Annotated in this window: 100 protein-coding genes, 2 tRNA genes and 3 pseudogenes (1 of these 105 only partly in view); 43 read left to right on the forward strand and 62 right to left on the reverse strand. The window is 71.3% G+C overall.

Features of this window, described 5'->3' with window-relative positions; genetic code table 11:
• The 5 genes from J7F03_RS42270 to J7F03_RS04715 form a co-directional block, all read right to left on the reverse strand.
• Positions 1-1,722 (reverse strand): tetratricopeptide repeat protein (locus J7F03_RS42270; protein WP_214947349.1); only part of this gene is annotated, 1,722 nt, incomplete at its 3' end.
• A gap of 229 nt (positions 1,723-1,951) precedes the next feature.
• Entirely contained in the window at positions 1,952-3,328 is a 1,377-nt protein-coding gene (locus tag J7F03_RS04700) for an NAD(P)/FAD-dependent oxidoreductase (RefSeq protein ID WP_214947350.1), read from the reverse strand.
• Positions 3,329-3,445: 117 nt separating this feature from the next.
• Positions 3,446-5,053, reverse strand: coding sequence for a class I adenylate-forming enzyme family protein (locus tag J7F03_RS04705; protein ID WP_214947351.1), 1,608 nt, complete (start codon positions 5,051-5,053; stop codon positions 3,446-3,448).
• A gap of 69 nt (positions 5,054-5,122) precedes the next feature.
• Positions 5,123-6,127 (reverse strand): UbiA family prenyltransferase, encoded by a 1,005-nt coding sequence (locus J7F03_RS04710; RefSeq protein WP_214947352.1) that lies wholly within the window; start codon positions 6,125-6,127, stop codon positions 5,123-5,125.
• A 36-nt stretch (positions 6,128-6,163) separates the two neighbouring features.
• Positions 6,164-7,510: an FAD-dependent oxidoreductase gene (locus tag J7F03_RS04715; RefSeq protein ID WP_214947353.1), complete on the reverse strand. Its 1,347-nt coding sequence runs from the start codon at positions 7,508-7,510 to the stop codon at positions 6,164-6,166.
• A 277-nt stretch (positions 7,511-7,787) separates the two neighbouring features.
• On the opposite strand from J7F03_RS04715, the gene J7F03_RS04720 reads away from it, so the two are divergent.
• Positions 7,788-9,047 (forward strand): DegT/DnrJ/EryC1/StrS aminotransferase family protein, encoded by a 1,260-nt coding sequence (locus J7F03_RS04720; RefSeq protein WP_214947354.1) that lies wholly within the window; start codon positions 7,788-7,790, stop codon positions 9,045-9,047.
• The gene (locus J7F03_RS04725; protein WP_308379079.1) at positions 9,044-10,246 is read left to right on the forward strand and encodes a DegT/DnrJ/EryC1/StrS family aminotransferase; all 1,203 of its coding nucleotides are present in this window, start codon (positions 9,044-9,046) and stop codon (positions 10,244-10,246) included. The genes J7F03_RS04720 and J7F03_RS04725 overlap by 4 nt, the downstream gene beginning before the upstream one ends.
• Positions 10,247-10,456: 210 nt before the next feature.
• On the opposite strand, the gene J7F03_RS04730 is transcribed toward J7F03_RS04725, so the two are convergent.
• Both J7F03_RS04730 and J7F03_RS04735 read right to left on the reverse strand, forming a co-directional pair.
• Positions 10,457-10,729: an acyl carrier protein gene (locus J7F03_RS04730; RefSeq protein ID WP_214947355.1), complete on the reverse strand. Its 273-nt coding sequence runs from the start codon at positions 10,727-10,729 to the stop codon at positions 10,457-10,459.
• Positions 10,730-10,964: 235 nt separating this feature from the next.
• A complete protein-coding gene (locus J7F03_RS04735; RefSeq protein ID WP_214947356.1) occupies positions 10,965-11,192 on the reverse strand; it encodes a DUF6059 family protein in 228 nt (75 codons plus the stop codon).
• Between the two features lie 389 nt (positions 11,193-11,581).
• Here J7F03_RS04735 and J7F03_RS04740 point away from each other — a divergent pair, with 389 nt between their 5' ends.
• Together J7F03_RS04740 and pcaB are read left to right on the forward strand one after the other, a co-directional pair.
• Complete coding sequence (locus J7F03_RS04740; protein WP_214947357.1) at positions 11,582-13,540, forward strand: FAD/NAD(P)-binding domain-containing protein; 1,959 nt, start codon at positions 11,582-11,584, stop codon at positions 13,538-13,540.
• Positions 13,537-14,952, forward strand: a complete 1,416-nt coding sequence (pcaB, locus tag J7F03_RS04745) for a 3-carboxy-cis,cis-muconate cycloisomerase (protein WP_214947358.1) — start codon at positions 13,537-13,539, stop codon at positions 14,950-14,952. Before J7F03_RS04740 ends, pcaB begins: the two co-directional genes overlap by 4 nt.
• Positions 14,953-15,166: 214 nt before the next feature.
• Here the strand turns inward: pcaB and J7F03_RS04750 are convergent, their stop codons facing one another.
• The 11 genes and pseudogenes from J7F03_RS04750 to J7F03_RS40815 all read right to left on the reverse strand — a co-directional run.
• A complete protein-coding gene (locus J7F03_RS04750; RefSeq protein ID WP_214947359.1) occupies positions 15,167-17,377 on the reverse strand; it encodes an MMPL family transporter in 2,211 nt (736 codons plus the stop codon).
• A gap of 57 nt (positions 17,378-17,434) precedes the next feature.
• A complete protein-coding gene (locus J7F03_RS04755; protein WP_214947360.1) occupies positions 17,435-18,436 on the reverse strand; it encodes an alpha/beta hydrolase in 1,002 nt (333 codons plus the stop codon).
• Positions 18,433-18,867: a hypothetical protein gene (locus J7F03_RS04760; RefSeq protein ID WP_214947361.1), complete on the reverse strand. Its 435-nt coding sequence runs from the start codon at positions 18,865-18,867 to the stop codon at positions 18,433-18,435. The genes J7F03_RS04755 and J7F03_RS04760 overlap by 4 nt, the downstream gene beginning before the upstream one ends.
• On the reverse strand, positions 18,864-19,064 hold the full coding sequence (locus J7F03_RS04765) for a hypothetical protein (protein ID WP_214947467.1): 201 nt from the start codon (positions 19,062-19,064) through the stop codon (positions 18,864-18,866). The genes J7F03_RS04760 and J7F03_RS04765 overlap by 4 nt, the downstream gene beginning before the upstream one ends.
• Positions 18,977-19,255, reverse strand: a complete 279-nt coding sequence (locus J7F03_RS04770) for an NmrA family NAD(P)-binding protein (protein ID WP_214947362.1) — start codon at positions 19,253-19,255, stop codon at positions 18,977-18,979. The genes J7F03_RS04765 and J7F03_RS04770 overlap by 88 nt, the downstream gene beginning before the upstream one ends.
• Positions 19,252-20,514, reverse strand: coding sequence for a nucleotide sugar dehydrogenase (locus J7F03_RS04775; protein WP_251071405.1), 1,263 nt, complete (start codon positions 20,512-20,514; stop codon positions 19,252-19,254). Before J7F03_RS04775 ends, J7F03_RS04770 begins: the two co-directional genes overlap by 4 nt.
• Positions 20,515-20,572: 58 nt before the next feature.
• The gene (locus J7F03_RS04780; protein ID WP_214947363.1) at positions 20,573-20,824 is read right to left on the reverse strand and encodes a hypothetical protein; all 252 of its coding nucleotides are present in this window, start codon (positions 20,822-20,824) and stop codon (positions 20,573-20,575) included.
• 19 nt (positions 20,825-20,843) lie between these two features.
• Entirely contained in the window at positions 20,844-20,987 is a 144-nt protein-coding gene (locus J7F03_RS04785) for a hypothetical protein (RefSeq protein ID WP_214947364.1), read from the reverse strand.
• A gap of 20 nt (positions 20,988-21,007) precedes the next feature.
• Positions 21,008-22,126 (reverse strand): DegT/DnrJ/EryC1/StrS aminotransferase family protein, encoded by a 1,119-nt coding sequence (locus tag J7F03_RS04790; RefSeq protein ID WP_214947365.1) that lies wholly within the window; start codon positions 22,124-22,126, stop codon positions 21,008-21,010.
• Entirely contained in the window at positions 22,123-23,334 is a 1,212-nt protein-coding gene (locus J7F03_RS40810) for a DegT/DnrJ/EryC1/StrS family aminotransferase (RefSeq protein ID WP_308379097.1), read from the reverse strand. Before J7F03_RS40810 ends, J7F03_RS04790 begins: the two co-directional genes overlap by 4 nt.
• A gap of 51 nt (positions 23,335-23,385) precedes the next feature.
• Positions 23,386-24,291: pseudogene (locus tag J7F03_RS40815) on the reverse strand (4-(cytidine 5'-diphospho)-2-C-methyl-D-erythritol kinase); the annotation flags it as partial.
• A 494-nt stretch (positions 24,292-24,785) separates the two neighbouring features.
• Between J7F03_RS40815 and J7F03_RS04800 the strand changes: the two are divergent.
• From J7F03_RS04800 to J7F03_RS04810, 3 genes are all read left to right on the forward strand, one after another.
• Positions 24,786-25,763, forward strand: coding sequence for an AfsA-related hotdog domain-containing protein (locus J7F03_RS04800; protein ID WP_214947367.1), 978 nt, complete (start codon positions 24,786-24,788; stop codon positions 25,761-25,763).
• A complete protein-coding gene (locus tag J7F03_RS04805) occupies positions 25,763-26,785 on the forward strand; it encodes an AIR synthase related protein (RefSeq protein ID WP_214947368.1) in 1,023 nt (340 codons plus the stop codon). The genes J7F03_RS04800 and J7F03_RS04805 overlap by 1 nt, the downstream gene beginning before the upstream one ends.
• A gap of 390 nt (positions 26,786-27,175) precedes the next feature.
• On the forward strand, positions 27,176-29,512 hold the full coding sequence (locus tag J7F03_RS04810) for a helix-turn-helix transcriptional regulator (RefSeq protein WP_214947369.1): 2,337 nt from the start codon (positions 27,176-27,178) through the stop codon (positions 29,510-29,512).
• 260 nt (positions 29,513-29,772) lie between these two features.
• Here the strand turns inward: J7F03_RS04810 and J7F03_RS04815 are convergent, their stop codons facing one another.
• Positions 29,773-29,919, reverse strand: coding sequence for a hypothetical protein (locus J7F03_RS04815; RefSeq protein WP_214947370.1), 147 nt, complete (start codon positions 29,917-29,919; stop codon positions 29,773-29,775).
• 162 nt (positions 29,920-30,081) lie between these two features.
• Here J7F03_RS04815 and J7F03_RS04820 point away from each other — a divergent pair, with 162 nt between their 5' ends.
• Both J7F03_RS04820 and J7F03_RS04825 read left to right on the forward strand, forming a co-directional pair.
• On the forward strand, positions 30,082-31,161 hold the full coding sequence (locus J7F03_RS04820) for a hypothetical protein (protein WP_251071406.1): 1,080 nt from the start codon (positions 30,082-30,084) through the stop codon (positions 31,159-31,161).
• Between the two features lie 111 nt (positions 31,162-31,272).
• Entirely contained in the window at positions 31,273-32,325 is a 1,053-nt protein-coding gene (locus J7F03_RS04825; protein ID WP_214947371.1) for an AfsA-related hotdog domain-containing protein, read from the forward strand.
• 21 nt (positions 32,326-32,346) lie between these two features.
• Here the strand turns inward: J7F03_RS04825 and J7F03_RS04830 are convergent, their stop codons facing one another.
• The 4 genes from J7F03_RS04830 to J7F03_RS04845 all read right to left on the reverse strand — a co-directional run bounded on the left by J7F03_RS04830 (position 32,347) and on the right by J7F03_RS04845 (position 37,168).
• On the reverse strand, positions 32,347-33,192 hold the full coding sequence (locus J7F03_RS04830) for a 4'-phosphopantetheinyl transferase superfamily protein (protein WP_214947372.1): 846 nt from the start codon (positions 33,190-33,192) through the stop codon (positions 32,347-32,349).
• Complete coding sequence (locus J7F03_RS04835) at positions 33,189-33,491, reverse strand: acyl carrier protein (protein WP_214947373.1); 303 nt, start codon at positions 33,489-33,491, stop codon at positions 33,189-33,191. Before J7F03_RS04835 ends, J7F03_RS04830 begins: the two co-directional genes overlap by 4 nt.
• A 69-nt stretch (positions 33,492-33,560) precedes the next feature.
• On the reverse strand, positions 33,561-35,378 hold the full coding sequence (locus J7F03_RS04840) for an acyl-CoA dehydrogenase (RefSeq protein WP_251071407.1): 1,818 nt from the start codon (positions 35,376-35,378) through the stop codon (positions 33,561-33,563).
• Complete coding sequence (locus tag J7F03_RS04845) at positions 35,375-37,168, reverse strand: fatty acyl-AMP ligase (RefSeq protein ID WP_214947374.1); 1,794 nt, start codon at positions 37,166-37,168, stop codon at positions 35,375-35,377. The genes J7F03_RS04840 and J7F03_RS04845 overlap by 4 nt, the downstream gene beginning before the upstream one ends.
• Positions 37,169-37,392: 224 nt before the next feature.
• Between J7F03_RS04845 and J7F03_RS04850 the strand changes: the two genes are divergently transcribed.
• Positions 37,393-39,936 (forward strand): AfsR/SARP family transcriptional regulator, encoded by a 2,544-nt coding sequence (locus J7F03_RS04850; protein ID WP_214947375.1) that lies wholly within the window; start codon positions 37,393-37,395, stop codon positions 39,934-39,936.
• Between the two features lie 127 nt (positions 39,937-40,063).
• Here J7F03_RS04850 and J7F03_RS42275 read toward each other — a convergent pair whose 3' ends face one another.
• The 3 genes from J7F03_RS42275 to J7F03_RS04865 all read right to left on the reverse strand — a co-directional run bounded on the left by J7F03_RS42275 (position 40,064) and on the right by J7F03_RS04865 (position 44,698).
• On the reverse strand, positions 40,064-42,784 hold the full coding sequence (locus J7F03_RS42275; RefSeq protein WP_214947376.1) for an AAA family ATPase: 2,721 nt from the start codon (positions 42,782-42,784) through the stop codon (positions 40,064-40,066).
• 1,234 nt (positions 42,785-44,018) lie between these two features.
• Positions 44,019-44,432 (reverse strand): DNA-binding protein, encoded by a 414-nt coding sequence (locus tag J7F03_RS04860; RefSeq protein ID WP_214947377.1) that lies wholly within the window; start codon positions 44,430-44,432, stop codon positions 44,019-44,021.
• The gene (locus tag J7F03_RS04865) at positions 44,414-44,698 is read right to left on the reverse strand and encodes a hypothetical protein (RefSeq protein WP_214947378.1); all 285 of its coding nucleotides are present in this window, start codon (positions 44,696-44,698) and stop codon (positions 44,414-44,416) included. Before J7F03_RS04865 ends, J7F03_RS04860 begins: the two co-directional genes overlap by 19 nt.
• A gap of 939 nt (positions 44,699-45,637) precedes the next feature.
• Between J7F03_RS04865 and J7F03_RS04870 the strand changes: the two genes are divergently transcribed.
• Positions 45,638-46,207, forward strand: coding sequence for a Uma2 family endonuclease (locus tag J7F03_RS04870; RefSeq protein ID WP_251071448.1), 570 nt, complete (start codon positions 45,638-45,640; stop codon positions 46,205-46,207).
• Positions 46,208-46,271: 64 nt separating this feature from the next.
• On the opposite strand, the gene J7F03_RS04875 is transcribed toward J7F03_RS04870, so the two are convergent.
• Positions 46,272-46,892, reverse strand: coding sequence for a DUF2064 domain-containing protein (locus tag J7F03_RS04875; RefSeq protein ID WP_214947461.1), 621 nt, complete (start codon positions 46,890-46,892; stop codon positions 46,272-46,274).
• Between the two features lie 5 nt (positions 46,893-46,897).
• Positions 46,898-47,632, reverse strand: a complete 735-nt coding sequence (locus J7F03_RS04880; protein WP_214947379.1) for a glycosyltransferase family 2 protein — start codon at positions 47,630-47,632, stop codon at positions 46,898-46,900.
• Between the two features lie 139 nt (positions 47,633-47,771).
• Between J7F03_RS04880 and J7F03_RS04885 the strand changes: the two genes are divergently transcribed.
• The 6 genes and pseudogenes from J7F03_RS04885 to J7F03_RS40820 form a co-directional block, all read left to right on the forward strand.
• Positions 47,772-48,323, forward strand: a complete 552-nt coding sequence (locus tag J7F03_RS04885; protein ID WP_214947380.1) for a DoxX family protein — start codon at positions 47,772-47,774, stop codon at positions 48,321-48,323.
• 18 nt (positions 48,324-48,341) lie between these two features.
• Positions 48,342-48,743 (forward strand): hypothetical protein, encoded by a 402-nt coding sequence (locus J7F03_RS04890; RefSeq protein WP_214947381.1) that lies wholly within the window; start codon positions 48,342-48,344, stop codon positions 48,741-48,743.
• On the forward strand, positions 48,740-49,864 hold the full coding sequence (locus J7F03_RS04895) for an acyl-CoA dehydrogenase family protein (protein WP_214947382.1): 1,125 nt from the start codon (positions 48,740-48,742) through the stop codon (positions 49,862-49,864). The genes J7F03_RS04890 and J7F03_RS04895 overlap by 4 nt, the downstream gene beginning before the upstream one ends.
• A 41-nt stretch (positions 49,865-49,905) precedes the next feature.
• Entirely contained in the window at positions 49,906-50,718 is an 813-nt protein-coding gene (locus tag J7F03_RS04900; RefSeq protein WP_214947383.1) for a phosphate/phosphite/phosphonate ABC transporter substrate-binding protein, read from the forward strand.
• Positions 50,709-51,695 (forward strand): radical SAM protein, encoded by a 987-nt coding sequence (locus J7F03_RS04905; RefSeq protein ID WP_214947384.1) that lies wholly within the window; start codon positions 50,709-50,711, stop codon positions 51,693-51,695. The genes J7F03_RS04900 and J7F03_RS04905 overlap by 10 nt, the downstream gene beginning before the upstream one ends.
• Positions 51,673-52,024, forward strand: a pseudogene (locus J7F03_RS40820) (ISKra4 family transposase); the annotation flags it as partial. The gene J7F03_RS04905 and the pseudogene J7F03_RS40820, both read left to right, overlap by 23 nt.
• Before the next feature lie 318 nt (positions 52,025-52,342).
• Here the strand turns inward: J7F03_RS40820 and J7F03_RS04910 are convergent.
• A tRNA-Ala gene (locus J7F03_RS04910) sits at positions 52,343-52,415 on the reverse strand.
• 159 nt (positions 52,416-52,574) lie between these two features.
• Between J7F03_RS04910 and J7F03_RS04915 the strand changes: the two genes are divergently transcribed.
• Both J7F03_RS04915 and J7F03_RS04920 read left to right on the forward strand, forming a co-directional pair.
• On the forward strand, positions 52,575-53,126 hold the full coding sequence (locus J7F03_RS04915; RefSeq protein WP_214947385.1) for a DNA-binding protein: 552 nt from the start codon (positions 52,575-52,577) through the stop codon (positions 53,124-53,126).
• A gap of 41 nt (positions 53,127-53,167) precedes the next feature.
• Positions 53,168-54,394: a serine/threonine-protein kinase gene (locus J7F03_RS04920; RefSeq protein WP_214947386.1), complete on the forward strand. Its 1,227-nt coding sequence runs from the start codon at positions 53,168-53,170 to the stop codon at positions 54,392-54,394.
• A 15-nt stretch (positions 54,395-54,409) separates the two neighbouring features.
• Here the strand turns inward: J7F03_RS04920 and J7F03_RS04925 are convergent, their stop codons facing one another.
• The 12 genes and pseudogenes from J7F03_RS04925 to dnaA (J7F03_RS42590) form a co-directional block, all read right to left on the reverse strand.
• Positions 54,410-55,735 carry a hypothetical protein gene (locus tag J7F03_RS04925; RefSeq protein ID WP_251071408.1) on the reverse strand — a complete coding sequence of 442 codons (1,326 nt, stop codon included), beginning with the start codon at positions 55,733-55,735 and terminating at the stop codon, positions 54,410-54,412.
• 124 nt (positions 55,736-55,859) lie between these two features.
• Positions 55,860-55,994 carry a DLW-39 family protein gene (locus tag J7F03_RS04930; RefSeq protein WP_208809277.1) on the reverse strand — a complete coding sequence of 45 codons (135 nt, stop codon included), beginning with the start codon at positions 55,992-55,994 and terminating at the stop codon, positions 55,860-55,862.
• A gap of 145 nt (positions 55,995-56,139) precedes the next feature.
• Positions 56,140-56,213, reverse strand: a tRNA-Ile gene (locus tag J7F03_RS04935).
• 107 nt (positions 56,214-56,320) lie between these two features.
• Positions 56,321-56,866, reverse strand: a complete 546-nt coding sequence (locus J7F03_RS04940) for a DUF3566 domain-containing protein (RefSeq protein ID WP_374104266.1) — start codon at positions 56,864-56,866, stop codon at positions 56,321-56,323.
• Positions 56,867-56,952: 86 nt separating this feature from the next.
• Positions 56,953-59,565: a DNA gyrase subunit A gene (gyrA, locus tag J7F03_RS04945; RefSeq protein WP_214947389.1), complete on the reverse strand. Its 2,613-nt coding sequence runs from the start codon at positions 59,563-59,565 to the stop codon at positions 56,953-56,955.
• Between the two features lie 40 nt (positions 59,566-59,605).
• On the reverse strand, positions 59,606-61,672 hold the full coding sequence (gene gyrB / locus J7F03_RS04950) for a DNA topoisomerase (ATP-hydrolyzing) subunit B (protein ID WP_214947390.1): 2,067 nt from the start codon (positions 61,670-61,672) through the stop codon (positions 59,606-59,608).
• A 465-nt stretch (positions 61,673-62,137) separates the two neighbouring features.
• Positions 62,138-62,644, reverse strand: a complete 507-nt coding sequence (locus J7F03_RS04955; protein ID WP_214947462.1) for a DUF721 domain-containing protein — start codon at positions 62,642-62,644, stop codon at positions 62,138-62,140.
• A gap of 65 nt (positions 62,645-62,709) precedes the next feature.
• Positions 62,710-63,846 carry a DNA replication/repair protein RecF gene (gene recF, locus J7F03_RS04960; protein ID WP_214947391.1) on the reverse strand — a complete coding sequence of 379 codons (1,137 nt, stop codon included), beginning with the start codon at positions 63,844-63,846 and terminating at the stop codon, positions 62,710-62,712.
• Between the two features lie 154 nt (positions 63,847-64,000).
• Positions 64,001-64,876 (reverse strand): phosphogluconate dehydrogenase (NAD(+)-dependent, decarboxylating), encoded by an 876-nt coding sequence (gnd, locus tag J7F03_RS04965; protein WP_214947392.1) that lies wholly within the window; start codon positions 64,874-64,876, stop codon positions 64,001-64,003.
• A 211-nt stretch (positions 64,877-65,087) separates the two neighbouring features.
• The gene (gene dnaN, locus J7F03_RS04970) at positions 65,088-66,218 is read right to left on the reverse strand and encodes a DNA polymerase III subunit beta (protein WP_214947393.1); all 1,131 of its coding nucleotides are present in this window, start codon (positions 66,216-66,218) and stop codon (positions 65,088-65,090) included.
• Positions 66,219-67,097: 879 nt separating this feature from the next.
• Complete coding sequence (gene dnaA / locus J7F03_RS04975) at positions 67,098-68,333, reverse strand: chromosomal replication initiator protein DnaA (RefSeq protein ID WP_374104269.1); 1,236 nt, start codon at positions 68,331-68,333, stop codon at positions 67,098-67,100.
• A gap of 41 nt (positions 68,334-68,374) precedes the next feature.
• Positions 68,375-68,897, reverse strand: a pseudogene (dnaA, locus tag J7F03_RS42590) (chromosomal replication initiator protein DnaA); the annotation flags it as partial.
• Positions 68,898-69,257: 360 nt separating this feature from the next.
• Here dnaA (J7F03_RS42590) and rpmH point away from each other — a divergent pair.
• The 9 genes from rpmH (at position 69,258) to J7F03_RS05020 (ending at position 75,739) form a co-directional block, all read left to right on the forward strand.
• Positions 69,258-69,395, forward strand: coding sequence for a 50S ribosomal protein L34 (gene rpmH, locus J7F03_RS04980; RefSeq protein ID WP_008741645.1), 138 nt, complete (start codon positions 69,258-69,260; stop codon positions 69,393-69,395).
• Between the two features lie 22 nt (positions 69,396-69,417).
• The gene (gene rnpA, locus J7F03_RS04985) at positions 69,418-69,792 is read left to right on the forward strand and encodes a ribonuclease P protein component (protein ID WP_214947395.1); all 375 of its coding nucleotides are present in this window, start codon (positions 69,418-69,420) and stop codon (positions 69,790-69,792) included.
• Positions 69,789-70,070: a membrane protein insertion efficiency factor YidD gene (gene yidD / locus J7F03_RS04990; protein WP_078950077.1), complete on the forward strand. Its 282-nt coding sequence runs from the start codon at positions 69,789-69,791 to the stop codon at positions 70,068-70,070. Before rnpA ends, yidD begins: the two co-directional genes overlap by 4 nt.
• 3 nt (positions 70,071-70,073) lie before the next feature.
• Positions 70,074-71,177 carry a membrane protein insertase YidC gene (gene yidC / locus J7F03_RS04995; protein ID WP_214947396.1) on the forward strand — a complete coding sequence of 368 codons (1,104 nt, stop codon included), beginning with the start codon at positions 70,074-70,076 and terminating at the stop codon, positions 71,175-71,177.
• Positions 71,178-71,192: 15 nt separating this feature from the next.
• Positions 71,193-71,702, forward strand: coding sequence for a R3H domain-containing nucleic acid-binding protein (locus tag J7F03_RS05000; protein WP_214947397.1), 510 nt, complete (start codon positions 71,193-71,195; stop codon positions 71,700-71,702).
• An 89-nt stretch (positions 71,703-71,791) separates the two neighbouring features.
• Complete coding sequence (rsmG, locus tag J7F03_RS05005) at positions 71,792-72,553, forward strand: 16S rRNA (guanine(527)-N(7))-methyltransferase RsmG (RefSeq protein WP_251071410.1); 762 nt, start codon at positions 71,792-71,794, stop codon at positions 72,551-72,553.
• Between the two features lie 284 nt (positions 72,554-72,837).
• The gene (locus J7F03_RS05010) at positions 72,838-73,929 is read left to right on the forward strand and encodes a ParA family protein (RefSeq protein ID WP_214947399.1); all 1,092 of its coding nucleotides are present in this window, start codon (positions 72,838-72,840) and stop codon (positions 73,927-73,929) included.
• Complete coding sequence (locus J7F03_RS05015; protein WP_214947400.1) at positions 73,926-75,020, forward strand: ParB/RepB/Spo0J family partition protein; 1,095 nt, start codon at positions 73,926-73,928, stop codon at positions 75,018-75,020. The genes J7F03_RS05010 and J7F03_RS05015 overlap by 4 nt, the downstream gene beginning before the upstream one ends.
• A gap of 101 nt (positions 75,021-75,121) precedes the next feature.
• On the forward strand, positions 75,122-75,739 hold the full coding sequence (locus J7F03_RS05020) for a GNAT family N-acetyltransferase (protein ID WP_214947401.1): 618 nt from the start codon (positions 75,122-75,124) through the stop codon (positions 75,737-75,739).
• 74 nt (positions 75,740-75,813) lie between these two features.
• Here the strand turns inward: J7F03_RS05020 and trxA are convergent, their stop codons facing one another.
• The 7 genes from trxA to J7F03_RS05055 form a co-directional block, all read right to left on the reverse strand.
• Positions 75,814-76,158: a thioredoxin gene (gene trxA / locus J7F03_RS05025; protein WP_214947402.1), complete on the reverse strand. Its 345-nt coding sequence runs from the start codon at positions 76,156-76,158 to the stop codon at positions 75,814-75,816.
• A 53-nt stretch (positions 76,159-76,211) separates the two neighbouring features.
• On the reverse strand, positions 76,212-77,171 hold the full coding sequence (gene trxB / locus J7F03_RS05030; protein WP_214947403.1) for a thioredoxin-disulfide reductase: 960 nt from the start codon (positions 77,169-77,171) through the stop codon (positions 76,212-76,214).
• A gap of 128 nt (positions 77,172-77,299) precedes the next feature.
• Complete coding sequence (locus J7F03_RS05035; RefSeq protein ID WP_214947404.1) at positions 77,300-78,241, reverse strand: hypothetical protein; 942 nt, start codon at positions 78,239-78,241, stop codon at positions 77,300-77,302.
• Positions 78,238-78,939 carry an RNA polymerase sigma factor SigM gene (gene sigM, locus J7F03_RS05040; RefSeq protein ID WP_214947405.1) on the reverse strand — a complete coding sequence of 234 codons (702 nt, stop codon included), beginning with the start codon at positions 78,937-78,939 and terminating at the stop codon, positions 78,238-78,240. Before sigM ends, J7F03_RS05035 begins: the two co-directional genes overlap by 4 nt.
• Before the next feature lie 26 nt (positions 78,940-78,965).
• Entirely contained in the window at positions 78,966-80,687 is a 1,722-nt protein-coding gene (locus J7F03_RS05045) for a protein kinase family protein (RefSeq protein ID WP_214947406.1), read from the reverse strand.
• A 117-nt stretch (positions 80,688-80,804) separates the two neighbouring features.
• The gene (murJ, locus tag J7F03_RS05050) at positions 80,805-82,982 is read right to left on the reverse strand and encodes a murein biosynthesis integral membrane protein MurJ (protein ID WP_214947407.1); all 2,178 of its coding nucleotides are present in this window, start codon (positions 82,980-82,982) and stop codon (positions 80,805-80,807) included.
• Between the two features lie 46 nt (positions 82,983-83,028).
• A complete protein-coding gene (locus tag J7F03_RS05055) occupies positions 83,029-85,299 on the reverse strand; it encodes a DUF6049 family protein (protein ID WP_214947408.1) in 2,271 nt (756 codons plus the stop codon).
• 186 nt (positions 85,300-85,485) lie between these two features.
• Between J7F03_RS05055 and J7F03_RS05060 the strand changes: the two genes are divergently transcribed.
• The gene (locus J7F03_RS05060) at positions 85,486-86,955 is read left to right on the forward strand and encodes a CCA tRNA nucleotidyltransferase (RefSeq protein ID WP_214947409.1); all 1,470 of its coding nucleotides are present in this window, start codon (positions 85,486-85,488) and stop codon (positions 86,953-86,955) included.
• Between the two features lie 72 nt (positions 86,956-87,027).
• On the opposite strand, the gene J7F03_RS05065 is transcribed toward J7F03_RS05060, so the two are convergent.
• The 3 genes from J7F03_RS05065 to J7F03_RS05075 all read right to left on the reverse strand — a co-directional run bounded on the left by J7F03_RS05065 (position 87,028) and on the right by J7F03_RS05075 (position 90,161).
• A complete protein-coding gene (locus J7F03_RS05065; protein WP_214947410.1) occupies positions 87,028-88,308 on the reverse strand; it encodes an MFS transporter in 1,281 nt (426 codons plus the stop codon).
• Between the two features lie 118 nt (positions 88,309-88,426).
• The gene (locus J7F03_RS05070; RefSeq protein ID WP_214947411.1) at positions 88,427-89,509 is read right to left on the reverse strand and encodes an inositol-3-phosphate synthase; all 1,083 of its coding nucleotides are present in this window, start codon (positions 89,507-89,509) and stop codon (positions 88,427-88,429) included.
• A 49-nt stretch (positions 89,510-89,558) separates the two neighbouring features.
• Entirely contained in the window at positions 89,559-90,161 is a 603-nt protein-coding gene (locus tag J7F03_RS05075; protein WP_214947412.1) for a PadR family transcriptional regulator, read from the reverse strand.
• Positions 90,162-90,435: 274 nt separating this feature from the next.
• Between J7F03_RS05075 and J7F03_RS05080 the strand changes: the two genes are divergently transcribed.
• Together J7F03_RS05080 and J7F03_RS05085 are read left to right on the forward strand one after the other, a co-directional pair.
• Positions 90,436-92,991: a transglycosylase domain-containing protein gene (locus tag J7F03_RS05080; RefSeq protein WP_214947413.1), complete on the forward strand. Its 2,556-nt coding sequence runs from the start codon at positions 90,436-90,438 to the stop codon at positions 92,989-92,991.
• Between the two features lie 90 nt (positions 92,992-93,081).
• Positions 93,082-94,542, forward strand: coding sequence for a glycosyltransferase family 87 protein (locus J7F03_RS05085; RefSeq protein ID WP_214947414.1), 1,461 nt, complete (start codon positions 93,082-93,084; stop codon positions 94,540-94,542).
• Position 94,543: 1 nt separating this feature from the next.
• Here the strand turns inward: J7F03_RS05085 and J7F03_RS05090 are convergent, their stop codons facing one another.
• The 3 genes from J7F03_RS05090 to J7F03_RS05100 all read right to left on the reverse strand — a co-directional run bounded on the left by J7F03_RS05090 (position 94,544) and on the right by J7F03_RS05100 (position 97,206).
• Complete coding sequence (locus tag J7F03_RS05090) at positions 94,544-95,575, reverse strand: alanine racemase (protein ID WP_214947415.1); 1,032 nt, start codon at positions 95,573-95,575, stop codon at positions 94,544-94,546.
• A gap of 67 nt (positions 95,576-95,642) precedes the next feature.
• Complete coding sequence (locus tag J7F03_RS05095; protein WP_214947416.1) at positions 95,643-96,761, reverse strand: peptidoglycan bridge formation glycyltransferase FemA/FemB family protein; 1,119 nt, start codon at positions 96,759-96,761, stop codon at positions 95,643-95,645.
• Positions 96,762-96,891: 130 nt separating this feature from the next.
• On the reverse strand, positions 96,892-97,206 hold the full coding sequence (locus tag J7F03_RS05100; protein WP_214947417.1) for a hypothetical protein: 315 nt from the start codon (positions 97,204-97,206) through the stop codon (positions 96,892-96,894).
• A 253-nt stretch (positions 97,207-97,459) separates the two neighbouring features.
• On the opposite strand from J7F03_RS05100, the gene rpsF reads away from it, so the two are divergent.
• The 4 genes from rpsF to rplI all read left to right on the forward strand — a co-directional run bounded on the left by rpsF (position 97,460) and on the right by rplI (position 99,176).
• Positions 97,460-97,750, forward strand: coding sequence for a 30S ribosomal protein S6 (gene rpsF / locus J7F03_RS05105; protein ID WP_004950685.1), 291 nt, complete (start codon positions 97,460-97,462; stop codon positions 97,748-97,750).
• A 72-nt stretch (positions 97,751-97,822) separates the two neighbouring features.
• Complete coding sequence (locus J7F03_RS05110; protein WP_214947418.1) at positions 97,823-98,431, forward strand: single-stranded DNA-binding protein; 609 nt, start codon at positions 97,823-97,825, stop codon at positions 98,429-98,431.
• Positions 98,432-98,474: 43 nt separating this feature from the next.
• Entirely contained in the window at positions 98,475-98,711 is a 237-nt protein-coding gene (rpsR, locus tag J7F03_RS05115) for a 30S ribosomal protein S18 (protein WP_003956534.1), read from the forward strand.
• 18 nt (positions 98,712-98,729) lie between these two features.
• Positions 98,730-99,176 (forward strand): 50S ribosomal protein L9, encoded by a 447-nt coding sequence (rplI, locus tag J7F03_RS05120; RefSeq protein ID WP_214947419.1) that lies wholly within the window; start codon positions 98,730-98,732, stop codon positions 99,174-99,176.
• Between the two features lie 170 nt (positions 99,177-99,346).
• Here the strand turns inward: rplI and J7F03_RS05125 are convergent, their stop codons facing one another.
• Positions 99,347-100,684: an MATE family efflux transporter gene (locus J7F03_RS05125; RefSeq protein WP_214947420.1), complete on the reverse strand. Its 1,338-nt coding sequence runs from the start codon at positions 100,682-100,684 to the stop codon at positions 99,347-99,349.
• A gap of 452 nt (positions 100,685-101,136) precedes the next feature.
• Between J7F03_RS05125 and dnaB the strand changes: the two genes are divergently transcribed.
• On the forward strand, positions 101,137-102,597 hold the full coding sequence (gene dnaB / locus J7F03_RS05130) for a replicative DNA helicase (RefSeq protein ID WP_214947463.1): 1,461 nt from the start codon (positions 101,137-101,139) through the stop codon (positions 102,595-102,597).
• A 10-nt stretch (positions 102,598-102,607) separates the two neighbouring features.
• Complete coding sequence (locus tag J7F03_RS05135; protein WP_214947421.1) at positions 102,608-103,993, forward strand: serine hydrolase; 1,386 nt, start codon at positions 102,608-102,610, stop codon at positions 103,991-103,993.
• Between the two features lie 64 nt (positions 103,994-104,057).
• Here the strand turns inward: J7F03_RS05135 and J7F03_RS05140 are convergent, their stop codons facing one another.
• Together J7F03_RS05140 and J7F03_RS05145 are read right to left on the reverse strand one after the other, a co-directional pair.
• Positions 104,058-104,522, reverse strand: a complete 465-nt coding sequence (locus J7F03_RS05140; protein ID WP_214947422.1) for a GNAT family N-acetyltransferase — start codon at positions 104,520-104,522, stop codon at positions 104,058-104,060.
• A 17-nt stretch (positions 104,523-104,539) separates the two neighbouring features.
• Entirely contained in the window at positions 104,540-105,433 is an 894-nt protein-coding gene (locus tag J7F03_RS05145; protein ID WP_214947423.1) for a GNAT family N-acetyltransferase, read from the reverse strand.
• A gap of 167 nt (positions 105,434-105,600) precedes the next feature.
• Between J7F03_RS05145 and J7F03_RS05150 the strand changes: the two genes are divergently transcribed.
• Both J7F03_RS05150 and J7F03_RS05155 read left to right on the forward strand, forming a co-directional pair.
• Entirely contained in the window at positions 105,601-106,251 is a 651-nt protein-coding gene (locus J7F03_RS05150) for an HAD family phosphatase (protein WP_214947424.1), read from the forward strand.
• Entirely contained in the window at positions 106,166-107,584 is a 1,419-nt protein-coding gene (locus tag J7F03_RS05155) for a globin domain-containing protein (protein ID WP_308379088.1), read from the forward strand. The genes J7F03_RS05150 and J7F03_RS05155 overlap by 86 nt, the downstream gene beginning before the upstream one ends.
• 29 nt (positions 107,585-107,613) lie before the next feature.
• Here the strand turns inward: J7F03_RS05155 and J7F03_RS05160 are convergent, their stop codons facing one another.
• The 4 genes from J7F03_RS05160 to J7F03_RS05175 form a co-directional block, all read right to left on the reverse strand.
• On the reverse strand, positions 107,614-108,093 hold the full coding sequence (locus J7F03_RS05160) for an NUDIX domain-containing protein (RefSeq protein WP_214947426.1): 480 nt from the start codon (positions 108,091-108,093) through the stop codon (positions 107,614-107,616).
• A gap of 136 nt (positions 108,094-108,229) precedes the next feature.
• Entirely contained in the window at positions 108,230-109,393 is a 1,164-nt protein-coding gene (locus tag J7F03_RS05165; protein ID WP_214947427.1) for a cystathionine gamma-lyase, read from the reverse strand.
• Positions 109,390-109,833 carry a low molecular weight protein-tyrosine-phosphatase gene (locus tag J7F03_RS05170; RefSeq protein WP_251071462.1) on the reverse strand — a complete coding sequence of 148 codons (444 nt, stop codon included), beginning with the start codon at positions 109,831-109,833 and terminating at the stop codon, positions 109,390-109,392. The genes J7F03_RS05165 and J7F03_RS05170 overlap by 4 nt, the downstream gene beginning before the upstream one ends.
• Positions 109,834-109,892: 59 nt before the next feature.
• Positions 109,893-110,273 (reverse strand): phage holin family protein, encoded by a 381-nt coding sequence (locus tag J7F03_RS05175; RefSeq protein ID WP_214947429.1) that lies wholly within the window; start codon positions 110,271-110,273, stop codon positions 109,893-109,895.
• A gap of 90 nt (positions 110,274-110,363) precedes the next feature.
• On the opposite strand from J7F03_RS05175, the gene J7F03_RS05180 reads away from it, so the two are divergent.
• The 4 genes from J7F03_RS05180 to J7F03_RS05195 all read left to right on the forward strand — a co-directional run bounded on the left by J7F03_RS05180 (position 110,364) and on the right by J7F03_RS05195 (position 112,621).
• Positions 110,364-110,681, forward strand: coding sequence for a cupin domain-containing protein (locus J7F03_RS05180; protein ID WP_214947430.1), 318 nt, complete (start codon positions 110,364-110,366; stop codon positions 110,679-110,681).
• A 142-nt stretch (positions 110,682-110,823) separates the two neighbouring features.
• The gene (locus tag J7F03_RS05185; protein WP_214947431.1) at positions 110,824-111,051 is read left to right on the forward strand and encodes a DUF5326 family protein; all 228 of its coding nucleotides are present in this window, start codon (positions 110,824-110,826) and stop codon (positions 111,049-111,051) included.
• A 285-nt stretch (positions 111,052-111,336) separates the two neighbouring features.
• Complete coding sequence (locus J7F03_RS05190) at positions 111,337-112,074, forward strand: IclR family transcriptional regulator (RefSeq protein WP_251071463.1); 738 nt, start codon at positions 111,337-111,339, stop codon at positions 112,072-112,074.
• 97 nt (positions 112,075-112,171) lie between these two features.
• On the forward strand, positions 112,172-112,621 hold the full coding sequence (locus tag J7F03_RS05195) for an SsgA family sporulation/cell division regulator (RefSeq protein ID WP_214947433.1): 450 nt from the start codon (positions 112,172-112,174) through the stop codon (positions 112,619-112,621).
• Between the two features lie 189 nt (positions 112,622-112,810).
• Here the strand turns inward: J7F03_RS05195 and J7F03_RS05200 are convergent, their stop codons facing one another.
• Positions 112,811-113,326, reverse strand: partial view of a YibE/F family protein gene (locus J7F03_RS05200; protein ID WP_214947434.1) — the final stretch only. Its footprint extends 891 nt past the window's final position; the window shows 516 of its 1,407 coding nt (coding positions 892-1,407); its start codon lies beyond the right edge, outside the window — the gene reads right to left on this strand; the stop codon is at positions 112,811-112,813.

Raw genomic sequence — 113,326 nt, forward strand, 5'->3', positions numbered from 1 at the left:
GGCGAGGAGCAGCCCCTGGGCCCGCTGGCCCAGGGCACCGAGCACGTCGGCGAGGAACACGGCCGCGCGGGCCCGGCCGGGTCCGTCGCCGAGACTCTCGTACCCGGCGCGGGCGGTGTCCAGGAGGGCGCGCGCGGCCTGCGGGTCGCCCTGCTCGTGGAGGACGCGGGCGAGCGTGAGGCGGGTGTCGGCCACGCCGCGGCGGTCCTCGCCCGCGGTGTACGCGGTCAGGGCCTTCTCGGCGCAGTCGCGGGCGGCCTCCAGGGATCCGCAGGCCAGGTGGGCGGCGCCGAGGGCGGCGAGGGCAGCCGGCTCCGCGACGCCCCCGCCGTGGGACCGGGCGGCGGTCAGGCGGGCCACGGCGGCCCGTCCCTCGCCCCGGTGCACCCAGTAGGGCACGGCGGCCGTGGCCAGGCGGGCGGCGCTGCGACCGTCCCCGGTCCGTACGAGGGTGTCCAGGGCGGTGAGGACGTCCTCGTGCCCGTGGCCCAGGCGGTCCAGCGCGGTGCGCTGCCCGGGTCCCTCGAGTTCTCCGAGCAGCTCGTGGGCCTGCTCGGTGAAGTACGCGGTGTGCGCGGCCTCCACGTCCGTCCAGGACCGCCGGCGCTCCAGCAGGGTCCGCGCGAACTGCCGGTGCAGGGACGGCATCCGGAAGCGCATCTCCCCGTCGGGCTGCTCCTCGCACAGCAGCAGGCTGTGGTCGACGAGCTCGGCGAGCGCCGTGTGGACGTCGGGCAGCGGGAGGGCGAGGACTCCGCGGACGCCCGCGGCGTCGAAGGTGTCGGTGAACACGGCGAGCCCGGCCAGCAGGTCGCGGCGGTGCGGGGGCAGGGCCGACCAGCTGTGCGCGAGGGCGTCCGTCATGGACAGGTGGCGGGAGGTGGTGTCGGCACCGGTGCCGTACAGGGCCTCCGAGGAGCGGCCGAGTTCCTCCAGGAGGGCGGCCGGCGAGATCACCTTGAGCCGGGAGGCGGCCAGTTCGACGGCGAGCGGCAGCCCGTCCAGGCGTACGCACAGTTCGGCGACGACGGCGCTGTTCTCGGCGGTCAGCCGGAAGCCGGGGCGGCTGGCGCGCAGGCAGGACAGCAGCAGCCGGACGGCGGGGACCCGGGCGAGCCGGTCGGGGTTGGCGGTGTCGGCGGGCTCGGGCAGGCGCAGCGGGGCGAGGGGGACGGGGCGTTCCCCGTAGACGCCGAGCGGCCGGGGGGCGGCCGAGAGGATGCTCAGCCGGGCGCAGGCCTCGGCGAGTGCGGCGACCTGGCCTGCCAGGTCGTGCGGCGGGCGCGGGCCGAAGTCCAGGACGACCAGGGCCCGGTCCGTCTCGTCGGCGGCGCCGCTCATGGTGTCGCGCAGGCGGCGCAAGGCGGCGGTGGCCTCGGCGGGGGTGAGGGTGTCGAGGTCGAGGTAGTGGCCGGGGATGCCGGCCTGGGTGACGGCGTCGAAGACGGCGGCGGCCAGGCGGCTCTTGCCGACGCCGACGGACCCGGTGAGGCTGAGCATCCGGGTGTGCCCGGCGAGGACCGCGGCGGTCAGTTCGGCGAGTGCGGTGTCCCGGCCGACCAGGGGGGCGAGGCTGCGCAGCCCGCGGGGCGCGGCCGGGCCGTCCCAGGCCGCGTCCTCGCGCCCGCCGACGCCACCGCCGTTGTTGCCGTTGCCGTTGCCGCCGCCGCTTCCCTCGCGGTGGCCATGACTGCCGTACGTCGTGCCTTCCTGCGTGAGCACCTTCGGTCCCCCTCCGTCCGCATGCCGATGACATGTCCGGACGGCGAGCATCTCAACAGGCCCACTAAGGACGCCTAAAGCGTCGCCGGCCCGGGTGAGGGGCCGGTGGAAGGACCGACGGACAGGACCGGCGGGCAGGACCGGCAGGCAGGACCGGCAGGCAGGACCGGCAGGCAGGACCGGGCCGGACGGGACGGTCAGGTTCCGTACGCGGCCGGCCCGGTCCCGGTCAGGAGCGCGACAGGAGCCGTTCGGCGGCGAGTTCGCCCGCCTGTACGGCCGCCTCGCTGGAGGGGCGCTGGTACAGCCAGTCCCCGGCGTATTCGACGGCGCGGACCGGGCGGGCGAGGAACTCGCGCTGCAGCCGCACCGCTTGGGCGGTGGCCTCGGGGGCCGCGTACGGGAAACGGTGCACGAAGGCTTGGCGCAGGTGCGCGTTCAGCCCCGGCGCGTACTTCTCGGCGCGACCGAGCAGGGAGGCCAGTACCTCCTCGTCCGGCAGGCCGATCAGCTCGCGGGTGGCGGCGGGGCTGGTCAGGATGGAGACCAGTCCGGCGCCCGACGGGGCCCGGTTGGCGGCCTTGGCGTGCTCGAAGGTGAGCCCGCTGATGCGGCCGTCCTCGACCTCGGGGACCAGCAGGGCGTACACGGACGGGGAGCCGCGGCGCTGGGGCGGGGTGAGCGGGCGGTCGACCAGGCAGGTGACGCGGATCATCGGGGTGTACGTGGACGCCTCCAGGTAGGGCAGTTCCGCGGCGGGCGCGCCCGGGTGGATCCGGCGGGCGAGCGGGGCCGGTACGGCGAGCACGGCCTCGCGGGCGTTCAGGACGGAGCCGTCGGCGCACACCAGGCGGACCCCGGCGACGGTCTCCTTGACCTCCTCGACCGGGTGCCCGGTACGGACGTCCAGCTTCTCGGCGACCCTCCGGGCCAGGGCGTCCATGCCGCCCCGGTAGGTGCGCCAGCCGAGCAGGCCCCAGGTGGAGACCATGGTCGAGACGAGCGGAGCGGCCGTGGAGCGGGTCGCGTCCCAGCCCCAGCCGGTGGCGACCGCGGGCTGCAGGACGTAGTCGTAGACCTCGCGGTGACGGCCCTCGGCGAGCTGCTGGACGGTCTTGGTACCCAGCGGGCTGCCGCCGGGGTCGCGGGTGTCGAACTCCTTGGCCTGGCGGACCAGGGAGCCGGCGAGTCCGGCCAGGCCGGAGCGCCCCCCGAGGGAGAGGCCGCCGCCGGTGAGCGCGCCCACCCAGTGGCCGGTGCCGGCGTGGGCGCGGCCGCCCCGCCACACCCCGGCGAGGCTGCGCACCTTCAGTACGCCGCCGTCGCGGTCCAGGCCGGTCTCCTTGATCAGCCGCCAGGTCGCGTCGTAGCCGTGGACGGCGAGGGTCTCGGTGCCCTCCTCCACGATCCAGTCCTCCACCCGGCGGGCCTTCATCCGGCCGCCGACCGCGTCGGCGGCCTCCAGGACGACGGGATTGCGGCCGGCCGCTCGCAGCCGGTGGGCGGCGGTCAGTCCCGCGATGCCCCCTCCGACGACGGCGACGTCGATGTCCGTGCTGCCGCGGGTGCTGCCGCCGGCGGCCGCGGTCGGGTGTTGTCGCGCCATGTGTGCTCACTCCTCGGGAGTTGGGAAGGAACGGGTCCGCGGGTCTGCCGTCGGGAGTCGTACGCGGTCAGGGGTGTCCCGCCGTCATCACGGATGACGGCGGGACACCCCCGGGGCTCAGGTCCAGCGGCCGGTGCCGAACGTGGCGTCCTCGCCGAGGAGCCGTTCGCGCAGTTCGAGGCGACGCACCTTGCCGGTGCTGGTGCGCGGGATGTCGTTCCAGTCCAGCTGGAGCGGCTCGGCCAGTGCCGGGAGGTCGGACGTCGCCTGCTTCCAGGCGATGTCGTCCCAGGCGCCGTCACGGGTGCACACCACGGGCAGCGGGAGCTGGCCGGGGACACCGATGATCACGGCTTCAAGCAGCTGGGGCAGCCGGTCGGCGAGGACGTCCTCCAGCTCGATGCAGCTCATGCCGGGGATCACGTCGACCTCGCGGTCCAGCAGGCTGAACGCGCCGGTGCGGGAGCTGACGGCCCAGTCGCCGGTGTTCCACCAGGTGCCCTGGGTCTTGGAGGTCCAGCGGTCGGCCTCGCCCAGGTAGCTGATGCAGCGGCCGTTGGTACGGGCGAGGACCACGCCGGGGGTGCCGGCCGGGACCTCCTCCATGGTGACCGGGTCGACCACCTTCATGTCGGTGAAGCCGGGGATCGGGCGGCCGACCACCCGGGTGGTGGGGTGCCGGGTGCCCTGCTCGTTGAGGGCGCGGCGGGTCAGCAGGCGGAAGGTCATGGGCCCGGTCTCGGACTGGCCCCAGCCCTGCAGCCAGGAGGGGAACGGCCGCTTGCTGGCGTGCAGGAACCGGCGCACCGTCGGCGGGTGCATCGCGTCGAAGGTGCTCACGAACAAGCGGACGTCGGAGAAGACGTTGTCCGGACGCTCCAGGAGTTCCTCCCAGCCGATGTACGTGGCCGGCAGCGCCTCCAGGTAGGTGGGGCGGTGGCGGCGGAACATCCGCTCGGCGGTGGCCGGTTCGGCGTCGGCGAGGATCAGTGCGCGCTTGGGCTCCAGGCGCAGCATGCCGGTGGACCAGGTGATCATCCGCATGTGGTTGAAGGCGACGGCGGTGGCCACCGTGTCGCGGCGCTTCATGCCGACGATCGGCCACGGGATGGATTCCGTACGGCCCAGGTGTCCCATGATCGTGTCGGCGGTGTGCACGACGAGCTTGGGCACTCCCGTGGTGCCGGAGGTGTGGGTGGCCACCATCGGCTCGTACGGGGCGGTCTGGACGGCCGGCGGGATCCGGCCGCCGCGCAGGTCCTCCATGGTGAGCGCGCCGGGGAAGGGCCGGTCGATGGAGACGACGGCTTCGGCCAGCGCGATCAGGTCGGCGCCCGACTCCGAGGCGGTGCGCAGGATCTCCTCGCTGGTGACGAGCACCCGGGCGTCCGCGCGCTTGAGCACGGTCTGCAGGGTGTCGGCGGGCAGGCCGCCCGCCACCAGCACCGGCAGGGCGCCGATCCGGGCCGCCGCGCAGGCGAGGACCAGGTAGTCCCAGTGGCTCGACTTGGCGATGGCGACCCGGTCACCGGCCCGCGCACCGGCCGCGTGGATCCACGCGGACGCCTCTTCGACGAGTCCGGCGAGGTCCCCGACGCCGAGGTCGGTGCCCAGGCCCGGCGCGAAGTCGAACGGCCGGCTGAGGTGGATCCTCGTCCGGTGTCCCCGCGCCGCGTAGTGCGCGAAGAGTGATCCCAGGCCGGTCGGCCCGCCCTTGCCGCTCATGTCTCTTTCCCCTGTCGTCCGTCCGCTCGTGCGCGGTACGTGGCTGTGTACGGCGTCTGAAGCCGTGTGTCAGAGCGTGAAGTGGATGAAGTTGACCAGCACCAGGCCGGCGACTCCGGTGCGGAACGCCATCACGCCGCGCATCCGGGCCAGTAGCGCGTCCTTGCCGCGCAGGAAGTCGGAGTACTGCCGCACCCGCAGGACGGCCAGCGGCAGCATGGCCGCCACGGACCACCAGGGGGCCCAGCCGAGCAGTGCCGCGCCGCCGCAGACCAGCAGCAGGTCGGCGCCACTGAGGGCGCCGATGAACCGCCGGTTGCCGCGCTCGGACGTGCGGACCGCGACGGTGCTGCGGCCGACGGCCCTGTCCCCTTCGATGTCCTTGGTGTTGGAGTACGCGGAGACGAGCATCTGCCAGAGCCCGAAGAGGCCGGCCTCGACGAGGACCAGGGTGGGCAGGTGGCCGGCGGTGAAACCGTACTGGGCGATGACCAGGGCCATCGGGCAGCCGGCGATGAGGATCTCGCCCAGTCCGCGGTAGCTGAACTTCAGTCCCCACGAGTACTGGCAGCTGGTCACCAGGACCGCGGCGGTGACGGCCAGCGCCCAGGCCGGGCGGTGCTCGGCCGTCACGGCGGCGGCCGCCCAGAACGCCGCGCCCCACAAGAGGGCGAGGTAGCCGAACCAGTACGCCTGCCGGACCGTCAGCGCCCCGGTGAGCAGGGGCTTGCGCTCCAGCGGGCGCAGTGGAGCCCCGTCACCGCCCAGGTAGTTGGCACGGTCACTGCCGTCCTGGTAGCCGTTGATGTCGTCGAAGACCATCACCGCGGAGACCACGCCGACCTGGCCCAGGATGAACAGGCCGAGCGTCAGCCAGGTGTCCCCGGCCAGCCGGGCTTCCGGCGCGAGCGCGCTGACCACGACCAGTGCGCTCAGGTAGTAGTCGAGGACGAACTCGAACTTCGCCAGCCGGGCCAGGGCACGCAGCCGCCCTCCCCCCGTCCCCGGTGCTGCCGGGGACGGGGGGGCGTGCGGGCCGCCGCGGTCGGTCGTGGCGGCGTGGGTTCCTTGCATGTGACTCGTGACTCCCGTCGAGGTCGTGGAGGTGTCTCAGTCGGAAGCGGTCAGCACGCCCGCGGCCCGGATGCCGGAGAGCATCGCGGCCTCCGAGATCGGGGAGGTGAAGTAGTCGCCCGCGAAGACGACCGGCGGGCGCTGCAGGCGGATGACCCGGGCGGACTTGCGGTAGCGGCCCGGCGCGGGGACGGGCATCGCCCAGGGGCGCACCGCGATCTCGAAGGGCTCGGCGTCGGCCGGGAAGTCCGGCCACAGCTGGGTGACCAGGCGGCTGGTCTCGGCGAACTGCTCCTCGGTGGAAACCTCCAGGAGGCGGCGGGTGGCGGCGCGGCCGGGGTAGACGAAGGCGAGGTGCTTGTCGACCGGGCGGCCGTTCTCGTCGCGCACCGTCCGCGGGAAGGTGATGATCGTCTTGACCGCGGGGTCCTCGGCGCCGGCCGCCACGATGTGCGCCTCGGAGGGCATGCTGCTGGCGTCGACGAGGTACGAGACCGAGAGCGCGGGCTCGTACTCCTGGGTCTCCAGGAAGTCGCGGGTGTCCTGGCCGACGACGCTGCCCGGCAGGGACGCGGCGAGCTTGGCGGCGGTCGGGGCCTGGGTGGCGACGACGACGTCGTCGAAGATCTCGGTGGAGAGGGTGCCGTCCGCGGCGCGCGAGGTGATGCGGACCTTGCCGGCCGCGTCGATCTCGAGGTCGGTGACCTCGGTCTCCAGGCGGATGTCCGCGCCCTTCGCGTTGTTCTCGGCGATGATCTCCATGCCGTTGCGGAAGACGTAGAACTTGGCGCCGGCGACCTGGGCCTGCATGGCGCGGACGTGAGCGGCGGAGATGTCCTCGCAGCGCCACAGCCAGAAGGACTCGATCTCGGGGCGCAGCAGGTTGTCGAAACCACGCTGGCTCATGGTCTTGAGGGCGTACTCGGCGGCGGTGGTGCCGTCGTCGAACGGGGCCAGCTTGACCGGGTCGAAGATGTCCAGCTGCTTGCGCTTGAACGTCTCCTTGATGGTGGAGTACAGGAAGCCCAGGCGGTCGCGCAGCGAGACGTGCTCGAAGGTGAGCAGAGAGCGGAAGGAGTCGGAGAGCAGCTCCGCGGGGCGGCCCTTGTCGACGACGATCACGTTGTTCGACATCTCGACGAGCTGGTCCTCGAGACCGTACTCGCGGATGCGCTCGAACATGATCTTGTAGAAGCTGGTGAACCAGAGGTTCACGCCGACGTCGGGCTCGATCTCCGGGCGGTGCCAGGAGCGCGCACGGCCACCGAGGCCGGCGCCCGCCTCGAAGATGACGACCTCCCGGCCGTTCTTGATCAGTTCTTTGGCGGCGGCACAACCCGCCATGCCGCCACCCACGACAGCAGTCCGGCGTCCACGGGACATGAGAAGGCACCTCCGGTGCGTGTACTTCACTGGTGATTCGGGAGACCGGCTCGGCGCGGAACCGGATTCCACGAACGGCCGACGGAGACACGTTCCGCCACGGCAGGGCCTTTTTTGAATGGCAGACGCATGGCAGGAACCCGCTATCCACGGCTTCTTGCCATCGCCCTTGCCTCCCCGGTGGCAGGCCCTTGCACCCTGATTGCCCTACAGCCGCACCTTGTTGTCGATCTAGCGTCGAGTTGCGACGACGTCGGATGCCAGCGAACGGAGAGACATGGACAGCGGTACGGCAGTGCGCGGCCATGACCGGCCCACACCCCCCTCGGACCCGCCCGTCGCCTACTTCACCCAGGCGGCGTCCTTCGACAGGATGTGGCCGGTGGTGCAGCGGCACATGCGGGACGTACTCGACCGCGGTGTCTACTCCGACAGCGCCAAGAGCCGAGAGCTGGAGGGCCGGATCCGCGAACTGACCGGTGCGCGGTACGCCTTGGCGGTCGGCAACCCCACCGACGGGCTGGTGCTGCTGCTCAAGGCGGCCGGCATCGGCCCCGGACACGAGGTGGTCGTCCCCGCCCTCGCGCCCGTCCACGCGGCGAGCGCCGTCGCCCAGACCGGGGCGCGCGTGGTGTTCGCGGACATCGACCCGGACACGTACGGGCTGGACCCGGCCTCCCTGCGGGCCGCGATCACCCCGCGCACCCGGGCGATCGTCCCGGCCCGGCAGTTCAGCGGGCCGCTGCCGGGCGGGGCGGGCGACGCGGAGGTGTTCGGCATCGCGGAGGCCTACGGGCTGCGGGTGTTCGAGGACGCCGGGGACGCGTGGGGTGCCGCGCGCCCCGGAAGCGGCGCCGGGCCGTCGGGCGAGGACGCGGCGGCGGTGCCCGCCGGATGGGGCGGGGTGCTCTCCTTCGACCCCGCCGGGGTGCTGGGCGCCCTGGGCGACGCGGCGATGGTGGTCACCGACGACCCGGCGCTCGCCGGGACCGTCACCGCGCTGCGCAACCACGGCCGCCGGCCCGGGTCCAAGCCGCTCCCGACCGGCCTCGCGGAGGTCGCGGAGCAGGGCGAACTGCTCGGCACGAACGCCAAGATGGACGATCTGCAGGCCGCGGTCGTGCTGGCCCGGCTCACCACGCTGGGGCCTGCGGCGGCTCACCGGGACGAGCTGGCCCGGGCGTACGGCGAGCGCCTGGCCGGGCTGCCGGGCCTGCTCGGACTGCCGGCCGCCCGCGTCGACGCCTCGCCCGGTGTCCCGGCCCCTTCCCGGTACCTCGTCGAGGCCGAGGACCGCGATGCCCTGGCCGCCCACCTGGCCGCCCACGGCATCGGCACCGAGACCCCGGTCCGGCGCCCGCTGCACCTGCAGCCCGCCTTCGCCCCCTCCGCCCGCCGGGCGGGCGATCTCCCCGCCGCCGAGCGGGCCGCCCGGCACCTGCTTGCGCTGCCGCTGCATCCCGATCTGACGCTGGACGAAGTCGGCCGGGTCTGCGCCGCCGTCCGCTCCTTCTACGCCGGAGACAAGACCCCGTGACCCTCATCGACCAGTCCTACGGAACACCGGCCGACGCACACCCGGCCCTGCCGCTGCCCGCCCCGCCGGCCCTGCCCTATCCGCCGCCGGTTCCCACCGACGAGGAGCGGGCACTGCTGCTGGACGCCTTCCACGAGGTGGCCACCGACCCCGACCAGACCTTCGTACTGGGCCGCCGGACCGCGGAACTGGAGCGGCGGCTGCGCGGCCGGGCCCAGGTCGCCGACGTCATCGCCTGCGGCAGCGGAACGGGCGGGCTCATCCTCGCGCTGCGTGCCCTGGGCGTGGGGCCGGGCGACGAGGTCATCGTCCCCGCCTTCGGTGCCGAACCGCTCGGCTCCTCGGTGCTCGCGGTGGGCGCGATCCCCGTGTTCGCGGACGTCGAGCCGGACACGATGGTCCTCGACGTGGCCGACACGGAGCGGCGGATCACCCCGCGCACCCGGGCGATCGTCCCGGCGCACACCTTCCAGTCCATGGCCGACATGCCCGCGCTCGTCGAGCTCGCGGCACGGCGGCGGCTGGCGCTGGTGGAGGACGCGGCCATCGCCATGGGGGCGAGCCTGCACGGCCGCCCGGCGGGCTCCTGGGCCGACCTCGGCCTGTACTCGTTCTTCCCGGTCAAGCCGTTCGGCATGGCCGGCGAGGGCGCGGTGCTGCTGAGCGACGACCCCGAGCTGAGCCGGACCGTGCGGCTGCTGCGCGACCACGGCCAGGACGGGGTACGGCGGGGCATCCACCACGAGCAGGGCATCGACAGCCGCTTCGACGAGGTCCAGGCCGCGTACCAACTGGCCCGGCTGGGCTCCCTCGACGGCCGCCTGGCCCGTCGGCGGGCCGTCGTCGACCACTACGACGAGGCCCTGGCGCCGCTGCGTTCGGGCGGTCTGGTCGTACCGGACCAGGGCCCGGACACCAGCCCCTGCCTCTACGTGTACGCCGTCCAGACCGAGTACCGCGACGAGCTCGCCGCGCACCTGGCGGCGCACGGCGTCGGCACCCGCGTGTACTACCCGCTGCCGCTGAACCGGCTCCCGCAGTTCGCCCCGTACGCGGAGCACGGCCCGGCCCGGCCGGGCGCCGACCAGGCCTCCGCCCGCCACCTGGCGCTCCCGCTCCACCAGCACATGACCCTGGCGCAAGCCCGGCGGGTCACGGACGCGATCCGGTCCTTCTTCGCCGGCCCGGGCAGGTCCTGACCCCGCCCCCGCCACGGCCGCAACCCGGCGCGCAACGCCTCTCCCCCGGCCTACGGGCCGCCGGACGGGGCGTTTCGTCGTGTCCGGGCCCAGCCGCCGGGAGGCAACAGCGACGCGCGCACGCGGGGCGCCCGTCAGCACACAGGTCTGGACGGCGACTGGCCCCGGACGGAGGTGTCCGGGGCCACTGGACGAGGCCGGGAGCAATGCTCAGGAGCGGGCGGAGGCGCCCAGGAGAGGGGAGAGGTACCCGACCAGCTCGTCAATGGTGGGGTGGTCGAAGACCAGGGTCGAGGCGACGATCAGGCCCTGTTCGTCCTCGAGATCGCCGCACAGGCTCAGGGCGCAGACCGAGTCCATGCCGTATGCGGCGAGGGGGGTCCGGGGATCGAGGGTCCCGGCCGGGCGGTCGAGGTAGAGCGCGAGGCGGTCGGTCAGCCAGCCGCGCAGTTCTCCGGCCACCCCGGTTCCGGACGTGGTCATGCAGGTCCTCCTGTCCGTAATGGTCGGCGGCCCGCAGACCGCCGCCCCAGGATTGTCACGGCGCCGGCTAAAGGGGCACTTGCGGACGGAACCAGCAAAGCCGCGGCGGGCCATGCCGCCGTACGTGTCGATGATGATCTCGCGGCCGGTCAGGACGGCGGCCGGCCGGCCGCGATGGTGCGGACATCCGCCTACGAGACAGCGCTTAAGCACCGCTCGCACGCCCGCGTGAAGGTCAGATCAGGTGCCGCCAGATCTCGATTTCCTCCGCGGACAATTCCACGGTGCTGTCCCATTTCTCGGGATGGCCGGGCGGTGGACCGCCGCCGGGGCGGTCCGGGAACCGGCCGGGAGGGACTTCCCGGGGCCGGACCGCCTCCGGGTCCTTCGGCGGCAGGGGGACCCGCACACCACCGACGGCACCCAGTCCGGCGATGAACCTCCACCACTTTCGGCTACGCACGGCTGCCCTCCTGGGCTGAGGAAACGACAATTCACCGCCCGGAGCATGGCGAGCGCGGCTTGGTTTCGGCTTAAGCAGCGGTCGGGGCGGCCCCCCTGCCCGGCCGGCCACCGGCACGAAACCGGCACGAGCGTGGGCACCGGCATGGCAAGCCCATGGCAACGGCACCGCGCGGACATGGCGAGGGCGGAGCAGAACCGGCCGGTCACCCGCCTCACCCGGCAGGATCTCGGCATTGTTTCGCCGCTCCGGGCCGCAATTTCCAGCCAGGGCGGGCCTTTCGTTGACCAGCTTTCACACCGGCGGATCTGATCGCTGTCATGCGTGCGCTCCACGACGGGATGCGCATTCCCGCCTTCTTTTCATCTCACGCCAATCAGGAGCAGCAGATGGGCAATCAGCAACTCGTCATGTGCGTCGTCGGCATCGGGCCCCGCGGACTGTCCGCGCTGGAGCGTGTCTGTGCGAACGCCTCTCAGTTCCCCGACGTCGACGTGACCGTGCACGTGGTAGACCCGGAGAAGCCAGGTCCGGGCAGAGTCTGGCGCGGGAACCAGTCCCGTCATCTGCTGATGAACACCGTCGCCTCCCAGGTCACGCTCTTCACCGACGACACGGTGGAGATGTCGGGGCCGCTGGCCTCCGGGCCGAGCCTCTACGAGTGGGCGCGGCTGATGACCCCGCTGGAGCCCGGTGAAGGCCTGGACGAGGAGTTCCTCACCGAGGCCCGCCGGCTCGGCCCCGACACCTATCCGACGCGCGGGTTCTACGGCCGATACCTGGAGTGGGTCTTCCAGCACGTCGTGGCGCTGGCCCCGGCGCAGGTGGAGATCGTCGTGCACCACAGCCGCGCCGTCGCCCTCGACGACGGCGGCGACCACAAGGACGGTCCGCAGACCCTGCGGCTGGAGGACGGCACGGTCCTCGACCACCTGGACGCCGTGGTGCTCTCGCTCGGCCACGTCCCGGCCGAGGAGCCCGAGTGGCTGCTGCGCCTGCACGAGGAGGCGGCCGCGCTGGGCCTGCGCCACCACCTGCCGGTGAACCCCGCCGACACCGACCTGTCGGGCATCGGCGCGGGCGAGGCGGTGCTGCTGCGCGGCCTCGGCCTCAACTTCTTCGACTACATGGCCCTGTTCACGCACGGCCGGGGCGGCGTCTTCGAGGAGGACGGCGACCGCCTCGTCTACCGGCCCTCGGGGCTGGAGCCCCGGCTGTTCGCGAGCTCGCGGCGCGGGATCCCGTACCACGCGCGAGGCGAGAACCAGAAGGGCGCCTTCGGGCGGCACGTCCCGCTGCTGCTCACCGAGAAGAAGGTACGGGAGCTGCGCCGCCGCGCCGAGCTGAACTCGGGCCTCGACTTCCGTACGGAGATCTGGCCGCTGGTCGCCCGCGAGGCCGAGGCGGTCTACTACACCGCGCTGCTGGCCCGGGAGCACTCCGCGTCGTACGTCGACGCCTTCCGGGAGCTGCTGCTGACGACCGAGCGCGGCAGCGCGGCCGAGCGGCGCCTGCTCGGGGATTTCGGCATCGCGGCCGAGGACCACTGGGACTGGGAGCGGCTCGCGGAGCCGCACCACGGCCTGGAGTTCACGGGACCGGACGCCTACCGGACCTGGCTGCTCGGCCTGCTGCGGCGCGACGTCGCGGACGCGCTGGAGGGCAACGTCGAGGGCCCGCTGAAGGCCGCGCTGGACGCCCTGCGCGACCTGCGCAACGAGATACGCCTGCTCGTCGACCACAACGGGCTGACCGCCGCCTCGCACCGCGACGACCTCGACCGCTGGTACACCCCGCTCAACGCCTTCCTCTCCATCGGCCCGCCGACCCGGCGCATCCAGGAGATGATCGCGCTGATCGAGGCCGGGGTGCTCGAGGTGACCGGCCCCGACATGCGCGTCGAACTCGACGCCGAACAACGCCGTTTCACCGCCTCCTCGGGCCGGATCCCGGACTCGGAGGTCCACGCGACCGTGCTGATCGAAGCCCGGCTGCCCGACATCGACCTGCGCCGCACCGCCGACCCGCTGCTCCTGCACCTCAAGGCCACCGGGCAGTGCTCCGCGTACGTGATCGACGGCCCGGGCCGGGAGACGTACCCGACGGGCGGGCTCGCGGTCACGCAGCGCCCGTACCACCTGATCGACGCGGCGGGCGAGGCCCACCCCCGCCGGTTCGCCTTCGGCGTGCCCACCGAGTCGGTGCACTGGGTGACGGCGGCCGGCATCCGGCCCGGCGTCAACTCCGTGACCCTCGGGGACTCGGACGCCCTCGCGCGTGCCGTGATCGCCCTGGCCGGCGTGCCCGCCGCGACGGTGCCCGCGGCGCGCAGCGAGGTGGCGGGATGACCGACCTCGACTCCGGGCTGCTCTCCCCCGTCCGGGCGGGCACCCCGATCGAGCCGGTCACCGGCGACCTCGCCTGGCTGCAGGCGATGCTCGACGCGGAGACCGCCCTGGCCCGGGCGCAGGCCCGGATGGGGCTGGTCCCCCCGGCGGCCGCCGAGACCATCACCAAGACCGGCCGGGCAGGGGAGTTCGACCTTCGGGCACTGGCCGAGGCGGCCCGGGGCGCGGCCAACCCGGTGGTGGGCGTCGTCCAGGCACTGACCGCGGCGGTGGCCGACGCCGACCCGGCCGCCGCCGACTACGTGCACCGCGGCTCCACCAGCCAGGACGTCCTGGACACGGCCACGATGCTGGTGGCGGCCCGCGCGCTCCAGGTGATCACCGCCGATCTGGAACGCACCGCCGACGCCCTGGCCGTGCTCGCCGCCGAGCACCGGGACACCCCGGCCGCCGGCCGGACCCTGACCCAGCACGCCGTGCCGACCACCTTCGGGCTGAAGGCGGCCGGCTGGCTGCAGGGGGTGCTGGACGCGCTGGAGCGGCTGCGGGCCCTTCAACGCGGCGGGCTCCCGGTGGAACTCGGCGGCGCGGCGGGCACGTTGGCGGGCTATCTGGAGTACGCGCGGATCGACGCCCCGGACGGCGCCGCGGGCGACCCGGCCCGCTACGTGGCCGAGCTGTTCGGCGCGTACGCGGACGAGCTGGGCCTGGCGGTGCCGGTCGCGCCGTGGCACACAGCCCGTACGCCGCTGGCCGATCTGGCCGCCGCCCTGACCCTGACGTCCGGGGTCCTCGGCAAGATCGCGGTGGACGTGCAGTCGCTGTCGCGCACCGAGGTGGCGGAGGTCAGCGAGCCCTCCGCGCCGGGCCGCGGGGTCTCCTCCGCGATGCCGCAGAAGGTCAATCCGGTCCTGGCCACCCTGATCCGGTCGGCCGCGGCGCAGGTCCCGCTGCTGGCCGTGGGCGTGGCCCAGGCCCTGCTCGCGGAGGACGAGCGCCCGGCCGGCGCCTGGCACGCGGAGTGGCAGCCGCTGCGGGAGTGCCTGCGGCTGGTGGGCGGGGCCGCGCACACGGCGGCCGAACTGACCGCGGGGCTGCGGGTGGACGCCGACCGGATGGCGCACAACCTTCGGCTGACGGGCGCGCTGATCGTGGCCGAGCGGCTGGCGGCGGTACTGGCCCCGGTCCTGGGCAAGGCGGCGGCGAAGGCCGTCGTCACCCGGGCCTGCCTGGAGTCCGCCGCGAGCGGCCGCCCGCTGGGCGAACTCCTCTCCCGGGAGCCGGAGATCGCTGCCCGCTTCACCCGGGCCGAGCTGGACTCCTTCGCCGACCCGGCCCGGTACACCGGCGCCGCCGGAGCCCTGGTGGACCGCGTCCTCGCCCGCCACCGGGAGCTCGTACCCGCCCGGTGACCGACCCCGGCCGACGCGAAGGGGGCTGCCCGGACGGGCAGCCCCCTTCGTCGTACGGTCCGTGCCCCCGCGCCGGACCACCTCGCACAGTGGTCCGGCGCGGCGGGAGTTACGGACGCGCCGCGAGCCCGGCCGGCGCGTGCTCGGCGATGTGGCCGGCCAGCGCCTTGTCCAGCGGGCCGGTGCCCAGCAGCACGGAGGACGAACTGGGTCGTCAGCGGGTGTTGGAGGCCAGCGTCTTTCCGGCACCGGACGCGGGCGGCTCGTCACCCTCGTGAATGCCGAAACGCTCGTGCAGCTTGCGGAGCGGTCCGGGGGCCCACCAGTTGGCACGGCCCATGAGCTTCATCGTGGCGGGCAGCAGCGCACCGCGGATGATGGTGGCGTCCATGATGATGGCGAGGGCCAGGCCGAGGCCGATCGCCTTCATGAAGCTGATGCCCGAAGTGACCAGGACGATGAAGACCAGCGAGAGCAGCAGGGCCGCGTAGGTGACGACCTTGCCGACGCGCTCCAGACCGGAGGCGACCGCCAGCTCGTTGTCGCCGGTGCGGTCGTACTCCTCCTTGATCCGGGACAGCATGAACACCTCGTAGTCCATGGACAGGGCGAAGCCGACGACGAAGAGCATCACCGGCACGGTCCAGGTGATGGCACCGGTGTTGATGAAGTCGCCGACCAGGAACTTGAAGTGGCCGTCCTGGAAGATGAAGACGAGCGCGCCGAAGGTGGCGGTCAGGCTGAGCCCGGTGAGGAGCATCGCCTTGATCGGCAGCAGCACGCTGCCGGTGAGCAGGAAGAGCAGGATGTACATGCCGATGAACAGGACGAGGGCGGCCACCGGGATGGTGTCCGCGAGCGCGTCGAAGGTGTCCACGCTCACTGCCGCGGGGCCGCCGACCTTGATGTCGAAGGGGGCCTTGGCATCGCGGACGTCATGGACGAGCTCGGCGCCCTGGTCCCCGAGCGGGTCCACGGCGGGGATCAGGTTCAGGAAGGTGGAGTCGGCGGCCGCGAAGCGGCTGCTGGCCTCGGTGGGCTCGGTGACCTGCTTGCCGCCCGCGTAGCTGCCGGTGAGGGCGTCGACGCGGGTCACGCCGGGAAGCGCGGACAGCTGCTCGGCGTAGCTCGCGATCTCGGCCGTCTTGCTCTTCGGGTCACCGCTGCCCACCGCCACGATCTGCAGGGGCTGCTGCTCACGGGAGTCGAAGTCCACCTTGAGCTGTGCGGCGACCCGCGCCGACTTGGCGTCGGTGGGCAGCACGCTCTCGTCGGGCAGTCGCACGTTCATGTTCGCGGCCGGCAGGGCGAGCATGACGACGAGGCCGAGGACGAGCGCGGAGACCAGCACCGGGCGCTTCATGACCGCGGTCGAGGTGTTGTGCCAGAAGCCGCCGCCGTCCTTGGCGCGGTTCTCCTTGCGCTTGATGATCTGCCACTTGTCGATGCGGGGGCCGAGCACCTTGAGCAGCGCCGGCACGAGCACGATCGTCGACAGGGCTGCCAGCACCGCGGTGGCGATGCAGCCGATCGCCAGGGAGCGCAGCATCGTGAACGGCAGCGCGAACAGGCCGAGGAAGGCGACCGCGACCGTCAGCGCGGAGAACATCACCGTGCGGCCGGCGGTGTGCATCGTGATGGTGATGGCCTCGTTGATCTCCTTGCCCCGCCGCAGCTCCTCGCGGTAGCGGGTGACGAAGAGCAAGCTGTAGTCGATGCCCAGACCCAGACCCAGGAAGGTCGTGGTGCTCATGACCATGCTGGAGGTCTCGCTGAACATCGTGACGCCGAACAGGACGCCCATCGACAGCAGCATCGCGCTGAACGCGACGGCCAGCGGGAGCAGGGCCGCCATCACGCTGCCGAAAATGATCACCAGGACGAGGAACACCAGCGGGAAGACCATTCCGTCGGCCTTGGCGCTGTCCTCGGTGGACTGGGTGGTGTTCTCCAGCCACATCATCGCGGAGCCGCCGGTCTTCACCTCCAGCCCGTCGATCTTGCCCGTGTAATCCTTGTCGATCTCCTTGATCCGGGCCATGACCTCGTCGAAGTCACCGTTGACCCGGCCCAGGACGATCGCCTGGTTGCCCGACTTGGCGCGCAGGGCCGGGGCCTTGCCCGAAGTCCAGTAGGAGACGACGTTGCTGATCCCGGCCTCGCCGGCGACCTTCGAGGTGAGGGCGGCGCCCGCAGCCTCGACCGCCGGGTCGTCGACCCCGCGCTCGTCCTTCACCAGGAGGAGCAGGTTCGGCTCACCCTGCTTGAAGGTCTCGTCCAGCTCGGCGGCGGCCTTGAACGACTCGGTACTGGTGGACTCGTAGCCACCCGTCGTGAGGCGCGACTGCAGACCGCCTGCCGCACCTCCGGCGAGCAGGACGACGAGCAAGGTCCAGAGCAATACCTTCTTTGGTGAATTGAGCAAGTGCCGGGACAAACTTTCAAACACGGGATTCCCCTTTTTCGGTACGTAACTCCGGCGTCATGCGGACGCGGAGAGTTTTCGGTGCAGCCAGCGCGCGGTGAGCGCGTAGGCCTCGGGCGCGGTGCGGTGCACGTTCAGGGAGTGGCCGGTCGCCGGGATGACGTGGGTCTCCAGCTCGGCCTCGGGGCAGTAGAAGCCCTCTTCGAAGGCGTGCACGGCCTCGCTGTCGGCGGCGAAGCCGATGTCCGCGCTACTGAACAGCGCGTCGTGCTCACCGACCACGAGGAGCACGGGAACCTTGACCGCGAGCGAGTACTCGGGCAGGTAGGTCTGGGGCAGGCTCTCGCCCTCGCCGAGGGTGGCGGTGGACTTGATGAGCTCGTCGTGGTCCGACAGCTCCGGGTCGATGCCCTCCGCGTGCTCGAGCATCCGGGCGCGCAGGCCCGGGCGCTGGGTCAGGTACCACTGCGGCAGGTCCGGGTCGGCGATGACCGGGTCCTCGGCGCCCGGGTGGAAGAAGTCGATGACCTCGTCGTACAGCGGCGCGGTGGTGTGGAGCATGCCGGTGACGACCAGGGCGTCCACGTCCGCGTGGCGGGCGGCCTCGACGATGGCCAGGCCCGAGCCGAAGGAATGGCCGACGGTGACGACCTTGGCGAAGGAGTGCCCGGCGGGGGTGCCGGCGCGGAGCTCCTGGACGACGTGGTGGATGGTCTCCACGTTGCTGTCGACGGTGACGTCGACGGCCGCCGGGCGGCTGCTGGCGCCGGTGCCGAGGCGGTCGAGGAGCAGCACGGCGTAGCCGGCGGCCAGCATGTGGGCGGCGTAGTCGTACGCGCCGGGCACGGTCCAGTAGCGACGGTCGTAGGTGAGGCCCGGCAGGAGCACCTGGACGGTGTCGGCGCCCTGTTCGGGGATCAGCAGCTCGCCTCGGAGCTGCCACTCGGTCTCCGGGGCGGCGGCGGGGCGCACGCGGAAGGTCAGGTCCTCGCGGACGCGGCCGTCGGCCGCGGGCTCCGCCAGATCCGGGCCGACGGGATGGACGGCGGTCGTGGTCATCGCTTTCTCCTTGGAATGCTGCGGATCGAAAGGACCTCGGCGAGGAGCGTGTCGTCCTGCGCGGCCGACCCGCCCCGGGACCACCGCGTCGAGGCGCTCGCACCTCGCGGTCTCGAGGATCCGGTGAGCACACCGATCTGGACAATGGTCCCCGCAGCGCCGTGCGTTGTGCTCGGCGGGGCCGACGGAAGGGGTCCGCGCGGCCCGCGCAGAGCCGCGGCCGGCACCCTGCGGCGGAAGGCCGCCCTCGGGGTGACCAGCAGCCGGCCGAGTTCGAGGATGACGGTGGCGGCGCTCCGGTCGACGACCGTGACCCGGTCCATGGTGCGGGCCGGCGCGGTGGCGGCGGTGAGCCCTGCGAGGCTCGACCCGATGACGACGGCGTGGCCCGCACCGGTGCCGCTGCCCCGGGCCCCTGTGGTCGGGCTCATCGTCGGCTCCCTCCCGCGTGCGCGGTGACGGCTCCGGCGGTCGGGCGCGCCGCGAGGTCCCCGAGGACCGTGGGCAGGCCCTCCGCCAGGCCCGCCAGCCGGGTGGCGGTCAGCCGCCCGGTGACGCGCTGCTGGGCCGCGTGCACCACGGCGTCGTGGTGCTCGACCAGCCCGGTGTACGAGCCGGGTCGCAGCATGTCGCCGCTGTGCGGCCTTGCCCCGGCGGCGGCCTTGCCCCGGCGGCGGCCAGGTCCGCGGCGGCGGCCGAGGCCGGGTCGCGGACCAGGGCGGTCACCTCGCGGCCGGCCGCGAGCAGGGCGCGGGTGACCGCGCCGCCGACGAAGCCGGTGGCGCCGGTGACCAGGACCCGCTGCCGGGGGGTGCTCACAGGTACTCGACCGTCGGGCCGGCGGGGATCTTCCGGCGGCAGTCGAGGACGTACGCGGCGTGCTGCGCGACCAGTTCGAGGTCGAACGCCGAGTGGTCGGTGAGCAGGACGACGGCGTCGGCGGAGGCCACTTCCTCCTCGGTGAGCTCGACGCGCGCCAGGCGGGGGTCGACCCCGTGGCCCTCGACGACGTGCGGGTCGACCGCGCGGACCTCGGCGCCCAGGCGCAGCAGGCCCTCGACGACGCGGGTGGCGGGCGATTCGCGGGCGTCGCCGGTGTCGGGCTTGTAGGCGAGGCCGAGCAGCAGGACGCGGGCGCCCTTCAGGGCCCGGCCGCGCTCGTTGAAGCCGTAGATGAGCCGCTGGACGACGTATCCGGGCATGTGGTCGTTGATGTGGTTGGCGAGCTCCACGAAGCGGAAGAGCCGGCCGACCTTCCGCTCCACCTGCCAGGACAGGTAGACCGGGTCCACGGGCAGGCAGTGGCCGCCGACGCCGGGGCCGGGGGTGAACTTCATGAAGCCGAACGGCTTGGTGGCGGCGGCGTCGATGGCCTCCCACACGTCGATGCCGAGGGTGTGGGCGTACATCGCGAGCTCGTTGACGAGTGCGATGTTGACGTGCCGGAAGGTGTTCTCGACGAGCTTGGTGAGCTCGGCGACCTTCGGGGAGCCGACCGGGACGGTGGTGTCGATCAGCCCGGCGTAGAAGGCGTCGATCGCGGCGAGGGAGGCCTCGTCGATGCCGGAGACCACCTTGGGGGTGCGCTCCAGGGTCCAGGTGCGGTTGCCCGGGTCGATGCGCTCGGGGCTGTAGCCGAGGTGGAAGTCGGTGCCCGCGGTCAGGCCCGAGAACTCCTCCAGGATCGGCGCCACGAGCTCCTCGGTCGTACCGGGGTAGGTCGTCGACTCCAGGACGATGGTGGCGCCCTGGCGCAGGAAGCGGCCGAGGCTGCGTGCGGCCGACTCGATGTGGCTGAGGTCGGGCACGCCCTCGCGCAGCGGGGTGGGGACGCTGATCACGGCGACGTCGAAGCCGCCGAGTTCGCGCTCTTCGGTGGTGGGGCGGTAGGCCCCGGAGTCGAGGACCGCCAGGAGCCGCTCGGGGGCGACGTCCTCGACGAAGGACTCGCCGGCCGCGATGCGCTTGACGCGCTCCTCGCTGACGTCGAATCCGATGACCGTGTGGCCCGCCTCGGCGGCGAGCATCGCGAGGGGCAGGCCGACGTAGCCCTGTCCCATGATGACGATCTTTGCCATCGTCTGTCCGTTCCTTTGGTGGCCGTTGGGTGTCGTTGAGGGTGGGTTGACCGGCGGATCAGGTCCGGAGACCGGTGCCGAAGGTTTCCTGGGACTCCAGGACCCTCCGGCGCAGGTCGAAGCGGCGCACCTGCCAGGTGCCGGTGCGCGGGAAGTCCTCCCGGGCGATGACGCGCGGCTCGGCGAGCTCGGGCAGGTCGCGGGTGGCGGCGGCCGGGTAGTAGTCGAAGAACCTCAGCTTGGCCGGCTGCGCGTAGGCACGCGGACGGGTCATCCGCGGCGGTGCCGGGGGTGCCAGGGTGTCGGTCATGCCCGATTCCTCCGCCGGTTCAGGAGCCGAGCGGATTGCGGCCGGTGGCGGAGATCTGGACCTGGCTGAGCCAGTTGTGCGTGATCAGCCGCTCGGTCTCCTTGTCCCAGGCGGAGTCGAAGACGTACTCCTGCTGCTGGTCCGCGTCCGTGGTGACGGTCATGGGTCCTCGTCCTCCTGGGCCTAGGCGAAGAAATCGCAGAGCGTGTCGGCTACGTGCTCGACCTCGGCGTCGGTCAGGTGCGGCCGGAGCGGGATCGCGAGGTTGGACCGGCCGGCCCGGCGCGCGTTCGGCCAGTCCGCGCCCTCCGGCGCGAACGCGGCGAAGGCCGGCTGCAGCGGGAGCGGGGTCGGGTAGTGGACGTGCGAGCCGATGCCGTGCTCGCTCAGGTAGGCGCGCAGGTCCTCGCGCCGGGAGACCTGGAGCGAGTACACGTCGTAGCAGCGGCCGTCGCGGCCAGCCGGCGGGGCCTTGACGTCCTCGTCGGCGAGCGCGGCGAAGCGATCGGTGTAGTAGTCCGCGATCTGCGCCCGGCGCTCCAGACGGTCGGCGAAGCCGGCCAGCCGGTGCAACTGGAAGCCCGCGAGCACCTCGTCGAAGCGGCTGTTGCGGCCGATGCGGTGGTGCAGGAAGCGGTTGACGCCGTCCTGGCCGTGGTTGCGCAGCATCTTGACGGCGGTGGCCAGTTCCGGGTCGTCCGTCAGGACGACCCCGCCCTCGCCGGCCGTGCCCATCGCCCTGACCTGGAAGAAGGAGAAGGTGCCGAGGGTGCCCCAGCGGCCCGCGGGCACGCCGTCCAGGACCGCGCCCTGGGCGGCCGCCGCGTCCTCGATCACCGGGATGCCGTGGCGCCGGGAGATGTCCATGAACCGCGGCATGTCGGCCATGACCGAGAACAGGTGCGCGGGCAGCAGCGCCTTGGTGCGCTCGGTGATCAGGCTCTCGGTGTGGTCGGGGTCCATGACCATCGTCCACGGGTCCACGTCCGCGAAGACCGGGGTGGCGCCGGCGTTGACCACGGCCGAGGCCACGGGCCGGCAGCCGAAGGCGGGGACGACGACCTCGTCGCCCGGACCGATGTCCAGGGCGCCGACGGCCAGTTCCAGCGCGCCCGTGCCGCTGCCGCAGGCGAGTACGGCGCCGGCCCCGGTCGCCTTCTTGATCTCCTCTTCGAACTCGGCCGTCCGGCGGCCGAGGATGAAGCGCTGCTCCGGATCGGTGCCGACGTCGAACAGCACCTTGAGCAGGGCGTCCTTGTCGGCCTCGAACAGGTCCGGCGGGAAGAAGGGCACGGTGGTCACGACTGGCTCCCGGTGAAGAAGTCCCGGATCGCGGCGACGACGGTGTCGAGCTGCTCCTCGGTCAGGTCGGGGTAGAAGGGCAGGGCCACGGCCCGCTCGCAGGCGGCCTCGGCCACGGGGAAGTCACCCGGCTTGTAGCCCAAGTGCGCGAAGCACGGCTGCACGTGCAGCGGGATCGGGTAGTACGTCTCGGTGCCGATGCCCCGCGAGGTCAGGTGGGCGACCAGCTCGTCGCGCCGCTCGACCTCGATCTCGTACACGTAGAAGACCGGGTCGGTGGGGACCGGGCGCTCCACGACGGTGGGCAGGCGCAGGATGCCGGGCAGGGCCGACAGGCGCTCGTGGTAGGCCTGCGCGAGGCGCGCGCGGGTGGCGATGTCCTGGTCGAGGCGGGGCAGCTTCGCCATCAGCACGGCGGCCTGGATGTCGTCCATCTTGCTGTTGGTGCCCGAGGCGCCCGACAGGTTGGAGATGCCCGCGATGTGGTCGATGGTCTTGCCCATGCGGCCGTGGTGGCGCAGGATCCGCGCCGTCTCGGCGATCTCGTCGTCGTCGGTGAGGATCATCCCGGCGTCGCCGATCGCGCCCAGCGTCTTGGTGGGGAAGAAGGACAGCACCCCGCCCCGGCCGAGCAGACCCGCGTGCTTGCCGTTCCAGCGCATGCCGATGCCCTCGGCGCTGTCCTCCAGGACGGTGATGCCGTGCCGCTCCGCGACCTCGGAGATCGCGTCCATGTCGGCGAGCTGCGTGAACAGGTGGGCGGGCATCACGGCCCGGGTGCGCTCGGTGATCGCCTTCTCGAAGGAGACCGGGTCCATGGCGTACGTGACGGGGTCGATGTCCGCGAAGACGGGCACGGCCCCGATGGCCGCGACCGTGGTGGCGGTCGCCGCGAAGGTGAAAGCGGGTACGACGACCTCGTCGCCGCGCCGGACTCCGGCCGCGCGCAGCAGGATGACCAGGGCGTCGGTGCCGTTGTTGACCGCGATGGCGTGCTTGGCGCCGGTGTAGGCGGCCACCGCCCGCTCCAGCTCCAGGCACTTGCGGCCGTGCGACCACGTGTTGCGGTCGAACACGTCCTGCACGTGGGCGCTGATCGACGGCCACAGCGCGTCGAAGGTGGCCGCCTGCGTGAAGAACGGCACCCCCTCGCGCTCGCGGCCGCCGGCCTCGGCCTCGGCCTCGGCGGAAGCTTCCACACTGTTCACGGCTGCTCCTTGGGAGACGTTGGGGGAGCCCGGGTTGGTCCCGGTGGTCGCCCGCGCGGCCGGGCCGTCGACGGGACCGTGCGCGGTGCGTACGGACCGGCAGTGCCCGGAGGCGTCCAGGGCGGCTGCCACCGCCTCGGCCGCGGCTTCGTCGCGGACCAGGAAGGCGCAGGTCGGGCCGGAGCCGCTGACCAGCGCGCCGAGCGCCCCGGCGCCCCGTCCGGCGGCCAGGGTGTCGGCCAGCTCCGGGCGCAGCCGCAGCGCGGCGCCCTCCAGGTCGTTGCGCAGCAGGGCGGCGAGCCGGTCGGGGTCCCCGGAGGCGAGGGCCGCCGCGAAGTCCGCCGCCGGGGCCAGCTCCTGCTGCCCGGGGGCCGCCGTGTCCGACTCGGCGAGCAGCCGGTCGTACTCGCGGAACACGCGCGGGGTGCTCAGCCCGTCGTGGGCCTCGGCGAACACCCAGTGGAAGCGGCCGGAGACGGGCAGCGCGGTGAGCTGTTCGCCGCGCCCGGTGCCCAGGGCGGTGCCGCCCATGAGCGCGAAGGCGACGTCGCTGCCGACCTGCGCGGCGACCTCGGCCAGTACCGGGTCGTCCGGGTCCAGGCCCCACAGGGCGGCGCAGCCGACGATGGCGGCGGCCGCGTCGGCGCTGCCGCCGGCCATGCCGCCGGCCACCGGGATCCGCTTGTCGATGTGCAGGTGGACGCCCGCGTCGACACCGATCCGCTCGGCGAGGAGGGCGGCCGCCGCGGCGGCGAGGTTGCGCCGGTCGGCGGGGACCGCCTCGATGTCCTCGCCGGAGAGCGTGACGGAGAGCTCGGGGGCGGGGGTGGCCGTGACGGTGTCGTGGAGCGATACCGCCTGGAAGACGCTGACGAGTTCGTGGTAGCCGTCCGGCCGGGTGGCCCCCACGGCGAGATGGAGGTTGACCTTGGCCGGTACCTGGACAGTGACGCTCACCGTGCGGCGTCCCAGATCTCGATCATCAACGTGGCTGCTTCCTGTTTCGAGGGTGTCCCGGCGGAGGTGTCCCGGCGGACCGTCGCGCCGACTGGCCGGACGACGGTCCGAGGGGCGGCACGGGGCGGAATCCGTCCCGCCGCTGCCCTGGTGCCGTGAGTCTGCGACGGCGTCCATGCGCCCGGCTAAAGCGACCGCGACCCACCCCGCGACCTGCCCCGACGTGCCCGGCGACCCGGCCGGGACGGCAAGCGGACGGCAGGCGGACGGCAGGCGGACGGCACCCGGGACGGCACGCGGCAAGGCAGGCGGACGGCACCCGGGACGGCACGCGGCAAGGCAGCAGTACCTGCCGTGCAACTTGGTGCCACCGCCTGGTGCTGGCCCGGCGCCCACGGCCCGGAGAAGCTGGACGGGCACGCCCGGACACCCCGCGGCCGGGGCCGGACCCAAGCTCTCCGCACGGAGCGGCGACGCACCCGCAAGGAGTGAGGATGTCTCGAACCGCGACACCCGAACGGCTCGATCTGACGGCGGTCACCCGCCGGCTCGTCCACCTGCCGAAGGACCCGCCGCCGTCCGGCCCCGGCGTCCCGGAGCCGGACGAGGAACGTTTCGCGCTGGCCGGTGAGCTGCCGCACGGGCCCTCCCTGTTCGGCGACGGCGCCGGCGGCCACGACACCCAGCTGTTCGTGGAGATCTTCCGGCAGCTGGGCCTGTCCCTGGGCTACCGCTACTTCCGGGTGCCCGCCGAGCGCGCCTGCCTGTTCGTCGGACTCGACTGGGCGGTGGCCGATCCGGCCGGGTGGCGCGGCCGGGGCGCGGGCGCGTGCCTCGCGATGGACGTCCGCGCCACGCCCACCACCAAGTCCGTTACCGGGGTGCCGCGCGGGCTGCGGCTGGCCGGCACGCTGAGCATCGACGGGGCGCCGGGCTGTGCGGGCTCGGCCGAAGTCCTCTTCCTGCCGCCGACGGTGGCCCGCGGCCACCGCGCGACCAGCCGGCTGGCCGCCGTCTCCGGGGACGCGCCGCGTCCGTCCTCTCCGGCCCGGCCGCTCGCCGACCCCGGTGCGGTGGGCCGTACGGATCCGGGTGACGTGGTGGTCTCCGCGCCCGTGACCCGCGGGGAGGCGTCCACCACCGCGATCGTGGTGGATCCGGGGCACCCGGTGTTCTTCATGGACGGCGCCGACTCGGTGCCGGGCCTGCTGCTGGTGGAGGCGCTGCGGCAGTCCGCGGTGCTGGCCGCCGGCCGCAGCCACGGTTTCCACCCGGCCGAGACCGCGCTGACCGCGATGGCCGTGCGCTTCCGGGGGTTCGCGGAGCTGGACCTGCCGCTGAGCTGCACCGCGGTGGCCGGTCCCGTGCGCCGCGACGCGGCCGGGCGCCCGTCCGCGCCGATCCGGCTGACGGTCTCCCAGCTCGGCAAGGTCACCGCGGAGGCCGAGATCACCGCGGCCCGGGCCGCCTGATGACCGCCGTGATGCCGGGCGCGCTGCCCGCCCCGGCCGGACACGTCGGCCTAGGTGACGACCGCGCCGCCGCCCCTGGCGGGGAGAGCCTGCGGTCGGTGGTCGAGCGGGCGCTGGGCGACGTACTCGCCGCGTGCCCGCCGCTCGGCGCGGGCTCCCCCATGCTGCACACCGGCGCCTTCGTGGTGGACCCCCCCTTCTTCGGGGACGGGGACATCGGACAGGTCGCGGTCTGCGGCACCGTCAACGAGATCGCGGCGGCGGGCGCCGAGCCGGTGGCGCTGACCCTGTCGGTCATCGCCGAGGCCGGCCTGCCGCTGGCGCGGCTGAGCAGGATGGCCGCCTCCGTACGGGACTGCGCGCGCGAGGCCGGCGTGGTGGTGTCCGCGGTGGACGTCCGCGCGGTGCGGGCGGGCGAGGCCGACCAGCTGTACGTCCAGACCACGGGCATCGGGGTCTTCCCGCGCGGTGCGCCGCGGCGGAGCGCGGCGAAGGCCGGCGACCGGATCGTGCTGAGCGCCCCGCTGGGCGGCTACGGCGCACACCTGCTGTCGGTGCGCGAGCTGCTCGGTTACGAGAGCATCATCAGCGGCGCCTGCGCCCCGCTGGCCTCGCTGCTCGCGCTGGTCCGCGGCCGCGTGCCGTGGGACGCGGTGCGGGCGGTGCGCCCGGTGGCGGGCGAGGGCCTGGCCCCGGTGCTGCGCGCGCTGGCGCACGAGGCGGCCTTGGACCTTCGGGTCGAGGAGCTCGCGCTGCCGGTCCGCTACGAGGTGCGGATGGCCCTGGACACGCTGGGGGTCGCCCCCTGGCACGCCGCCGGCGCGAGCTGCCTGTGCCTGCTGGTCGCCGAGGAGTACGCCGAGGACGTGCTCGCGGCGCTGCGCGCGCATCCGCTGGGCATGGAGGCGGCCGACGTGGGTGTGGTGCTGCCCGGCAGCGGGGCGGGCGTGGAGCTGGTGCGCGCCGATGGCTCCGGTGTGCCCCTCGCGCCCGAACCGGCGCCGCCCGCGAGGCTGTCGTAGCCGCACGGACCCGTCGTACGCCTCTCCCCGCCGGAAGGACCGGCAGGACCTCCGCCCGCACCGCTCCGGTGCGGGCGGAGCCATGTCCGGGGCGGGGCGGAGCGGTGTCCAGGTCCCGCCCGGTTCGCGGGATAGCGGAATGCTCACGCCGGCCCGGTTCCGGGCGCTTTCCGTACCGGACGGGGCTATTCCTCACACCGGCTCCGCCCATCAAGCTAACTTCAATCATCTCCTGCACTTATTCAGACATCGGGTTTCGGTCCTGTCGACCGAAGAACGCTTGTCAGGGAAAACCCTGACAACAAAACAAGACACCCCTACAAGACTTACAGCCGAATACGCACATCCGTTCTCCGGAGTAAAGAGAACGCGCACCCGAGGAGACGTGCCATGTACAAGGAACCGCTGACGCCGGTACGGGCGGAAGAACTCGCCTTGCTGCGGCGCACGCTGCTCCTGGCACGGGAGTCCCCTCAGTTCACACGCGTCACAGGGGAGGCGTGGTCGGGCAAGACCTGCCTGATGCGCCGGCTGTCGAAATCCGCGCAGCGGGAGGGCTGGACCGTCGCCTTCGGCAGCGTGCCGCGCCCGGGCCCCTCCCGCCCCTTCGAGGTGCTCGTCGACGCCCTCGACGAGCACCTCGGCCGCGCCGACGGCTCCCTGTTCGCCGCCCTGGGCACCACCCACACCCGCGCCCTGGCCGCGTACTTCCCCTCGCTCGCGACCGCCCCCGGGGTCCCGTGCACGGCGCTCGCCCCGCCCGACGCCTACGGCGCCGTCCGCGCCCTGCGGGCCCTGATCGAGATCCTGGCGGGCGACGGCGGCCTGCTGCTGGCCCTGGACGACGTCCACCGCGCGAGCCCCGAGACCCTCGACTTCCTGACCCACCTCGTCCACCACCCGCCGCGGGCCCCGGTCCTGACGGTGTTCGCCCACCGCACCGGCGCCACCGCCCGCCACCTGTCCGCCGTCTCCTACGACAGCTCCCGGGTCCGCCACCTCCCGCTGGCCCCGCTCCCCGAGGACCAGGCGCGCACCCTGCTCCCGGCCGGCCTGGACCCGGTCACCGAGGCGCAGGCGCTGCGCGACGGCGCGGGCGTGCCCGGCCTGCTGCGGGCGCTGGCCCACGAGCCCGGTGCCGGGCTGCGCGCCGTCCCCGAACTGTCCCTCGGCGCACCGCCCGTGCTGCAGCACGGGCCGGTGGAACTGCACTCCCTGTCCGCCCTGGGCTGGCACACCGCCTGCGCGGCCGCCGTCCTGGGCTCCCCCTTCACCCCGGGCCAGGCGGCCGCGACCGCCCAGCTGAGCGAGGAGGAGGTACGGCGCGGCCTGGACGAGCTGCACGCCGAGGGCCTGGTCGTCCCGGACGGCTCCGCGCTGCGCTTCCGCTTCACCCGCCCCGCGGTACGGGCCCTGCTGTACCACGCATCCGGCGCGGGCTGGCGCGGCGCGGCCCGGCAGCGGGCCGTCCTCGCGCTGCGCGCCGACCGCTCCCCGGCGGCGCGGCTCGCGCTGGCCGCGCACCTGGAGGACACCGACCCGCTCAGCGCGGCGGACGTGCGCGAGCTGACCCTGGCGGCGCGGGACGGGCTGTTCCGCCAGCCCGCCCGGTCCGTACGGGCGCTGCGCCGGGTGACGGCGTACCCGCAGGCCTCCCTGGAGTCCCATCTGCTGCTGTACAAGGCCCTGGTGGTGGCCGGCGAACCGGAGGAGGCGCTGCGCGGATACGCCGGGCTGTGGCCGCGCGTCCACGCGCTCTGGGCGCCGGACGGCCGGTACGAGGCCCTGCTCTGGCGGGTGCGGGCCCTGCGGCTGCTCGGCCGGGGCGAGCAGGCCCGCGTGCTGCTCGACGCCGACGGGTCCTCCCCGGCGCAGGGCGGGGAACTGCTGGGCGAGTGGGCCGCGCTGGCCCTGGAGAGCGTCCCGGAGCCCGGCTCCGGATCGGGCGCCTCGGGCTCCGGATCGGGCGCCTCGGGCTCCGGATCGGGCGCCTCGGGCTGGGAAGCCGCCCTGGAGGCCGCCCACGGCGCCCTGGCCGCGGCGGGCCCGCCGCAGGATCCCGGGCACGCGCACGCCCTGGCCCGGCTGGCCGCCGTCCAGTCCGCCGCCGGGGACCTGGCGGGCGCCGCGCACAGCGCCCGCGGGGCCGCCCCGCTCCTGGACTCCCTCGACGACGACGGGTGCGCGGCCGTTCTGGAGGCGCTGCGCTGGCTGGTCTGCGCCGAGTGCGCGCTGGGCGACCCGGCGGCCCTGCGCCACGCCGAGCGCGGCGTCCGACTGGCCCTGCGGCACGGGCAGGGCCTCCTGCTGGGGCAGCTGGCCTCAGGCCTGGCCCGGGCCCGCCTGGCGGCCGGGGACCGCGCCGGTGCGGGCGCCCCCGCCGCTCTCGCGGCCGAGGCGTTCCGCCGTATCGGCGCGCCCGTGCCAATGCCCGTGCCGACGCCGCTGCCGGCGCCGGCACCAACACCCGACGTGTCCGGAATTAACCGTCGGGTGGCCGGATATCAACCCGCCGGTAACGTCGAGGGCCTGCTCTCGGAGCTGAGCTCGCGCGAGCTGGAAATTGCCTCGCTCGTCGGCGACGGAAGCACCAATCAAAATATCGCCACGCGCCTCGACATCAGCGTGAAAACCGTGGAGACGTACATGAGCCGGATATTCAAGAAGCTCGGCGTGAATTCACGTTCTCAGGTCGCCCGCGCGATCGGCAGAAACGACGGCCATTAGCCGCCGGAAATCCGGCCGCCATTCCGGCCTTTTATCGGGCGGGTGGAAACGGGCAAGAAAAAGCCCCGCCACTCGAACTTGGGGTTCCGAGGGCGGGGCGAATGGGCGACTCGACCGGTCGGGGGAACCGGGAGCGAAGACCCACGACCAGAGAGTTCCATCCCCCGCTTGTGAGCGACTTAAGGCAACTTTCCGGGATACGAAAAAGAGCAGGCCCGCCGGTGTGGCGGGCCTGCTCTCAGCACACGTCAAGCGGAACGTCAGCCCCAGCGCTCGTCCAGCGGGGCCAGCACCGGCGGGGCCGGCTCGCTGACGGCGCTCACCGTCGAGCCCACACCGATCGCCTGCACGGAGCCCGCCCCCACGGACACCGCGACGCCGAACGCGATCAGAAGCGCGGCTGTCATGTTTCGAAGACCAAGGCCGTTCATACTTACCCCCAAGTTTGGTAAGGCCCGTTGTGGTTACGTCAATTAGTCTGCCGAGTTTCAATACCGGACCCAACCCTTCCCCGCTGTCGTAAAGTTGCCTGGCAACTAGTTCTCGCAACCGGGGGGAGAAAAAGCGAGATGCCCGAAAATGCCCTCACTGGAGCAGGTTTCGCCAAGCTGGACGACACGAGTGCGTCCGCCTACCGGTACGCGGTCCTGCGCGGCCGCTACGAGCGGGCGGACGTCGCCGAGGAACTGGAGGTGAGCACCGACCACGCCCTGCTGATGGAGCAGACCCTGCGGCAGCTGCACCTGCTGCGCCCGATGCCGGGGGAGCCCGACGTACTGGTGCCCATCAGCCCGGGCGCCGCCGTGGTGGATCTGGTGGCCCCCGCGGAGAACGAGATCCGCGAACTGCAGCAGTCCGTCAGCGAGGTGCGGACGGACATGCTCGCGCTGCTGCCCGCGTACTTCGAGAGCCGCCGCCGGCGCAACGAGGCCGAGGCCTTCGATGTCATCCCCGACATCAAGGCCCTACAGGCCATGCTCGACGACTACGGCTCGCGCTGCCGCTTCGAGATCCTGACGGCGCAGCCCGGCGGCCCGCGCAGTCCCGAGATGCTGGAGCAGGCCCTTCCGCAGTCCCTGGGACGGCTGGAGAAGGGGCTGCGGCTCAAGCAGCTCTACCAGCACACGGTCCGCAGCGACCTGGCCACCACTTCCTACGTCCGGTCCGTCACCACCGCGGGCGCCGAGGTGCGCACCACGGACCAGATGGTCGACCGCATGGTCATCTACGACCGCGAGATCGTCTTCCTGCCCGAACAGCACGTCCAGGGCCGGGTACCGGGCGCCGTGGTGGTCCGCGAACCCACCCTGGTCGCCTTCCTCTGCAAGGTGTACGACCACCTGTGGGCCGGAGCCGCCCCCTTCATCCCCGGCCTGGAGGAGCTCACCGCCATCAACGACGAGCTCAAGCTGTCGATCGTCAAACTGATGGCGGAGGGCCACAAGGACGAGCTCGTCGCGCGGCGCCTGGGCATGTCGGTGCGCACCGCCCGGCGCCACATCTCCCAGATCATGGCCGAGGTGGAGTCCACCAGCCGGTTCCAGGCGGGGTTCAACGTGGCCATGTCCGGCATGCTCGACGAGTCGGTCGGCGCCGAGCCCGGCCGCACCGGCGCCCCGCACCCGGGCCCCAGGTACGACCAGTACTAGCTGACACACAGCAAGCTGCCATCGCCGTCCGCTGGCCGCACCTCCCGCCCCCCGGCAGTCTGAATCACCGGGAGCCTCAACGGGAGGCGGCCGGGACGGGGGTGGGTCAGCGTGAGCAGTACCGCACTCGCCGGCTGGGAGGCACCGGCCGGCCGGCCCTCGGCCGCCGACTGGGACATACCCGCGGACCCGGGCCCGTCCGCCCGCCGGTCCGCCCCCGGCGCCACCACCCGGCACCTGGTCCACCGCCCCCGCACCTGGGAGCACCACGGACTGTCCCCGGTGGAGGACGCCTCCGAGGAGTTCGCGCTCGCCGCCGACCTCCCCCGCGACCACCCGCTCCTCAACGACGGCCCCGGACGCTTCCACGACATCCAGGCGGCCTCCGAGATGGTCCGCGAGGTGGGCGAGTTCATCGGCCAGAGCCACTTCGGCGTCCCGGCCGACCGCACCGGCATCTTCTACCGGTTCGGCATCGACGTCCCCGACCTCGCCGCCTGGCGGACCCGTCCCGACCCGGCACGGCTGACCGCGACGCTGGTGGTGACCCCCGACAAGCTGATCGGCGGGGTGCCGCGCGCCCTGGACTTCCGCACCGCCCTGGAGATCGACGACGTCCGGTGCGGAACCGGCTCGGCCAACGTGGTCTTCCTGCCGCCCGTGCTGCGCCGCAGCCACCGCGAGCAGAGCCGCGCCACGGCCTTCGCCGCCGCGTCCGGCCGGCTCGACGACGGCCCGGGCTCCCCGGTGGACCCCGCCGACGTGGGGCGCGCCGACCCGGCCAACGTCATGCTCCACGACGCCTCGCGACCCTCGCACGGCAGGCTCTCGGTGGGCGTGTCCGTACCCCCGCTGTGGCCCTCGGCCCAGGGGGCGGGAGACGGCCACGTCACCGCCCTGGTCCTGCTGGAGACGCTGCGTCAGGCCTCGCTCCTCGCGGCCCTGGGCACCCATCAGCTGACGCCGGCGCGCTGTGCGCTCGCTTCCCTGCGGGTCCACTTCCGCGGCTACGCGGAAAGGGACCTGGCGATGCGCTGCGCGGCGGTGTCGGGAGTACTGGAGCACGACGGCCGGGGCCGGCGCCTGGTCCCGGTCACCCTCACCCTGACCCAGGCCGGCCGCACCGTGCTGGAGGCCGTCACCAAGGTGGTGGAGGACCACTGACCGGCCCGCAGTCCGCGCGGGTCACGCGGCCGCCTCGGCGAGGGCCTCGTGGATCGCCTCGACCGCCTCGGCGTCCAGCATGGAGGTGACCTCGGTGTCCGGCGTGCTGCCGAAACCGGCGTCGTACACGGCGGCGCTCACGGTGAAGTCCACGCCCCCGCTGTCGAGGGCGTAGGTGCGGAAGGACCACTCGTCCCCCTCCCCCGGCGTCCCGTCCGGGCTCAGCACCCGGGTCCGCCCGCCGTCGGGGCCGAAGCCGAACTCGGTGAAGCGGAACTGCATGCCCTGCCCGATCGCCTTGCTGTACGCCTCCTTGAGCGTCCACAGGCGCACCAGGGTCGCGTTGCGGTCCGCCTCGGCGATGGCCGCGAGGTCCCTGCGCTCCTGCGGGGTGCAGATGCGCCGGTCCAGGCCCGGCCGGTAGAGCCGGCGGCCGGCCGGTTCGGCGTCCACGCCGATCAGCCCGCGGCTGGTCAGCGCGACGACGAGCAGTTCGTCGGTGTGGCTGAGGCTGATGTCGATCTGGTCGCAGCCGCGCAGGTACGGGCGCCCGGTGGGGCCGTAGGCGAGCTCCAGATCGGCCGCGTCGGCGGACAGCGCGGCGCCGGCCGCGTGCTTGAGCAGCAGCCGGGAGGCCGCGTACCGGCTGCGCATGTCGGGGTGCTCGATGTCCTGGAAGCGCGCCCAGTCCCGGCCCAGTACGGCGCGCAGCGCGGGCGCCCGTTCGTCGTCGGGGCGCCAGTCGGCGAGGCGGCCGTGCACCAGGGCGCTGCCGTGCCGGTGCAGTTCGGCGCGCACCCGCGCCCAGTCGCCGCGGTCGCCCGGGCCGGCGACGGCGATGGGCTCGCCCAGTGCCGGAGCGGTCATCCGACCTCGTACCCGCCCACCTCGACGACCGCCGCGGGCCGCGCACCGCGCGCGGCGAGGTGCACCACCAGGTCGTGGACGGTGGAGTGGTCCCAGACCCAGGCGGGTTCGAGGGGGATCGCGAAATCGTCCTCCACGTCACCGCACAGGCTCAGCGCGCCGACGGAGTCCAGCCCGTACTCGGCCAGCGGCACCGACGCGTCGATGCTGTCGGGGTGCCGGCCGAGGTAGACGGAGAGCCGCTCGATCAGCCATCCGTACAGCGGCGCCGCGTTGCGCGGCGATACGGGGAGGGTCATGCCGGTACTCCTTTATGTGGTTCGGGGTTCAGGGTTCGGGTTCGGTACGGCCGGGCGCCGCGGAGGCCCTCAGCCCGGCACCGGCGAGTCGTACAGGTCGTAGCTGCGCCCCCCGGCGAACCGGGCCAGCACCTCCTGGTGGACCCGGGCCGCGCAGCTCGCGGGCGGCTCCGCGGGAGACAGGCCCAGTCTTCGGGCGACGCGGTGCAGGGCGGCCGCGGCCCAGGAGGGATCCCCGAGGAAGGGGTCCCCGGCGGCGCGGCCGTGCCACCACACCCCGAGGACGGCGGCGCCGGCCAGCACCAGCGCGTAGCGGTCGCACAGCGCGAACCAGGCGGGGCTGGTGGGGCGGTCCGCGCCCAGCTCGGGCAGGGCGAGCACCCGCCCGCGCAGGTCGCGCAGTTCACCGACGAGCAGGTCGGCCAGCGCGCGCAGGGCGCGTTCCTCGCGGGTGGCCGCGGGCACGACGGCGGCGAAGGCGAGCAGGGAGGCGCTGAGGCTGTCGCGTCCCCCGGCCAGCACGAGGGCCTCGTAGCGGAAGGCGGGCAGCGGGCCCGCCGGGCGGAACAGCGCGGCGGGCGCCTCCTCCCCCGTGAACCAGGCACCCCGGGCCAGGCGGCCCAGCTGCGGGACGATCGTGGCCTGGCAGGCCGCGGTCCCGGCGTGCCCGAGGCCGGCCACGGGCACGTCGCGCAGGTGCTTCTGGAAGATCCCGACGGCGCCCTCGCGGGTGTAGAGCTGCGATCCGAGCACCGTGGACAGGTCGTACATCGTCTCGCTGAGCACCTTCGGCAGCAGCGATTTCACCGCCGCCGCATACAGGCTGGTCTCGCCGGGCAGCAGGTGCAGGGCGCGGGTGGCCACGACGGCGAGGCTGTCGTAGAGCAGCAGGTCGGCGAAGGCCCCGGTGACGGTGTGGGCGGCCCGGCGCGGGTCGGCCGCCGCCGGTCCGCCGCCCGGGCCCTTGGCGCGGTCGACGCGCACGGCGGTGCGCAGCCCGGTGTCCACGGCCGCCACCACCAGCGAGGCCGTCAGGGTGCGGCTGATCTGGAAGTGGCGCAGGGCGGTGCGCAGCCCGCTGCCGGGCGCGCCCAGCAGCGCGCCCTCGGGAACCGGGCAGTGGGCGAACTCCACGCCCGTACGGAAGTACCCGCGCAGCCCGACCGACGGCGGCCGCCCGGTGATCCGGTGGCGGGCCGCGGGGAACTCGCGCGGGTCCAGCAGCAGGGCGCTGTGGCTGGCGCTGCCGCGTTCGTCGCCGGTGCGGCAGAACAGCACCAGGGCGTCCGCGCGCTGCATGTTGTTGACGACCGGTTTGGCGCCGGTCAGGGCGAGCCGGCCGCCGGACCGGGCGTCGACCCGGATGCCGCTCTTGACGAAGTCGTTGGTGTGCGCGGTCTCGTGCTCGGCGACGGCGGCCTTGGAGCCCGCCAGCAGGAGGGCGGCGAGGCCGGTGCGCTGGGCCGCGCTGCCCGTCATCCACACGTCGGAGGCGGCCGTGAAGGTGGTCGTCCCGTGGCCCATGCCGAGGGCGACGTCCCGGCGGAAGACCGGGCGCATGACCCGCAGGAGGGATTCCGCCGAGTCGAAGCGGCCGCCCAGTTCGCGCGGTACGAACTCCTCGTTCATGCCGTAGTCGTCGAGTACGGACTCGGCCTCGGGGGAGTGCGTCGCGGCCCGGTCCGCACGCAGCAGCGCCCCGTGCCCGGTCGGGTTGCCCGGCCGGCCAGGGTCGCCGAGCAGCCGCTCCAGGGCGGCGACCCGATCCCGTACGGGCACGGCCGTGCCGGCGCCGGCGCCCGTGCCCGTGCCGGCGCCCGCGCCCGCGCCCGTGCCCGTGGAGCCGCGCACGCCCGCCGGGGCCGTCCGCGGCGGCGCCCCGCTCACCACACGGTCCCCTGCGCCGTGCCGCCGGCGGGCTGCAGCAGGTCGTTGCCCAGCAGCGTGTTCCACGGACGGATCAGGCCCCGCACCGCCGGGTCGAGCACCTCGTACACACCGGCGAGCTCCCCGGCGAGGAACAGCTTGCGCATCAGGGTGCGCTGGATCTTGCCGCTGGTGGTGCGGCGCACGGTGCCCGGCCGTACGAGCAGCACGTTGCCCGCCGGCACCTCGAAGTCCTGCCCGATGAGGGTCTGGATCCGGCGGGCCAGCACCCGCAGCTGCTCCCAGTCGGTGTCCTGGGCGCGCACCTCCTGCAGGACGACGAGCTGCTCCCGCTCGGCGTCCACGGTGAACACGGCGCCGTTGCCCGCGGCGAAGGCCGGGGACATCTCGCGGACGGCCCATTCCACGTCCTGCGGGTAGAGGTTGCGCCCGCTCAGGACCGCGACCTCCTTCAGCCGCCCGGTGATGTACAGCTCCCCGTCGTCCAGGACGCCGAGGTCCCCGGTGCGCAGGAAGCCGCCCGGCACGGCGCCGAAAGCCTGCTCGCTCTCCTCGCGGTCGCGCCAGTAGCCGCCCGCCACGCTGTCGCCGCGCAGTTCGATCTCCCCCACCCGGCCCGGGGGCAGTTCGCGCCCGTCGGGCCCGGTGACGCGCAGCTCGTGCCCGCGCACCCGGCCGCTGCTCACGAGCGTGCGTACGGGCTCCCCGGCACGGGCCGGACGCAGCTCGTCGCGCTCCAGGGCCGCCGCGTCCACCGTGCGCCGGACGCCGGCGGTGCCCGGCACCGCGCCGGACACGAAGAGGGTGGCCTCGGCCAGACCGTAGGCGGGGCACAGGCTCCCGCGGCGGAACCCGGCGGCGGCGAACCGGTCCGCGAAGGCGTCCAGGGTCCGGTGGCGCACCGGTTCGGCCCCGTTGAGCGCCACGCGCCAGCGGGACAGGTCCAGCCCGGCGAGCTGCTCGTCGGTGACCCGCCGTACGCACAGGTCGTACGCGAAGTCGGGCGCCGAGCTGACGGTCACCCCGTAGGTGTCGATGGCCCGCAGCCAGCGCGCCGGCCGCCGGACGAAGGAGGCGGCCGACATCTGCACCGAGGTGGCGCCCAGCCACAGCGGATGCAGCAGCTGCCCGATCAGCCCCAGGTCGTGGTAGTGCGGCAGCCAGCTGGCGAAGCGGTCGTCCGGGGTGGTCCCGAAGGCCTGCCGGAAGGCCTCCTGGTTGGCCAGCAGGTTGCGGTGGCTGACCATCACCCCGCGCGGCCTCGAGGTCGAGCCGGAGGTGTACTGGAGGAAGGCGAGATCGTCCGGGCCGGTGCCCGGATCCTCGTACGCGTCGGGGCCGGGACCGGTGCCCGCGGCGCTCACGTCGGTGGCCAGGCACACCACCTCGCCGCGGCCCGCCATCGCCAGCCACAGCGACACCTCGGCCGCGTTGGCGGCGTCGGTCAGCACCAGGCGCGCCCCGGTGTCCCGGAGGATCCCGGACACCCGCTGGAGCCGTTCGCCCCGGTCGCCGGGCAGGGGGGCGGGCACGGCCACCGCACCCGCGTACAGGCAGCCGGTGAAGGACCGCAGGAACTCGGCGCCCGGCGGGTAGAGCAGCAGGACCGGCTCGCCCTGGGCGCCGAGGGCGCGCAGGCGTACGGCGAGGGCGCGGGCCGCGGTGTCCAGGGCGGTGTAGCTCACGTGCTCGGCGGTGCCGTCGTCGTGGAGGAAGACGTGCGCGTCCGCCCCGCCGCGTTCCCCGGCGCGCTCCCGCACCACCTCGGTGAAGGTGGAATAACTGGTCAAGGTCTGCCCCCTCGCGCCGCACTCGGGACACCAACGGGGCGCCGGAGGCCCCTTCTCCCAGAGTCCGCATCCTCCACGCGGGGGCTAAAGCAGCTCTTGCGGCCACCGCGCCGGCTGACCGGAAATAGGGGGGTGCCTGTCCGAAGTCCGGGGGTGCGCCCGACCTAGAGTGGGTGGACCAAGTGAGCGGGGGGGTTCATATGCGTTTTCGGGTTCTTGGTCCCATGGAAGTGCGCTCGGCCGGCCCGGACGTGCGGGTACTGACCCCGCGCGCCGCGAAGGTGCGCGTGGTGCTGGCGACGTTGCTGGTCCGCGTCAACGAGGTCGTCTCCGTCGACAGCCTCATCGACGAGCTGTGGGGGGAGCAGCCGCCGCGCACCGCGATGACCACGCTGCAGGTGTACATCTCCCAGCTGCGCAAGATGCTGCGGGACGCCGATCCGGAGCAGGGCGGCGAACTCCTGCAGACGCGCTCACCCGGCTACCTGTTCCGCCTCGACCCCGGGCAGCTGGACCTCACGGTCTTCGAGGACCTGCACGCACGGGGCCGCGAGGCACTGGCGGCCGGCGACCACACCGGCGCCGCCGACCTGCAGCGCCGGGCCCTGGCGCTGTGGCGCGGCCCGCTGCTGTCGGACACCCCGCACGGCTCGCTGCTGGACAGCATGGCCGTACGGCTCACCGAGGTGCGCACGGCCGCGCTGGAGCAGCGGGTGCGCGCCGAACTCCATCTGGGACGCCACCAGGAACTGCTGGGCGAGCTGCGGGCGCTGACCGCCGAGCTGCCGATGCACGAGGAGTTCCACGCGCATCTGATGGTCGCCCTCTACCGCACCGGCCGGCAGGCCGACGCCCTGGGGACCTTCGCCACGCTGCGCCGCACCCTCGTCGACGACCTGGCCATCGAACCGGGCCGGCAGATCCAGCAGCTGCACAGCCGCATCCTGACCGGCGACCCGGCACTGCTGCGCCCCTCGGCCACCTCAGGGGCCCGGACGGCCGCCCCGGCCAAGGGGCCCGGCCTGCCGGACTTCCCGGTGACCGAACTCCCGCAGCCCGACCCGCTGTTCACCGGCCGAGAGGCGGAGCTCGCCGAGCTGGCCGCCCGGCTGGAGGGCGCACCGGCCGGCGGCTGCGTGATGGTCAGCGGCCCCGCCGGCGCGGGCAAGACGGCCCTGGCCGCCGCCGCGGCGCACCGGGCCGCCACCGCCTTCCCCGACGGCCGGGTCCTGGTGCGGCTGCGCACCGGGGCGGGCGGGCGGCCTGCCGGAGCCGAGGCCCTGGCCGCGGTACTGCGGGCCTTCGGCACCACGGGCACGCTCCCCACCGCCGAGGACGAACTCGGCGCACTGCTGCACCGCCTGACGGAGGGCCGGCGGATCCTGCTGGTCCTGGACGACGTGGCCTCGGCCGCGCAGCTGCGCCCGCTGCTCGCCGCCGTACCGGGCTGCGTGGTCCTGGCCACCTGCCGCGGGCTGCCGCGCGGCATGGCCGCCCTGGGCGTACAGGCCCTGCCGCTCGGCCCGCTCGGGCCCGCCGCGGGCCGGTCCCTGCTCGCGGACGACGAGGCGAGCGGCGAGCTGACCGAACTGTGCGGCGGGCTGCCGCTGGCCCTGCGGGCGGTCGCCGCGCAACTGGCCTCGCACCCGCGCTGGACCACCGCCACCCTGGCCGACCGGCTGCGGGCGCCGGACACCAGGCTCTCGGAGCTGCGCGCGGCGGACGAGGAGTGCTACGGAGTACTGCGCGCGGCCTACGCGGAGGGCGCCGAGGCCGACCGGGCCGCGTTCCGGCTCCTGGGCACCGTGCCCGCCGGCCCGTTCGGGGCGGACACCGCGGCCGCGGCCCTGGGGTCGGCGGCGGCCCGGGCCGAGGACTCCCTGGAATCCCTGGTCGAGGCGGGCCTGCTGGTGGCCCTGCCCGAGGGCGGCTACCGGCTGCCGGAACTGCTCAGGCTGCTGGCCGTCGAACGGCTCGCCGAGGAGGAGCCGGCCACGGTCGCGCACGAGGCGACGGCCCGGCTGTGCGAGGCGCTGGCCGCCGAGCTGGAGGCGGCGCACCGAGCCCGGCACCTGGACGGGCTGCACCCCCTGGAGTGGTTCGAGCGGCGCGGCCCCGAGCTGGCGGACGCCCTCGTACGGGCACACCGCGCCGGGCTGTGGCCGCAGACGGTCCGGCTGGCGGACGGCATGTCCCCCTTCCTGGAGGCGCTGGCCGCCTGGGAGGTCTGGGAGCGCTGCCACACGGCGGCCCTGGACGCGGCCCGGCGGCTCGGCGACGACGCGGCCGAGGCGCGGATGCTGCGCTCGCTCGGCGACCTGGCCTGGCAGCGCCGCCGTCTGGCGGAGGCCGGGGACCACTACCGGCAGGCGTTGCGCGCCGTGGAGACCGCCGGTCCCGCAGCGTCCGCCGAGACCGCCCCCGAACGGGTGCGGGCCCTGGCCGGCCTGGTGGACCTGCGGCTGGACGAGGGCGCGCTGGCCGGCGCCGCCCAGCTGCTGGACCCGATGCTCGACGAGGTGCCGCAGGACATCCGGGGCCGCTGGGAACTGAGCCGCGTGCAGGGCCTGCTGGCCGTGGAGGCCCAGGTCCCGGGCGCGGCCGAGACCCACTTCCGGCAGTGCCTGACCCTGGCCTCGGCCCTGGGCGACCGGCGTCTGGAGTCCTACGCCCGGCGCTGGCTGAACCGGCTGGGCGGCGGCGAGCACCGCGCGGACTGGTCGGAGGTCCGCCCCGGGGTCTGGCGGGCCCGGGCCACGACGGGCTGAGGCGCACGGAGCAGCAAGGAAGGCGTTGCCGTCGGAGCCCGCCCCCCTGACCGAGGGGGGCGGGCTCCGGTGACAACGCCTTCGCCGCACCCCCGCGGAGCACTGGGCCGCGCGGCCGGATCCCGTATCAGCCCGCCTTCGCCGACTCGTGCTCCTCCGCCTGCAGGTCCATCTGCAGGTCCATCGGGAGCTCCTGACGGCGGGTGATGTTCAGCTTCTTGTACGCGCGGGTCAGGTGCTGCTCCACCGTGCTCATGGTGATGTACAGCTTCCCCGAGATCTCCCGGTTCGTGTAGCCGTACGCGGCAAGCGCCGCCACCCTCCGCTCCGACTCGCTGAGCCGGCTCGCGTCCGCCACCGGCGCGCGGTCCTCGGACCCGGACCCCGGCACGACGCGGGTCTGCCCCGGCAGGATCTGCTCGCACAGCGGACCGGCCCCGCAGTCCGCGGCGAGCTGCCAGGCCCGCCGGGTGACCATCCCGGCCCGGGTTCCCTCGCCGACCAGCTGCAGGGAGCGGCCCAGATCGGCCAGGGCCCGTGCCAGTTCGAGGCGGTCCCCGGAGCCGCGCAGCTCCTCCACCGCGCGGCCCAGCACCTTGGGCCGCTGGGCGGGCTCGCCCACCGCGGCGCGCAGTCGCAGCGAGATCCCGTGCACGCGCGCGCTGCGGACCTCCGCCATCGACAGCTGCTCGGCCACGAACCGCTCGGCCTGCCGGTGCTCGCCGAGCTGCAGCAGGGCCTCGGCGGCATCGGTGCGCCACGGGGCGAACCGGGGCCGGTCCAGGTTCCACCGGCGGGCCAGGCGGCCCGCGTCGAGGAACTCCCCGACCGCGGCCTGCGGGCGGTGGGTGGCCAGGTAGTAGTGGCCGCGCGCCCGCAGGTAGCCGATGGCGTGCACGCTGGCGAACAGCTCTGTCGGCACCGGCAGTTCGAGACGCCGCGCGGCGTCGTCGTAGCGGCCCATGGCGGTGAGCGCCAGCACCTCGGCGGCCAGGGGCGCGAAGAGGAACACCGACCCGCGTCCGGCGACGGCGGTCACGGCCGCCGCCGCCTCCCGCGCGGCGCCCTCCAGATCGCCCGTGCGCAGCAGCGCCTCGGCGTACAGGTGCCCGAACGCCGCGTACCAGCCAGGGGTGTTCACCGGATCGGTCTGCGCCTGGAGCTTCTGGCACCACACCGCGGCCCGGTCCGCCTGGTCGGCGTGGAGCAGGGTGCGGACGGCCTGCGTGAGCGGGTCGAAGGTCGTGTGTGCGAGCGGAGTGGCCTTCAACAGGCGTTCCACTGCTGCGAGTTCACCACCCGTGCCGCCCGGGTGCGCCCACAGCGCGGCGCAGTCGCGCATCCTGCCGGGGGCGGCCGCGGCGGCCTGGTCCCGGCCGCCGGCCGGCGGCAGCGCGTACAGCTGGCGCAGCGGATCCTCCCGGGGCACCGGCGGCGGCTGCTCCCCCTCGGTGTGCGGGGCGGCGGTCCGCTCCAGGGTCTCGGCGGCGCTTTCGATCCGGCCCTGCGACACGAGCAGCCGGGCGAGCAGGCCCGCCGGAGCGGCCGCGAGCGTCCCCTCGCGCATCGCGGCCAGCGGAACGGCCAGGTGCGCCTCGGCGGCGGCCGGGTTGCCGCGCCAGGTGACGGCGGCGAGCTGCAGGTCGATGTCCAGGCGCAGGGACTCCTCCTCGCACAGCTCGCGGGCTCGGCCGAGGCAGGAGGCGGCGTACGACCAGTCGTCGTCGAGCAGTGCCTGCCGGGCCGCCTCGCGCAGCGCGGGCACCGCCCAGCCGGCGGCCGCCTCAAGGGATCCGGGCACGTCGACGGCGGCGAGCAGGTGCCCGGCCACCACACCGGCGCGGGCCTGCCCGTCGTGCAGGACGCGGGCCGCCTGCCAGTGCAGGCGGGCGCGTTCGGCCGGATCCGTGTCGTCCAGTACGGTCGCGGCGGCGGCCGGGTGCCGCAGCCGGTACCCGTCGGTGAGCCCGGTGCCGTCCAGGACGGACAGGGCGCCGCGGGCCGCGTGGAGCGTCATGCCGGCGAGCCCGCGGGCGAGGCCGGCGGTGGCGTCCTCGCCGAGCACGGCGATGGCCGCCGCCAGCAGCCGCGCCTCGGTACCGCTGCGCCGCAGGCAGACCGCCACGGCCTCGGCGAACGGTCCGCCGGGCAGCGGCGCGGGCCACCTGCGGGCCCCGCGCACCGGTACGGGGTACTCGGTGAGCAGCGCCTTGAGCAGCAGCGGGTTGCCCCCGGTGATCCGGTGCAGGTGCGCGGCGAAGGTGTCGGAGACCGGCGCGCCGGTGTGCCGGGCCAGGATCTCGGCGGTGGCGCCGAGGTCGAGGCAGCCGAGCCGGATCCAGCCGAAGCCGGGGTGGCGCAGGAACTCCGTACGCGCCCGGGAGGTCTCCGCGGCGCCCTGGCCGGGCGACTGCGCGAGGACCAGCAGCAGGGGAACGCCCCGCAGCGACCGGGCCAGGTGCAGCAGGTGATCGAGCGAGGACGCGTCCGCGTGGTGGAGGTCGTCGACGCAGACCATGACGGTCCCCCGGCCGGCGAGCTCCCGCAGCGCCTCCTCGAACGCGTGGACCGACGGGACCGCGCCGTCCCGCGGCAGCGTGCCGGGCGGCAGCCCCGCGACGAGCCGGCGCAGCACCGCGTGCTCCACGCCCTGCTCGCCGGGCGTCCCGGCGGCCCGCAGGACCGTGACCCCGCCCCGCAGGGCGAGTTCCGCGAACTCCTGCACCAGCTCGGACTTCCCGCACCCGGCGGGCCCCTCGACGAGCGCGACGCCCGCCCCGCCCGACTCGCACGCCTTCAGCATCATGTCCAACCGCGCGAACGCGTCGTCCTGGTGCCAGAACACCACAGCAGCCTCCCCCGATCCGACCCGCACTGCCGACTGGTCCACGTTAGGAACCGCCGCGGCGGAGCGTCAGGGGAAACCGCTGGCCACAACCTGCGCGGCAGCAACTACCCCTCCGCGGCCAAGGCCACCACCGCGGTGGTCGGCGCGGGCTCGACCGTTCGGCTGATGCGCTTCGGCTGTCCCTCCCGTTACGGTCTTCACCAGACGTTGGTCGCTGATTCCGTTCCGTCGGGTGCCGCGGCGCGTTCGGCTGCAGGGAGGTACTCGTGTCCTCATCGTCCACGCCCCCCGGTCACGTTTCCTGGCTCCGGCGTGCCGCCCGGCGGCTGAACGGCTGGCTGAGCTCGCCGTCCCGGGCAGTCCTGCTGGAGTCCGACGCCCTCCTGGTCGCGGAGCCGGAAGAGGGCGCGAGGTGGCCGGTCGGCAGCCGGCAGTACGTACGGTGGTACACCGTGGGCCCTTCGGCCACCGTCCTTCCAGGCACAGGACGAGAGGCGCCTACCAGCAGCCGCACGACTGGGCGGCATCAAGCTAGGACCGGCCTCGCCATAGCGGCGACCACTTACGGTCACCCCGGAGTAGCGGCACCCATCCGGCGACGGAGTCCGGAGCCGACAGGGCCATGTTCAGGACCGCCTCGCTCGGCTCCACGGGAGCCAGCCCCGATGTGATGATGAGCAGCACTCCGCCTTGTCGTTTGATCAAGCGCTTCATGTCACGCGAGACCTCGGACGACCACTCCTCAAGGCCCAGTTTCACGGCCAGTTGTCCCCGAACCACGGTCGCAGCCCCGGAAACGGCCAGACGCTCCTCCATGCTCCCGCTGACCGCTGCCACCTGGAGTCCCCCACGGCCGGGATCCGCCCGGACGACGCGCCAGTCCGGCAGGAGCAAAGGCATCCGCTGCGGCGCCTTGCCCCACCACGACTCAGTCGCATCCGCATCACCTTCCAGGGCCAGTACGGTTCATGGCGGTCCCGTCCCCCTTCCGGGCAAGCACCCGCGTCCTGTAGAGACCCGCTCCTGGAACCCGGCTGGGGTCGAAGCAGTGCAGGACCTCGGCGGCCCGGTCGTTGCAGAGCCAGGCAGCGATCAAGGCCCTGAAGAGGTGGTTCTGGCGGCGACGATTCCCGGGGCCGGCGGCGGCAGACGGTGGCCTTGCCGACACCGCTGAGACGGGCGGTCCCGGTGAGGTCGAGTACGTCGAAGTCGTCAGTGGGCAGCGGCTTCCCCGTCACACAGAAACAAGCCGGATCCGGTCGCCGCACAGCTTGGCCATGTCGTCGATGTCCGAGGTCAGCATCACCACGGGACGCTGCTGCCTCAGGGCAGCCTCGGCCACAGCAGCGTCGATGGCGTACTTGTGACCGTGCAGTCCAGCGGCCATCAGCAGCGCCGATGCCGCCTTCGCCTCTTCATCGCCCACCGGAACGGCACGCAGTCCGGACAGCACCCAGTTCAGCCGAGCTTTGTTCGTACGCGCCTGAACGGCCTCGATGATGGTGAGCGCGGAGATCGCCACTTCCATGCCACGAGAACGGGCCTCCGCGATCAGAGCCACCACAGTCTCGTCATCGCCGAGCAGTTTGGAGAGCCCTTCGCTGTCGAGGACAAGCGCTCCCTCGTGGCTCAGCTTGCGGCGGGCCACTGCTCCTCCTCGGCGAATACCTCGTCAAAGATCTGCCGCGCCCGCTGCCTGGCCGACTCGGAGACCGGACCCTGGCGGCTCTCATAGTCGGCCAGGTACTCATCCAGCACTTGGCCACGCAACTCACGCTCCACGGCAGCGGCAACGAACGCGGAGAACTCCCGCTTACCGACCCGGGCACGGATCGCCTCCGCCGTCCCCTCCGGCAAGGAGAGGCTGACCCGAGTGGCAGGCCCCTCACCGATGCTGTACGTCATCTCGGACATACCTCCAGCGTATCAAACGAGTAGGAAATCTGAACTCCCGAGACACCACCCCACATCAGGGAACTCGAACATGCCCCCGCTCCACAGAAGCCGACTGCGGCAGGCGGCAGCCGGTTGAACGGACGACTGGGGGCTGGACCGGAAGGCGTGACGACGCAGTACAGGGCGCGCCGCGCGATCCGTGGGCTCTCGCGCAGCAACCACTCGACCTCGGTACGGGAGTAGACCGCGCGGCCGACAGCGGGGGCGCACCACCGAACGCACCCGAAAAACCTCTACCCAAAGCCGAGGAGATCTCCAGGAGAGCAGAAGCTCTCACGATCCCCGGAAATCAAGGCCCTACCACTCTCCCCGTCAGCACCACCGTGCTGACATGTCAGCACGGAAAATCGGGACAAAAAGACCCCCCTGCCTGCATTTTCGCAGGTCAGCGATCCAGCGCACCTTCGGTGCGCGCCGGGGGCGTGGTAAATGGCATGCCAGGCCCCGAATCCCTTGATCAACACCGCAGGGCGGGAGGTCGGGTCTGCTACCTGCAACGACGCCCTCCCACGCTGGTATTTACGCGTCAGATGGGTATGAATGCGTGGAGCCTAGGAGATTCGAACCCGAAACGGGCGGCGCTCCGACCTGTTATTTTACCAAGTCTTTGCGAGAGAATCGGACTTTCCCACCCGTTTCCATCCCGCTCCATCCTGCTCGATCCCGCTGCCCCGACTCGATGTGCCCACCGATGGGCACACCCTGAACATCGGTTGCACAAGCAACCCCACGACGCGCACGAACCGCCTCAGCACTGCACTGACATCTTCCGTGCGCTGTTCGCGCAAACTCTCACTCGCCCCTTTACTCACGATAGATCGGAGCGGGATCGCGGTAGCCCACCACTGTGCCCGTTCCCCGCCTAAGCTTGAGGCCAGGAGGTGCCCAGTGACGGTCATGGAACATCGGCCGCAGATGGCGGCCGAGGAGTTCGAGCGCATCGCCGCAGCTGCCGAGCGCGAGGGCGTCCGTATGGAGTTCATCCACGGCAGGCTGGGGGTCAAGGCCGTGCCCGACGGCGACCACGACGAGATCATCCGCTGGCTCATGCAGCGCTGCATGCAGCATCGTCCCGACCTGTGGCTCTACCCCGAACGCGGTCTGAAGATCCAGACCTACCGCAACGGCAACGCCAAGCCCGACGGCACCCTCGCCCCCGAAGGCACCTTCGCCGGCCAGGGCGAATGGGCCAACCCCGACCAGGTCCAGATGATCGTCGAAGTCACCTCCTACGACACCGACACCGACAAGCGCGACCGGGAGGAAAAGCCCGCCGCCTACGCCGAGACCGGCATCCCGGTATATCTGCTCATCGACCGCGACACGTGCGAGACCCTCGTCTACAGCGAGCCCGATGCCGGCTCCTACACCAAGATTCTGCGCCGCCCCTTCGGCAAGACCATCGAACTGCCCACCCCCGTCGGCTTCACCCTGGATACCGAACCCCTCAAGGACTGGGTGCACTGACACCAGCGAGCGGCAGGGCCCGCATTACGGCCAAGGCGGGGGCGCAGCGGGACGGCGGTGGTCATCACGGCCCGGCCTGCGTCAGCAGGGCCAGGGCGGTGGCGAAGCGTGTGTGCGGGGCGTGGGCCGCCACCGCCTGTGCGTCGGCGGCGGTGTCGATGTCACGCAGCACCGGCAGGTCCCGCACCTTCAGCCCGGCCTCGGTCAGCCGCTGGCGTTGTCGGGCGCCGGTGTCAGGGACGTCCATCGGTACCCCGCGCAGCAGCGCGGGATCGGGTTCGGCGAGGCCCAGGGCCCAGAAGCCGCCGTCCAGTGCCGGGCCGAACCATGCGTCGCAGCCCTGCCAGGCGTCCTCGGCCAGCGCGGGCGCGAGGACGGCGGGGGTGACCTGCGGGGTGTCCATGCCGATGAGCACGGCCGGACCGGTACAGAGTCCGAAGGCCGCGGCCAGCCGTTCGTCCAGCCCTCCCTGCCCTTGTGGCAGGACCTCGATGCCGGGCGGCAGCCAGGTACCCGGCGAACCGTCGAGGACCAGCACACGCCGCTCGGCGGGGGCCGCGAGCATGGCTTCCAGGGAGTCAGTGAGCATCGCCTGGGCCAGGAGCGCCGCCTCCTGGGGCGTGTACGGAGGGGTGAGCCGGGTCTTCACTCGCCCGGGCACCGGTTCCTTGGCAAGGATGAGCATCGTGGTCACCGCGCACCCGCTCCACCGGGTGCCGGGACCGGCAGCTCCGAGAGCACTGAACGCATGTCGTGCACCGCCTGCCAGGTGCCCCGCCAGGTCCCGGTCACTTTCGACTTCCCGGCCCGCGGACGATAGGGGACATCGACTTCGCTGACACGCCAACCCGCGTCGGCCGCGCGCACGACCATCTGGAGCGGGTAGCCGCTGCGCCGGTCGGTGAGGCCAAGGCCCAGCATCGGCTCACGCCGGCAGGCGCGCATGGGCCCCAGATCGTGCAGCCGTAGTCCGGTGCGCCGACGCACCATCCGGGACAGGGCCAGATTCCCGGCCCGCGCATGAACGGGCCAGGCCCCGCGTCCCTGCGGGCGACGCCGCCCCAGCACCAGGTCTGTCCTTCCGTCCGCCACTTCCTGCACGAACGAGGGAAGCATCCCGGGATCCAGAGAGGCGTCACAGTCGCAGAAGCAGACGAACTCAGCCTCCGCCGCCAGCAGCCCCGCATGGCACGCGGCGCCGAACCCACGCTCCGGCTGGTACACGACCGTGGCGCCGAGCGCAGAGGCGACGGCGCCAGAGGCGTCGCTGGAGCCGTTGTCGACGACGATCGCCCGCCAGGTCGGCGGGATGCGTTCCAGTACCCAGGGCAGGGCGCGGGCCTCGTCCAAACAGGGGAGGACGACGTCCACCGTCGTCGTAGTCGGGTCGGTCACGCCCTCACCGTATCCACCAGAACCAGACATTCGAGACGCAGTGTGAGATGGGACGTCCAAGGAGAGCCGTCTGGCCGCCGGCGGCTTGCCGTGCCCGTCCTGGCGTGAGTGGATGGACGTACGGCAGATGATTCCTCAAGTTCGTGAGCCTGATCAGAGGTCGTTCCGCATGGCCGCCACCAACCGGTCCTCGCCCCCCGCCCTGGAGCCACTGAACTCGTCCCGCCTCTCCCGTGTGCTCCTTGCCGTGTGCCGGGTCGCGGTCGGTCTGCTGTGGATCCAGAACCTTTCCTGGAAGCACCCGCCGGGCTTCGGGTACGAGAGCGACCCCCCACGTGACCTGTACGACTGGACACTCAAAGGGGTCGACAACGAGGTTTTCGCCCCGTGGGCGTGGCTGGTCGAGCATGTGATCATTCCGAATTTCGCGGTGTTCGCCTGGGGCGCCTTCGCGATCGAGGCATGCCTGGGCGCGTTCTTGCTGGTGGGCCTGGCCACCCGCTTCTGGGCGCTGGTCGGGCTGGTCCAGACGACCGCCATCACGTTCTCCGTGCTGAACACCCCGAACGAGTGGTTCTGGTCGTACTTCCTCATGTACGCCGTGCACCTGGCGCTGCTGGCCACCGCGGCGGGACGCGCCTACGGCGTGGACGGCGCCCTGCGCCCTCTGTGGCGGCAGCGGGGCGGCCGGCTGTCGCGGATCCTGCTCGCAGCGTCGTGAACCAAGGAAGGGATTCCCATGCAGACTCCGCGATCCGCCATCGGCCGGACGGCCGCCGGCCTGGGCGTGGGAGCGGCGGCGAGCAGCGTCCTAGCCTTCGCCGACGGCCCGCCGTGGGGGATCGTAAAGCTGGGCGGGACAGGGACGCTGGTACTGCTGCTCCTGGCCGCCGCCGCCGTGACGGCGGGGCTTGTGGGGGCGCGTCCGCTGATCGTCCTGGCCGGGGCGGGTTTCCTGGCGGCCGCAGTCCTGCAGCTGGTGCAGATCGGCTGGACCGGTGCGAACCTGCTCGGGGGCGACGGTTCCACCGTGGCCCTGCTGCTCGGTTTCGCCGCGGGCCTGCTCGCCCTCGGCCTCACCACAGCACCCGACGACCGTGATGCCCCGACTTCCGCCACGGGAAGGCGCGATCCCGCATGAACGTCGACAGTCTGTTGCAGCCAGTCCTGACCACCGCCACGGAACACGCGCCGACCGTTGACACGGACGGCCGGTTCCCCGAAGAAGCGGTAGCAGCTCTGGCCGCGTCCGGCCTGCTGGGTCTGACACTGCCCGAGCCAGACGGCGGGCTGGGAGCCAGCCCGGAAGAGTTCGTCCACGTCACCGCCGAGCTGGCGGGCGTCTGCGGATCGACGGCCATGGTCTACCTGATGCACATCAGCGGTGCCATGACGGTACTGGCAGCGCCCCCGCCAGGAATGCCGGACCTGACGGGCGACCTCGCCACGGGCAGGGCGCTGGCCACGCTGGCGTTCAGCGAACCCGGCTCCCGCTCGCACTTCTGGGCGCCGATCTCCCAGGCGAAACGCAATGGCGGCCAGGAGGCGCGTTTCACCGCCGACAAGAGCTGGGTGACCTCCGCCGGACACGCGCAGATGTACATCACCTCCGTGCTCTCCGCCGACGAACCGGGCACCGTCGACCTGTACGCCATCGAAGCAGACGCCCCGGGTGTGGCCGTCACCGGTTCGTTCCACGGTCTGGGCCTGCGCGGCAACGCCTCCGCGCCGATGCGATTCGACATGACAGTCCCCGACACCCTGCGCCTCGGAGCTTCCGGCAGCGGGCTCACCCTGATGACCGAGACGGTCATGCCCTGGTTCAACCTGGGCAACGCCGCCGTCTCCCTGGGCGTGGCACGGGCCGCCCTGAACGCCGCCGTGCGGCACACCAGCGGCGCAACCCTCCAGCACCTCGGCCAGACCCTCGCCGAGCTGCCCACCATCCGCGCCCGCCTGGCCCGCATGTCGCTCCAGCTGGAAGCCGCACACGCCTACCTGCGTGCTGCGGCGGCCAGCATCGCCGCACCCGACGAACAGACCCCGCTGTACGTCCTCGGGGTCAAGGCACTGGCCAACGACACCGCCCTGACCGTCACCGACGACGCCATGCGAGTGTGCGGCGGAGCCGCGTTCTCCCAGCACCTGGCCATCGAACGCTTCTTCCGCGACGCCCGCGCCGGCCACGTCATGGCCCCCACCGCCGACGTCTTGTACGACTTCTACGGCAAGGCCATCACCGGCCAGCCGGTATTCGGCTGAACCGGACGCCCACCCGGCGCACCCCGGCAAGGAGGCACCTCATGGAACCGCTGGTCGTCGGCGCGGTGGCCTACACCCCCAACGTGGTGCCCATCTGGGAAGGCATCCGCGACTACTACCGCACCGCCCCCGTCGAGATGGACTTCGTCCTCTTCTCCAACTACGGCCGCCAGGTCGACGCGCTCCTCTCCGGAACCATCGACATCGCCTGGAACACCAACCTTGCCTGGGTCCGCACCGTCCTCCAGTCCGGCGACCGCGCCCGGGCGCTGGCCATGCGCGACACCGACCTCACCTTCCGCAGCCACCTCGTCTGCCGGGCCGGGGCCGGCCTGAGCGGCCCCGTCGACCTCAAGGGCCGACGCCTCGCCCTGGGCAGCCGCGACTCCGCACAGGCCGCGATCCTGCCCCTGCACTACCTGCGCCGCGAAGGCATCACCGACGGGGACGTCCAACTCCTGCGCATCGATACCGACCTCGGAAAACACGGCGACACCGGACGCAGCGAACTGGACGCCATCCGGGCCGTCCTCGACGGCGACGCCGACGCCGCCGCGATCGGCATCACCACCTGGGAATCCATCGGACGGGACGAACTGATGCCCGACGCCCTGGAAATGTTCTGGACCAGCCCCGCCTACTGCCACTGCAACTTCACCGCACTCGACACCCTCGACACGGCCCGCGCCGACGCCTGGACCACCCACCTCCTCGCCATGGACTGGAACAACCCCGAACACCGCAGAATCCTGGAACTGGAAGGCCTCACACGCTGGGTACGCCCCCAGCTCGACGGCTACACCGACCTCTTCCAAGCGGTCAAGGAACAGGAGATCGCACCCCGATGGCTGTGATCCTCGACCTCGTCGAGAAGCTCTCCGCCACGGCGGAAGGCGACACCATCACGCTCCCCATCACCACACCAGGCCAAGCCGCACTCGCCGCCTCCTGGTGCCAACGCACCGGCAACACCCTCATCACCGCCGACGCAACCAGCATCACCGTCCGCCGAGGCCGCCCACCGGACCCGATCACCGACCTGCCCCCGGCCCGCCGCCCCGGAGCACGTCTGTGGCTCTACACCAACTTCGACTGCAACCTCGCCTGCGACTACTGCTGCGCCCGATCCTCACCACAAACAGCCAGGCGAGCCCTGGGCGTGGACAGGGTGAAAGAGATCGCGAAAGCAGCCCCGGCAGCCGGAGTCCTCGAGATCCTGCTGACCGGCGGTGAACCGTTCATACTGCCCGACCTCGACCAGATCGTCACCGCATGCACCGCCGCGCTGCCCACCACCCTCCTCACCAACGGCATGCTCTTCCGCGGACACCGGCTTCAGATACTCCAGGCCATGCCCCGCGACCGACTCACCCTGCAGATCAGCCTCGACTCCGCCACCCCCGACCTGCACGACTCCCACCGCGGCAAAGGCACCTGGACGAAAGCAGTCGCCGGCATCCGCACCGCCCTCGGGGAGGGCTTCACCGTGCGGGTGGCCGCCACCCTCACCACCGACGGCCAGCACGAGGAGAGGGAACTGCGGTCCTTCCTCGATTCGCTCGGCATCACCCGCGAGAACCAGGTGGTCCGCCCCCTCGCCCACCAGGGCGCCGCCGACGAAGGTGTGGAACTCACGGTCCAAACCCTGATCCCGGAAGTAACCATCACCGCCGACGGCGTCTACTGGCACCCCGTCGGAGCCGACAACGCCGAACAGCTCGTCACCCGCGACATCTTCCCCCTCGACGCCGCCATCGAGCTCATACGCGAGCAGTACCGCTCCCACCGGAACACGGCGGACTCCGCTGCCCGCGCCTTCCCCTGCGCATGAACCAACAAGTCCACCCGATGGACGCAGCACCACCCGGCCGCCCCGTCCCGGGCCGAGCGCACGCCACAAGTGGCTCACCGCTTCCCTGGCCCACCCGCCCGAGCGCGTGATCGCCGCCGCGTTCGACCGGGCCGCCGCCCGCGACCGGGAGCACCTACGCGACTGGGTGGTCCTGGTCGACGGCGCCCGCCACCAGCTCGGCCTGATCCAGGCCGTAGCCGACCGGCGCGAGATCGAGGTACACGTCCTGCTCGACTTCGTGCACGTGGCACGAGTACGTGTGCGGCGCGGCCCACTGCTTCCACAAGCCCGTCGACCGGGCGGCCGAAGCCTGTCCTCACTGATCCGGAGCCAAAAGCGGTCCGGCGGGGCGAGATCCTGCCAGGACTGCAGCAGACACCCCACAGATCCTGCCGACAGAACGGCCTCCCCGCCCACGGCGATCATGTGCGCGACCAAGGCAAGGTCCTGCCCCGCAGGGCCCCGGGCTCTCCGAACCTAGGAGAGCTGGGGGAGAGACCAAGTCGAGCAAACCCGTTGGGGGCCAAGGGCTGTACCACGACCAGCATGCGCGGACGCGCCCACCGATGGGCACAAAAAACGCCCCCTGAAACTGCATTTCCGCAGGTCAGAGGGCATTTGCGGGGTGGAGCCTAGGAGATTCGAACTCCTGACATCTGCCTTGCAAAGGCAGCGCTCTACCAACTGAGCTAAGGCCCCGGATCCGGGCACGGCCGTCCCCCGGGAGGGAGTGACCGTTCCGCAGGACAGAGTACCGGGTGTACCCCCTCATCCCGCAAAATGATAGGGACTCCCGCCCCGCGACCACTCTCCGTAAGATGCACGCGAGGTTCGCACCAGCGAAGGGGAGTAGTAAGAGTGGACGCAGTACAGCAAGAGGCTACGGCCAGAGCCAGAGAACTTCAGCGCAGTTGGTACGGGGAGCCGCTCGGCGCGCTCTTTCGCCGGCTCATAGATGACCTCGGCTTGAACCAGGCCCGTCTCGCTGCCGTCCTCGGGCTGTCGGCTCCGATGCTGTCCCAGCTGATGAGCGGACAGCGGGCCAAGATCGGCAACCCCGCAGTGGTCCAGCGGGTGCAGGCTCTCCAGGATCTGGCCGGCCAGGTGGCCGACGGGAGCGTCAGCGCGGCGGAGGCGACCGAGCGGATGGACGAGATCAAGAAGACCCAGGGAGGTTCCGTCCTCAGCAACGGCAGCAGCCAGACCGCCACCGGTTCCGGCGCCCCCACCGTCAAGCGCGTGGTGCGCGAGATCCAGTCGCTTCTGCGCTCGGTCTCGGCGGCCGGCGACATCATCGAAGCGGCGGACACCCTCGCCCCCAGCCACCCGGAACTGGCAGAGTTCCTCCGGGTGTACGGAGCGGGCCGCACCTCCGACGCGGTCGCCCACTACGAGGCGCACCAGAACTGACACGCGACGGACGCGGCTGACGACGGGGGACGGGCGCAGCAATGGGTGAGATCTTCGCCGGCCGGTACGAACTGATCGACCCGATCGGACGTGGCGGCGCCGGCGCCGTATGGCGTGCCTGGGACCACCGGCGCCGCCGGTACGTCGCAGCGAAGGTCCTCCTGCAGAGCGATGCCCACACCCTGCTGCGGTTCATTCGCGAGCAGGCGCTGCGGATCGATCACCCGCACGTACTGGCCCCGGCCAGCTGGGCGGCGGACGACGACAAGGTCCTGTTCACGATGGACCTCGTCGCCGGCGGTTCCCTCGCCCACGTGATCGGGGACTACGGGGCCCTGCCGCCCCGGTTCGTGTGCACGCTGCTCGACCAGCTCCTGTCGGGGCTGGCGGCGGTGCATGCGGAGGGTGTCGTCCACCGCGACATCAAACCGGCCAACATCCTGATGGAGGCCACCGGAACCGGGCGGCCGCACCTGCGGCTGTCCGACTTCGGCATCGCCATGCGCAAGGGCGAGCCCCGGCTGACCGAGACCGCCTTCGTGGTCGGCACGCCCGGCTATCTCGCGCCCGAACAACTCCTCGGGGCCGAGCCCGACTTCACCGCCGACCTGTTCGCCGTCGGACTGGTCGGCCTCTACCTCCTCAAGGGCTCCAAGCCCGACTCCCAGGCCCTCGTGGAGCACTTCCTCAGCCACGGCACCCCCGGCGCCCCGGAGGGCGTCCCCGCGCCGCTGTGGGACGTCCTGGCCGCGCTGCTCCAGCCCGACCCCCAGAGCAGGTTCAAGACGGCCACAGGGGCGCGCAAGGCCCTTGCCGGGGCCGTGGAGCTGCTGCCCCCGCCCGCCCCGGACGAGGTGCCGGTGGAGGTCTTCGACCAACTGGGCCCGGTCCCGGCCGGTTTCACCCCCCGGACCCCGCAGGACGCACCGCGCGAAGCCCCGTACGAGGCACCGGGCGACGCACCGGGCGAGGCTCAGTACGAGGCCACGCGCACGGCCGTACCCACCGCGCCCGCGCGGCCCGCGAGCGCCCCCGCCGCTGCCCTCGCAGGGGTCTTCGGGCCCTCGGAGACGGGCAGCTTCCACCTCCCGCCGCCCGTGGCCGCCGCCGCCCAGGGCGCGCCGACCGCCCCGTCCCCGTACGGCCGGCCGCCCGCGCCGACCCGTACGGGCTCCTTCGCGCCGCCGACCACGAAGGTCACCGCCGGCTTCGTCCTCGCCGCGCTGCTCTGCTTCGCCGTCGGGGTCTGGGCCCTGACCCGGATGTAGCCGAGCCTGCTGCCGTCAGGCCCGCCGCCGGGCCAGCAGGATCCAGCCGCCGAGCACGAGCAGCAGCAGCGTCCCGGCGCCGAACCCGGCGCCAGCGACCACCCGCATCACCGACCGGTTCTCGGCGGCGGCGTCGGCTTCCACGGCCGTGGTGCCCTCCTTGGCGGCGGCCCGGTCCTCGGCCCCGACCCCGAATCCGGCGGCCGAGAGGCTCTCCGCGTAGCCGGGGGGCTTGCCCGCCCCACCGATGACCTCCAGGCGCAGGGTCAGCGGCACGGGCACCGCGTCCTCGGTGAACTCCCCGACCTTCGTGGCCATGGTCACGGTCACGTAGTACCAGCCGGCCACCCGGACCGGCTCCACGTTCCGGTCCGAGGAGAAGCGGTTCTCGTACGCCACCGGCGGCGTCCTCGGCAGGCTGACGCTCGCCTGCTTGCCGTCGTAGGTGGCGCCGTTGGATTCGACCAGGCCCCGGTACGGGCTGTACAGCGAGACGGTGAGCCCGGAGGAGGCCGAGCCGGACGGCTTCGTCGGCTTGGCTGCGGACAGTTCGGCCCCGAGGCCGAGCTGCTGACCCCAGTCGAGCGGCACCCGGTAGTAGCGGGTCTGGCCCGGCCGCAGGTCGTCGCTCCACACCCCGCCGCCCACGGCCCGCGCGTCGTTGAAGCCGGTCCCGCCGGCCCGCGGCGCCGCATCCGTGCCCGGCAGGGTCGGGGACGCCGACGGCCAGACGCTGGGCGCGGTGGTGGGCGCACTGCCGCCGCCGAGCCCCGGTTCGCGCTGGACGCGCAGCTCCAGGGGCCAGGAGGCCGGGTCGGCACCCTTCGCCGCCGTGCGGGTGACCTTGACGTAGTAAGTGCCCGGCTGCTGGCAGCCCGAGTCCTCCCGCAGCATCCGCACGCCCACGGCGCTGAGGGGGACGGCGTCGTACCCGAAGTTCGCCCGGCCGGGATTGCCCGGGCAGTAGCGGTTCTCGGTGTTCAGGACCTCCACCTCGACGCCGTCGCCGGAGCCGACCTTGGTCCCCGCGGGAGGCTGCAGCACCGCGGAGACGTAGACGGTGGAGCGGTCGTCGAGGTAGAGCCGGTAGTAGCGCTCCCCCGGCGCGATCGAGTCCTTGTAGAGCGATCCGGGCTCCAGCAGCGGGGAACCCGCCGTCGAGGGCTTCCCCTCGACGGCCTTCGCCCCGTCCGCGCCCCGGTACGAGGGCACCGGCTGCGGCTGCGGGCCCCCCGCAGCGCCGGCGGCCCCCGGCAGTGCGGCCAGCAGCCCCAGGGCCGCCACCGCCACGGCCACGGTCGTCCCCACTCTGCGCCGGCCCCGCCGACGTACCCGCTCCATCACGCCCATCCACCCCGAATTTGCCAGCGCAAGCCAAAACTTTGCATACCGCAATTTTTCGTCACAGAGCAGCACAAAGCCCCGACCGCAGCGGCAGTCGGGGCTCTGGGATCAACCTTGGGTCTCACACACCGGAACCAGAAGGCACGGAGTCAGTTGCCTCCGTCCACAGGTCCTGCTCGGCGCGGTCCGCCTGGATCTGGCGGTACACGAGGAGCCCGCCGATGGCGGCCAGTGCGACCAGGAGCAGCTTCTTCACCGCGCGACCTCGTCTTTCGTTGACGTAGGAGACTTCTGGCGCCCAACAATACACACCGACCGATACCGATCGGTGACCTGCCGGGAACCCAACCGGGCCTACGACAAAGACCCCCAGGCCATGGGCCTGGGGGTCTTCGACACTGTGGGGCTAACAGGATTTGAACCTGTGGCCTCATCCTTATCAGGGATGCGCTCTAACCAACTGAGCTATAGCCCCATCCGCGCTGCGCGCTGACTTCTGAAGGTTAGCGCACAGACCCGGTGACTCCAAAATTGGTTGCCGCGACCCGTCTGCGCAGGTCATCAGCCCCCTCTCCGGAGGGCCTACTCGTCCTCGGCGAGCGTCAGCTCCACACCGCCGACGAATCCCGCCGACAGGTTGTAGATGAACGAGCCCAGGGTCGCCAGCGCCGTCATGAGCACCACGTCGATGACCGAGATCACCGAGGTGAAGATCAGAACGCGCGGCAGCGACAGGAAGCTCTGCAGGTCGAAGCCGTTGCTCTCGTTCGAACCGGTCGCCTCACTGATCGTGCCGCCCACGCTGGAGAAGATGCCCATGGCGTCCATGACCATCCACAGCACCACCGACGCGACGACCGTGCACACGCCCAGCGCGATCGACAGCAGGAAGCTGACCTTCATCACCGACCACGGGTCGGCCTTGGCCACCCGGAGCCGCGCCTTGCGCGTCCTGGGCGCCGTACGGGCCCCCGTGCGCGGCTTGCGCTGCGCCCCCGGGTCCCCGCCGCCGCGCGGCGCCCCGGGGCCCGAGGGCACCGAGTACGCCTGCGGCGGGTGGTAGGGCTGCTGGGGACCGGCCGGCGGCTGGTTCGGCTGCGGCGGCTGCGATCCTCGGGTGTCCGTCACGGTTCCCCCCTGGGAGTCCGCGGCGGGGCCACGGGCACCGTTCGCTCCAGTGTTGGCCGGTCCGGCGCCCGTGGCTCCGCTCACGCTTACTCCTCGTGCTCCCCAGCCGAGGGCTCCGTGCCCTCGGCGGCCTCCGCGGCCTGTCCTTCGACAGCCGCGTCGGTCCCGATCTCGTTCTCGCTGTCGTCGACCTCGTCAGCTTCCTGACCGGCCTCCGCGTTGCGGGCGATACCGACGACGGCATCCCGCTTGCCCAGGTTGATCAGCTGGACGCCCATGGTGTCACGGCCGGTCTCCCGTACTTCGTTGACGCGCGTACGAATCACACCACCGCTGAGCGTGATGGCGAGAATCTCGTCCGTTTCGTCCACCACGAGCGCTCCGACGAGCGACCCGCGGTCCTCCACGATCTTCGCGGCCTTGATGCCCAGGCCGCCGCGGCCCTGGACGCGGTACTCGTCCACCGGCGTCCGCTTGGCGTAGCCGCCGTCGGTCGCGGTGAAGACGAACGTACCGGGCCGGACCACGCTCATGGAGAGTAGTTCGTCCCCACCTCGGAAACTCATGCCCTTCACGCCCGAGGTGGCGCGGCCCATCGGGCGCAGCGCGTCGTCGGTCGCCGTGAAGCGGATCGACTGCGCCTTCTTGCTGATCAGGAGCAGGTCGTCCTCGGCGGACACCAGCTCGGCGCCGATCAGCTCGTCATCGCTGCCGTCCTCGGTCTCCCGGAGGTTGATCGCGATGACGCCACCCGAACGGGGCGAGTCGTAGTCCTTGAGCGCCGTCTTCTTCACCAGGCCGCCCTTGGTGGCCAGGATCAGGTACGGGGCGGCCTCGTAGTCGCGGATCGCGAGGATCTGGGCGATCTTCTCGTCCGGCTGGAAGGCCAGCAGGTTCGCCACGTGCTGCCCGCGCGCGTCACGGCCGGCGTCCGGGAGCTCGTACGCCTTGGACCGGTAGACACGGCCCTTGTTCGTGAAGAACAGCAGCCAGTGGTGCGTGGTGGACACGAAGAAGTGGTCGACGAGGTCGTCCTGCTTCAGCTTCGTGCCGCGCACGCCCTTGCCGCCGCGCTTCTGCGAGCGGTAGTCCTCGGTCTTGGTGCGCTTGACGTAGCCGCCGTGGGTGATCGTGACGACGATGTCCTCTTCGGCGATCAGGTCCTCCATGGACATGTCGCCGTCGAAGGGCACCAGCTTGGAACGACGGTCGTCGCCGAACTTCTCGACGATGGCCGCCAGTTCCTCGCTGACGATGGAGCGCTGGCGCTCCTCCGAGGCCAGGATCGCGTTGTACTCGTTGATCTTGGCCTGGAGCTCGTCGTGCTCGGCGACGATCTTCTGCCGCTCCAGGGCCGCCAGGCGGCGCAGCTGCATCTCCAGGATCGCGTTCGCCTGGATCTCGTCGATCGACAGCAGGCCCATCAGGCCCTCGCGGGCGATCTCGACCGTGTTGCTGCGCCGGATCAGCGCGATGACCTCGTCGATCGCGTCCAGCGCCTTGAGCAGGCCGCGCAGGATGTGCGCCCGCTCCTCCGCCTTGCGCAGGCGGAAGCGCGTGCGCCGGACGATGACCTCGATCTGGTGCGTCACCCAGTGGCGGATGAACGCGTCGATCGACAGCGTGCGCGGCACGCCGTCCACCAGCGCCAGCATGTTCGCGCCGAAGTTCGTCTGCAGGTCGGTGTGCTTGTACAGGTTGTTCAGCACGACCTTGGCGACGGCGTCGCGCTTGAGGACGATCACCAGGCGCTGGCCGGTCCGCGAGGAGGTCTCGTCGCGGACGTCGGCGATGCCGCCGACCTTGCCGTCCTTCACCAGGTCGGCGATCTTCTGCGCCAGGTTGTCGGGGTTGGTCTGGTACGGGAGCTCCGTGACCACCAGGCACTGGCGGTTCTGGATCTCCTCGACCTCGACCACCGCGCGCATCGTGATGGAGCCGCGACCGGTCCGGTACGCCTCCTCGATGCCCTTGCGGCCCACGACCAGGGCGCCCGACGGGAAGTCCGGGCCCTTGATCCGCTCGATGAGCGCGTCCTGGAGCTCCTCGTGCGAGGCCTCCGGGTGCTCCAGCGCCCACTGGGCGCCGGCCGCGACCTCGCGCAGGTTGTGCGGCGGGATGTTGGTGGCCATGCCGACCGCGATGCCGGCGGAGCCGTTGACGAGCAGGTTCGGGAAGCGCGCCGGCAGGACCGTCGGCTCCTGGTTGCGGCCGTCGTAGTTGTCCGTGAAGTCGACGGTCTCCTCGTCGATGTCCCGGAGCATCTCCATGGCCAGCGGCATGAGCTTGCACTCGGTGTAGCGCATCGCGGCCGCCGGGTCGTTGCCCGGGGAGCCGAAGTTGCCGTTGGAGTCCACCAGCGGCATGCGCAGCGACCACGGCTGGGCCAGGCGGACCAGGGCGTCGTAGATCGAGGAGTCGCCGTGCGGGTGGTAGGTGCCCATGACGTCGCCGACGACGCGGGCGCACTTGTAGAAGCCCTTCTCGGGCCGGTAACCGCCGTCGTACATCGCGTACAGCACGCGACGGTGGACCGGCTTGAGGCCGTCCCGTACGTCGGGCAGGGCGCGCGAGACGATGACGGACATCGCGTAGTCGAGGTAGGAGCGCTGCATCTCCGTCTCGAGCCCGACGGGCTCGATCCGCATGACGGGCTCTTCCTCGGTGTTCTCGGCGGTGGGGGTGGTTTCGTCGGCCATTGCTGGTCAGAAGTCCTTTCAGGCGGTCAGCTGAGCCGACTCAGATGTCGAGGAACCGAACGTCCTTGGCGTTGCGCTGGATGAAGGAGCGCCGTGCCTCGACGTCCTCACCCATCAGCACCGAGAACAGGTCGTCGGCCTGCGCGGCGTCGTCCAGGGTGACCTGGCCGAGCACGCGGTGGTCGACGTCCATGGTGGTGATGCGCAGTTCCTCGGCGTTCATCTCGCCCAGACCCTTGAAGCGCTGGATCGAGTCTTCCCTGATCCGCTTGCCGTTCTGCTTGCCGAGCTCCACCAGCGCGTCGCGCTCGCGGTCGGAGTACGCGTACTCGAAGTCGTCCCGGCCCCACTTGATCTTGTACAGCGGGGGGCGCGACAGGTACACGTGACCGGCCTCGACCAGCGGCCGCATGAAGCGGAACAGGAAGGTCAGCAGCAGGGTGTTGATGTGCTGGCCGTCGACGTCGGCGTCCGCCATCAGGATGATCTTGTGATAGCGGAGCTTCTGGATGTCGAAGTCCTCGTGCACACCGGTACCGAAGGCGCTGATCAGCGCCTGGACCTCGGTGTTCTGGAGGATCTTGTCGATCCGCGCCTTCTCGACGTTCAGGATCTTGCCGCGGATGGGCAGGATCGCCTGGTACATGGGGTTGCGGCCGGACTTCGCGGAGCCGCCGGCCGAGTCTCCCTCGACGATGAAGATCTCGCACTTGGTCGGGTCGTTCGACTGGCAGTCGGACAGCTTGCCCGGCAGCGAGGCGCTCTCCAGCAGACCCTTGCGGCGGGTGAGGTCGCGGGCCTTGCGGGCCGCGACGCGCGCCGTGGCCGCCTGGATCGACTTGCGGATGATGTCCGCGGCCTCGTTCGGGTTCCGGTCGAACCAGTCGTTGAGGTGCTCGTGCACGACCTTCTGCACGAAGGTCTTCGCCTCCGTGTTGCCCAGCTTGGTCTTCGTCTGGCCCTCGAACTGCGGCTCGCCGAGCTTGATCGAGATGATCGCGGTCAGACCCTCGCGGATGTCCTCGCCGGCGAGGTTGTCGTCCTTCTCGCGGAGGAACTTCTTCTCGCGCGCGTAGCGGTTGACGAGACCCGTCATCGCCGCGCGGAAGCCCTCTTCGTGGGTGCCGCCCTCGTGCGTGTGGATCGTGTTCGCGAAGGAGTAGACGCCCTCCGTGTACTGCGAGTTCCACTGCATCGCGATCTCGACCGAGAGCATGCGCTCCTTGTCCTCGGCCTCGACGTCGATGATGGTCGGGTGGATCAGCTCGCCCTTGCGCGAGTTGAGGTACTTCACGAAGTCGACGATGCCGCCCTCGTAGTAGTACTTCACCGTGCGCGCCTGGTTGTCGTCGGCCTCTTCCGCCGAGTCCGCGCCCATCGTCGCCTTCGCGGACTCGCGCTCGTCCGTCAGGGAGAGGGTCAGGCCCTTGTTGAGGAAGGCCATCTCCTGGAAGCGGCGCGAGAGCGTCTCGAAGGAGTACTCGGTCGTCTCGAAGATGTCGCCGTCGGACCAGAAGGTGACCGAGGTGCCCGTCTCGGACGTCTCCTCGTTCTTGGCGAGAGCGGCCGTCGGGGCGCCCAGCTTGTAGTCCTGGGTCCAGCGGTAGCCGTCACGCCGGACCTCGACCGCGACCTTCGTCGACAGGGCGTTCACCACGGAGACGCCGACGCCGTGCAGACCGCCGGAGACGGCGTAGCCGCCGCCGCCGAACTTGCCGCCCGCGTGCAGGACGGTCAGGACGACCTCTACGGCCGGCTTGCCCTCGGAGGGCACGATGTCGACCGGGATGCCGCGGCCGTTGTCGATGACGCGCACGCCGCCGTCCGGCAGGATCGTGACGTCGATGGTGTCCGCGTGGCCGGCGAGGGCCTCGTCGACGGAGTTGTCGACGACCTCGTAGACGAGGTGGTGCAGGCCCCGCTCGCCGGTGGAGCCGATGTACATGCCGGGCCGCTTGCGGACCGCGTCCAGGCCTTCCAGGACCTGGATCTGGCTGCCGGTGTACTCAACGGGTGCAGCGGGGTCGCCGCCGTTCTGGCCGGCTGTGGACTGGTTGTCGTTGGGGTTGCCGGAATCGGCCACGAAGCGCCCTTTCTGGCACAGCACAGGCCGTACTCCGGGCCGGCAGGCATGCAAGCGGGAGCGGCTGCGTCGATCTGCGTTTGTCAGCGGTGGTCAGCTTTACTCGACTGGATCCCGCGCGTGCGCGGGATTCTCGTTCAGTCTACCGGTATCACCCACATGAATGGGCGTTTGCCGGTACCTGAGTCCTCATGTGCCGCCCTGAAACATCACTCTCCGACTCCCCATATCCAGGGAGGGGCCCAAAGAGGCTCACACGGGCATTGAGCGCTTCGGGCTGTCAACCTCCCGCTACCGTGAGGGACACCACCCGCGCAGCCGTTCGCACCGGGCGTACACCGGGTCTCGGGCCGCTCGTACGGCCACTCGCGCGGGCAGCGCGGCCAGGGCCCGCCGGGGCCGCCACGAGGGCCCGCCCGGGACCGTTACGAGGCCTCGCGCGGGCACCCGCAGGTCAGCCCGCGAGGCACCCGCAGGTCAGCCCGCAGGTCACCCGTAGGTGTCGCCCGGTCCCGTGCTGCCCGGCGCCCGCAGCGGGCCGTACCGCTTCGGCCCGCCGCCCGGCCCGTGCACCTTGAGCAGCCGGACCGTGCCCTGCCCCAGGTCCGCGTTGAGCCGCGCCACCAGCTGAGGGGCCAGCAGCTTCAGCTGGGCCGCCCACGCCGAGGAGTCACAGCGCACCACCAGCTCGCGGTCCTCGTACCGGTCCGGCACGCAGTGCGCCGCGATGTCCGGGCCGACGATCTCCGGCCAGCGCTCCATCACGCCCGCCACCGCCATCGGCATCTCCCAGCCGCGCTCCGTGCGCAGCCGGTCCAGCGCCGCCATCAGCGGCATCGGGTCCCGGCCGTCCGCGCGGGCGCCCGAGCGCAGGCCCGGCTGCTGCTGGCGCTTCCTGCCCGTCGCCGCGTTGCCCCGGGCGCGCGCCTGCTCCCGCGCGGCCGCCAGCGCCTGGCGCGCCAGGTCCACGCCCGAGGGCTCGGGAGCCCTGCGCACCGGATCCTGGCCGTGCTGTGTCCTGTCGGCCCTGTCGCCCTTGCCGGTCTTGTCGGCCTTGTCGTTCACAGCCTGGTCACCTCGCCTCCGGACACCGCGTACCGCGTCCCCGCCAGCACCGCCGGGACGTCGTCGTCGACCGCCGCCGTCACCAGTACCTGCTCGCCCCGCGCCACCAGCTCCGCCAGCCGCTCCCGGCGCCGCGCGTCCAGCTCCGCGAACACGTCGTCGAGGATCAGCACCGGCTCGCTGCCCTCGGAGCGCAGCAGCTCGTAGGAGGCCAGCCGCAGCGCCAGCGCGTACGACCAGGACTCGCCGTGGCTCGCGTACCCCTTGGCCGGCAGCTCGCCCAGGCGCAGCACCAGGTCGTCGCGGTGCGGGCCCACCAGGGTCACGCCGCGCTCGATCTCCTGCTTGCGGACCTCGCCCAGCGCGGCGAGCAGCACCTCGTACAGCGCCTCGCGGGTGCGCGCCTCGCCCCGGTCCACGGCCTCGCCCGCCGAGGCCTTGTACGCCAGGCCCAGCGGGCCGCCGCCGGGCGCGAGCTGCTCGTACGCCTTGTCCGCCAGCGGCAGCAGCGTCGCGATCAGGTCGAGGCGCTGGGCCAGCAGCTCGGCGCCCACGCGCGCCAGGTGCTGGTCCCACACGTCGAGGGTGGACAGGTCCATCGAGCGGCCGCCGTGCCGGCGGGCCATCGCCGCCGACTTCAGCAGGGTGTTGCGCTGCTTGAGCACCCGCTCGTAGTCCGAGCGCACCGCCGCCATGCGCGGGGAGCGCGCCGTCACGAGCTCGTCGAGGAAGCGCCGCCGCTCCCCCGGGTCGCCCTTCACCAGGGCCAGGTCCTCGGGCGCGAACAGCACCGTCCGGACGATGCCCAGCACGTCCCGGGGCCTGACCTGCGAGGACCTGTTGATACGAGCCCGGTTCGCCCGGCCCGGATTCAGCTCCAGCTCCACCAGCTGCCGGCGCTCGCCCTGGGTGACGGCGGCCCGGATCACGGCCCGCTCCGCGCCCATGCGCACGAGCGGCGCGTCAGCCGAGACGCGGTGGCTGCCGAGGGTCGCGAGGTAGCCGATGGCCTCGACGAGGTTGGTCTTGCCCTGGCCGTTGGGGCCCACGAAAGCCGTGACGCCCGGGTCGAGGGGAACCTCGGCCCGGGCGTACGAGCGGAAGTCGGCCAACGAGAGATGCGAAACGTGCATACGGCGCCGACCTCCCCCGGCTTCCTGCTGCTCTGCTCTGTGGAGCTGTGGTGCGACCTGTGGATCAGCGGACCCACAGGTCACGGCCGGTGCCGTGGATCCACAGGCTGTGGATCCACGGGGACCGGTTGTGGATTTCCTCGGCTGTTGTGGACTACTTCTTCTCGACCGCGTGGCCGCCGAACTGGTTGCGCAGCGCCGCGATCATCTTCATCTGCGGGGAGTCGTCCTGGCGGGACGCGAAGCGCGCGAAGAGCGAGGCGGTGATCGCCGGCAGCGGGACGGCGTTGTCGATGGCGGCCTCGACCGTCCAGCGGCCCTCGCCCGAGTCCTGCGCGAAGCCGCGCAGCTGCTGCAGGTGCTCGTCCTCGTCCAGCGCGTTCACGGCCAGGTCCAGCAGCCAGGAACGGATGACCGTCCCCTCCTGCCAGGACCGGAACACCTCGCGGACGTCGGTGACCGAGTCGACCTTCTCCAGGAGCTCCCAGCCCTCGGCGTAGGCCTGCATCATGGCGTACTCGATGCCGTTGTGGACCATCTTCGCGAAGTGGCCGGCGCCGACCTTGCCGGCGTGCACGGCGCCGAAGTCACCCTCGGGCTTGAGGGCGTCGAAGACCGGCTGGACGGCCGCGACGTGCTCCTTGTCGCCGCCGTACATCAGCGCGTAGCCGTTCTCCAGGCCCCAGACGCCGCCGGAGACTCCGCAGTCCACGAAGCCGATGCCCTTGGCAGCCAGCTCCTCGGCGTGCTTCTCGTCGTCGGTCCAGCGCGAGTTGCCGCCGTCGACGACGATGTCGCCGGGCGAGAGCAGTTCGCCGAGCTCGTCGACGGTGGACTGGGTCGCCGCGCCCGCCGGGACCATCACCCACACCACGCGGGGGGCCTGCAGGCTGTCCACAAGCTCCGACAGGCTGTGGACGTCCGCGAGGTCCGGGTCGCGGTCGTATCCGATGACGGTGTGGCCGGCGCGGCGGATGCGCTCGCGCATGTTGCCGCCCATCTTGCCGAGACCGACGAGACCAAGCTCCATCAGGTGGTTCCTTAAGCGTTGTGGCCGTCTGTGCCGGGGTTCCCCCGCTGCCGGGGACATCCCTGGGCCGAGCCTACGCCGGGCCGCGGGCCCCGGCCCCACGGGCACTCCGGGCGGCTGCGCGAGGCGGCGTACGAGGCCTCGTACGGGCGCTGTGGACGCCGTCGGGCCCGGCCCCGCGGGAGCGGAGACCGGGCCCGACGGGATGCGCTCAGCCGGAGAGGCGGACCGGCATGATCAGGTACTTGTAGGCCTCGTCGGCCTCGGCGTCGACCGCCGGGCGGCCGCTGAGCAGCGCCGGCTTGGTGGACGTCGTGAAGCTCAGCTGGGCGGCGGGCGAGTCGATCGCGCTCAGGCCGTCCAGCAGGAAGGTCGGGTTGAAGGCGATCGAGATGTCGTCGCCCTCCAGCTTCGCGTCGACGCGCTCCACAGCCTGTGCGTCGTCGGAGGAGCCGGCCTCCAGGATCAGCACGCCCTGCTCGAAGCTCAGGCGGACCGGCGTGTTGCGCTCGGCGACGAGGGCCACGCGCTTGACGGCCTCGACGAACGGGGCGGTCTCGATCACGGCGACGGAGTTGAACTCGGTCGGGAAGAGCGTGCGGTACTTCGGCAGGTCGCCCTCGAGCAGGCGGGTGGTGGTGCGGCGGCCGGCGCCCTCGAAGCCGATGAGGCCCTCGCCCTTGCCGGAACCCGACAGCGCGATGGTGACCGTGTCACCGCTGGTGAGGGACTTGGCGGTGTCCAGGAGCGTCTTGGCGGGCACCAGGGCCACGGCGGAGGCGGCCGGGTCCTCGGGCTTCCACAGGAACTCGCGGACCGCGAAGCGGTAGCGGTCGGTGGAGGCGAGGGTGACGCGGTCGCCCTCGATCTCGATGCGGACACCGGTCAGCACGGGCAGCGTGTCGTCGCGGCCGGCGGCGATGGCCACCTGGGCGGCGGCGGAGGCGAAGACCTCGCCGGGCACGGTGCCGGTCGCCGTGGGCATCACCGGCAGTGCCGGGTATTCCTCCACAGGCAGGGTGTGGAGTGTGAATCGCGAGGAGCCGCAGACCACGGTCGCCCGTACACCGTCTGTGGAAATCTCCACCGGGCGGTTGGGGAGGGCGCGGCAGATGTCGGCGAGCAGTCGGCCGGAGACCAGGACGGTGCCGTCCTCCTCGACGTCCGCCTCGACGGAGACGCGGGCCGAGACCTCGTAGTCGAAGCCGGAGAGGGACAGCTTGCCCTCTTCGGCCTTCAGCAGCAGGCCCGCGAGAACGGGCACCGGCGGCCGGGCCGGGAGGCTACGGGCAGCCCAGGCCACCGCCTCCGCGAGTACGTCGCGCTCCACCCGGATCTTCACCGGAAACCGCCTCCTGCTGTTGCTCGCTCGTCTGCCGGCCTTCGTCGTCGGCTCGTCGATGCCTCGACCGATGCCGGGGACCAGTCTGACGTACGGCGCCGACAGTCGTCGCTGTCGGCGGTCAAGTCGGGAGCGAGGTGTCGGGGAGGGCGATCCACCGAGTTGTGCACAGGACCTGCTTGAAAACCGAAACCGGGCTAACTCTCTATGGGGGTAGTAGTAGGGCCTGTGGAAACGGTGGATAAGCCCGTTCTCGCAGGTCAGCCCGCGTTTTTTATCCCCACACCCTGTGGGTGGCACCGGTGGACAACCGGGGGTATCTGTGGAGAACGAAAAGTTCTGCACAGGCCGTCCCCAGATGACCCCGACTACTCCACAGGTGTGTCCCCAGGTTTCCCCGAGTACTCCACAGCCCAAACGTCGACTTCGGTGTGACCGCTTTCACTCGGGGCGGTGAGAGCGGCCTCCTCGTTGCCGAACAGTGGACAACGATGTGGGGAAGTCTTCCCATCCTGTGCACAGGTCGCGGGAAGCTGTGGATCGCCGGTGGACAACGCGGTGGAGGAGCCTGTGGACGAAAATTCTGTCCACAGGCTGTGGACAGTCGTTGCTCACAAATCCACAGGGGGGTGACCAGCCCCGATGGTGCCTCACGGCCGGGGCCTGTGGACAGTCTTGTGGGTGGGGCGAGCCGTCCCCAGCCTGTGGACGGAAGAAAGTCGCCCAATCTGTGGATGAGTTGCTCCATTGGGGGCGTATTCGAACAGGTTGGGGGCGCGCACATGACGAAGGGCGCCCCCGAAGTGACCCGGGAGCGCCCTCTAAAAGCGTTTGGCGAGGCCTCGGCGACGCCCGTACGGCCCTCGCACCGCGTCCGCGTCAGCCGTTCTTGATGCGGTTGGTGAGCTCCGTTACCTGGTTGTAGATGGACCGGCGTTCCGCCATCAGAGCGCGGATCTTGCGGTCCGCGTGCATGACGGTGGTGTGGTCGCGGCCGCCGAACTGCGCCCCGATCTTCGGCAGCGAGAGGTCCGTGAGCTCCCGGCACAGGTACATGGCGATCTGCCGGGCGGTGACCAGTACGCGGCTGCGCGAGGAGCCGCACAGGTCGTCCACGGTGAGCCCGAAGTAGTCCGCGGTGGCGGCCATGATGTCCGTCGCGGTGATCTCGGGCGCGCTGTCCTCGCCGCCGGGGATCAGGTTCTTCAGGACGTCCTCGGTCAGGCCCAGGTCGACCGGCTGCCGGTTCAGGCTCGCGAAGGCCGTGACCCGGATCAGCGCCCCCTCCAGCTCGCGGATGTTGCGCGAGATGCGGGAGGCGATGAACTCCAGTACCTCCGGCGGGGCGTTGAGCTGCTCCTGGACGGCCTTCTTGCGCAGGATCGCGATGCGGGTCTCCAGCTCGGGCGGCTGGACGTCGGTGATCAGGCCCCACTCGAAGCGGTTGCGGAGCCGGTCCTCCAGGGTGACGAGCTGCTTGGGCGGCCGGTCGGAGGAGAGCACGATCTGCTTGTTGGCGTTGTGGAGCGTGTTGAAGGTGTGGAAGAACTCCTCCTGCGTCGACTCCTTGCTCGCCAGGAACTGGATGTCGTCGACGAGCAGGATGTCCATCTCGCGGTAGCGCTTGCGGAACGCGTCGCCCTTGCCGTCGCGGATCGAGTTGATGAACTCGTTGGTGAACTCCTCGGAGCTCACGTACCGCACCCGGGTGCCGGGGTAGAGGCTCCGGGCGTAGTGCCCGATGGCGTGCAGCAGGTGCGTCTTGCCCAGGCCCGACTCCCCGTAGATGAAGAGGGGGTTGTACGCCTTCGCCGGCGCCTCGGCGACGGCCACCGCGGCGGCGTGCGCGAAGCGGTTGGAGGCGCCGATGACGAAGGTGTCGAAGAGGTACTTGGGGTTCAGCCGGGCGGTCGGCTCCAGCGGGCCCGAGGTGGACCCGCCGGACGGGGCCGAGGGCGCGGGCCGGCTGGGTGCCTGGCGCGCGGGCTGCTGCTCGTACTGCTGCTGCTCGTACTGGCGGGACTGGCGCTGCTGCTGGCCGTCGTAACCCTGCTGCTCGTACTTCTGCTGTTCGTAGGAGCCCTGGTCGTAGGAGGAGGGCTCGGACTGCTGCAGGTAGCCCGGCTGCGGGGAGGCGTACGGATCGCGCTCGGGGAAGCCGCCGAGGCGGGGCTGCTGCCAGCCGTAGTCGTCCTGCTGGCCGCCGCGGGGCCAGGCGCCGGGCTCGGGGCGCGGCTGTTGGTAGTCCGGGTAGGCGGGGCGGGCGTTCGGCAGCTGGTCGTCGGCGGGGCCCGTGTGGCCGGTGTGGCCCCCGGGCCCGGTGTGACCGCCGGGACGCTGGCCGCCGTAGGGCTCGTAGGCGTCGCGCGCGGAGGGTGCGGACGGGGCCTGGGGCGCGGGCTCGCCTGCGGAGTCGTCGACGGTGATGGCGATCCGGATGGGCCGGCCGCACTCGCGGCTGAGGGCGTCGCTGATGAGCGGGGCGAGGCGGCCTTCGAGGACGCGCTTGCCGTATTCGTTGGGGACGGCGAGCAGAGCGGTGTCGGCGACGAGGGCGAGCGGCTGGCAGCGCTCGACCCACTGCTTGTCCTTGGGCTCGATGCTGTTCTGTCCCTCCCCGAGGAGCTTTTCGAGCACCCTTGGCCACACTGCGGCAAGATCGGCAGGTACGTCAGCCACAGAGCACGCTCTCTCAGAGGGGTCCCACGAATGTGTGGTTCTTTGGGACGGTCGGGACAAAAAATCCAGGGTCAAGCAACGGTAGTCAGGCCGACGGGTACGGTTCAAGTCGTTGTCCACAGCCTGTGCACAGTGTGGGGCCTCGTCGGCTCGGTTTGACCGGATGGCGTAGCCGCGCGTACCGTAACGAGGTCGAGTTGTCGATGGCTGCTGCCGCCTGCCTACCGATGGGCGAAGGTCACTGTTTGGTGATCGTTTAGCGGTGCCACTCGGGCGAACACGCGAGTATTCCTCCTCGTGGGCGCACGGTGACAGCCAGGCGATGTCCCGCCACAACGATTTATTCTCTGGAGCCCCCGAGTGAGCAAGCGCACCTTCCAGCCGAACAACCGCCGTCGTGCCAAGACCCACGGCTTCCGTCTCCGGATGCGTACCCGTGCCGGTCGCGCGATCCTCGCGAACCGTCGTGGCAAGGGCCGCGCCGCCCTTTCCGCGTAACTGACGGGCGGATCGTGACGTCGTGCTGTCTCCCGAAAATCGGCTGAGGCGGCGCGAGGACTTCGCGAGCGCGGTACGTCGAGGTCGTCGGGCTGGTCGCCCGCTCCTCGTCGTCCACCTACGTACAAGCGGTGCAACGGACCCGCACGAGCCGGGGGAGATCGATCCCTCGACGCGTGCGGGTTTCGTCGTCAGCAAGGCTGTCGGCGGCGCCGTCGTACGCACCCGGGTCAAGCGCCGGCTGCGCCATCTCGTTCGCGAGCGACTGTCTCAGTTGCCCGAAGGTAGCCTGGTAGTGGTACGGGCTCTGCCCGGAGCGGGTGATGCCGGTTACGACGACCTGGCCCGGGACCTCGATGCCGCACTGCTGCGGCTCGTGGGAGGCGAGGCTCGATGAAGTACCCGCTGCTCGCATTGATCAAGCTGTACCAGTGGACCATCAGTCCGCTGCTCGGGCCGGTGTGCCGCTACTACCCCTCGTGCTCGCACTACGGGTTCACGGCCATCGACCGGCATGGTGCGGTGAAGGGGACGGTTCTGACCGCCTGGCGGATCCTGCGGTGCAATCCGTGGTCTCCGGGCGGTGTGGATCATGTCCCACCTCGGAAACGCCCGCGTTGGCACGAGCAGCTGCGCAGTGCGTTGCGTAGATCTCGCAATGCTCAAGGAGCCTGATTAGTGGACACGATTGCCAGTCTGTTCAGCTTTATTACCACGCCCGTCTCGTGGATCATCGTTCAGTTCCACAAGCTGTACGGCGCCATGTTCGGCGCGGACAGCGGATGGGCCTGGGGCCTGTCCATCGTGTCCCTGGTGATCTTGATCCGTATCTGTCTGATCCCGCTCTTCGTGAAGCAGATCAAGGCGACGCGGGGCATGCAGGCGATCCAGCCGAAGATGAAGGCGATCCAGGAGCGCTACAAGAACGACAAGCAGCGCCAGTCCGAAGAGATGATGAAGCTGTACAAGGAGACGGGTACCAACCCGCTCTCCTCGTGCCTTCCCATCCTGGCGCAGTCCCCGTTCTTCTTCGCGCTCTACCACGTGCTCGCCGGCATCGCGAACGGCAAGCCGATCGGCGAGATCGACGGCCCGCTGCTGGAGAGCGCGCGTAACGCGCACATCTTCGGTGCTCCGCTGGCTTCCAAGTTCACGGACAGCGCCGACAAGGTCGCCGCTCTGGGCGCCTCGATCACCGATGTGCGTGTCGTCACCGCCATCATGATCGTCCTGATGTCGCTGTCGCAGTTCTACACCCAGCGTCAGCTGATGCAGAAGAACGTCGACCTCTCGGTCAAGACGCCGTTCATGCAGCAGCAGAAGATGCTGATGTACGTCTTCCCCCTGATCTTCGCGGTCATGGGCATCAACTTCCCCGTCGGCGTCCTCGTCTACTGGATGACCACGAACCTGTGGACCATGGGTCAGCAGATGTACGTGATCAACCAGAACCCGACCCCGGGCAGCAAGGCCCAGGACCAGTACCTGACGCGGCTGCTGAAGCAGGTCTCCTCGCACGGTGCCATCAAGGGCCGGAGCAAGAAGAAGATCGTCGCGGCGATCGTGGCCAAGGGCCCGGACCGCAACGACAACGAGCGCAAGTTCATCACCGCTCTGAGCAAGCAGGGCATGGCAGCGCAGGAGGACGGCTCCGTGATGAAGAGTGTCGAGGCGACCGTCGACGCCGACGCGGCCGGCAGCGGTGCCCAGAAGCGGCAGCAGCCCAAGCGGCAGTCGAAGTCGCAGCGTCAGACGCCCCCCAGCAAGCCCTCCAAGAAGTAAGAAGGAGTCCCTCCCGTGACGGAAGGCACCACCACCGCCGCTGCTGAGAGTGGCGACACCCTGACCCGCCTCGAGCAGGAGGGTGAGATCGCGGCCGACTACCTTGAGGGTCTGCTGGACATCGCCGACCTGGACGGCGACATCGACATGGACGTCGAGGCGGACCGTGCCTCGGTCTCCATCGTCAGCGAGTCCGCGCGCGACCTGCAGAAGCTCGTGGGCCGCGACGGAGAGGTGCTGGAGGCTCTGCAGGAGCTGACCCGCCTCGCCGTGCACCGCGAGACCGGGGACCGCAGCCGGCTGATGCTGGACATCGGCGGGTTCCGGGCGAAGAAGCGCGAGGAGCTGACGGCGCTCGGCGCCCAGGCCGCCGTGGACGTGAAGACGTCCGGCGAGCCCCTGAAGCTGGCCCCGATGACCCCGTTCGAGCGGAAGGTCGTCCACGACGCCGTGGCGGCCGCCGGTCTGCGGAGCGAGTCGGAGGGCGAGGAGCCGCAGCGCTTCGTCGTCGTGCTCCCGGCCTGACCGGAAGCTTGAGTGTTCGGCCCCGTCTGTATCGCAGGCGGGGCCGATGTTTGTCAGCCTGGCAGTGACGACCGTGGTTTTTCACAACCATGCGGTACGGAAGGACGGTCCCCGTGACGGAGGCAGCTGAGCTTCCCCCGACGCCTGAAGAAGCGCCCCCGGCACCCGAAGAGGCGCGCGCGGTGTTCGGTGAGTTTTTCCCGGAAGCTGTGCGGTACGTGGAGCTGCTGGCGGACGCGGGCGTGAAGCGGGGCCTGATCGGGCCGCGTGAAGTGCCGCGGCTGTGGGAGAGGCACCTCCTGAACTGCGCCGTGCTCTCGGAGGTGGTGCCCGAGGGCGTCACCGTGTGCGACGTGGGCTCGGGCGCCGGTCTTCCCGGCATCCCGCTGGCCCTGGTGCGCCGTGACCTGAAGATCACGCTGCTGGAGCCGCTGCTGCGCCGCACGAACTTCCTCCAGGAAGTCGTGGAGCTGCTGGGGCTCGACCACGTGACGGTGGTGCGCGGGCGGGCCGAGGAAGTCCTCGGCAAGCTGCAGCCGGTGCACGTGGTGACGGCGCGTGCCGTGGCACCGCTGGAACGGCTCGCCGGATGGGGCGTGCCCCTGCTGCGGCCGTACGGCGAGATGCTGGCGCTGAAGGGGGACACCGCCGAGGAGGAGCTGGTGGCGGCGAAGGCCGCGCTGACCAAGCTCGGTGTGGTGAAGACCTCGGTGCTGCATGTCGGCGAGGGCGTCGTGGACCCGCTGTCCACGGTGGTCCGGGTCGAGGTGGGCGAGAGCCCCGGTGGTGTGAGGTTCGCGGCGAAGCGGGCCAAGGCCGCCCGGGTGAGCCGTACCCGCCGGCGCCGCTGATCCCGGCCTTCCCTGGTTCTCCGCTGGTTCCTCCCGGTTCCGGCGGAGTTTTGGGATGTGTTGAGCCCTATAGGTATGGATTTCGGAGTGTCGTAGCGGTCGGATGACTCCGTCCGGGCATCGTGTTTCACGTGAAACGTCGCTCTCTGCTGCACGGAATCATCAGCCGCGGTCGTGCGGCTGCGTCCCCCCGTCACCGCAAGCCCGAAGGGGGGACGGAGTTGTCCACATCGGTGGATTCATCCACAGGAGTACGGGCCCCGCTGGTTCGCGACCCCGGTGACATGGCAGGCTCTGTTCATCGCGAGCCTGATGCCGAGGAGAGTGACACCGTGCGGTCAGACGCCAACCTCGCGGGGCCGATGGCCGATCCGGTCCCCGGTCCCCGCTCTGAATCGCCGGGTGAGGATGTTTCACGTGAAACATCGGCCCCGCCGCTTGTAGACAACGAAGACACGCCCATCGGCCGAGCCGCGCAGATCGCGGTCGAGGCCCTGGGCCGTGCGGGTGAAGGCCTGCCCAGGCCCGCACAGACCCGGATCATGGTGGTGGCCAACCAGAAGGGCGGCGTGGGCAAGACCACGTCGACCGTGAACCTGGCCGCCTCCCTGGCCCTGCACGGTGCGCGCGTCCTGGTGGTCGACCTCGACCCGCAGGGCAACGCCTCCACGGCGCTGGGCATCGACCACCACGCGGACGTGCCGTCCATCTACGACGTGCTCGTGGACAGCCGCCCGCTGATGGAGGTCGTCCAGCCGGTGGCCGATGTGGAGGGGCTGTTCTGTGCTCCGGCCACGATCGACCTGGCGGGCGCGGAGATCGAGCTGGTCTCCCTCGTGGCGCGGGAGAGCCGCCTCCAGCGGGCCATCCAGGCGTACGAGCAGCCGCTCGACTACATCCTGATCGACTGCCCGCCCTCGCTGGGCCTGCTGACGGTGAACGCCCTGGTCGCGGGCGCGGAGGTGCTGATCCCGATCCAGTGCGAGTACTACGCGCTGGAGGGGCTCGGGCAGCTGCTGCGCAATGTGGACCTGGTGCGGGCCCACCTGAATCCGACGCTGCACGTGTCCACGATCCTGCTGACGATGTACGACGGCAGGACCCGGCTGGCCTCGCAGGTGGCGGAGGAGGTGCGCACCCACTTCGGCAAGGAGGTGCTGCGCACGAGCATCCCGCGGTCGGTCCGCATCTCGGAGGCTCCGAGCTACGGGCAGACGGTGCTGACCTACGACCCGGGCTCCAGCGGTTCCCTCTCCTACCTGGAGGCGGCGCGGGAGATCGCGCTGCGCGGGGCCGGAATCCAGTACGACGCCCAGCACCCTCATCTGAGTGCGGGCCTGAACAACACGCAGAGCATGGCGGAGGGGATCCAGTGAGTGAGCGACGTAGGGGTCTGGGGCGAGGGCTCGGCGCGCTGATTCCGGCGGCTCCGCAGGAGCAGACGCCGCCGGTGATCGGCGCCGGGTCGACGTCTCCGTCGGCGGTGCCGGTGCTGCCTTCGGAGCGGGGGATCGCGGCGGCGAGGCTGGCCGCGCTGGCGCAGGCGGATGTTTCACGTGAAACATCGGCGGCGATCGCGGCGGCGAGAGTGCCGGAGCCGGTCGCGGCCCCGGTGGCCGGCGAGGTGGCGGGTGCGACGTTCGCGGAGCTCCCGATGGACTCGATCACGCCGAACCCGCGGCAGCCGCGCGAGGTGTTCGACGAGGACGCGCTGGCGGAGCTGGTGACCTCCATCCAGGAGGTGGGCCTGCTCCAGCCGGTGGTGGTGCGGCAGTCGGCCCCGGGCCGCTACGAGCTCATCATGGGCGAGCGGCGCTGGCGGGCGTGCCGGGAGGCGGGCCTGGAGCGGATTCCGGCCATCATCCGGGCCACGGACGACGAGAAGCTGCTGCTGGACGCGCTGTTGGAGAACCTGCACCGGGCTCAGCTGAACCCGCTGGAGGAGGCCGCCGCGTACGACCAGCTGCTCCAGGACTTCAACTGCACGCACGACCAGCTGGCGGACCGGATCGGGCGCTCGCGTCCGCAGGTCTCGAACACGCTGCGCCTGCTGAAGCTGTCGCCGCCCGTGCAGCGCCGGGTGGCGGCGGGAGTGCTGTCGGCGGGCCACGCCCGGGCCCTGCTCTCGGTGGACAACTCCGAGGAGCAGGACCGGCTGGCGCACCGGATCGTGGCCGAGGGGCTCTCGGTGCGCGCGGTCGAGGAGATCGTGTCGCTGATGGGGTCCGAGACTCCGGGCGCCGTGAAGCCGAAGGGTCCGCGCGCCGGGGCCCGGGTCGCTCCCGCGCTGAGCGAGCTGGCGACGCGGCTGTCGGACCGGTTCGAGACGCGGGTGAAGGTGGACCTCGGCCAGAAGAGGGGCAAGATCACCGTCGAGTTCGCGTCGATGGAGGACCTGGAGCGGATTCTGGGGACGCTGGCGCCGGGCGAGGGCCGGGTGCTGGAGCAGGGACTCTCCGGGGAGTAGTCCACAGCCTGGGGGCGGGTCGTGCCGGTGGGAACCGGCGCGGCCCGCCCCTTTGCCTTGTTGCGGTTTCGGGTGATTCGAGCTGTGGATACCATGCGGTCATGGGTCGTCGGCTGGTACCGCTCACGCTGGACAACCTTCAGGACCTGCCCCGGCGTTGCCGGTCCTGTGTCTTCTGGGAGCTCGACCCCGTCAGCGGCGAGGCCGCCGTGAAGGCGGGTACTCCTGCCCAGGAGAAGGAGGCGTGGATCTCCGCCGTCCTGCTGGAATGGGGTTCGTGCGGCCGGGTGGTCTACGTGGACGAGGTGCCCGTCGGGTTCGTCCTGTACGCACCGCCGGCCTATGTGGCGCGCGCGACCGCCTTCCCGACCAGCCCGGTGTCGCCGGACGCCGTACAGCTCATCACGGCGTGGATCAGTCCGGGGTATCAGGGGCAGGGCCTGGGGCGGGTGATGGTCCAGACGGTGGCGAAGGACCTGCTGTGCAGGGGGTTCCGGGCGATCGAGGCCTTCGGCGACGCCCGGTGGGAGCGGCCGGCCTGTCTCCTGCCGGCGGACCACCTGCTGGCCGTCGGCTTCAAGACGGTACGGCCGCATCCGCTCCACCCCCGGCTGCGGCTGGAGTTGCGGTCCACGCTGTCGTGGAAGGAAGACGTGGAGCTGGCCCTGGACCGCCTGTTGGGCGCGGCCCGGAAGGAGCCGGCGCTGCGTCCGCTCTGAGGCGGATGCGCGAACGGGGCCGCCCCCTGTCGGGAGCGGACCCGTTTCACGTCACCGCGACGGACCCGGAGGGGTCAGGCGACGGGCTTGATCGTGATGAAGTCGTCCAAGTCACGCAGGATGGCGGCCTTCGGCTTGGCACCGACGATGGTCTTGGCGACCTCGCCGCCCTGGTAGACGTTCAGCGTCGGGATGGACATGACGCCGTACTTGGCGGCCGTGGCCGGGTTCTCGTCGATGTTGAGCTTGACGATCTCGATCTCGTCGCCGTACTCGGCGGCGATGGCCTCCAGGGACGGCGCGATCTGACGGCACGGACCGCACCACGCGGCCCAGAAGTCCACCAGGACGGGCTTGTCGCTCTTGAGGACCTTGGCGTCGAAGTCAGCGTCGGTCACGTTAGTGAGGGTGCCGGCCACAGCGGCCTCCTTCTTTTCCTGCGGGGAGTGGGGTGTGGTGGTGCTTGAGGGTGTCAGACCGTCGCGTGCGCCTTCTCGGCGTCCGCGAGGGCGGCGAGGAAGCGCTCGGCGTCGAGGGCGGCGGAGCAGCCGGTGCCCGCGGCGGTGATGGCCTGACGGTAGGTGTGGTCGACGACGTCGCCCGCGCCGAACACACCGGTGAGGCTGGTGCGGGTGGAGGGGGCGTCGACCTCGAGGTAGCCCTCGGAGTCCAGGTCCAGCTGGTCCTTGAACAGCTCGGTGCGCGGGTCGTGGCCGACGGCGATGAAGAGGCCGGTCACGGGCAGCTCGGAGGTCTCACCGGTCTTCGTGTTGCGCAGGGTGAGTCCCGTGAGCTTCTGGTCGCCGTGGATCTCGGCGACCTCGCTGTCCCAGGCGAACTTGATCTTCGGGTCGGCGAAGGCGCGGTCCTGCATGGCCTTGGAGGCGCGCAGGGAGTCGCGGCGGTGGACGATCGTGACGGACTTGGCGAACCGGGAGAGGAAGGTGGCTTCCTCGATCGCGGTGTCGCCGCCGCCGACCACGACGATGTCGTGGTCCTTGAAGAAGAAGCCGTCGCAGGTGGCGCACCAGGAGACGCCGCGGCCGGAGAGGGCGTCCTCGTTCGGCAGGCCGAGCTTGCGGTGCTGGGAGCCGGTGGTCACGATCACGGCCTTGGCGCGGTGCACGGTGCCGGCGGTGTCGGTGACGGTCTTGATCTCACCGGTGAGGTCCACGGCCACGATGTCGTCCGGAACCAGCTCGGCGCCGAAGCGCTCGGCCTGGCCGCGCATGTTGTCCATGAGGTCGGGCCCCATGATGCCGTCCTGGAAGCCGGGGAAGTTCTCGACCTCGGTGGTGTTCATGAGCGCGCCACCCGCGGTGACGGCACCTTCGAAGACCAGGGGCTTGAGCGAAGCACGTGCGGTGTACAGGGCGGCGGTGTAACCGGCCGGCCCGGAGCCGATGATGATCACGTTTCGTACGTCGCTCACGGGTTGCTTCCTCGTCTCTGCGGACTGCCTGCTGCCTACCGGGGGTGGGCCGGTGTGAACTCTCACCCCACCCAACGGATCCTACGGCGCATGCATTCCCGCGCTGTCCCCCCGGGCCCCGCGGCGTCTCAGCTCCGGGGGTAAGTGCCGTTCAGCAACGGCTTTTCGGGAGCGGCCGAGGGGGTGGTGACGCAGCCGGAGCCGACGAGGTAGGCGTCCACGGAGGCGGGGTCGCCGGGATGCGGCAGGACGAGGAGGAAGACGTCGGTCCCCTCGTAGGTGCCGCGCTCGAAACTCAGGGGGCTCTCCGAGCGGCCGGTGGCCTCCTGGACGCAGGCCGGGACCCGGGGCGCCTCGCCGTCGCCCGGAGCGAGGCCCGGGGCGGCCGGGGAGTTGTTCTCCACCCCGTAGGTCTTGTTCTGCTCCCCCGGGTCGCTCTTCGCCCGGTCCCCGGTGGCGAGGAGCTCGCGGACCTGGTCCCGGAGTCCCTGCGCGGTGTAGTCGTGCGTGTCGGACCGGGACCGGGCGGTGGCGGCGTCGCCTCCGGCGGCCGTGTCCTGCGAGGACGGGAGGCCGGAGAACAGGTTGAACAGCAGGACACCGGCGGCGCAGGCGGCGAGCAGGCCGCCCGCGAGGGCGATCCGGCGGCGGGCGCGACGCCGGCCGGGGCCGGTTGGGCCGGCCGGGTGACCGGAGGGCCGCAGGGCGCCGGTTTCCGCGAGCGGGGTGGGCGATGTTTCACGTGAAACATCGGGGCCGGACCTGGCGGAGGACGCGGGCCGCGGGGTGGGACCGGCCTCCTCGTGCGGGGTGGTGGCGTCGAGGAGCGCTTCGGCGGCGAGGGCCGCGTCGATCCGGCCGGAGATGTCGGCGGGCATGCGGGCGGGCCCGGGAAGGGTGCCGAGCAGGGACCTGATCTCCTCCAGGGAGGCGCGTACGTCCGCGCACAGGGCGCAGTCGCCGAGATGGCTGCGGACTTCCGCCGTGCGGGACGGGGAGAGGAGGCCCTCCGTCAGCTCGGAGATCTCCGAGACGTCGGGGTGCCGGACCGTGCCGGTCGTGGTGCTCACGCTCGTCCACCTCCGCCCTTCACTGCGTTGGGATCCGGGGCGCTCTGCCCGCGGTCTGCCGCTGGTGGGACGGTTGTCCCCGGTGTCCGGTTCCTTCCCCGCTCGGTGTCGGTGTTATCCCCGCCGGACGTGCGCAGATGAGTGAGGAGCGGGACGAGCCTGGCCCGGCCGCGTGCGCAGCGGCTCTTCACGGTGCCGACGGGGACGTCGAGCAGCCGGGCGGCCTCGGCGACGGGGTAGCCCTGCATGTCGACGAGGACGAGCGCGGCGCGCTGCTCGGCCGGCAGGGTGCCCAGAGCGGCCAGGAGCTGGCGATGGAGGTCCTGGCGCTCCGCGGGGGCCTCGGCGGACTCGTGGGGCTCCAGGAGGCGCTCCAGGCGGTCCGTGTCGTCGAGGGGGGAGGTTCTGCGGGAGGCGGCCTTGCGGGCCCGGTCCAGGCAGGCGTTCACGGTGATGCGGTGGAGCCAGGTGGTGACGGCGGACTCGCCGCGGAAGGTGTGCGCCGCGCGGTAGGCGGAGACCAGGGCGTCCTGCACGGCGTCGGCGGCTTCCTCCCGGTCGCCGAGGGTGCGCAGGGCCACCGCCCACAGCCGGTCGCGGTGGCGCCGTACGAGCTCACCGAAGGCATCGGGGTCTCCGGCGGCGTGCAGGGCCAGGAGTTCCTGGTCGCTGCTGCCACCGGGTGTCGGGTCGTCCAACGGTGAGCCCCTCCCCCTGTCGTACGTCAGCCCTTGAACGTCACGTCGGTGACGCCCTGCTTGTAGCCGGGATCGCTGTACTCGTCACCGGGGGCCTGCGGGAGCGCGGTGATCCACAGGAGCACGTAGCGCGTCTTGACCGGCTCCACGGGCGTCAGTTTCACGGCGGTACCCGAGGTGGTCGTGTCGGCGATCTTCTTCATGGAGCCGACGGATCCCTTGGGGGACGAGGAGTCGGTCTTGTAGAGGGCGAGGGTGGTGTGGTCACCGGCGAACCTCAGCGCTATCGAAGCCTCGCTCACCTCGTACTCCGCGCCGAGGTCGTAGACGATGCCGACGCCGTCCTTGATCTTGATCTGGGGGCCCTCGTAGAAGCTCTTGGTGCGCCAGAAGGTGGAGGCGTCCCCGTCGTGGGTCTTGGCGACCTCGGTGGCGTTCTGCGGCGTGCCGTCCGGGTAGTACTCCTGAGCCCCGGTGATGGGGAGCTGCGCGGGCTCCTTCTTGTCCTCGGCGTCGTTGGTGTTGGGCTGGGAGGGGTTGGGGCCGCTGTCGCCCTGGGTGCCGCGGTAGTCCAGCAGGGTGTCGGCGAGCTGCCAGCTGCCCAGGCCGAGGGCGGCGATCAGCAGGGCGGCGACGCCCCACTTGAGGGCCCGGCCGGTACGGCTCTGCAGGGGCGGAGGCGGGGGCACGACGGCGAGCGGCTGCGCGGTGGTCATGCCGGAAGGCGTGGGCCTGCCGTAGCTGCCCTGCTGGTAGGTGGTGTGCTGGTACTCCGGAGGCGCGGTGAAGGTGGGCTCCGGCGGCCGGATGCGGGGCATCGCGGCGACGGCCTTCGACAGCTCTTCCGGGGTGGTGCAGGCGGGTTCCTGACGGGAGGCGGTGGCCCCGTCGTTGGCGAGGGCGCGCATGGCGAGCTCGCCCAGGCCCCGGTGCACGCCGGCGCGGACCTGGTCGGGGGCGATCAGGCCGACGCCCTTGGGCAGGCCGGTGAGGCCGTAGGCGTCGGTCTCGTAGGGCCAGCGCTGGGTCAGGGCGGCGTACAGGAGGGCGCCGATGGCCTCGGTGTCCGCGCGCTGCGGGGTTTCGCTGGTGATGCCGCGCAGGGCGGCGTTCACGGCGAGGCCCCGGATGCGGTACTGGCCCGTGGAGGTGCGCAGTATCGCGCTGGGGGTCAGGCGCAGGTGTGCCAGGCCCTCGCGGTGCGCCGCGGCCATGGCCTGGGAGATCTGGCTGACGAGCTGGTAGGCCTCGTGCGGCTCCAGGGGGCCCGCCGCGAGGACCGCGGTGAGCTCCGTGGCGTCGGGCAGCCACTCGTGGACGACGTAGACGAGGTCGTTCTCTTCCACGGCGTCGAGGACCTGGACGAATCGGGGGTCGCCGAGCAGGGCGGAGGAGCGGGCGGCGGCCAGGACCGCCCGGGCCCGGGCGTGGTCGGCGGGCAGCAGGTGGACGCCCACGGCCCTGCGCAGTTTCTCGTCCATCGCGCGCCAGCTGCTGAATCCGTCCACACGGGTGACGCACTCTTCGAGGCGGTAGCGTCTGGCCAGCTTGTGGCCGCTGTGGAGTTCGGGCGCGGCCGCAGGTGCCGCGTTCCTGCGCTCGCCGTCCTTTTCGAGCATGGGTCCGTCCGCGGCTCGTCCGTTCTGGGTGTCCACCCCGTCGGCCGTGGCCTTGGCCGCCTCAGCGGCCGGCGGCTCGTCGCCGCCGTTGTCGGCCACGTCGACGGCAGCCGTGCTACGTTCCGCCACCGTCGTCCCTGCCTCCCCATCCGTTACGCGCTGTCGGCCAATCTGCGAAGCCATGCCAATTGTGCCCACAGTCCGGCGCTCTGCACGACACGCTAGAGAAGGGGATGGTTGTACGCATCAGCGCCCCAGGCGTCCGCGGACCATTCCGACCATCGCGTTGAGTTCTTCGATGCGCATCCGCTTCGCCGCGATGAGGAACACCGCCGCCAGGGCGATGCCGCCGGCCACCAGCGCGGTGACGGAACCGAGGGCTCCGCTGCCCAGGAAGTGCAGGACCGCGAAGGCGACCGCGCCGGCCACGGCGGCGGCGGGGACGCAGGCGCCGATGAGGCGGGTGTAGGTGCGCCTCACGTGCGCCCCGTCGAGGTCGCCGCCGAGGCGGGCGCGCAGTCGGCGCCAGGCGACGCCGACGCCCACCGCGTAGCCGAGGCCGTACGCGGCGGCCATGCCGACGACGGCCCAGCGGGCCGGGAGTACGAAGAAGGCGACGGCGGAGATGCCCGCGTTGACGGCGGCGACGATGACCGTGTTGTAGAAGGGCGTCCGGGTGTCCTCGTAGGCGTAGAAGCCGCGCAGGACGACGTACTGGACGGAGTACGGGATCAGTCCGAGGCCGAAGGCCATCAGGATGAAGCCGATGTTCTGGGCGCTCTCCGTGCCGGAACCGGCGTAGAGCAGGCCGGCCATCGGGACGCCCAGCGCGAGGAAGGCGAAGGCACAGGGCACGATCGCGACGGCCGAGGTGCGCAGGCCGTAGGAGATGTCGTCGCGGACGGCGGCGGCGTCGCCGTCGTGGGCGGAGCGGGAGATGCGCGGCAGGACGGCCGTCATGACGGAGACGGTGATGATGGCCTGCGGCATCTGCCAGAGCAGCAGGGCGTAGTTGTAGCCGGTGATGCCGGTACCGCCGTGGCCCTGCTTGTCGGCGACCTCGCCCGCCCAGGTGGCGAGCTGCGTGACGACGATCAGGCCGAGCTGGTTGGCGAGGACGAAGAAGAACGTCCACTTCGCCAGACCGGCGGCCTTGCCGAGGCCGTGGCCCTTCCAGTCGAACCGCAGGCGCGGCTTGAAGCCGGCGTCGCGCAGGTAGGGGACCATCGCCAGGGACTGGACGACCAGGCCGAGCAGGGTGCCCAGGCCCAGCAGCCGGACGCCGTCGGGTGTGATGCCGGCTTCGGTGACGCCGGTGGTGGTGAAGCCGCCGAAGGCCCAGATGAAGGCGCCGAAGGTGGCGATGACGACGATGTTGTTGAGGACCGGGGTCCACATCATCGCCCCGAACCGGCCGCGGGCGTTGAGGATCTGACCGAGGACCACGTGCACGCCCATGAAGAACATGGTGGGCAGGCAGTAGTGGGCGAAGGCGACGGCGACGTCCAGCCGCTGCGGATCGCCGGCGATCTTCTGCGACATCATGCCGATGAACAGCGGGGCCGCGAGGACGCAGATGGTGGTGACGGCGCCCAGCAGGACCATGACGAGGGTGAGCAGCCGGTTGGCGTAGGCCTCTCCCCCGTCCTCGTCGTTCTTCATCGCGCGCACCAGCTGCGGGATGAAGACCGCGTTGAGGGCGCCGCCGCCGACCAGCACGTAGATCATCGTCGGCAGGGTGTTGGCGACCTGGTAGCTGTCGTTGAGGGTGGCCACGCCGATCGCTCCGGCGATCACCAGGGTCCGCATGAAGCCGGTGATGCGGGAGACGATCGTGCCGGCGGCCATCAGGGCGCTGGATTTCAGCAGGCTGGAGGCGCGTCCGGCGGGCTTGCTCGGCGCCGGGGCGGCGACGGGCGCTTCCTCGGCGGGGGTGCGGGGCGCGGCCTCCTGGTCCCGGTAGAGGTGCGCGAAGGCGTCGGGCCGGGGCTTCTCGTCGGCGGCCTCGGTGACGAGGGAGTCCACACCGACGAACTGCGTCGTGGTGGCCTGGTCGCCGTAGGGCAGGTGCCGGGAGGGGCCGTCCGGCTCGGGCGGCGGGGTCTGGGCCCAGACCCGCGGGTCCGGGGCGTAGGCGGGGGCCTGCGGAGCCGCGTAGAGCGGGCCGGGCTCCTGGAAGGTGCCGGGCGGCGGCGGTGGGTGCGAGGCCCGGTCGTAGAGGACCTCGGCCACCGGGTCCTGAGCGGACAGGTCCTGCGACCGGTACGGGTCGTAGGCGTAGGCGTCCTGGACATAAGGGTCGTGGTCCGGCGCGGGCGCGGGTGCGGGAACCTGCCCCGGCACCTGGGCGCCGGGGGCGGTGCCCTGGGAGGGCGCGGGCCCGCCAGTGCCCTGCGCGCGGTCACCTTCGTACGGCGCGTTCATCGAAACCCCACCTCATCGTCCCCAGGCCGACCGGCCACGGCATCGCTCAACGGTCCACTGTCTCACCCGTGCCGGACGGGTCCGCGCTTTGCGGTCCGGTGTCCGGGGACTCGTCACTCTGCTGCGTGTTCTCCCCCTCCGCGGCGGCCCGTGCCGCGACGCGCTTGCGGCTGGCGTACATCTTGATGCCGGCCAGGACGAGGAGGAGTACGCCGCCGGCGATGACGAGCATGACGGTGGGCGTGACTTCGGTGGCCTCGACGGTGAACTTGCGGGCCTTGCCGTACGGGACGCCGTCGATGGTGAAGAGCTGCGCGGTCACCTCGACAGGTCCGCTCGCGGTGGCGTTGGCGGTGAACTTCACGGTCTGGCTGTGCCCGCCCTGGACCGCGACCTCCTGCTGGTCCTCACCGCTGTCGCCGATCATCAGGCGGGTCGGGTTGGCGGACCGCACGCGCAGGACCAGGTTGTGGGTGTCCTGGACGAGGCTGTTCTGGACGCTGACGGGGATCGTCGCGCTGTGTCCGGAGAGCGTGGCGTCGGACTTGGGGATGACCTTGACCTTCTCGGTGAGGCCGATCAGGTACTTCTGCACCTGGTCCCGGTATTCCAGGGCCGGTTCGGGGCGGCCGCGCCAGGACGCGGACATCTCCCGGTTGGTGGTGTTGCCGAAGGGGATCTCGACGCGGTCGGGCGCGGTCAGGATCACCTTGAAGTGGTCGAGGGTGTTCTCCGTGCCGCGGATCTTCTCGAAGGCGGCGACCGGCAGTTCCTGCTTGCTCAGCGCCTCGGGGTACTGGCCCGCTCCCGGGACCTGGGTGGCGGCGCGCGGGTCGGGCGTCGCGGCGGCGGCCGCCTCCAGCTCGGCGGGCTGGGTCCAGCGGCCCGGCAGCAGACCCCGTATGGCGGCCGCCATCGTCTGCGCCTGGCTCGCGGTCGGCATCCGCTGCGGAGTCACGACGAAGCTGCGCTGGCTGTCGGTCTTCTGCAGGTTCAGGGCGAGGGTGTGGGCGAGGAACCGCTGGATCGCGAGGGCGGAGTTCCCGGCATTGAGCATGTCGCCCTGGAAAGCCGTGGAGAGCTCGGCGTCGGCGACGACCGCCGTGGTGCCCGCGCCGATGGGGCGGGCGGCCGTGGGGGTGTAGCCGAGGGCGCCGGTCTCCTGGAGGCTGTCGCTGCGGGTGAGGACGTTGTGGGCGCCGGCGGAGGTCGCGACGTTGACGATCGACGGGTCGATCGCCCCGTCCACGGGCCAGGAGAAATCGGTGGTCGCGGGGACGTGCAGGACCGTCTCGACGGCTTGCTTCGCCTTGTCGGTGGCCGGGCGCAGCTGGCCCAGAGTTCCGGAGACGTCCTTGCCGCGGTGGGCGAGCGAGGCGATGTCGGGGTCCGCGAAGGGCAGGGCGACGACCTTCTTGCCCTGGACGGCGCTCTCCAGCGTGCTCAGCCACTGCTCGGCGACGGCCTTGTTCTTGCCCTGGACGGTCCGGCCGTCGGCGGTGCGGATCCGATAGCCCTTGGTCATGGCGTCGACCGTGTAGAGCAGGTCCGGATCGATGACCCAGGTGATGGGCAGGTCCTTGCCGAGCGCGACCATCTGCTCCAGGCGGCCGCCGGGCCGCAGCTCCTCGGCCAGGCTGTCGTCGAGGAAGACGGGGGTCTGCACCTCGTCCGAGCCGGTCTCCGCCGTCAGGTGCGTGGTGGAGATCAGCGGCCACACGTACGAGAGCTGGGAGCGCTTGGCCGCGGCCTCCGGCTGCCAGGGGAGGAAGGTCCGCTGGATGCCGAGGACCCGCTCGTACTGGCGGCTCTCGGTCTCCCCGGACAAGGAGACGCCCAGCTGGTAGACGCCGTCCTTGTCGAGCCCCAGCTTGTCCACCGGAACCTTGAGGGTGAAGGTCTGGGCGATCTTCGAGGGCAGCGAATCGATCTTGACGGTGAATTCGGCGCCGACCTCCGCGGGGTCGACCCCCGCCTGGAAGACGCCGCGCTCGGCGACCTCGTCGATGGAACTGCGGTCCCCCAGCGCCGGGCCGACCCGCAGGCCCACGTGCGCGTCGGTGATCTTCTCGCGGCTGTTGTTGACCACGGTGCCGGAGATGGTGAGGGTGTCGCCCTTGACCGGAGCGGCGGGCGCCAGGCCGTCGAGCTGGACGTCGACGGCGGCGGCCGCCTCGGCGGCCTGGGCCTCGGGGGCGGGCGAGTAGACCAGGGCGGCGAGTACCGGGGTTCCGGCGAGCAGGACGACCGCGCGCCGCAACCAGCGCTTGCGGGCAGGAGCGGGGGGCACCCCTTGGATGTCTGCCGCCTCGGCCACGCGCTCCCCCGGTCCCTCGAAGTGTCAGTGGTCGTCGTTTGTGCGTCCACGCATGGTAACGAGGCCCGCTGTGCGCGAGTGCCGCGCCTTGCTCCACATGATCGGGTCCGGCCCGGAGCCGCCGTGGGCCGGGGTGGCCGCAAACGGGGGAGCTCCGGGCGGGCCGGGCACGTACCCTTTTCTGTTGTGCCGAACCCCAACGAAGACAATGCCAGTGTCCTGAGCCAGGGGCAGGCCCGCGCGGTGAGTGAACTGCTGCGGGTCGCCCCCGTCGCCGACGAGCTCGGCCGCCGTTTCCAGGAGGCCGGTTTCCGCCTCGCCCTGGTCGGCGGGTCGGTCCGCGACGCGCTGCTCGGGCGCCTGGGCAACGACCTCGACTTCACCACCGACGCCCGCCCCGAGGACGTTCTCAAGATCGTCAGGCCGTGGGCCGACTCGGTCTGGGACGTCGGCATCGCCTTCGGCACGGTGGGTGCGCAGAAGACGGCCCGTGTCGCAGGAACTGATCGAAGCTGGCAGATCGAGGTCACCACCTACCGCTCGGAGTCCTACGACCGGACCTCGCGCAAGCCGGAGGTCTCCTACGGCGACTCGATCGAGGAAGACCTCGTCCGCCGTGACTTCACGGTGAACGCGATGGCCGTCGCGCTCCCCGAGAAGGAGTTCGTGGACCCGCACGGCGGCCTGGAGGACCTCGGCGCCGGCGTGCTGCGCACCCCGGGCACCCCGGAGGATTCCTTCTCCGACGACCCGCTGCGCATGCTGCGGGCGGCCCGGTTCGCCGCTCAGCTCGACTTCGAGGTCGCTCCCGACGTGGTGGCGGCGATGACGGAGATGTCCGGCCGCATCGAGATCGTCTCGGCGGAGCGGGTGCAGGGCGAGCTGAACAAGCTGCTGCTCTCCGCGTACCCGCGCAAGGGCCTCGGCCTCCTCGCGGACACCGGGCTGGCCGACCACGTGCTGCCCGAGCTGCCGGCGCTGCGCCTGGAGAGTGACGAGCACCACCGCCACAAGGACGTCTACGACCACTCGCTGATCGTGCTGGAGCAGGCGATCGCGCTGGAGGAGGACGGCCCGGACCTGGTGCTGCGGCTCGCTGCCCTGCTGCACGACATCGGCAAGCCCCGCACGCGCCGGTTCGAGAGCGACGGGCGGGTCTCCTTCCACCACCACGAGGTGGTGGGCGCGAAGATGACCAAGAAGCGCATGACCGCGCTGAAGTACTCCAACGACATGGTCAAGGACGTGTCCCGGCTGGTCGAGCTGCACCTGCGGTTCCACGGCTACGGGGACGGGGAGTGGACCGACTCGGCGGTGCGCCGCTACGTCCGCGACGCCGGCCCGCTGCTGGAGCGGCTGCACAAGCTGACCCGCTCCGACTGCACCACGCGCAACAAGCGCAAGGCGAACGCGCTCTCCCGCACCTACGACGGGCTGGAGGAGCGCATCGCGCAGCTGCAGGAGAGGGAGGAGCTGGACGCGATCCGCCCCGACCTGGACGGCAACGAGATCATGCAGGTGCTGGACGTCGGCCCTGGCCCGGTGATCGGCAAGGCCTACGCGTTCCTGCTGGAGCTGCGGCTGGAGAACGGTCCGATGGGGCGCGACGAGGCGGTCGTCGCCCTCAAGGAGTGGTGGGCGGCGCAGGAGGCCTGAGGAGGCCTTCCGCCGTAGGTGCCCGTGGGCGTCCGTCGATGTTTCACGTGAAACATCGACGGACGGCGTCGGTCAGGGCGATGTTTCACGTGAAACATCGCCCTGCCGCATGAGGAAGGCCGCGGTCGCGGCGTAGAGCGCGGCCACGCCGAGGATCAGCGGGACGGACCGCCCGTCGAGGGGCAGCACGAGCGCGGCCACCGCGGCGGCGCCGACGAAGGCGACGTTGAAGAGCACGTCGTAGACGGAGAAGACGCGGCCGCGGAAGTCGTCGTCCACCCGGGACTGCACGACGGTGTCGGTGGAGATCTTGGCGCCCTGGGTGGCGAGGCCGAGCACGAAGGCGGCGGCCAGCATCGGTCCGGGGGCGAAGAACAGCCCGAGTGCGGGTACCAGGACGGCGGCCCCGGCCGCGCAGGCGGTGATCCAGCCGCGGGTGCCCAGCCGGCCCACGAGCCAGGGGGTGACGACGGCCGCGGCGAAGAACCCGGCCCCCGAGACCCCTACCGCGACACCCAGCAGGGCGAGGCCGTCGGCCTCGTTGTCCGACCAGGAGTAGCGGCAGAGCATCAGCAGGGTGACGGTCAGCGCCCCGTAGCAGAACCGCATCAGGGTCATGGCGGTGAGCGCCTGGGCGGCCGCCCGCCGGGCCGCCAGGTGCCGGAGGCCCTCGGCCATGCCACGGACGCCGATGGCGATGGCCTCCCCGACCGTCGGGTTGACCCGGTCGGGAGGGTGGTCGGGCCCGAGGAGGCCGACGGCCAGCCGCAGGGAGGCCAGGGCGGCGCACAGGTAGAGGCCGGCTCCGAGGAGCACGACGAGGGCGTCGGAGCCGGCGGCCGCTGCCCGGACGAGGAAGGCCAGTCCCCCGCCGGCGACGGCCGCGAGCGTTCCGGCGGTGGGCGAGAGCGCGTTCGCGGTGACCAGCTGGCCGGGGCCGACGACATGGGGCAGGGAGGCGGCGAGTCCGGCGAGGACGAAGCGGTTGACGGCCGTCACGGACAGCGCCGAGGCGTAGAAGAGCCAGTCGGGGACGTGCGCGACGATCAGCATCCCGGTGACGCAGGCGAGGAAGGCCCGCAGCAGGTTGCCGTAGAGGAAGACCTGGCGGCGGGGCCAGCGGTCCAGCAGCACCCCGGCGAAGGGCCCGATCAGCGAATAGGGCAACAGGAGCACCGCCATGGCGGAGGCGATGGCCGCGGGCGAGGCCTGCTTCTCCGGGGAGAAGACGACGTAGGTGGCCAGTGCGACCTGATAGACGCCGTCCGCCGCCTGCGAGAGCAGCCGCACGGCGAGCAGGTTGCGGAAGTCCCGCAGACGCAGGAGTACGCGCAGATCACGTACGACAGCCATGAGGGCAAGGGTCACATACGCGGAAGGTCCCCGGGCACATTGCCCGGGGACCCTCCGCGGAAGATCAGCCGAAGTCCAGGTGTCGTCGAGGACCCTTGGGATTCGGCCGGAGCGCGACTTAGCGCTCGACCTCGCCCTTGATGAACTTCTCGACGTTCGCGTACGCCTCGTCGTCGAAGTACTGAACCGGCGGGGACTTCATGAAGTAGCTCGAAGCCGACAGGATCGGGCCACCGATACCGCGGTCCTTGGCGATCTTCGCGGCGCGCAGGGCGTCGATGATGACACCGGCGGAGTTCGGGGAGTCCCACACCTCGAGCTTGTACTCGAGGTTCAGGGGGACGTCACCGAAGGCGCGACCCTCGAGGCGGACGTAGGCCCACTTGCGGTCGTCGAGCCACGCGACGTAGTCGGACGGGCCGATGTGGACGTTCTTCTCGCCGAGCTCACGGTCGGGGATCTGCGAGGTGACGGCCTGCGTCTTGGAGATCTTCTTCGACTCGAGGCGGTCGCGCTCGAGCATGTTCTTGAAGTCCATGTTGCCGCCGACGTTGAGCTGCATGGTGCGCTCAAGACGGACACCGCGGTCCTCGAACAGCTTCGCCATCACGCGGTGCGTGATGGTGGCGCCGACCTGCGACTTGATGTCGTCGCCGACGATCGGGACACCGGCCTCGGTGAACTTGTCCGCCCACTCCTTGGTGCCGGCGATGAAGACCGGGAGGGCGTTGACGAAGCCGACCTTGGCGTCGATGGCGCACTGGGCGTAGAACTTCGCCGCAGCCTCGGAACCGACGGGCAGGTAGCAGATCAGCACGTCGACCTGGCGGTCCTTGAGGATCTGCACGATGTCGACGGGAGCCTCGGCGGACTCCTCGATCGTCATGCGGTAGTACTTGCCCAGGCCGTCCAGGGTGTGGCCGCGCTGAACGGTCACGCCCGTGTTCGGGACGTCGCAGATCTTGATGGTGTTGTTCTCGCTGGCGCCGATGGCGTCCGAAAGGTCGAGGCCGACCTTCTTCGCGTCGACGTCGAACGCGGCGACGAACTCGATGTCACTCACGTGATAGTCGCCGAACTGGACGTGCATCAGACCGGGGACCTTGGCCGCCGGGTCGGCGTCCTTGTAGTACTCGACGCCCTGCACCAGCGAGGCGGCGCAGTTTCCTACGCCGACGATGGCTACGCGAACCGAACCCATTCCGGTTGCTCCCTGTTTGTTCTCGGACGAGGCCTGCGAGATGCAGGTCTCACTTTGCAGTTTCGTCGGACGGACCGGGCTTTCTCTGGTCCCGTCCCGCCCGCTCACTTTCGATGAGCTCGTTCAGCCAGCGCACTTCGCGCTCCACGGATTCCATGCCGTGTCGCTGCAGCTCGAGCGTGTAGTCGTCGAGCCGCTCACGTGTGCGGGCGATCGAGGCGCTCATCTTCTCCAGGCGCTCCTCGAGCCGGCTGCGACGGCCTTCCAGCACCCGCATGCGTACTTCCCGTTCGGTCTGGCCGAAGAAAGCGAAGCGGGCGGCGAAGGACTCGTCCTCCCAGGCATCGGGGCCCGTGTGGGAGAGGAGCTCTTCGAAGTGTTCCTTGCCTGCTGCCGTCAACCGGTAGACGATCTTGGCGCGGCGCCCTGCGAGTGAAGCGGCGAGAGCGTCTTCCGGGGCATTGCCCGGCTCTTCGATCAACCAACCGTTGGTGACGAGCGTCTTGAGGCAGGGGTAGAGCGTTCCGTAGCTGAACGCTCTGAACACCCCCAGCGAGGTGTTGAGCCGCTTGCGCAGCTCGTAGCCGTGCATGGGGGATTCGCGAAGCAGGCCCAAGACGGCGAACTCGAGGATGCCTGAGCGCCTGCTCATCCGCCTGCCCTTCCTCCGCCTCGGAGTCATTGTGTCGAGCTGATGTATCGGCTCGATACATCCAGACGATAGATCGCGTTGTCTCCGGCTACAAGTGGCGACACGGTGACCGGTGTCACATCACCAATTCGTGCGAGGCAAGTTGCCTGTTTTGGGGTGAACTTCGGCACTGATTAGCTTTTGGGCGTGCGTAGTCTGTGGGCCATGACACCGGGGGGACCGGAACTCAACTGCCGCTTCCAGGCCACTCGCCTGCCCGAGGAGTAGTCGTTCGATGAGCGAGCACCGCCGCAAACCGCAGCAGCCCCAGGGTGAGGGCCGCGCCGCGGCCCGCCGGGCTGCCCAGCAGCGCCCCGGCAGGGGCGCCGGGTCCGGACGCGACGTTCCCACCGCGTCACCCAGCGGACCGTACGGGGAGTCGTCGGAGCACGGCAGCCGTGCGGACGCCCGGAGATCCGCCGGCCGAGGCTCGACGGGACGGGGCAGAGATGCCGCCAAGGCCGGACGCGGCACGGGCCGCCCGGACAAGCGGTTCATCAACTACCCGCGCTCGGACAAGGACGGCTGGAAGCGCTTCGTCCCATCCTGGAAGCTGGTGGGCGGCACCGCCCTGGGCTTCTTCGCGATCCTCACGGCGGGCGCAGGCATCGGCATCGCCTCGGTGAACACTCCCGACGCGAACAAGACGGCCGAAGCGCAGAACAACGTCTTCTACTGGGCCGACGACACCCAGATGGTCGCGACCGGCGGGTCCGTCAACCGCCAGATCGTTCCCATCGGGAAGATCCCCCGGTCCATGCAGAACGCCGTGATCGCGGCGGAGAACGAGTCCTTCGAGTCGGACAAGGGCGTCGACCCCATGGGTATCGGCCGGGCCGTGTGGAACATGGCCAAGGGCGGATCCACCCAGGGCGGCTCGACGATCACCCAGCAGTACGTGAAGAACACGTACCTGGACTCCGACCAGACGCTCAAGCGCAAGGTCACCGAGCTCTTCATCTCGATAAAACTGGGTGTGACCGCGGAGAAGAACACGATCCTCGCGGGCTACCTGAACACCGCCTACTACGGGCGTGACGCCTACGGCATCCAGGCGGCCTCCCGGGCCTACTTCGGCAAGGACTGCACGGAGCTGACCCCGTCCGAGGGCGCTTTCCTGGCCGCCGTGCTCAAGGGCCCCAACCTCTACAACCCGGACGGCGGCATCGGCTCGGCGGCCACTCCCGAGCTGAACAACGCGCGGGCCCACGAGCGCTGGGCCTGGGTCCTGGACCGCGAGGTCACGGTCGGCCGCATGCAGAAGTCCGAGCGGGACCAGTACAAGGACTTCCCCACGCTCGTCGAATCCGCGCAGGCCAAGGGCATGTCCGGGCAGATCGGCTACATGGTCGACACGGCCAAGGCGTACGCGATGAAGGCCGGGAGCATCACGGTCGACGAACTCGCCAAGGGCGGCTACCAGATCCACACCACCTTCGAGAAGCCGAGGGTGGACGCGCTGGTCAAGTCCGTCGAGGAGACCCGCGACCGGTTGATCGACGAGAAGAAGCGGCCCGACACCGACACCTTCGTCCAGTTCGGCGCGGCTTCGGTGGACGTGAAGACCGGAGCCCTCGTCGCCCTGTACGGCGGTCCCGGCATGGACAAGAAGCACTTCAACAACAACGCCAACACCTCGGGTGTCCAGGTGGGCTCGACCTGGAAGCCCTTCGTACTGGCGGCGGCCATGCAGTACGGCACCCAGAACTCCAACGGCGCGGGCATCTCGGCCGACAGCAAGTACATGGCCAACGACCTCACCGTGATCAACAACCGTGAGGGCAAGCCGCTGCGCGGCAAGGACGGCAAGCCGTTCAAGCAGAAGAACGAGAGCCCGACCGCCTACGGCTACGTCACCCTGAACGAGGCGATGGAGAAGTCCATCAACGTCCCGTTCGCCCAGCTCGTCTTCGACGTCGGCCACAGCAAGGTCAGGGAAGTCGCCAAGGCCGCGGGCATCCTCGACGAGTCGATGGACCCGAACCCCAACGCCTCCTTCGCGCTCGGCACCTCGACCCCCAGCGCCATCCGGATGGCCGACTCGTACGCCACCTTCGCCGCCTCCGGCACCCACCACGATCCGTTCTCGGTCCGCAGCGTCCAGAAGGACGGCAGGGACCTGCCCGGCTTCGAGGCCCCCAAGGCGCAGCAGGCCATGGACAACTCCATCGCGGACAACATCACCAAGGTCCTGCAGAACGTCGTCGAGAACGGCACCGGCAAGAAGGCCAAGGGGCTGGGCCGGCCCGCCGCGGGCAAGACCGGTACCACCGACGAGAACATGTCGGCCTGGTTCGTCGGCTACACGCCCGAGCTGTCCACCTCGGTGACCCTCTTCCGCTCGGACCCCGCCGCGGAGAAGAAGGAACTGATCTCCATGAAGGGCGTGGGCGGCATCCCGTCGCTCCACGGTGGTGACATCCCGGCCGAGATCTGGACGAAGTACATGAAGGACGCGCTGAACGGCGTCCCGGAGAAGGACTTCCCGGAGCCCGACAAGATCGGCGTCACCGCGGACGCCTCCGGGGCCCCCTCCCCCAGCCCCTCGATGTCCCCGACCCCCTCGATGTCGCAGTCGATCGCGCCGTCGATCTCGGAGTCCCCGGTCGCCCCGTCCCCGTCGAAGGGCGGCAAGCCCTCCTGCCGGCCGTGGGAGATCTGCGACCCGGACCCCAGCCCCGGCGCCTCCACCTCGCCGTCGCCCTCGCCCAGCAAGTCGGGCGGCAGACCGGGCGGGGTGTCGAACGGCGGCACCGGGACCTTCCCGATAGGGGGCTCGACGGGAGGCTGACCGCCGGCCCCACGACACGGCGGGAGAGGGTCGTCGCACTTGGTGCGACGGCCCTCTCCCATGTCCGGCGCCGTACGGCAGGATGTGCGCATGACGAAGGTGCACGAGGACGACCTCGTACTGCCCACCCAGCAGGACGAGGTGGCCGCCGCCGGGAGCGAGCTCATCGGCGGCCCACTGGGCCGCTACGCGCGGCTGGGCGGCCACTGGCTGACCCCGGTGCGCGTCGTGGTGCTCGTCGCCCTGGGGATGTTCGCGCTCGGCATGGTGCAGAAGCTGCCCTGCTACGACTGGGCGTGGTTCCGCGGGGCCGGCTCCCAGTACACCCACGCCTGCTACTCCGATATCCCGCACCTCTACGTCCTACGCGGCTTCGCCGACGGCCTCACGCCGTACTTCGACCGGCTCCCCGGAGACATGCAGTTCCTGGAGTACCCGGTGCTCACCGGGCTCTTCATGGAGATCGCCTCCTGGATGACCCCCGGCAGCGGCTCCATGCAGCACCGGGAGCAGATGTACTGGATGGTCAACGCGGGCATGCTGATGGCCTGCGCCGCCGTGATCGCCGTGTGCGTCGCCCGTACCCACCGCCACCGCCCGTGGGACGCGCTGCTCTTCGCCCTCGCGCCCGCCTTCGCGCTGACCGCGACCATCAACTGGGACCTGCTGGCCATCGCCCTGACCGCCGCCGCGATGCTCATGTGGTCGCGGGGCCGGGCGCTGTCCTTCGGCATCCTGATCGGCCTGGCCACCGCGGCCAAGCTCTACCCCGTACTGCTCCTGGGAGCCGTGTTCGTGCTCTGCTGGCGGGCCGGGAAGTGGCGCGCGTTCGGTGCGGCGGCCGGTGGCGCCGCCGCCTCCTGGCTCGTGGTGAACCTGCCCGTCATGCTCTTCGCCTGGGAGGGCTGGACGAAGTTCTACACCTTCAGCCAGGAGCGGCCGATCGACTTCGGCTCCGTGTGGCTGCTGATCTCGCAGCGCTCCGGGAATCCGCTGGAGGGCGCCAACACCTACGCGACGGGTCTGACGCTGCTGCTGTGCGCGGGCATCGGCCTGCTCACGCTGACTGCGCCCCGACGCCCCCGCTTCGCGCAGCTGGCCTTCCTGCTGGTGGCCGCCTTCATCCTGGTCAACAAGGTCTACTCGCCGCAGTACGTGCTGTGGCTCATCCCGCTCGCGGCGCTGGCCCGGCCGCGCTGGCGGGACGTCCTGATCTGGCAGGCCGGCGAGGTCGTCTACTTCCTGGGGATCTGGTTCTACCTCGCCTACACGACCAGCGGGGACAAGCACCAGGGCCTGCCCCTGGAGGGCTACCAGCTCGCGATCACCGCCCACCTGCTGTGCACGCTCTACCTGTGCGCCGTCGTCGTACGCGACATCCTGATGCCCGAGCGGGACGTGGTGCGCCGCGACGGTTCGGACGACCCCTCGGGAGGCGTCCTGGACGGCGCCGAGGACGTCTTCACGCTGTCGCAGACGGCGAAGGCGCCGCAGGAAGCGGCGCCTTCGCAGGGACAGCGGGTCGACTGGGGCGCGGGCCCCAGGGACTGACTCAGGCGTCGAGCGCCCGGTCGAACTGCGTGGTGGTGTGGCGCAGGTGCGCCACCAGCTCGTCGCCGACCTTCGGCTCGGGAGAGTCCGAGGGCACGAACAGGATCGACACCTGCATGTGCGGCGGTTCGGCGAACCACCGCTGCTTGCCCGCCCACACGAAGGGCGACAGGTTCCGGTTGACCGTGGCCAGCCCGGCCCGGGCGACGCCCTTGGCCCGCGGCATGACCCCGTGCAGAGCCTTGGGCGCCTCCAGGCCCACCCCGTGCGAGGTGCCGCCGGCGACGACGACGAGCCAGCCGTCGGAGGCGGCCTTCTGCTGGCGGTAGCCGAAGCGGTCGCCCTTGGCGACGCGGGTGACGTCGAGGACCGCGCCGCGGTACTCGGTCGCCTCGTGGTCGCCCAGCCACAGTCGGGTGCCGATGCGGGCCCGGAAGCGGGTCTGCGGGAACTGCTGGCGCAGCCGCGCCAGCTCCTCGGCCTTCAGGTGGCTGACGAACATGGTGTGCAGCGGCAGCCGGGCCGCGCGCAGCCGGTCCATCCAGCCGATGACCTCCTCGACGGCGTCCGAGCCGTCCGGGCGGTCCAGCGGCAGGTGCAGGGCGAAACCCTCCAGCCGGACGTCCTCGATCGCCGCGTGCAGCAGACCGAGGTCCTGCTCGGAGATGCCGTGGCGGCGCATCGAGCTCATGCACTCGATGACCACGCGGGCGCCGACCAGGCCGCGGACCCCGTCCACCGAGGACACCGAGCGGATGACCCGGTCCGGCAGCGGCACCGGCTCCTCACCGCGCCGGAACGGGGTGAGGACGAGCAGGTCGCCGCCGAAGAAGTCCTTGATGCTGGCGGCCTCGTACGTCGTGCCGACGGCCAGGACATCGGCGCCCATCCGGGTCGCCTCCTCGCAGAGGCGCTCGTGACCGAAGCCGTAGCCGTTGCCCTTGCAGACCGGGATCATCCCGGGGAACTGGTCCTGGACCTGCTTCTGGTGCGCACGCCAGCGCGCGGTGTCGACGTAGAGCGTGAGCGCCATGCCCGTCCGGAGCCTCTCTCGAAAAGCTGCGTGGTGCAGCGGTGCGGTGTGTGGGGATGGGGTGGGATCAGCGGCGCGACATATACATGTCGAGCGCCTTGTGCAGCAGCTTGTTGAGCGGGAAGTCCCACTCGCCGACGTACTCGACGGCCTCGCCGCCCGTGCCGACCTTGAACTGGATCAGCCCGAACAGGTGGTCGTTCTCGTCCAGGGTGTCACTGATGCCGCGCAGGTCGTAGACGCTTGCGCCGAGCGCGTAGGAATCGCGCAGCATGCGCCACTGCATCGCGTTCGAGGGGCGGACCTCGCGCTTGTGGTTGGCGGAGGCGCCGTAGGAGTACCAGACGTGCTGGCCGACGGTGAGCATCGTGGCGGCGGCCAGCGGCTCCCCCTCGTGCTTGGCGATGTACAGCCGCATCCGGTTGGGGTCCTCGGAGTTGAGGGCCGTCCACTGGCGCTGGAAGTAGCTGAGCGGGCGCGGGCGGAACTTGTCGCGCTCGGCCGTGATCTCGTACAGGTGCTGCCAGGTCGGCAGGTCGTCGTAGCCGCCCTGGACGACCTCTACGCCGGCCTTCTCGGCCTTCTTGATGTTGCGGCGCCACAGCTGGTTGAAGCCCTTGAGGACGTCGTCCAGCGAGCGGTTGGCCAGCGGCACCTGGAAGACGTAGCGGGGCTGGACGTCGCCGAAGCCGGCGCCCCCGTCCTCGGCCTGCTGCCAGCCCATGCGGCGCAGCTTGTCGGAGACCTCGAAGGCGCGGGGCTCGATGGCCGAGGCCTCCACGTCGCGCAGGCGCTTGACCTCCGGGTCCTGGATTCCGGCCTTGATGGCGGTGGAGTTCCAGCGGCGGATGACGACGGGCGGGCCCATCTTCACGGTGAAGGCGCCCTGCTGCTTGAGGTGCGCCAGCATCGGCTGGAGCCACTCGTCGAGGTTGGGGGCGTACCAGTTGATGACCGGGCCCTCGGGGAGGTACGCGAGGTACCGCTTCACCTTGGGCAGCTGGCGGTACAACACGAGGGCGGCGCCGACGAGTTCGCCGGACTTGTCGAACCATCCGAGGTTCTCGGAACGCCACTCGTTCTTCACGTCGGCCCACGCCGGGACCTGGCAGTGGCTAGCCGAGGGCAGACTCTGGAGGTAGCCCAGATGCTGCTCTCGGCTGATGGTCCTCAGGGACAGGCTCATACGGGGCGTCTCCTCCGGCGGCTTCGCTGGCTATGGCGCGAAGCCTACTGCGACAAGGGCGCCACCCATCTGGGGGACAGGCCGTGCCTGGGGCCGGTGGAGGCCGGCGCCCCGTCGCGGAGGTACCCGGTCAGCCCAGCCAGCCCCCGAAGAGACCGCCGTGCGCCATGCCGAGGAAGAAGCCGATGGCGGAGGCGCCGAGGCCGATGATCAACGCGAAGCGCTCGCGTGTCGTCACCGAGATGAACTGCCCGTAGGCGCCGGTCAGGATCCCGATCAGCCCGGTCCACGAGCTGAGCAGGTGCAGATGGTCGAAGAAGCCCGTGACGAACGCCACGGCGCCGAGGATCAGGGTGACCGCCATCAGGGTGTCCTGGAGCGGATGGGGCTTGCCATCGGTCGCGAGGAGCGAGATGGGGGACTGGCGTCGCATTGCCTGTGCCATCGGAAAGGCACCTCCTGGCTGCAGCAGAGCGGTGCTGCGGGGCCGCCTCCGGCAGGGGCCGGGGGCATAGCACCGAGCACACCCGATGGATACAGATTGTGGCCTCCTGGTGCCGGATTTCAACCGGAAGGAGTCGACCAGGTAGTCTGTACGGTCTGCGCGGTGTCTGCTCTGCGGATGCCGTGCGTACGCATCACGACCCTCCTGCCACGGAACGACCGTGGCCGCTGAGTCCAAAGGAGGTGGGTTCCACATGCGTCACTACGAAGTGATGGTCATCCTCGACCCCGATCTCGAGGAGCGCGCTGTCTCCCCGCTGATCGAGAACTTCCTTTCTGTCGTCCGTGAGGGCAACGGAAAGGTCGAGAAGGTCGACACCTGGGGCCGTCGTCGTCTCGCTTACGAGATCAAGAAGAAGCCCGAGGGCATCTACTCGGTCATCGACCTCCAGGCCGAGCCTGCGGTCGTCAAGGAGCTTGACCGACAGATGAACCTGAACGAGTCGGTTCTCCGGACCAAGGTCCTTCGCCCCGAGACCCACTGAACTTCGGTTCAGCGGTAATCGGGACCGAGTAGCACAGCAGCCCAGCAGCAATCCCCGCCGAGAGGTTCATCCATGGCAGGCGAGACCGTCATCACGGTCGTCGGCAATCTCGTCGACGACCCCGAGCTGCGCTTCACCCCCTCGGGTGCGGCGGTCGCGAAGTTCCGTGTCGCGTCCACTCCCCGCACCTTCGACAAGCAGACCAATGAGTGGAAGGACGGCGAAAGCCTGTTCCTGACCTGCTCGGTCTGGCGTCAGGCGGCGGAGAACGTCGCCGAGTCCCTTCAGCGGGGCATGCGCGTCATCGTGCAGGGCCGGCTGAAGCAGCGGTCCTACGAGGACCGTGAGGGTGTCAAGCGCACGGTCTACGAGCTGGACGTCGAGGAAGTCGGCCCCAGCTTGAAGAACGCCACGGCCAAGGTCGCCAAGACCACCGGTCGCGGTGGCCAGGGTGGATACGGCGGCGGCGGTGGCGGCGGTCAGCAGCAGGGCGGCGGCGGTGGCAACTGGGGCGGAGCCCCGGGTGGCGCCGCTCCCCAGGGCGGCGGAGCTCCCTCCGACGACCCGTGGGCGTCCAGTGCGCCGGCCGGCGGCCAGCAGCAGCAGGGCGGCGGCGGTGGCGGTTGGGGCGGAAGCTCCGGCGGCTCCGGCGGTGGCTACTCGGACGAGCCTCCCTTCTAGGGAAGCTCGCACCCCCACTTCTTGATTTCACAGGAGAGACACAATGGCGAAGCCGCCTGTGCGCAAGCCTAAGAAGAAGGTCTGCGCGTTCTGCAAGGACAAGACCGTGTACGTGGACTACAAGGACACGAACATGCTGCGGAAGTTCATTTCCGACCGTGGCAAGATCCGTGCCCGCCGCGTCACCGGCAACTGCACGCAGCACCAGCGTGACGTCGCCACGGCTGTGAAGAACAGCCGTGAGATGGCACTGCTGCCCTACACGTCCACCGCGCGATAAGGAAAGGGTGACCGAATAATGAAGATCATCCTGACCCACGAGGTCTCTGGCCTCGGCACCGCCGGCGACGTCGTAGACGTCAAGGACGGCTACGCTCGCAACTACCTGGTCCCGCGTGGTTTCGCGATCCGCTGGACCAAGGGCGGCGAGAAGGACGTGGCGCAGATCCGCCGCGCCCGCAAGATCCACGAGATCGCGACCATCGAGCAGGCCAACGAGTTCAAGGCCAAGCTCGAGGCCGTCAAGGTCCGTCTGGCCACCCGCGCGGGTGACGCCGGTCGTCTCTTCGGTTCCGTCACGCCTTCCGACATCGCCACGGCGATCGAGGCGTCCGGTGGCCCGAAGGTCGACAAGCGCCGCGTCGAGCTGGGCTCCCCGATCAAGACCCTCGGTTCGTACCAGGTCTCCGTGCGTCTGCACGCCGACGTGGCCGCGAACGTGGGCATCGAGGTCGTCGCCGCCTAAGGGCTGCGCATGAAGGGCCGCACCCCCTGGGGTGCGGCCCTTCGTCGTTCCCGGCACGGTGCGCGCGGTGCGCGGGCTCGGCGTGAGTTCTGCGCGGCCGATGTTTCACGTGAAACAGGCGGATGTTCCACGTGAAACATCGGCCTGTTTCACGTGAAACATCGGGTGGTCTAGCGGGTCGCCCCGGCGACCAGCCAGCGGCCCGAGCGCGCGCGCAGCTGGAGGGTGGCCATCCGGACCAGCATCATCAGGGTCATGGCGCACCAGAGGGCCGTCAGGCCGCCTCCCAGGGCCGGTACGAGCAGTGCGGCCGGGGCGAAGACGGCGAGGGTCACCAGCATGGCCCAGGCCAGGTAGGGGCCGTCGCCGGCGCCCATCAGGACGCCGTCGAGGATGAAGACGATGCCGCAGACGGGCTGGGAGACGGCCACCACGAGCAGGGCGGGCAGCAGGGCGCTCTCGACGGCGGGGTCGCTGGTGAAGAGCGGGATGAAGACGGGGCGCGCGACGATCACCAGGGCGCCGAGCACGATGCCGGACACGATCCCCCACTGCACCATGCGACGGCAGACGGCCTTGGCGCCCTCGGTGTCTCCCGCGCCCAGGTAGCGGCCGATGATGGCCTGCCCGGCGATGGCGATCGCGTCCAGGGCGAAGGCGAGCAGGCTCCACAGCGAGAGCAGGATCTGGTGGGCGGCGATGTCGGCGTCCCCGAGGCGGGCGGCCACGCCGGTCGCGATCATCAGGACGCCGCGCAGGGACAGGGTGCGGACCAGCAGCGGTGCGCCGGCCTGTGCGCAGGCCCGGATCCCCGCGGCGTCGGGGCGCAGCGAGGCGCCGTGCCGGCGGGCGCCGCGGACGACCACGAAGAGGTACGCGGCGGCCATGGCGCACTGGGCGATCACCGTGCCCCAGGCGGAGCCGGCGATGCCGAGGCCGGCGCCGTAGACGAGCACGACGTTCAGGGCCGCGTTGAGGGCGAAGCCGCCGATGGCGACGTAGAGCGGGGTGCGGGTGTCCTGGAGGCCGCGGATGACTCCAGTGGCGGCGAGCACCACGAGCATCGCGGGGATGCCTAGGGCGGAGATCCGCAGGTAGGTGACCGCGTACTGGGACACGGCGTCGGAGGCTCCGAAGAGGGAGACCAGGGAGGGTGCCGTGGGCAGCAGGACGGCGATGACGGCGGCGCCGAGCAGCAGGGCGAGCCAGATGCCGTCCATGCCCTGCCGGATGGCTGCCTGGAGGTCGCCGGCACCGACGCGGCGGGACACGGCCGCGGTGGTGGCGTAGGCGAGGAAGATGAAGACGCTGACGCCGGTGCTGAGGAGTGCGGCGGCGATGCCGAGACCGGCCAGCTGGGGTGTGCCGAGGTGCCCCACGATGGCGCTGTCGGCCATGACGAAGAGGGGTTCGGCGACGAGTGCGCCGAAGGCGGGGACCGCGAGCGCGAGGATCTCGCGGTCGTGTCGTCTCGGGGCAGCCTTCGGTGCTGCGGTGGCCTGTCTCATGTGCTCAATCTAATCTTCCACAGGTAATAGACACAAGGTCTTTTCGATCCTTACGGATCCGTCGATTCGCGCGTTCGTCCCACCTCGTTGGGGGCGATCTCGAGACAGTGGCCAAGATTTTTCCCCCGCTCGTCCTGCGGAGAAGGAAATCGCAGGTCAAGTGGGGTGACAGGGTGCGTCGGGTGATTTTGTCCACAGTGTCGTCCCCCGGTCCGTGCACAGCTTCCGGGGACTTACCCACAGCATTGGCGCCGTCATCCACACCTCATCCACACAGCCTGTGGATAACAAGATTGGCTGACGTCGCTCGCGGCTCTACCGTGGTTCGTTGCCCGACTCGCCGAAAGCCGATTCGGGTGCCCCAAATGTCAGAGCTGTGTCGTACAAAGAGTGGCACGGCGAGGTCCGCGTTGCGGACGGGAGGAGGCGGCCCGGTGAGCATGCCCGAGCCCATGGACGACCCTTGGGCCGACAGCGGTCCAGGTGACCGTCTGCCCGCCCGTTCGCGCCGTAGCGGAGAAGGCCGCGGCCGCGGGGACGAACAGCAGGACCGGGGCCGCGAGGGGGGCTCCTGGGACGGTGGCGGCGGCTTCGAGCGGGTCCCGCCCCAGGACCTCGACGCCGAGCAGTCCGTCCTGGGCGGCATGCTGCTGTCCAAGGACGCCATCGCCGACGTGGTCGAGGTGCTCAAGGGCCACGACTTCTACCGCCCGTCGCACGAGACGATCTACCAGGCCATCCTCGACCTGTACGCCAAGGGCGAGCCGGCCGACCCGATCACCGTCAGTGCCGAGCTGACCCGTCGCGGCGAGATCAGCAAGGTCGGCGGCGCCCCGTACCTGCACACGCTGGTCCAGTCGGTCCCGACGGCGGCGAACGCCGAGTACTACGCGGAGATCGTCCACGAGCGGGCGGTCCTGCGCCGGCTCGTCGCCGCCGGCACGAAGATCACGCAGATGGGCTATGCCGCCGACGGGGACGTCGACGAGATCGTCAACAGCGCCCAGGCCGAGATCTACGCCGTCACCGAGCAGCGGACCTCCGAGGACTACCTGCCGCTGGGCGACATCATGGAAGGCGCCCTCGACGAGATCGAGGCGATCGGCTCGCGCAGCGGCCAGATGTCGGGCGTCCCGACCGGCTTCACGGACCTGGACTCCCTGACCAACGGGCTGCACCCGGGCCAGATGATCGTCATCGCGGCCCGTCCCGCCATGGGTAAGTCCACCCTCGCGCTGGACTTCGCCCGCGCCTGCTCCATCAAGGCCAACCTGCCCAGCGTCATCTTCTCCCTCGAAATGGGGCGCAACGAGATCGCGATGCGCCTGCTCTCGGCGGAGGCCCGCGTGGCGCTGCACCACATGCGCTCCGGCACGATGACGGACGACGACTGGACCCGGCTGGCCCGCCGGATGCCGGACGTCTCCGCGGCCCCGCTCTACATCGACGACTCACCGAACCTGTCGATGATGGAGATCCGGGCGAAGTGCCGCCGCCTCAAGCAGCGCAACGACCTGTCCCTCGTCGTCATCGACTACCTCCAGCTGATGCAGTCGGGCGGCTCGCGCCGGCCCGAGAGCCGCCAGCAGGAGGTCTCGGACATGTCGCGAAACCTCAAGCTCCTGGCGAAGGAACTGGAGGTCCCGGTGATCGCGCTGTCCCAGCTGAACCGTGGTCCCGAGCAGCGCACCGACAAGAAGCCGATGGTCTCCGACCTGCGTGAGTCCGGCTCGATCGAGCAGGACGCCGACATGGTGATCCTGCTGCACCGCGAGGACGCCTACGAGAAGGAGTCCCCGCGCGCGGGCGAGGCGGACCTGATCGTCGCGAAGCACCGTAACGGCCCGACGGCGACCATCACCGTGGCCTTCCAGGGTCACTATTCACGCTTCGTGGACATGGCCAACACGTAGCATCCGTCCCATGGATGCCGCATTCGAAGATCTTGTACTCCTTCCCTCGACCCGGCGCGCGCTCACCCACCGGATCGCGCTCGCGCAGCGCGAAGGCCGGACGCCGTCCCTGGTGGCGGCCGTGGTGCGGGGCGGAGAGGTGGTCTGGGAAGGATCCCGGACCATGGTCGAGGGCCACGGTCCCGACGGGAACGTGCAATACCGGATCGGGTCGATCACCAAGACCTTCACCGCCGTTCTGGTGATGCGTCTGCGGGACGAGGGGCTGCTGCGGCTCGATGACCCGGTGGAGAAGTTCCTGCCGGGTACGGGCGTCGGCGAGGTGACCGTCGGCCAGTTGCTCTCCCACATGGGCGGGTTGGCGGCCGAGACGCCCGGCGAGTGGTGGGAGCGCACCGCCGGCACACTGCGCCCGGAGCTCTCGGACGTCCTGGGCGAGCGGCCCTTCCGCTTCGAGCCCGGACTGCGCCACCACTACTCCAACCCGGGCTACACGCTGCTGGGTTCGCTCGTCGAGGCGGTGCGCGAAAGGCCGTGGGAAGAGGTGCTCCGGACCGAGGTGCTGGAGCCGCTGGGGCTGGAGCGCACGACCGCGCAGCCTTCGGCCCCGCACGCGGGCGGCTGGGCGGTGCACCCGTGGGCGGACGTGATGATGCCGGAACCGCTGGAGGACCTCGGACTCATGGCCCCGGCCGGGCAGTTGTGGTCCACCACCGGAGACCTGGCGAAGTTCGCCGCTTTCCTCCTGTGGGGCGACGAGCGCGTGTTGAGCGCCGAGTCCGTACGGGAGATGCGGACGTCGGCCACTCCCCCGGAGCCGGGCTTCGCCGACCTCGGGTACGGACTCGGGGTGCAGCTGACGCAGAGCGGCGGGCGCCGGCTCGCGGGCCACACCGGCTCGCTGCCGGGGTTCGTCGCGGGGCTGTGGCTGAGCGAGGCGGACGACGTGGCCGCGGTGGTGCTGTCCAACTGCACCTCGGGGCTGCCCGCTTCGACGCTGGCGGCCGACCTGGTGGCGATCGTCGCGGAGGCCGAGCCGCGCATGCCCGAGCCGTGGCGGCCGCTGCGGGAGGCCGATCCGGTCGCGCTGGACCTGTGCGGCCCCTGGTACTGGGGCACGTCGGGCCAGGCCGTACGGCTGACCTACGACGGGTTCCTGGAACTGGGGCCCGTGGGCGGGACCGGCCGGTCCGCCCGCTTCCGGCCGGAACCGGACGGCAGTTGGACGGGCTTGAACGGCTACTACGCGGGAGAATCCCTGCGGGCCGTGCGGCGGCCGGACGGCTCGGTGAGCCACCTCGACCTCGGCTCGTTCGTGTTCACCCGCGAGCCGTACGACCCCGGGGCCCCGGTGCCCGGCGGGGTCGACGAGCAGGGCTGGCGGGGCATCGGCTAGGTCCCGCTCCTGCTCCCGATCGTGGGCCGGGCCGCCGACAGCGCCCCGGCCCACGATCGGTGGCTCAGAGCTGGAGTTTGAAGCCGACGTGGGACGCCGTGAAGCCGAGCCGCTCGTAGAAGCGGTGGGCGTCGGTGCGGGTCACGTCCGAGGTGAGCTGCACGATCTGGCAGCCCTCCGCGCGGGACCGCTCGACCGCCCAGTCGATGAACCGGGTGCCGAGGCCGCTGCCCCGCTCGTCGGCGTGGACGCGCACGCCCTCGATGATCGAACGCGCGCTCCCCTTGCGGGAGAGGCCGGGGACGATCGTCAGCTGGAGGGTGCCGACGACGCGGCCCGCGCGGACGGCGACGACCACGTGCTGGTGGGGGTCGTCGACCAGCCGCTTGAGCGCCTGCGCGTAGGGCGTGAGGTCGTCCGGGGACTCGCGGGTGGCACCCAGCGGGTCATCGGCGAGCATCTCGACGATCGCGGGCAGATCCGCCTCGACGGCCGGACGGATGAGCAGGTCGGGGGTGTTGTCGGTCATGGTCTGGTACTCCTCGCTCAGCCGGCGGCCACGGTCAGGGGAGCCCAGCGGCGGGTCCAGTCACCGGGCAGTCCGGGGATGTCCCGCGTCATGACGGCGTTGAAAAAGACGGAGTCCAGGCCCCGGTCCTTGAGCCAGTGGAGCAGCCCCTCGTGGCGGACGTCGACATCGGTGCGCAGGGGCCGTTCGGTGGTCGCGGCGAGGGCGGTCACCAGGGCCTGGGCCGAGGCGGTGTCCCGGGCGACCAGCGGTCCGACCACATGGGTGTCCATGTTGGGCCAGATGGCGCCGTAGCCGGTCAGCTCGCCGGCCGAGTCCTCGGCGACGAACAGCCGGTCCGTGAAGGCGGGCAGCCGGGTGATCAGATGCGTCCGGTCGGCGCCGAAGACCTCGGCGTCCAGCCGGAGGATCCCCGGGATGTCCTCGGCGGTGGCCGGCCGGACCGAGCCGGAGCCCGGCACGGTCGAGGGGGTGGCCCCGTCCGGACGGAAGACCCCCCGGAGCATCTCGGCGCGGCCGGTGGTCTCGAACCCGAGCTCTTCGTAGAGGGGGCGGCCGTAGGGAGTGGCGTGCAGCGCGAGGGGGACGCCCTTGAGGACGTCGTCGCAGATGTAGGCCATCAGGTACCGGCCCAAGCCCTGGCGGGAGTACCGGTCCGCGACGAGGACCATGCCGATGGCGGCGAGTTCGGGGTCCGCCCCGGGAGGCCCGTACCGGGTGACCACGCAGCCCGCGGCGAGTCCCTGGCCGTCGGGGGCGTCGATGCCGTAGCCGCGCCCGGCGGTCAGCAGCAGTCCCCACTTGTGTTCCTCGCGGAGCCAGCCGCGGTCTTCGGAGAGATCGGCGCAGTGGCGGAGATCGTCCACGGTCAGTGCGCGGATCGGGAGGGTGGTGAGGTGTGGTGGTGTCACGGCCCCAGCCTGGTTCATCGGATGGGCCCGGTCCAGGGAATTTGGGGTGGATGTTTCACGTGAAACATCCACCCCGCCCCTCGGGTGCTCCGGCCTCGGCGCTCCGGTCGATGTTTCACGTGAAACATGCCGTCTGCGGGGAAACGGACGCACTAGCCTCGGTGGCTATGACCCTCCTGCACCTGTTCGACCTCGACGGGACCCTGATGTACGGCACGGCGGCGCCGGTCGAGATCTCCCGGCAGCTCGGGCTGACCGTCGAGATCGCCGAGCTCGAGCGGAGCTTCGCCGCCCAGGAGATCGGACCGCACCAGTTCGCGCTGGCGGTCCAGAAGCTCTGGACGGGACTGACTCCGGCGCACGTCCGGGCGGCGTTCGACGGCGCGCCGTGGCTCATGGGGATCCGGGAGGTCTGGCAGGAGATCCGGGAGCGCGGGGATTACTGCGCGGTGGTCTCGCTGTCGCCCTCCTTCTTCGTGGAGCTCCTGCTGGAGTGGGGCGCGCACGCCGCGCACGGCTCGGTGTTCCCGGAGGTCCCCTTCACACGGCCCGTGGAGGTGGCGGGGATCCTGACGCCCGAGGGCAAGGTGACGATCGCCGACCGGCTGTGCGAGCGGTTCGGTGTGAGCCGGGCCGACTGTGTCGCCTACGGGGACTCCAGCACCGATGTGGCGCTCTTCGACGTCGTGCCGCTCTCGGTCGCGGTGAACGCCCGGCCGTTCCTGGCGGAGCGTGCGACGCACGTCTACGAGGGCCGGGACCTGCGGGAGGCGTACCAGCTGGCAGGGGTGGCGCGCACGGGAGTTGAGGCATCTTAAGGGGAAAGTGGGTTCGAAACGCGGAATTCCCGCATTTCCCCGCAAGCTCTGGGGCGGGCTGGCACGCTGTGGAACCCGGAACCACGGATTCGAAGGCCGTGGCGTGTGCAGACCTACCGAGATGTTCGAAGCGAGGCACCGCATGGACGCTCCGCCCACCAGATCGGCAAGACGGGGGGCAGCCCGGATACCGTCCGGGGACGGTGCGCCCGAGCCCTCCCCCGATGCCGTGCTCATCCGCCGGACCCTCGCGGAGATCGCGCCCGTCGCCGACAAGGTGACCTCCTATTTCTACGCCCTGGTGTTCACGGGGCACCCGGAGCTTCGGGGGATGTTCCCCGCGGCGATGGACGTACAGCGCGACCGGCTGCTGAAGGCCCTGCTGACGGCCGCCGAGCACATCGACGACGCGGAGGCGCTCACCGCCTACCTGCGCCGGCTGGGCACCGGGCACCGCAAGTACGGCACCCAGCCAGGGCACTACCCGCCGGTGGGCGAGGCCCTGATCGGCGCGCTGGCCCGGTACGCGGAAGCCACCTGGGGGCCGGAGACCGAGGCCGCGTGGGTGCGGGCGTACACCGCCATCTCCCAGATCATGATCGACGCGGCGGCCGAGGCCGAGACCAAGGCGCCGCCGTGGTGGCACGCCGAAGTGGTCTCGCACGATCTGCGCACCTCCGACATCGCGGTGCTCACCGTCCGCCCCGACCAGCCGTACCCCTTCCTCGCAGGCCAGTACACGAGCCTGGAGACCCCGTGGTGGCCGAGGGTGTGGCGGCACTACTCCTTCGCCTCGGCCCCGCGCGCGGACGGTCTGCTGTCCTTCCACGTCAAGGCCGTTCCGGCGGGATGGGTCTCCAACGCGCTGGTACGGCACGCCCGGCCGGGCGACGTACTGCGGCTCGGGCCGCCGGCCGGATCGATGGTGGTCGACCACAGCACCGACAACGGCATGCTGTGCCTGGGCGGCGGTACCGGCATCGCCCCGATCAAGGCACTGATCGAGGACGTGGCCGAGCACGGCGAACGCCGTCCGGTCGAGGTGTTCTTCGGGGCGCGCAGCGACAACGACCTGTACGACAAGGACACCTTGCTCGGGCTGCAGCGCTCGCACCCCTGGCTGTCGGTGCGCCCGGTGGTCTGCGCCGAGGGGCTGGCCGGACAGCTGCCGCAGGCCGTCGGCACCAACGGGCCCTGGAGCTCCTACGACGCGTTCATCTCGGGACCGGCCGCGATGATCCGCAGCGGGGTGGACGCGCTGAAGCGGATCGGGATCCCCGAGGAGCGCATCCGGCACGACGCCGTGGAGGAGCTGGCGGGCGTCGCCGGCTGATTCCGGCAGGCGCCCGCGGTCGGTAGGGGTCAGCCCAGGTCAGGGGCGTGCATCGCGCGCACGCCCTCGATGTTGCCGTCGAGGTAGTGGCGAAGGGACAGCGGGACGAGGTGGACCGCGGCGATGCCGACGCGGCTGAAGGGCACGCGGACGATCTCGTACTCGCCCTCCGGCTCGTCGATCTCCGGGCCGTGCCGCTGGCTGGGGTCCATGGATTCGAGGTGGCAGACGAAGAAGTGCTGGACCTTGACGCCGGTCACCCCTCGGTCGGCGATGTGCTCGACGGTGTCGACGAAGCAGGGCACGACATCGGTGATCTTCGCGCCGAGCTCCTCGTGGAGTTCTCGGTGGAGGGCGTCGACGACGGTCAGGTCCGAGGGTTCCACGCCTCCGCCGGGGGTGAGCCAGTAAGGATCGACGCCGGGCTTGGTGCGCTTGATGAGGATCAGGTCGTCACCGTCGAGCAGGATCGCGCGGGCGGTGCGTTTGACCACTGGACGTTCGGTCATGGGAGAAGAGTGGCCCAGACTTCCGCTTCTGAAACGCGTGCCCTCGAAACCCGCGCGCGCACGGGTCCCGCGGGGCCGGGAGCCGGGGGGTCCGAGCCGCCGGGCGGGAGGCTCGGACCGCCGTGCGGACGGCTGTTCAGGTCTGCGCGCCCGCCGCGTCGAGGGCCCGCAGCACGTCTGCGACCAGGTCCTGCGTGTCCTCGGCCCCGGCGGAGAAGCGGATGAACCCTTCCGGCACGTCGTCGCCGCCCCACCGCCTGCGCCGCTCGGCGGTGGACCGTACCCCGCCGAAACTGGTGGCGTCCTCGACGAGGCGCAGCGCGGCCATGAACCGTTCCGCGTGCGCGCGGTCGGCCAGGGTGAAGGAGACGACCGAGCCGAAGCCCCGCATCTGACGCGCCGCCGTCTTGTGGGAGGGGTCCGAGGGCAGGCCGGGGTAGCGCAGGCCGGTGACGTCGGCGCGGTCGGCGAGGGCTTCGGCGACGGCGAGCGCGTTGGCCCACTGCCGCTGCGCGCGCAGCTGGATGGTGGACAGGGAGCGGTGGGCGAGCCAGGCCTCCATGGGGCCCGGGATCGCGCCGACCACCTTGCGCCAGCGGCGGATGCCCGCGGCGAGCTCCGCGTCGCGGCAGACGACGTAGCCGAGCAGCAGGTCGCCGTGGCCGGTGAGGCCCTTGGTGCCGCTGGCCACCGAGAAGTCGGCTCCCAGTTCGAGGGGGCGCTGGCCGAGCGGTGTCGCGAGGGTGTTGTCGACGGCGACCAGGGTTCCGCCGGCGTGCGCCGCGTCCACGAGGCGCCGTACGTCGCAGACGTCGAGCCCGGGGTTGGAGGGGGTCTCCAGCCACAGCAGCCGGGCTCCGTCGAGGACGGAGAGCTGGGCGTCCTCGCCGGTGGGGGCGGTGCGCACGTGGACCCCGTACGCCTTCAGCTGCTCCCGGACGAGCGGCAGGACCTGGTAGCCGTCGTCGGGCAGGACGACGGTGTCGCCGGCGCGTGCCTGGGAGAGCAGGACGGCGGAGACGGCGGCCATGCCGGAGGCGAAGACGACGGTGTCCACGCCGTCCGTGCCGGGGGCCTCCAGTTCCCCGATGGCCCGCTCGAGCAGGGTCCAGGTGGGGTTGGTATCGCGGCCGTAGGTGTAGGGGCCGTCCACGTCGCCGGGGAGGTGGAAGTGGGCGGCGAAGACGGGGCCGGGCAGCGGCGGTTCGTTCTTGACGGGCTCGGGCAGTCCGGCGCGGACGGCCAAGGTGCCGTCGCCGAGCCCCTGGGCGCGCGGGGGCGAGCTGTCGGATGCGCTCATCGGGTGTGCTCCTTCACGGCTTCGCGTACGGCGTCCAGCAGGCCGGGGCTCGCCGCCTCGACCAGGTCCAGGCACTCCTGGAATCCGGCGGGGGGACCGTAGTAGGGATCGGGTACGTCGCCCTGCGCGGCCGGGGCCGCCGGGTCGTAGGACCGCAGCAGCCGGACCTTGGCGGCGTCCTGCGGGGAGGGGGCGAGCGCCCGCAGGTCGCGCAGGTGCCCGGCGTCGAGCGCTATGACGAGATCGAGGCCGGCGAACCAGGAGGCCCGGAACTGCCGGGCCCGGTGGTCCTGCTCGTACCCGGCGGCCTCCAGGACGGCCACGGTGCGCGGGTCGGCACCGTCCCCCTCGTGCCAGCCGCCGGTGCCGGCGCTGTCGACCGCGACCAGGCCCGCGAGCCCGGCGTCGGCCACGTGGGAGCGGAAGACGGCCTCGGCCATGGGTGAGCGGCAGATGTTGCCGGTGCAGACGAAGCACACGCGGTACACGGGCGGCCGCTTCAGTTCTTGTCGGGCAGGACCGTGTTCGCGGCCCAGGAGACGATGGAGATGATCAGGGCGCCGATGACCGCGGTCCAGAAGTTGTCGACGTGGAAGCTGAGGTCGAACTGCTTGGCCAGCCAGGAGGTCAGCATCAGCATCGCCGCGTTCACCACGAGGGTGAACAGTCCGAGGGTGAGGATGAAGAGCGGCAGCGAGAACAGCTTCACCACGGGCTTGACGATGAAGTTGACCAGGCCGAAGATCAGCGCGACCAGGATCAGGGTGAGCGTGCGGCGGCCCAGGCTGCTGCCGTCGTCCAGCGTGATACCCGCGAGGAGCCAGATGGCGACGGCAAGGGCCGCGGCGTTGGCGAGGGTCTTGACTACGAAATTCGTCATGTGTCTGATCGTTGCAGAGTTGGTCCCGGTGGAACATCAGCTGATCTGCGGATGCTTGCGGCACGAGAGAGTACAAGGGGTACAAAGACGATGAAGGCCTTCAGGCTGACCGAGCTCGAGGCCGAGCGCGCCGCGAACGAGGGTGCCTACCTGCAGTTCCTGCGCGAGCGGAACATGTCGGTCGGGCTCTACGCGCTGGACGCCGGGCAGAGCGATCCCCAGCAGCCGCACGGCCAGGACGAGGTGTACTTCGTCGTGAGCGGCCGGGCCTCGATCACCGTCGGGGAGGAGACGACGACCGTGGCGAACGGGAGCGTGGTCTACGTCCCGGCCGGAGTGCCGCACAAGTTCCACCACATCACCGAGAACCTCAAGGTGATGGTGGTCTTCTCGCCGCCGGAAGGGTGAACCGGCCGGGCGGCTGAGGGTTCGGGGCCCGGTCCCCCTAGGGGGCGGATCAGGGGACTCCGGGGGCTCGCGGGCCCCCGCCGGCAGCCGTGGCCTCCTAGCATCGAAAGCAGGAAGTCACGGACAAGGAAGAGGTTGGGACATGGAAGGCATCCGAGGGATGTTCGAAGGCACGCCCTGGTGGGTCAAGTGGGTCGCCGTTCCGCTGCTTGTGGTCTTCGTTTTCGGCGGTGTGATCACCAGCGTCCTGAGCGCGCTGATCGGCTTCCTCTTCAAGGCGCTCCTCCTCGTGGCCCTCGTCGGCGGACTGATCTTCGTCGTAAAGAAGTTCACCGGCGGCGGCTCCAAGTCCTCCGCCGGTGAGTGGTAGAAACGGCGCGACCCGGGCGGCTTCGGGATTAACCCAGGTGAGGGAACGTGAAGCACTAAACCGCTCACAGGCCGGGAATCGGCGGATAGAGTGGCAATCTGTGCCGTTTCCTGGGCACCGAAAGCCGGTACTGCCGCCCTGACCTGCGGTCCTTTCAGCCGCCGAGCACGACCCCCAGGAGTCACGGCACACGCGGGGGCGGCCCCCGCAGGGCGGGCCCCCGCGGCCTGCCGCCACGCCTGGGGGTGAGCTTTGTCTTCGGTTCACAACGCCGGTGTGCCGACCCTGATCGGTTCGGTGCAGAGGGCGCTGAGGCTGCTCGAAGCGGTGGGCTCCCATAGCGAGGGAGCCCCGGCGAAACAGTTGGCGCGCGAGGCCGGGCTCCCGCTTCCCACCGCGTACCACCTGCTGCGCACCCTGACACACGAGGGCTATCTGCGCCGGGAGAGCGGCGTCTTCGTCCTGGGAGACGCCGCGGGCCGGCTGGCGGGCGGCGGGCTCCAGCAGAAACGTCGCAGCATGATCCTCGACTCCCTCGCGCACTTCCGCGACGCGGTCGGGGCCCCCGTCTACTTCGCGGTCTACCGCGAGGGTGAAATCGAAGTCGTCGGCGTATCGGACACCGCGGCCAACCCGGCCTGCGAGGAGTGGGCCGATTTCCGCGAGACCGGCCACGCGCACGCCGTCGGACAGTGCCTGCTCGGCCAGCTCGACGAGAAGGCGCGCAAGGACTACTACGACCGCCACCCGGTCGAGGCCCTCACCGCCTACACCGTGAGGGACGTCCACGCCCTCGAGCAGCGCATCAGCTCCATGGAGCGGATGCAGCCGGTGACCGAGCGGCAGGAATACTCCCTCGGGACGGTGTGCGCGGCCATCCCCATCACGGCCGGCGACACCGCCGCGACCATGGCGATTTCCCTCCCTCTGCACCACGAGGACCGATTGCTGTATGCGGTCGATCGGCTACGGAGTGAAGTAGGCGCGCTGTTGAGCACCCTCTCGTTCTCTATCAGTATCTGAAAACTCACTCCTTGTGATCTGCAAGCGCTTACACCACTCTTGTCAAGAGGGCCCTGGGGGATCATTCCTGGCCACTTCCACTAAAGCGGGGTAGGCAATGCGCGAGTCGGTACAGGCAGAGGTCATGATGAGCTTCCTCGTTTCCGAGGAGCTCTCGTTCCGGATCCCGGTGGAGCTCCGGTACGAGGCTCGGGACCCCTACGCGGTCCGCCTGACGTTCCACCTTCCCGGAGACGCGCCCGTGACGTGGGCGTTCGGCCGGGAGCTTCTTCTCGACGGCATCAACAAGCCGTGCGGCGACGGCGACGTCCACATCGCTCCCACCGACCCGGAGGACCTGTCCGATGTCCACATCCGGCTGCAGGTGGGCGCGGACCGGGCTCTCTTCCGGGCGAGTGCGGCGCCGCTCGTGGCGTTCCTCGACCGCACCGACCGAATCGTTCCGCTCGGCCAGGAGCGCAACCTCGGAGACTTCGAGGAGAACCTCGACGATGCGCTCGACAAGATCCTGGCCGGATCCCGGCAGAACGAGCAGAACGCGGGCTGACGCCAGGCGTCACCGTGCGTAAGCATCACCGCACGTAAGCAGTGCGCAAAGCACCGCACGTAAGCAGCACCGCAGCACCGCAGCACCGCAGCACGGCTCAGCGTGCCGACGCGCTGAGTGCTCCGCATTGCCGTTCCTCGCGACCGGCCGTGTGCGCGACCTGACCAGCCGCGCCCGCCGGTCCGCCTTTCAGCGCTTGCGCCGCCGGCCCCTGCCGCCGCGCAGCGGCCCCGAGGCCGCCGCGGTCGCCGGGTCCGGCGCGCGGTCGGCCGATACCACCAGCGCGGCCAGGGCCGTGGTCACGGGTACCGAGGCGACCAGTCCGATCGAGCCCACGAGGGTTCGTACGATCTCCTCCGCGACCAGCTCGCTGTTGGCCACCGCGCCCATGCTGCTGTTCGCGATCGAGAACAGCAGCAGCAGGGGCAACGCCGCGCCCGCGTATGCCAGTACCAAGGTGTTGACCACGGAGGCGATGTGGTCGCGACCGATGCGGATGCCCGCCCGGTACAGGCCGCGCGGCCCCATCTTCGGGTCGGCCTGGTGGAGTTCCCAGACCGCCGACGTCTGGGTGACCGTCACATCGTCGAGTACGCCGAGCGATCCGATGATGACGCCCGCGAGCAGCAGACCGCTCATGTCGATGTCGGGGTAGAGCCCGTGGATCAGCCCGGTGTTGTCATCTGTGTTGCCGCTGAGGAACGC

The sequence above is a fragment of the Streptomyces sp. ISL-43 genome (genome assembly GCF_018614195.1).
Taxonomy (GTDB): domain Bacteria; phylum Actinomycetota; class Actinomycetes; order Streptomycetales; family Streptomycetaceae; genus Streptomyces.

Excerpts from the sequence above, each read along its gene's own strand:
- J7F03_RS04700 (WP_214947350.1), bottom strand. The coding sequence starts at position 3,328 with ATGGCGCGACAACACCCGACCGCGGCCGCCGGCGGCAGCACCCGCGGC.
- J7F03_RS04705 (WP_214947351.1), bottom strand. The coding sequence starts at position 5,053 with ATGAGCGGCAAGGGCGGGCCGACCGGCCTGGGATCACTCTTCGCGCAC.
- J7F03_RS04710 (WP_214947352.1), bottom strand. The coding sequence starts at position 6,127 with ATGCAAGGAACCCACGCCGCCACGACCGACCGCGGCGGCCCGCACGCC.
- J7F03_RS04715 (WP_214947353.1), bottom strand. The coding sequence starts at position 7,510 with ATGTCCCGTGGACGCCGGACTGCTGTCGTGGGTGGCGGCATGGCGGGT.
- J7F03_RS04720 (WP_214947354.1), top strand. The coding sequence starts at position 7,788 with ATGGACAGCGGTACGGCAGTGCGCGGCCATGACCGGCCCACACCCCCC.
- J7F03_RS04730 (WP_214947355.1), bottom strand. The coding sequence starts at position 10,729 with ATGACCACGTCCGGAACCGGGGTGGCCGGAGAACTGCGCGGCTGGCTG.
- J7F03_RS04740 (WP_214947357.1), top strand. The coding sequence starts at position 11,582 with ATGGGCAATCAGCAACTCGTCATGTGCGTCGTCGGCATCGGGCCCCGC.
- pcaB (WP_214947358.1), top strand. The coding sequence starts at position 13,537 with ATGACCGACCTCGACTCCGGGCTGCTCTCCCCCGTCCGGGCGGGCACC.
- J7F03_RS04755 (WP_214947360.1), bottom strand. The coding sequence starts at position 18,436 with ATGACCACGACCGCCGTCCATCCCGTCGGCCCGGATCTGGCGGAGCCC.
- J7F03_RS04760 (WP_214947361.1), bottom strand. The coding sequence starts at position 18,867 with ATGAGCCCGACCACAGGGGCCCGGGGCAGCGGCACCGGTGCGGGCCAC.
- J7F03_RS04765 (WP_214947467.1), bottom strand. The coding sequence starts at position 19,064 with ATGCTGCGACCCGGCTCGTACACCGGGCTGGTCGAGCACCACGACGCC.
- J7F03_RS04775 (WP_251071405.1), bottom strand. The coding sequence starts at position 20,514 with ATGGCAAAGATCGTCATCATGGGACAGGGCTACGTCGGCCTGCCCCTC.
- J7F03_RS04780 (WP_214947363.1), bottom strand. The coding sequence starts at position 20,824 with ATGACCGACACCCTGGCACCCCCGGCACCGCCGCGGATGACCCGTCCG.
- J7F03_RS04785 (WP_214947364.1), bottom strand. The coding sequence starts at position 20,987 with ATGACCGTCACCACGGACGCGGACCAGCAGCAGGAGTACGTCTTCGAC.
- J7F03_RS04800 (WP_214947367.1), top strand. The coding sequence starts at position 24,786 with ATGTCTCGAACCGCGACACCCGAACGGCTCGATCTGACGGCGGTCACC.
- J7F03_RS04805 (WP_214947368.1), top strand. The coding sequence starts at position 25,763 with ATGACCGCCGTGATGCCGGGCGCGCTGCCCGCCCCGGCCGGACACGTC.
- J7F03_RS04810 (WP_214947369.1), top strand. The coding sequence starts at position 27,176 with ATGTACAAGGAACCGCTGACGCCGGTACGGGCGGAAGAACTCGCCTTG.
- J7F03_RS04815 (WP_214947370.1), bottom strand. The coding sequence starts at position 29,919 with ATGACAGCCGCGCTTCTGATCGCGTTCGGCGTCGCGGTGTCCGTGGGG.
- J7F03_RS04820 (WP_251071406.1), top strand. The coding sequence starts at position 30,082 with ATGCCCGAAAATGCCCTCACTGGAGCAGGTTTCGCCAAGCTGGACGAC.
- J7F03_RS04830 (WP_214947372.1), bottom strand. The coding sequence starts at position 33,192 with ATGACCGCTCCGGCACTGGGCGAGCCCATCGCCGTCGCCGGCCCGGGC.
- J7F03_RS04835 (WP_214947373.1), bottom strand. The coding sequence starts at position 33,491 with ATGACCCTCCCCGTATCGCCGCGCAACGCGGCGCCGCTGTACGGATGG.
- J7F03_RS04850 (WP_214947375.1), top strand. The coding sequence starts at position 37,393 with ATGGAAGTGCGCTCGGCCGGCCCGGACGTGCGGGTACTGACCCCGCGC.
- J7F03_RS04865 (WP_214947378.1), bottom strand. The coding sequence starts at position 44,698 with ATGTCCGAGATGACGTACAGCATCGGTGAGGGGCCTGCCACTCGGGTC.
- J7F03_RS04870 (WP_251071448.1), top strand. The coding sequence starts at position 45,638 with ATGGAACATCGGCCGCAGATGGCGGCCGAGGAGTTCGAGCGCATCGCC.
- J7F03_RS04875 (WP_214947461.1), bottom strand. The coding sequence starts at position 46,892 with ATGCTCATCCTTGCCAAGGAACCGGTGCCCGGGCGAGTGAAGACCCGG.
- J7F03_RS04880 (WP_214947379.1), bottom strand. The coding sequence starts at position 47,632 with ATGTCTGGTTCTGGTGGATACGGTGAGGGCGTGACCGACCCGACTACG.
- J7F03_RS04885 (WP_214947380.1), top strand. The coding sequence starts at position 47,772 with ATGGCCGCCACCAACCGGTCCTCGCCCCCCGCCCTGGAGCCACTGAAC.
- J7F03_RS04890 (WP_214947381.1), top strand. The coding sequence starts at position 48,342 with ATGCAGACTCCGCGATCCGCCATCGGCCGGACGGCCGCCGGCCTGGGC.
- J7F03_RS04895 (WP_214947382.1), top strand. The coding sequence starts at position 48,740 with ATGAACGTCGACAGTCTGTTGCAGCCAGTCCTGACCACCGCCACGGAA.
- J7F03_RS04900 (WP_214947383.1), top strand. The coding sequence starts at position 49,906 with ATGGAACCGCTGGTCGTCGGCGCGGTGGCCTACACCCCCAACGTGGTG.
- J7F03_RS04905 (WP_214947384.1), top strand. The coding sequence starts at position 50,709 with ATGGCTGTGATCCTCGACCTCGTCGAGAAGCTCTCCGCCACGGCGGAA.
- J7F03_RS04920 (WP_214947386.1), top strand. The coding sequence starts at position 53,168 with ATGGGTGAGATCTTCGCCGGCCGGTACGAACTGATCGACCCGATCGGA.
- J7F03_RS04925 (WP_251071408.1), bottom strand. The coding sequence starts at position 55,735 with ATGGAGCGGGTACGTCGGCGGGGCCGGCGCAGAGTGGGGACGACCGTG.
- gyrA (WP_214947389.1), bottom strand. The coding sequence starts at position 59,565 with ATGGCCGACGAAACCACCCCCACCGCCGAGAACACCGAGGAAGAGCCC.
- recF (WP_214947391.1), bottom strand. The coding sequence starts at position 63,846 with ATGCACGTTTCGCATCTCTCGTTGGCCGACTTCCGCTCGTACGCCCGG.
- gnd (WP_214947392.1), bottom strand. The coding sequence starts at position 64,876 with ATGGAGCTTGGTCTCGTCGGTCTCGGCAAGATGGGCGGCAACATGCGC.
- yidD (WP_078950077.1), top strand. The coding sequence starts at position 69,789 with ATGAAGTACCCGCTGCTCGCATTGATCAAGCTGTACCAGTGGACCATC.
- rsmG (WP_251071410.1), top strand. The coding sequence starts at position 71,792 with ATGCGGTACGGAAGGACGGTCCCCGTGACGGAGGCAGCTGAGCTTCCC.
- J7F03_RS05010 (WP_214947399.1), top strand. The coding sequence starts at position 72,838 with ATGGCAGGCTCTGTTCATCGCGAGCCTGATGCCGAGGAGAGTGACACC.
- J7F03_RS05020 (WP_214947401.1), top strand. The coding sequence starts at position 75,122 with ATGGGTCGTCGGCTGGTACCGCTCACGCTGGACAACCTTCAGGACCTG.
- murJ (WP_214947407.1), bottom strand. The coding sequence starts at position 82,982 with ATGAACGCGCCGTACGAAGGTGACCGCGCGCAGGGCACTGGCGGGCCC.
- J7F03_RS05065 (WP_214947410.1), bottom strand. The coding sequence starts at position 88,308 with ATGGCTGTCGTACGTGATCTGCGCGTACTCCTGCGTCTGCGGGACTTC.
- J7F03_RS05070 (WP_214947411.1), bottom strand. The coding sequence starts at position 89,509 with ATGGGTTCGGTTCGCGTAGCCATCGTCGGCGTAGGAAACTGCGCCGCC.
- J7F03_RS05075 (WP_214947412.1), bottom strand. The coding sequence starts at position 90,161 with ATGAGCAGGCGCTCAGGCATCCTCGAGTTCGCCGTCTTGGGCCTGCTT.
- J7F03_RS05080 (WP_214947413.1), top strand. The coding sequence starts at position 90,436 with ATGAGCGAGCACCGCCGCAAACCGCAGCAGCCCCAGGGTGAGGGCCGC.
- J7F03_RS05085 (WP_214947414.1), top strand. The coding sequence starts at position 93,082 with ATGACGAAGGTGCACGAGGACGACCTCGTACTGCCCACCCAGCAGGAC.
- J7F03_RS05090 (WP_214947415.1), bottom strand. The coding sequence starts at position 95,575 with ATGGCGCTCACGCTCTACGTCGACACCGCGCGCTGGCGTGCGCACCAG.
- J7F03_RS05095 (WP_214947416.1), bottom strand. The coding sequence starts at position 96,761 with ATGAGCCTGTCCCTGAGGACCATCAGCCGAGAGCAGCATCTGGGCTAC.
- J7F03_RS05100 (WP_214947417.1), bottom strand. The coding sequence starts at position 97,206 with ATGGCACAGGCAATGCGACGCCAGTCCCCCATCTCGCTCCTCGCGACC.
- rpsF (WP_004950685.1), top strand. The coding sequence starts at position 97,460 with ATGCGTCACTACGAAGTGATGGTCATCCTCGACCCCGATCTCGAGGAG.
- J7F03_RS05110 (WP_214947418.1), top strand. The coding sequence starts at position 97,823 with ATGGCAGGCGAGACCGTCATCACGGTCGTCGGCAATCTCGTCGACGAC.
- rpsR (WP_003956534.1), top strand. The coding sequence starts at position 98,475 with ATGGCGAAGCCGCCTGTGCGCAAGCCTAAGAAGAAGGTCTGCGCGTTC.
- rplI (WP_214947419.1), top strand. The coding sequence starts at position 98,730 with ATGAAGATCATCCTGACCCACGAGGTCTCTGGCCTCGGCACCGCCGGC.
- J7F03_RS05125 (WP_214947420.1), bottom strand. The coding sequence starts at position 100,684 with ATGAGACAGGCCACCGCAGCACCGAAGGCTGCCCCGAGACGACACGAC.
- dnaB (WP_214947463.1), top strand. The coding sequence starts at position 101,137 with ATGGACGACCCTTGGGCCGACAGCGGTCCAGGTGACCGTCTGCCCGCC.
- J7F03_RS05135 (WP_214947421.1), top strand. The coding sequence starts at position 102,608 with ATGGATGCCGCATTCGAAGATCTTGTACTCCTTCCCTCGACCCGGCGC.
- J7F03_RS05140 (WP_214947422.1), bottom strand. The coding sequence starts at position 104,522 with ATGACCGACAACACCCCCGACCTGCTCATCCGTCCGGCCGTCGAGGCG.
- J7F03_RS05150 (WP_214947424.1), top strand. The coding sequence starts at position 105,601 with ATGACCCTCCTGCACCTGTTCGACCTCGACGGGACCCTGATGTACGGC.
- J7F03_RS05160 (WP_214947426.1), bottom strand. The coding sequence starts at position 108,093 with ATGACCGAACGTCCAGTGGTCAAACGCACCGCCCGCGCGATCCTGCTC.
- J7F03_RS05165 (WP_214947427.1), bottom strand. The coding sequence starts at position 109,393 with ATGAGCGCATCCGACAGCTCGCCCCCGCGCGCCCAGGGGCTCGGCGAC.
- J7F03_RS05170 (WP_251071462.1), bottom strand. The coding sequence starts at position 109,833 with ATGGCCGAGGCCGTCTTCCGCTCCCACGTGGCCGACGCCGGGCTCGCG.
- J7F03_RS05175 (WP_214947429.1), bottom strand. The coding sequence starts at position 110,273 with ATGACGAATTTCGTAGTCAAGACCCTCGCCAACGCCGCGGCCCTTGCC.
- J7F03_RS05180 (WP_214947430.1), top strand. The coding sequence starts at position 110,364 with ATGAAGGCCTTCAGGCTGACCGAGCTCGAGGCCGAGCGCGCCGCGAAC.
- J7F03_RS05185 (WP_214947431.1), top strand. The coding sequence starts at position 110,824 with ATGGAAGGCATCCGAGGGATGTTCGAAGGCACGCCCTGGTGGGTCAAG.
- J7F03_RS05195 (WP_214947433.1), top strand. The coding sequence starts at position 112,172 with ATGCGCGAGTCGGTACAGGCAGAGGTCATGATGAGCTTCCTCGTTTCC.